This window comes from Tepidicaulis marinus (assembly GCF_000739695.1).
GTDB lineage: Bacteria > Pseudomonadota > Alphaproteobacteria > Parvibaculales > Parvibaculaceae > Tepidicaulis > Tepidicaulis marinus.
Genome location: NZ_BBIO01000006.1, coordinates 1 through 112,681, shown reverse-complemented (window position 1 = coordinate 112,681; position 112,681 = coordinate 1). Strand labels below are relative to the sequence as shown.

The 112,681-nt window shown below is 60.9% G+C and carries 104 protein-coding genes, 1 pseudogene and 1 riboswitch (1 of these 106 cut by a window edge); of the genes and pseudogenes, 44 read left to right on the top strand and 61 right to left on the bottom strand.

All coding sequences use genetic code 11. The annotated features are described in order from the left end of the window. Positions 1 to 53, top strand: partial view of a tetraacyldisaccharide 4'-kinase gene (gene lpxK / locus M2A_RS07455; RefSeq protein WP_045445202.1) — the final stretch only. It extends 994 nt beyond the left edge of the window; 53 of the gene's 1,047 nt are visible here — the last part of the coding sequence; its start codon lies beyond the left edge, outside the window; its stop codon occupies positions 51 to 53. Between the two features lie 72 nt (positions 54 to 125). Then, positions 126 to 1,022 (top strand): lysophospholipid acyltransferase family protein, encoded by an 897-nt coding sequence (locus M2A_RS07450; RefSeq protein ID WP_045445200.1) that lies wholly within the window; start codon positions 126 to 128, stop codon positions 1,020 to 1,022. A 6-nt stretch (positions 1,023 to 1,028) separates the two neighbouring features. On the opposite strand, the gene M2A_RS07445 is transcribed toward M2A_RS07450, so the two are convergent. From M2A_RS07445 to xseA, 3 genes are all read right to left on the bottom strand, one after another. Continuing rightward, the gene (locus M2A_RS07445; protein WP_081875461.1) at positions 1,029 to 1,868 is read right to left on the bottom strand and encodes a M23 family metallopeptidase; all 840 of its coding nucleotides are present in this window, start codon (positions 1,866 to 1,868) and stop codon (positions 1,029 to 1,031) included. Further along, the gene (locus tag M2A_RS07440) at positions 1,865 to 2,071 is read right to left on the bottom strand and encodes a DUF2093 domain-containing protein (protein WP_045445198.1); all 207 of its coding nucleotides are present in this window, start codon (positions 2,069 to 2,071) and stop codon (positions 1,865 to 1,867) included. The genes M2A_RS07445 and M2A_RS07440 overlap by 4 nt, the downstream gene beginning before the upstream one ends. Before the next feature lie 77 nt (positions 2,072 to 2,148). Continuing rightward, positions 2,149 to 3,609, bottom strand: a complete 1,461-nt coding sequence (gene xseA / locus M2A_RS07435; RefSeq protein ID WP_045445196.1) for an exodeoxyribonuclease VII large subunit — start codon at positions 3,607 to 3,609, stop codon at positions 2,149 to 2,151. Positions 3,610 to 3,749: 140 nt separating this feature from the next. Here xseA and purD point away from each other — a divergent pair, with 140 nt between their 5' ends. The 5 genes from purD to M2A_RS07410 all read left to right on the top strand — a co-directional run bounded on the left by purD (position 3,750) and on the right by M2A_RS07410 (position 11,207). Beyond that, the gene (gene purD / locus M2A_RS07430) at positions 3,750 to 5,036 is read left to right on the top strand and encodes a phosphoribosylamine--glycine ligase (RefSeq protein WP_045445193.1); all 1,287 of its coding nucleotides are present in this window, start codon (positions 3,750 to 3,752) and stop codon (positions 5,034 to 5,036) included. 32 nt (positions 5,037 to 5,068) lie between these two features. Then, positions 5,069 to 6,163 carry a phosphotransferase family protein gene (locus tag M2A_RS07425; RefSeq protein WP_045445190.1) on the top strand — a complete coding sequence of 365 codons (1,095 nt, stop codon included), beginning with the start codon at positions 5,069 to 5,071 and terminating at the stop codon, positions 6,161 to 6,163. Positions 6,164 to 6,540: 377 nt separating this feature from the next. Further along, entirely contained in the window at positions 6,541 to 7,761 is a 1,221-nt protein-coding gene (locus tag M2A_RS17735) for a collagen-like triple helix repeat-containing protein (protein ID WP_081875460.1), read from the top strand. A 583-nt stretch (positions 7,762 to 8,344) separates the two neighbouring features. Further along, entirely contained in the window at positions 8,345 to 9,316 is a 972-nt protein-coding gene (locus tag M2A_RS18460; RefSeq protein WP_045445184.1) for a collagen-like triple helix repeat-containing protein, read from the top strand. 148 nt (positions 9,317 to 9,464) lie between these two features. Then, positions 9,465 to 11,207: a ShlB/FhaC/HecB family hemolysin secretion/activation protein gene (locus M2A_RS07410; protein ID WP_197052871.1), complete on the top strand. Its 1,743-nt coding sequence runs from the start codon at positions 9,465 to 9,467 to the stop codon at positions 11,205 to 11,207. On the opposite strand, the gene M2A_RS07405 is transcribed toward M2A_RS07410, so the two are convergent. Then, positions 11,204 to 12,568, bottom strand: a complete 1,365-nt coding sequence (locus M2A_RS07405) for a mechanosensitive ion channel family protein (protein ID WP_052379289.1) — start codon at positions 12,566 to 12,568, stop codon at positions 11,204 to 11,206. The two genes, M2A_RS07410 and M2A_RS07405, sit on opposite strands and share 4 nt — an antisense overlap. Positions 12,569 to 12,755: 187 nt before the next feature. On the opposite strand from M2A_RS07405, the gene M2A_RS07400 reads away from it, so the two are divergent. Both M2A_RS07400 and M2A_RS17250 read left to right on the top strand, forming a co-directional pair. Further along, entirely contained in the window at positions 12,756 to 13,826 is a 1,071-nt protein-coding gene (locus M2A_RS07400) for a phosphotransferase (protein WP_045445181.1), read from the top strand. A 120-nt stretch (positions 13,827 to 13,946) separates the two neighbouring features. Next, positions 13,947 to 15,896 (top strand): PAS domain-containing protein, encoded by a 1,950-nt coding sequence (locus M2A_RS17250; RefSeq protein WP_081875457.1) that lies wholly within the window; start codon positions 13,947 to 13,949, stop codon positions 15,894 to 15,896. On the opposite strand, the gene M2A_RS07390 is transcribed toward M2A_RS17250, so the two are convergent. From M2A_RS07390 to M2A_RS07380, 3 genes are all read right to left on the bottom strand, one after another. Then, positions 15,874 to 16,521, bottom strand: a complete 648-nt coding sequence (locus tag M2A_RS07390) for a glutathione S-transferase family protein (RefSeq protein WP_045445178.1) — start codon at positions 16,519 to 16,521, stop codon at positions 15,874 to 15,876. The two genes, M2A_RS17250 and M2A_RS07390, sit on opposite strands and share 23 nt — an antisense overlap. A 140-nt stretch (positions 16,522 to 16,661) precedes the next feature. Next, entirely contained in the window at positions 16,662 to 17,894 is a 1,233-nt protein-coding gene (locus M2A_RS07385; RefSeq protein WP_045445176.1) for an acyl-CoA dehydrogenase family protein, read from the bottom strand. Positions 17,895 to 18,031: 137 nt separating this feature from the next. Further along, positions 18,032 to 18,466: a nucleoside deaminase gene (locus tag M2A_RS07380; protein WP_045445173.1), complete on the bottom strand. Its 435-nt coding sequence runs from the start codon at positions 18,464 to 18,466 to the stop codon at positions 18,032 to 18,034. Between the two features lie 146 nt (positions 18,467 to 18,612). Between M2A_RS07380 and M2A_RS07375 the strand changes: the two are divergent. Beyond that, positions 18,613 to 19,470 (top strand): annotated as a pseudogene (locus M2A_RS07375) (pseudouridine synthase); the annotation flags it as partial. Between the two features lie 382 nt (positions 19,471 to 19,852). Then, complete coding sequence (rsmD, locus tag M2A_RS07370; protein ID WP_045445170.1) at positions 19,853 to 20,440, top strand: 16S rRNA (guanine(966)-N(2))-methyltransferase RsmD; 588 nt, start codon at positions 19,853 to 19,855, stop codon at positions 20,438 to 20,440. A 3-nt stretch (positions 20,441 to 20,443) separates the two neighbouring features. On the opposite strand, the gene M2A_RS07365 is transcribed toward rsmD, so the two are convergent. The 10 genes from M2A_RS07365 to M2A_RS07320 all read right to left on the bottom strand — a co-directional run bounded on the left by M2A_RS07365 (position 20,444) and on the right by M2A_RS07320 (position 35,018). Next, a complete protein-coding gene (locus tag M2A_RS07365; RefSeq protein ID WP_081875455.1) occupies positions 20,444 to 22,111 on the bottom strand; it encodes a methyl-accepting chemotaxis protein in 1,668 nt (555 codons plus the stop codon). 8 nt (positions 22,112 to 22,119) lie between these two features. After that, a complete protein-coding gene (locus tag M2A_RS07360) occupies positions 22,120 to 23,142 on the bottom strand; it encodes a cytochrome-c peroxidase (protein WP_045445165.1) in 1,023 nt (340 codons plus the stop codon). Between the two features lie 165 nt (positions 23,143 to 23,307). Further along, positions 23,308 to 25,173 (bottom strand): DNA mismatch repair endonuclease MutL, encoded by a 1,866-nt coding sequence (gene mutL, locus M2A_RS07355; RefSeq protein WP_045445163.1) that lies wholly within the window; start codon positions 25,171 to 25,173, stop codon positions 23,308 to 23,310. Then, complete coding sequence (locus M2A_RS07350) at positions 25,170 to 26,495, bottom strand: phosphoglucose isomerase-related protein (RefSeq protein ID WP_052379287.1); 1,326 nt, start codon at positions 26,493 to 26,495, stop codon at positions 25,170 to 25,172. Before M2A_RS07350 ends, mutL begins: the two co-directional genes overlap by 4 nt. Before the next feature lie 89 nt (positions 26,496 to 26,584). Then, positions 26,585 to 27,955 carry a M16 family metallopeptidase gene (locus tag M2A_RS07345; protein ID WP_045445158.1) on the bottom strand — a complete coding sequence of 457 codons (1,371 nt, stop codon included), beginning with the start codon at positions 27,953 to 27,955 and terminating at the stop codon, positions 26,585 to 26,587. Beyond that, positions 27,952 to 29,445, bottom strand: coding sequence for a M16 family metallopeptidase (locus M2A_RS07340; RefSeq protein WP_081875454.1), 1,494 nt, complete (start codon positions 29,443 to 29,445; stop codon positions 27,952 to 27,954). The genes M2A_RS07345 and M2A_RS07340 overlap by 4 nt, the downstream gene beginning before the upstream one ends. Before the next feature lie 196 nt (positions 29,446 to 29,641). Then, positions 29,642 to 30,226: a DUF3035 domain-containing protein gene (locus M2A_RS07335; RefSeq protein WP_045445155.1), complete on the bottom strand. Its 585-nt coding sequence runs from the start codon at positions 30,224 to 30,226 to the stop codon at positions 29,642 to 29,644. Positions 30,227 to 30,335: 109 nt separating this feature from the next. Next, positions 30,336 to 30,857, bottom strand: coding sequence for a signal peptidase II (lspA, locus tag M2A_RS07330; RefSeq protein WP_045445152.1), 522 nt, complete (start codon positions 30,855 to 30,857; stop codon positions 30,336 to 30,338). After that, entirely contained in the window at positions 30,854 to 33,790 is a 2,937-nt protein-coding gene (gene ileS / locus M2A_RS07325) for an isoleucine--tRNA ligase (RefSeq protein WP_045445150.1), read from the bottom strand. The genes lspA and ileS overlap by 4 nt, the downstream gene beginning before the upstream one ends. Before the next feature lie 289 nt (positions 33,791 to 34,079). After that, positions 34,080 to 35,018 (bottom strand): bifunctional riboflavin kinase/FAD synthetase, encoded by a 939-nt coding sequence (locus tag M2A_RS07320; protein WP_045445147.1) that lies wholly within the window; start codon positions 35,016 to 35,018, stop codon positions 34,080 to 34,082. Between the two features lie 310 nt (positions 35,019 to 35,328). On the opposite strand from M2A_RS07320, the gene M2A_RS07315 reads away from it, so the two are divergent. Beyond that, positions 35,329 to 35,715, top strand: a complete 387-nt coding sequence (locus M2A_RS07315) for a response regulator (RefSeq protein WP_045445144.1) — start codon at positions 35,329 to 35,331, stop codon at positions 35,713 to 35,715. Positions 35,716 to 35,793: 78 nt separating this feature from the next. Continuing rightward, positions 35,794 to 36,480, top strand: coding sequence for a protein phosphatase CheZ (locus M2A_RS07310; protein ID WP_045445142.1), 687 nt, complete (start codon positions 35,794 to 35,796; stop codon positions 36,478 to 36,480). A gap of 26 nt (positions 36,481 to 36,506) precedes the next feature. Here M2A_RS07310 and M2A_RS07305 read toward each other — a convergent pair whose 3' ends face one another. Together M2A_RS07305 and M2A_RS07300 are read right to left on the bottom strand one after the other, a co-directional pair. Next, positions 36,507 to 37,388 carry an anti-sigma factor family protein gene (locus M2A_RS07305; protein ID WP_045445139.1) on the bottom strand — a complete coding sequence of 294 codons (882 nt, stop codon included), beginning with the start codon at positions 37,386 to 37,388 and terminating at the stop codon, positions 36,507 to 36,509. Then, the gene (locus tag M2A_RS07300) at positions 37,385 to 37,903 is read right to left on the bottom strand and encodes an RNA polymerase sigma factor (RefSeq protein ID WP_045445136.1); all 519 of its coding nucleotides are present in this window, start codon (positions 37,901 to 37,903) and stop codon (positions 37,385 to 37,387) included. The genes M2A_RS07305 and M2A_RS07300 overlap by 4 nt, the downstream gene beginning before the upstream one ends. Positions 37,904 to 38,012: 109 nt before the next feature. On the opposite strand from M2A_RS07300, the gene M2A_RS07295 reads away from it, so the two are divergent. After that, the gene (locus tag M2A_RS07295) at positions 38,013 to 38,546 is read left to right on the top strand and encodes a DUF4168 domain-containing protein (protein ID WP_156101700.1); all 534 of its coding nucleotides are present in this window, start codon (positions 38,013 to 38,015) and stop codon (positions 38,544 to 38,546) included. A gap of 87 nt (positions 38,547 to 38,633) precedes the next feature. Here M2A_RS07295 and M2A_RS07290 read toward each other — a convergent pair whose 3' ends face one another. From M2A_RS07290 to M2A_RS07280, 3 genes are all read right to left on the bottom strand, one after another. Further along, positions 38,634 to 39,512, bottom strand: a complete 879-nt coding sequence (locus tag M2A_RS07290; RefSeq protein ID WP_045445430.1) for a TIGR01459 family HAD-type hydrolase — start codon at positions 39,510 to 39,512, stop codon at positions 38,634 to 38,636. A gap of 105 nt (positions 39,513 to 39,617) precedes the next feature. After that, positions 39,618 to 40,982 (bottom strand): EAL domain-containing protein, encoded by a 1,365-nt coding sequence (locus M2A_RS17245; protein ID WP_052379286.1) that lies wholly within the window; start codon positions 40,980 to 40,982, stop codon positions 39,618 to 39,620. Positions 40,983 to 41,082: 100 nt separating this feature from the next. Further along, positions 41,083 to 42,462, bottom strand: coding sequence for a peptidase C69 family protein (locus tag M2A_RS07280; protein ID WP_045445131.1), 1,380 nt, complete (start codon positions 42,460 to 42,462; stop codon positions 41,083 to 41,085). 55 nt (positions 42,463 to 42,517) lie between these two features. Here M2A_RS07280 and M2A_RS17240 point away from each other — a divergent pair, with 55 nt between their 5' ends. Then, on the top strand, positions 42,518 to 43,081 hold the full coding sequence (locus M2A_RS17240; RefSeq protein WP_052379284.1) for a gamma-glutamylcyclotransferase: 564 nt from the start codon (positions 42,518 to 42,520) through the stop codon (positions 43,079 to 43,081). 67 nt (positions 43,082 to 43,148) lie between these two features. Next, positions 43,149 to 43,625, top strand: coding sequence for a glutathione peroxidase (locus M2A_RS07270; protein WP_045445128.1), 477 nt, complete (start codon positions 43,149 to 43,151; stop codon positions 43,623 to 43,625). Between the two features lie 4 nt (positions 43,626 to 43,629). On the opposite strand, the gene msrQ is transcribed toward M2A_RS07270, so the two are convergent. Further along, positions 43,630 to 44,529, bottom strand: a complete 900-nt coding sequence (gene msrQ, locus M2A_RS07265) for a protein-methionine-sulfoxide reductase heme-binding subunit MsrQ (protein WP_156101698.1) — start codon at positions 44,527 to 44,529, stop codon at positions 43,630 to 43,632. Positions 44,530 to 44,727: 198 nt separating this feature from the next. Further along, positions 44,728 to 45,393: a YiaD family glycine zipper/OmpA-like lipoprotein gene (locus tag M2A_RS07260; RefSeq protein ID WP_045445125.1), complete on the bottom strand. Its 666-nt coding sequence runs from the start codon at positions 45,391 to 45,393 to the stop codon at positions 44,728 to 44,730. A gap of 227 nt (positions 45,394 to 45,620) precedes the next feature. Between M2A_RS07260 and M2A_RS07255 the strand changes: the two genes are divergently transcribed. Together M2A_RS07255 and M2A_RS07250 are read left to right on the top strand one after the other, a co-directional pair. Further along, positions 45,621 to 46,385, top strand: coding sequence for an SDR family NAD(P)-dependent oxidoreductase (locus tag M2A_RS07255; protein WP_045445123.1), 765 nt, complete (start codon positions 45,621 to 45,623; stop codon positions 46,383 to 46,385). A gap of 58 nt (positions 46,386 to 46,443) precedes the next feature. Then, complete coding sequence (locus tag M2A_RS07250) at positions 46,444 to 47,304, top strand: SDR family oxidoreductase (RefSeq protein ID WP_045445120.1); 861 nt, start codon at positions 46,444 to 46,446, stop codon at positions 47,302 to 47,304. Between the two features lie 19 nt (positions 47,305 to 47,323). Here the strand turns inward: M2A_RS07250 and M2A_RS07245 are convergent, their stop codons facing one another. Further along, on the bottom strand, positions 47,324 to 48,295 hold the full coding sequence (locus M2A_RS07245; RefSeq protein WP_045445117.1) for a DUF4424 family protein: 972 nt from the start codon (positions 48,293 to 48,295) through the stop codon (positions 47,324 to 47,326). A 337-nt stretch (positions 48,296 to 48,632) separates the two neighbouring features. After that, positions 48,633 to 49,979: an omega-aminotransferase AptA gene (gene aptA / locus M2A_RS07240; RefSeq protein ID WP_045445113.1), complete on the bottom strand. Its 1,347-nt coding sequence runs from the start codon at positions 49,977 to 49,979 to the stop codon at positions 48,633 to 48,635. Between the two features lie 114 nt (positions 49,980 to 50,093). Between aptA and M2A_RS07235 the strand changes: the two genes are divergently transcribed. Together M2A_RS07235 and M2A_RS17980 are read left to right on the top strand one after the other, a co-directional pair. Continuing rightward, positions 50,094 to 50,699: a cupin domain-containing protein gene (locus tag M2A_RS07235; protein WP_052379283.1), complete on the top strand. Its 606-nt coding sequence runs from the start codon at positions 50,094 to 50,096 to the stop codon at positions 50,697 to 50,699. 248 nt (positions 50,700 to 50,947) lie between these two features. Then, positions 50,948 to 51,757, top strand: a complete 810-nt coding sequence (locus M2A_RS17980; protein ID WP_156101697.1) for a hypothetical protein — start codon at positions 50,948 to 50,950, stop codon at positions 51,755 to 51,757. A 268-nt stretch (positions 51,758 to 52,025) separates the two neighbouring features. Here M2A_RS17980 and M2A_RS07225 read toward each other — a convergent pair whose 3' ends face one another. Together M2A_RS07225 and M2A_RS07220 are read right to left on the bottom strand one after the other, a co-directional pair. Continuing rightward, on the bottom strand, positions 52,026 to 52,556 hold the full coding sequence (locus tag M2A_RS07225) for a VOC family protein (RefSeq protein ID WP_045445107.1): 531 nt from the start codon (positions 52,554 to 52,556) through the stop codon (positions 52,026 to 52,028). Positions 52,557 to 52,560: 4 nt separating this feature from the next. Then, positions 52,561 to 53,205, bottom strand: coding sequence for a carboxymuconolactone decarboxylase family protein (locus tag M2A_RS07220; protein WP_045445104.1), 645 nt, complete (start codon positions 53,203 to 53,205; stop codon positions 52,561 to 52,563). Positions 53,206 to 53,297: 92 nt separating this feature from the next. Between M2A_RS07220 and M2A_RS17235 the strand changes: the two genes are divergently transcribed. The 4 genes from M2A_RS17235 (at position 53,298) to M2A_RS17230 (ending at position 55,630) form a co-directional block, all read left to right on the top strand. Beyond that, positions 53,298 to 53,783 (top strand): MarR family winged helix-turn-helix transcriptional regulator, encoded by a 486-nt coding sequence (locus M2A_RS17235; RefSeq protein ID WP_052379282.1) that lies wholly within the window; start codon positions 53,298 to 53,300, stop codon positions 53,781 to 53,783. Between the two features lies 1 nt (position 53,784). Continuing rightward, positions 53,785 to 54,648: an isocitrate lyase/PEP mutase family protein gene (locus tag M2A_RS07210; RefSeq protein ID WP_045445101.1), complete on the top strand. Its 864-nt coding sequence runs from the start codon at positions 53,785 to 53,787 to the stop codon at positions 54,646 to 54,648. A gap of 17 nt (positions 54,649 to 54,665) precedes the next feature. Next, a complete protein-coding gene (locus M2A_RS07205; RefSeq protein ID WP_158597086.1) occupies positions 54,666 to 55,094 on the top strand; it encodes a PaaI family thioesterase in 429 nt (142 codons plus the stop codon). An 80-nt stretch (positions 55,095 to 55,174) separates the two neighbouring features. Then, positions 55,175 to 55,630: an META domain-containing protein gene (locus tag M2A_RS17230; RefSeq protein WP_052379280.1), complete on the top strand. Its 456-nt coding sequence runs from the start codon at positions 55,175 to 55,177 to the stop codon at positions 55,628 to 55,630. A 6-nt stretch (positions 55,631 to 55,636) separates the two neighbouring features. Here the strand turns inward: M2A_RS17230 and M2A_RS07195 are convergent, their stop codons facing one another. Beyond that, on the bottom strand, positions 55,637 to 56,791 hold the full coding sequence (locus M2A_RS07195) for a 6-phosphofructokinase (protein WP_045445098.1): 1,155 nt from the start codon (positions 56,789 to 56,791) through the stop codon (positions 55,637 to 55,639). 87 nt (positions 56,792 to 56,878) lie between these two features. Here M2A_RS07195 and M2A_RS07190 point away from each other — a divergent pair, with 87 nt between their 5' ends. Both M2A_RS07190 and M2A_RS07185 read left to right on the top strand, forming a co-directional pair. Beyond that, positions 56,879 to 58,054: a Gfo/Idh/MocA family protein gene (locus M2A_RS07190; RefSeq protein WP_052379279.1), complete on the top strand. Its 1,176-nt coding sequence runs from the start codon at positions 56,879 to 56,881 to the stop codon at positions 58,052 to 58,054. Positions 58,055 to 58,126: 72 nt separating this feature from the next. Beyond that, positions 58,127 to 58,933: a YdcF family protein gene (locus M2A_RS07185; RefSeq protein WP_045445095.1), complete on the top strand. Its 807-nt coding sequence runs from the start codon at positions 58,127 to 58,129 to the stop codon at positions 58,931 to 58,933. Positions 58,934 to 58,962: 29 nt separating this feature from the next. Here the strand turns inward: M2A_RS07185 and M2A_RS07180 are convergent, their stop codons facing one another. The 5 genes from M2A_RS07180 to aat all read right to left on the bottom strand — a co-directional run bounded on the left by M2A_RS07180 (position 58,963) and on the right by aat (position 62,905). Further along, complete coding sequence (locus M2A_RS07180) at positions 58,963 to 59,778, bottom strand: DUF2145 domain-containing protein (RefSeq protein ID WP_045445092.1); 816 nt, start codon at positions 59,776 to 59,778, stop codon at positions 58,963 to 58,965. A gap of 42 nt (positions 59,779 to 59,820) precedes the next feature. Next, positions 59,821 to 60,150, bottom strand: coding sequence for a hypothetical protein (locus M2A_RS07175; protein WP_156101696.1), 330 nt, complete (start codon positions 60,148 to 60,150; stop codon positions 59,821 to 59,823). A gap of 91 nt (positions 60,151 to 60,241) precedes the next feature. Beyond that, entirely contained in the window at positions 60,242 to 60,829 is a 588-nt protein-coding gene (locus M2A_RS07170) for a TetR/AcrR family transcriptional regulator (RefSeq protein ID WP_081875452.1), read from the bottom strand. Positions 60,830 to 60,921: 92 nt separating this feature from the next. Continuing rightward, positions 60,922 to 62,055, bottom strand: coding sequence for a DSD1 family PLP-dependent enzyme (locus M2A_RS07165; RefSeq protein WP_045445083.1), 1,134 nt, complete (start codon positions 62,053 to 62,055; stop codon positions 60,922 to 60,924). 103 nt (positions 62,056 to 62,158) lie between these two features. Beyond that, on the bottom strand, positions 62,159 to 62,905 hold the full coding sequence (gene aat, locus M2A_RS07160) for a leucyl/phenylalanyl-tRNA--protein transferase (RefSeq protein WP_197052870.1): 747 nt from the start codon (positions 62,903 to 62,905) through the stop codon (positions 62,159 to 62,161). Positions 62,906 to 63,178: 273 nt separating this feature from the next. Here aat and M2A_RS07155 point away from each other — a divergent pair, with 273 nt between their 5' ends. The 3 genes from M2A_RS07155 to groL all read left to right on the top strand — a co-directional run bounded on the left by M2A_RS07155 (position 63,179) and on the right by groL (position 66,113). Then, positions 63,179 to 63,910 (top strand): DUF8692 domain-containing protein, encoded by a 732-nt coding sequence (locus tag M2A_RS07155; RefSeq protein ID WP_045445080.1) that lies wholly within the window; start codon positions 63,179 to 63,181, stop codon positions 63,908 to 63,910. 158 nt (positions 63,911 to 64,068) lie between these two features. Beyond that, the gene (locus M2A_RS07150) at positions 64,069 to 64,356 is read left to right on the top strand and encodes a co-chaperone GroES (RefSeq protein ID WP_045445078.1); all 288 of its coding nucleotides are present in this window, start codon (positions 64,069 to 64,071) and stop codon (positions 64,354 to 64,356) included. Between the two features lie 104 nt (positions 64,357 to 64,460). Further along, entirely contained in the window at positions 64,461 to 66,113 is a 1,653-nt protein-coding gene (groL, locus tag M2A_RS07145) for a chaperonin GroEL (protein ID WP_045445076.1), read from the top strand. A gap of 206 nt (positions 66,114 to 66,319) precedes the next feature. On the opposite strand, the gene M2A_RS07140 is transcribed toward groL, so the two are convergent. The 3 genes from M2A_RS07140 to M2A_RS07130 all read right to left on the bottom strand — a co-directional run bounded on the left by M2A_RS07140 (position 66,320) and on the right by M2A_RS07130 (position 68,687). Continuing rightward, a complete protein-coding gene (locus M2A_RS07140; RefSeq protein ID WP_045445075.1) occupies positions 66,320 to 66,934 on the bottom strand; it encodes a porin family protein in 615 nt (204 codons plus the stop codon). Positions 66,935 to 67,090: 156 nt separating this feature from the next. After that, positions 67,091 to 68,134 (bottom strand): succinylglutamate desuccinylase/aspartoacylase family protein, encoded by a 1,044-nt coding sequence (locus M2A_RS07135; protein WP_045445073.1) that lies wholly within the window; start codon positions 68,132 to 68,134, stop codon positions 67,091 to 67,093. A gap of 142 nt (positions 68,135 to 68,276) precedes the next feature. Continuing rightward, entirely contained in the window at positions 68,277 to 68,687 is a 411-nt protein-coding gene (locus M2A_RS07130) for a hypothetical protein (RefSeq protein ID WP_045445071.1), read from the bottom strand. A 153-nt stretch (positions 68,688 to 68,840) separates the two neighbouring features. Then, a riboswitch (ZMP/ZTP riboswitch) is annotated at positions 68,841 to 68,957 on the top strand. Between the two features lie 116 nt (positions 68,958 to 69,073). Between M2A_RS07130 and glyA the strand changes: the two genes are divergently transcribed. Then, on the top strand, positions 69,074 to 70,333 hold the full coding sequence (gene glyA / locus M2A_RS07125; protein WP_045445405.1) for a serine hydroxymethyltransferase: 1,260 nt from the start codon (positions 69,074 to 69,076) through the stop codon (positions 70,331 to 70,333). 5 nt (positions 70,334 to 70,338) lie between these two features. Here glyA and M2A_RS07120 read toward each other — a convergent pair whose 3' ends face one another. After that, positions 70,339 to 70,956, bottom strand: a complete 618-nt coding sequence (locus M2A_RS07120; RefSeq protein ID WP_045445402.1) for a TetR/AcrR family transcriptional regulator — start codon at positions 70,954 to 70,956, stop codon at positions 70,339 to 70,341. Between the two features lie 93 nt (positions 70,957 to 71,049). Here M2A_RS07120 and M2A_RS07115 point away from each other — a divergent pair, with 93 nt between their 5' ends. Then, a complete protein-coding gene (locus M2A_RS07115) occupies positions 71,050 to 72,390 on the top strand; it encodes a flavin-containing monooxygenase (RefSeq protein ID WP_045445068.1) in 1,341 nt (446 codons plus the stop codon). Further along, on the top strand, positions 72,387 to 73,211 hold the full coding sequence (locus M2A_RS07110) for an SDR family NAD(P)-dependent oxidoreductase (protein ID WP_045445065.1): 825 nt from the start codon (positions 72,387 to 72,389) through the stop codon (positions 73,209 to 73,211). Before M2A_RS07115 ends, M2A_RS07110 begins: the two co-directional genes overlap by 4 nt. Here M2A_RS07110 and M2A_RS07105 read toward each other — a convergent pair. The 4 genes from M2A_RS07105 to hisS form a co-directional block, all read right to left on the bottom strand. Next, the gene (locus tag M2A_RS07105) at positions 73,208 to 73,972 is read right to left on the bottom strand and encodes a TSUP family transporter (protein ID WP_045445062.1); all 765 of its coding nucleotides are present in this window, start codon (positions 73,970 to 73,972) and stop codon (positions 73,208 to 73,210) included. The genes M2A_RS07110 and M2A_RS07105 overlap by 4 nt on opposite strands. Before the next feature lie 136 nt (positions 73,973 to 74,108). Next, positions 74,109 to 75,092, bottom strand: coding sequence for an ATP phosphoribosyltransferase (hisG, locus tag M2A_RS07100; RefSeq protein ID WP_045445059.1), 984 nt, complete (start codon positions 75,090 to 75,092; stop codon positions 74,109 to 74,111). Further along, complete coding sequence (locus tag M2A_RS07095) at positions 75,089 to 76,312, bottom strand: ATP phosphoribosyltransferase regulatory subunit (protein ID WP_045445056.1); 1,224 nt, start codon at positions 76,310 to 76,312, stop codon at positions 75,089 to 75,091. The genes hisG and M2A_RS07095 overlap by 4 nt, the downstream gene beginning before the upstream one ends. Positions 76,313 to 76,467: 155 nt before the next feature. Further along, positions 76,468 to 77,967 carry a histidine--tRNA ligase gene (gene hisS, locus M2A_RS07090; protein ID WP_045445054.1) on the bottom strand — a complete coding sequence of 500 codons (1,500 nt, stop codon included), beginning with the start codon at positions 77,965 to 77,967 and terminating at the stop codon, positions 76,468 to 76,470. Positions 77,968 to 78,606: 639 nt separating this feature from the next. Here hisS and M2A_RS07085 point away from each other — a divergent pair. Next, on the top strand, positions 78,607 to 80,145 hold the full coding sequence (locus tag M2A_RS07085; protein WP_045445051.1) for a hybrid sensor histidine kinase/response regulator: 1,539 nt from the start codon (positions 78,607 to 78,609) through the stop codon (positions 80,143 to 80,145). A gap of 9 nt (positions 80,146 to 80,154) precedes the next feature. Here M2A_RS07085 and M2A_RS07080 read toward each other — a convergent pair whose 3' ends face one another. The 3 genes from M2A_RS07080 to M2A_RS07070 all read right to left on the bottom strand — a co-directional run bounded on the left by M2A_RS07080 (position 80,155) and on the right by M2A_RS07070 (position 83,265). Next, on the bottom strand, positions 80,155 to 80,895 hold the full coding sequence (locus tag M2A_RS07080) for a protein phosphatase CheZ (RefSeq protein WP_147446244.1): 741 nt from the start codon (positions 80,893 to 80,895) through the stop codon (positions 80,155 to 80,157). A 147-nt stretch (positions 80,896 to 81,042) separates the two neighbouring features. Then, the gene (locus M2A_RS17225; RefSeq protein ID WP_052379276.1) at positions 81,043 to 81,762 is read right to left on the bottom strand and encodes an energy transducer TonB family protein; all 720 of its coding nucleotides are present in this window, start codon (positions 81,760 to 81,762) and stop codon (positions 81,043 to 81,045) included. 57 nt (positions 81,763 to 81,819) lie between these two features. Then, on the bottom strand, positions 81,820 to 83,265 hold the full coding sequence (locus M2A_RS07070; protein ID WP_045445048.1) for a helix-turn-helix domain-containing protein: 1,446 nt from the start codon (positions 83,263 to 83,265) through the stop codon (positions 81,820 to 81,822). 191 nt (positions 83,266 to 83,456) lie between these two features. Here M2A_RS07070 and aceB point away from each other — a divergent pair, with 191 nt between their 5' ends. Continuing rightward, entirely contained in the window at positions 83,457 to 85,082 is a 1,626-nt protein-coding gene (gene aceB / locus M2A_RS07065) for a malate synthase A (RefSeq protein ID WP_045445046.1), read from the top strand. 49 nt (positions 85,083 to 85,131) lie between these two features. Next, positions 85,132 to 86,427: an isocitrate lyase gene (gene aceA, locus M2A_RS07060; protein WP_045445043.1), complete on the top strand. Its 1,296-nt coding sequence runs from the start codon at positions 85,132 to 85,134 to the stop codon at positions 86,425 to 86,427. 75 nt (positions 86,428 to 86,502) lie between these two features. Here aceA and M2A_RS07055 read toward each other — a convergent pair whose 3' ends face one another. Next, positions 86,503 to 86,700, bottom strand: coding sequence for a hypothetical protein (locus M2A_RS07055; protein ID WP_045445040.1), 198 nt, complete (start codon positions 86,698 to 86,700; stop codon positions 86,503 to 86,505). Between the two features lie 294 nt (positions 86,701 to 86,994). Here M2A_RS07055 and M2A_RS17220 point away from each other — a divergent pair, with 294 nt between their 5' ends. Next, positions 86,995 to 88,995, top strand: coding sequence for an inverse autotransporter beta-barrel domain-containing protein (locus M2A_RS17220; protein ID WP_052379275.1), 2,001 nt, complete (start codon positions 86,995 to 86,997; stop codon positions 88,993 to 88,995). A gap of 64 nt (positions 88,996 to 89,059) precedes the next feature. Here the strand turns inward: M2A_RS17220 and M2A_RS07045 are convergent, their stop codons facing one another. Continuing rightward, positions 89,060 to 90,583 (bottom strand): flavin-containing monooxygenase, encoded by a 1,524-nt coding sequence (locus M2A_RS07045; RefSeq protein ID WP_045445037.1) that lies wholly within the window; start codon positions 90,581 to 90,583, stop codon positions 89,060 to 89,062. Between the two features lie 285 nt (positions 90,584 to 90,868). Here M2A_RS07045 and rraA point away from each other — a divergent pair, with 285 nt between their 5' ends. Continuing rightward, positions 90,869 to 91,372: a ribonuclease E activity regulator RraA gene (gene rraA, locus M2A_RS07040; protein WP_045445035.1), complete on the top strand. Its 504-nt coding sequence runs from the start codon at positions 90,869 to 90,871 to the stop codon at positions 91,370 to 91,372. 7 nt (positions 91,373 to 91,379) lie between these two features. On the opposite strand, the gene speE is transcribed toward rraA, so the two are convergent. The 3 genes from speE to M2A_RS07025 form a co-directional block, all read right to left on the bottom strand. After that, positions 91,380 to 92,234: a polyamine aminopropyltransferase gene (gene speE / locus M2A_RS07035; RefSeq protein ID WP_045445032.1), complete on the bottom strand. Its 855-nt coding sequence runs from the start codon at positions 92,232 to 92,234 to the stop codon at positions 91,380 to 91,382. 15 nt (positions 92,235 to 92,249) lie between these two features. Then, positions 92,250 to 92,750 (bottom strand): adenosylmethionine decarboxylase, encoded by a 501-nt coding sequence (gene speD, locus M2A_RS07030; protein ID WP_052379274.1) that lies wholly within the window; start codon positions 92,748 to 92,750, stop codon positions 92,250 to 92,252. Between the two features lie 427 nt (positions 92,751 to 93,177). Beyond that, on the bottom strand, positions 93,178 to 94,539 hold the full coding sequence (locus M2A_RS07025) for a flavin monoamine oxidase family protein (protein ID WP_045445029.1): 1,362 nt from the start codon (positions 94,537 to 94,539) through the stop codon (positions 93,178 to 93,180). 91 nt (positions 94,540 to 94,630) lie between these two features. On the opposite strand from M2A_RS07025, the gene M2A_RS07020 reads away from it, so the two are divergent. Next, on the top strand, positions 94,631 to 95,284 hold the full coding sequence (locus tag M2A_RS07020; RefSeq protein WP_045445027.1) for a TetR/AcrR family transcriptional regulator: 654 nt from the start codon (positions 94,631 to 94,633) through the stop codon (positions 95,282 to 95,284). On the opposite strand, the gene M2A_RS07015 is transcribed toward M2A_RS07020, so the two are convergent. Together M2A_RS07015 and M2A_RS07010 are read right to left on the bottom strand one after the other, a co-directional pair. Beyond that, positions 95,281 to 96,219 carry an NAD(P)H-dependent flavin oxidoreductase gene (locus M2A_RS07015; RefSeq protein WP_045445024.1) on the bottom strand — a complete coding sequence of 313 codons (939 nt, stop codon included), beginning with the start codon at positions 96,217 to 96,219 and terminating at the stop codon, positions 95,281 to 95,283. The two genes, M2A_RS07020 and M2A_RS07015, sit on opposite strands and share 4 nt — an antisense overlap. 127 nt (positions 96,220 to 96,346) lie before the next feature. After that, positions 96,347 to 97,360 carry a glutathione S-transferase N-terminal domain-containing protein gene (locus tag M2A_RS07010; RefSeq protein ID WP_045445022.1) on the bottom strand — a complete coding sequence of 338 codons (1,014 nt, stop codon included), beginning with the start codon at positions 97,358 to 97,360 and terminating at the stop codon, positions 96,347 to 96,349. An 88-nt stretch (positions 97,361 to 97,448) separates the two neighbouring features. Here M2A_RS07010 and M2A_RS17215 point away from each other — a divergent pair, with 88 nt between their 5' ends. Continuing rightward, positions 97,449 to 98,333 (top strand): formylglycine-generating enzyme family protein, encoded by an 885-nt coding sequence (locus M2A_RS17215; RefSeq protein ID WP_052379273.1) that lies wholly within the window; start codon positions 97,449 to 97,451, stop codon positions 98,331 to 98,333. An 8-nt stretch (positions 98,334 to 98,341) separates the two neighbouring features. Here the strand turns inward: M2A_RS17215 and M2A_RS17210 are convergent, their stop codons facing one another. Next, positions 98,342 to 100,612, bottom strand: coding sequence for a sensor histidine kinase (locus M2A_RS17210; protein WP_156101695.1), 2,271 nt, complete (start codon positions 100,610 to 100,612; stop codon positions 98,342 to 98,344). Between M2A_RS17210 and M2A_RS17975 the strand changes: the two genes are divergently transcribed. Next, on the top strand, positions 100,611 to 100,826 hold the full coding sequence (locus tag M2A_RS17975; RefSeq protein ID WP_156101694.1) for a hypothetical protein: 216 nt from the start codon (positions 100,611 to 100,613) through the stop codon (positions 100,824 to 100,826). The genes M2A_RS17210 and M2A_RS17975 overlap by 2 nt on opposite strands. Before the next feature lie 34 nt (positions 100,827 to 100,860). Further along, positions 100,861 to 102,060 carry an acyl-CoA dehydrogenase family protein gene (locus M2A_RS06995; protein ID WP_045445019.1) on the top strand — a complete coding sequence of 400 codons (1,200 nt, stop codon included), beginning with the start codon at positions 100,861 to 100,863 and terminating at the stop codon, positions 102,058 to 102,060. Positions 102,061 to 102,070: 10 nt separating this feature from the next. On the opposite strand, the gene M2A_RS06990 is transcribed toward M2A_RS06995, so the two are convergent. Next, complete coding sequence (locus M2A_RS06990; RefSeq protein ID WP_052379271.1) at positions 102,071 to 103,663, bottom strand: AMP-binding protein; 1,593 nt, start codon at positions 103,661 to 103,663, stop codon at positions 102,071 to 102,073. Between the two features lie 174 nt (positions 103,664 to 103,837). On the opposite strand from M2A_RS06990, the gene M2A_RS06985 reads away from it, so the two are divergent. After that, positions 103,838 to 104,899 carry a lipid A deacylase LpxR family protein gene (locus M2A_RS06985; protein WP_045445016.1) on the top strand — a complete coding sequence of 354 codons (1,062 nt, stop codon included), beginning with the start codon at positions 103,838 to 103,840 and terminating at the stop codon, positions 104,897 to 104,899. A gap of 90 nt (positions 104,900 to 104,989) precedes the next feature. After that, positions 104,990 to 106,174, top strand: a complete 1,185-nt coding sequence (locus M2A_RS06980; RefSeq protein ID WP_045445013.1) for a DUF819 family protein — start codon at positions 104,990 to 104,992, stop codon at positions 106,172 to 106,174. Here the strand turns inward: M2A_RS06980 and M2A_RS18155 are convergent. From M2A_RS18155 to M2A_RS06965, 3 genes are all read right to left on the bottom strand, one after another. After that, entirely contained in the window at positions 106,168 to 106,758 is a 591-nt protein-coding gene (locus M2A_RS18155) for a DNA-binding response regulator (RefSeq protein ID WP_197052867.1), read from the bottom strand. The two genes, M2A_RS06980 and M2A_RS18155, sit on opposite strands and share 7 nt — an antisense overlap. Before the next feature lie 356 nt (positions 106,759 to 107,114). Beyond that, entirely contained in the window at positions 107,115 to 107,546 is a 432-nt protein-coding gene (locus M2A_RS06970; RefSeq protein ID WP_045445377.1) for an ester cyclase, read from the bottom strand. An 18-nt stretch (positions 107,547 to 107,564) separates the two neighbouring features. Beyond that, positions 107,565 to 108,092 carry a VOC family protein gene (locus M2A_RS06965; protein WP_045445008.1) on the bottom strand — a complete coding sequence of 176 codons (528 nt, stop codon included), beginning with the start codon at positions 108,090 to 108,092 and terminating at the stop codon, positions 107,565 to 107,567. 115 nt (positions 108,093 to 108,207) lie between these two features. Here M2A_RS06965 and M2A_RS06960 point away from each other — a divergent pair, with 115 nt between their 5' ends. Next, positions 108,208 to 108,834, top strand: coding sequence for a TetR/AcrR family transcriptional regulator (locus M2A_RS06960; RefSeq protein WP_045445006.1), 627 nt, complete (start codon positions 108,208 to 108,210; stop codon positions 108,832 to 108,834). Positions 108,835 to 108,837: 3 nt separating this feature from the next. Here the strand turns inward: M2A_RS06960 and M2A_RS06955 are convergent, their stop codons facing one another. The 4 genes from M2A_RS06955 to M2A_RS18150 all read right to left on the bottom strand — a co-directional run. After that, on the bottom strand, positions 108,838 to 109,773 hold the full coding sequence (locus M2A_RS06955) for an oxygenase MpaB family protein (protein WP_045445003.1): 936 nt from the start codon (positions 109,771 to 109,773) through the stop codon (positions 108,838 to 108,840). A gap of 141 nt (positions 109,774 to 109,914) precedes the next feature. Beyond that, complete coding sequence (locus M2A_RS06950) at positions 109,915 to 110,961, bottom strand: HlyD family secretion protein (protein WP_045445001.1); 1,047 nt, start codon at positions 110,959 to 110,961, stop codon at positions 109,915 to 109,917. Beyond that, complete coding sequence (locus M2A_RS06945) at positions 110,958 to 112,232, bottom strand: glycosyltransferase family 2 protein (protein ID WP_045444998.1); 1,275 nt, start codon at positions 112,230 to 112,232, stop codon at positions 110,958 to 110,960. The genes M2A_RS06950 and M2A_RS06945 overlap by 4 nt, the downstream gene beginning before the upstream one ends. Then, positions 112,225 to 112,681 (bottom strand): hypothetical protein (locus tag M2A_RS18150; RefSeq protein WP_045444995.1); only part of this gene is annotated, 457 nt, incomplete at its 5' end. The genes M2A_RS18150 and M2A_RS06945, both read right to left, overlap by 8 nt.

Sequence of the window (112,681 nt, the reverse complement as noted above, 5' to 3'; positions counted from 1 at the left end):
CGCGCACCGATCACACTTACGTGCCTTTCGCCGCGCCTGGCGATCCGGCTTAACGCGGACAATCGCCTTCGCTTGGCGAACTTGCTATAAGCTCTCATTCACCAGGAAAGAGGAGGAGCGCCCGCGTGGCAGGCAAGGCATTCAGGCATAAATTGGAAGCGTTGGCACTGAAAGCCGCGCTCGGGCTTTTCGGCGCCCTGCCGCTTGAACGCGCTTCGGGTTTAGGCGCCTTCATTGCCGGTACGCTTGGCCCGAGGCTCGGCGTGACGAACCGCGCCCGCGCTAATATGGCCCGCGCCATGCCGGAGCTTGAGCCTGCCGAGCGCGAGGTGATCATCAAAAAGATGTGGCGCAATCTCGGGCGCACGATCGGTGAATACGCGCATCTGCATGAATTTCAGCTGCCCGCCCGCCGCGACAAGCTCGGCCTTTCGGGCACGGAAAACCTTTCCGTCATGGAAGAGCGCGGCAAAGGCGCGATTTTCATTTCCGGCCATTTCGGCAATTGGGAAATCGCCCCCCTGATCGGCCGGCTTTACGGGCTGGAAGGGGCGGAGATTTACCGTCACGCCAACAATCCTTATGTCGATGAATGGATGGTCGGTTTAAGAGCGCGCGCCATTACGCCGCTGCAAATTCCCAAAGGCGCGAAAGGCGCGCGGGAAATCCTGAAAGCGCTGAAAGAAAAGAAGTCGCTCTACATGCTCGTCGATCAGAAAATGAACGAAGGCCTGGAGACGACGTTTTTCGGGCACAAAGCCATGACCACCGCCGCGCCGGCCGGGCTTGCCGTGCGCTACGGCGTGCCGATCTATCCCATCTCTTTCCGCCGGTTGGGCGAGAGCACGGGTTTTGCCATGAAGGTTAACCCGCCGATCCTTGCCGATGAAAAAGCCGACACGTTCGAGGAGATCGCCCGCATCACGCAGGCCATGAACGATTTTCTGGAAGGGGAAATCCGCGCGCATCCCGAGCAATGGTTCTGGCTGCATAACCGCTGGCCGAAACACCCCAAAGCTTAAAGGCGTTTATTCTTCCGGCTGCGGACCCAAAAGCAGCTGCGGGTCCACATGGGCATTGCGCCAATACATGCGCCAATCAAGATGCGGGCCCGTCACGCGCCCCGTCGCGCCGACCCTGCCGACCACGTCGCCCCGCTCGACCTTCATGCCGGTCTTCACATCGACGCTGCTTAAATGCATGAGCACGGAAATGAGCGAATGGCCATGGTCGATGAAGATAAGCCCGCCTTCAAAATACATATCAGGTTCGGCTAGGCGCACGGTACCGGCCTGCGGTGCGCGCACCAGCGCCCCCTCGCCCGCCGCAATGTCCAGCCCGTAATGGGGACGGCGCGGCTCACCATTATAAAAGCGCTGGCTGCCATAGACCCCGCTAATGGGCCCGGTCACCGGCCAGATGAAATCTCCGGCAAAATAATCGAGCGGCGTGTCCTTGACCCGCGCCTTGCGCTTCTTCACGGCATCGGCGCGAATGCGGGCCAGCGTTTCGGGCGGCGGGCTCACATATTTGCGCGCCACGCCGTTTACATGCTGGATGTCATAATCGCGCGGCGCGACGGCAATCTCTTCACGCGCGGCGGTGCCGTCGGCAAAACTGGCTTCCAATATCGCAGGTTCCGTCCGGTCCCGGTCGAAACCGAAAACGAATTTGCCGTCCGGTGTTATGGGGATGGGGTTCCCGTCAAGGCTGAGCATGGTGCCCGCCGGCGCTTGTCCGACAATGAGCCCACCCTGCATCCGTTCACCGCGTAAAGTCAGCTCACCGGCAACACCCGCAGAGGACATGCCGGCCAAAGCGTAAAGCGTAGCAAGCAGGATTTTGGGCAAGAGCGCAGTGCGGCTCATTTTTCGGTGCCTGCCACTTCCAGATGCCGTTTCAGCGAGGCTTCGGCATCGGCATAAGGTTCCTGCAGCGCCACGCTCCAGTACTTCAATTCGGACAAGGGAATTTTCCGGCCCGTCACCTTGCAGGTGACGAATGCGCCGCGCCGCACGATCCGGAATTCACCGTCGCCGTAAACCAGTTCCGCTTCGCCTTGCGTGTCCATCTCTTCATCTCCTGTCCGGCGCGCCGCTCATACGCACTCCTTAATATAACTCAACCTCTATCCCATGAGAGGCGCCGTCAAAGCAACGAGCCCTGTTCCGGCTTTTTGGGTTCCGGCTTTTTGGGCGGGGATTTCTTCTGAGCCGGCGCCTTTTTCACTTTGGGCGCCGCCCCCTCGCCCGCCACGATCACGCCGAGGCGGTCATCACCTGCAAATTCAAGCTCGAGCGGCACGCCGCTACTCAACCCGGCGGAGCCGCGCACGGGCTTGCCCTCCCCGTCGCGCACCAGCGCGAAGCCGCGGCCGAGCACATTCTTATAGCTAAAGGACTCAAGCAGCCGTCCCGTCTGATCCAGCTTGCGGCGCAGGTCTTCCAGCCGCCGCGTCTCGGCATTTTGCAGCCGCTGGCTCATATCTGCCGTGCGGCGCGTGCCTTCCAGAAGCCGCATCTCGATGAGCTTGCCCGTGAGCCGTCCTTCGGTCTTGTGAAACAGCGCCTCTTTGGCGGCCACTGCACTCATCAGGCTGCGGGTCAGGCGCTCGCTTGCATGATCGAGGCGCTGTTCGGGCAATGCAAAAAGGTCCTGCAGACGGGGCAGCCCGCGGGCAAGCCCTTCCACTTGTGCGCGGCCTTGTTCGAGAATGCGCGTCTGCGCGCGAAAAAGCCGCTGCGCCCGCTCCATCACCTGTGCCTGAAGCTCCGCGCGCACGGGCACGGCCATTTCCGCCGCTGCCGTCGGGGTCGGCGCGCGCCGGTCGGCGGCATAGTCGATCAGCGTCGTATCCGTCTCATGGCCGACGGCAGAAATCAGCGGAATGCGGCTTGCCGCTGCCGCGCGCACCACATTTTCCTCATTGAACGACCACAGATCCTCGATCGAGCCGCCGCCGCGCGCGACGATCAAAAGATCGGGCCGTGGCACGGGGCCTCCGGGTTCCAGCTTGTTGAAACCTTCAATCGCCGCCGCCACTTCCCCTGCCGACTGCTCGCCCTGCACACGCACCGGCCAGATCAGCACATGGCGGGGAAAGCGGTCGTTCAGCCGGTGGAGAATGTCCCGGATCACCGCGCCCGATGGGCTCGTCACTACGCCGATCACATCCGGCAAAAAGGGCAGCGGTTTCTTGCGTTCCGGCGCAAAGAGCCCTTCGGCGCCGAGCTTTTTCTTGCGCTCTTCCAGCAGCGCCATAAGCGCGCCGACACCAGCCGGTTCCATCTGCTCGATCACGATCTGATAGCGCGACTGGCCGGGGAAGGTTGTGAGCCGGCCCGTAACGATCACCTCCAGCCCCTGCTCCGGCTTGATTTTGAGCCCCGGCACCACACCCTTCCAGATGACGGCGGACAGCACCGCCCTGTCGTCCTTCAGGTCCAGATAAACATGGCCGGAGCCCGGCCGGCTGACCCGGCCCACCTCGCCGCGCACGCGCACATGGCCGAACGTGTCTTCCACCGTCCGCTTGATGGCGGCCGAAAGCTCGGAGATTGTCAATTCGAGCAGGTTGCTGGCGGGCGGCGGGCCGGAGGCTTGAGACACGGAAAATCCTAATATTATCAGATTCTTACATGATACCGGCTGGTTTGTTTGCCGGAATCGCACCCCATGTTACAAGGAAGCCCACAGAAGCCAAAAAGAAGAGGCTCCGCGCCTTCCTTCAAGAAGAAAAGGTCCCTTAGATGAAGGTCCTCGTTATCGGTTCCGGCGGGCGGGAGCACGCGCTTAGCTGGGCGATTGCCAAAAGCCCCCTCCTGACCAAACTCTATTGCGCGCCGGGCAATGGCGGCATGGCCGGGGTCGGCGAATGCGTGGACCTGAAGCCGATGGACTTTACCGCCATTTTAGATTTCTGCCGGGCAGAGGCGATCGACTTCGTGGTGGTGGGCCCGGAAGACCCGCTTGCCGGCGGGCTGGTGGATGTACTGAATGAGGCCGGGATCAAAAGCTTCGGCCCCAGCAAGGCGGCCGCCCAGCTTGAAGCGTCGAAAAGCTATACGAAGGACCTTTGCGCGGAGTTCGGCATCCCCACCGCCGCCTATGCGCGCTTCGAGGCGCTGGAACCTGCCCGTACTTATCTCAAAGAAAAAGGTCTTCCCATCGTCATCAAGGCGGACGGACTGGCCGCGGGCAAAGGCGTGATCATTCCTGAGACCATGGAAGAGGCGGAACAGGCGCTGGAAGAAATTTTCGGCGGCAAGTTTGGCGACGCGGGCGCGCAGGTCGTGATCGAGGAATTCATGACCGGCGAGGAGGCGAGCTTTTTTGTCCTCGCGGACGGGACTGTGGCGCTGCCGCTTGCCACCGCTCAGGACCACAAGCGCGTGGGCGACGGCGACACCGGTCCCAATACCGGCGGCATGGGCGCTTATTCCCCCGCCCCCATCATGACGCCTGAGATGTGCGAGCGGGTGATGCGCGAGATCGTGCAACCGACCCTCGATGCGATGGCCAAGCGCGGCACGCCCTTCAAAGGCGTGCTTTTCGCCGGCCTGATGCTGACCGATGAAGGTCCGAAACTCGTCGAATATAATGCCCGCTTCGGCGACCCGGAAACGCAAGTACTGATGCTGCGTCTGAAATCCGACATTCTGCGCGCACTTATCGCCTGCCATGACGGCACACTGGGCGGTATCTCGCTCGACTGGCATGATGAAGCGGCGCTGACCGTGGTGATGGCGGCCAAGGGCTATCCGGGCGATTATGCCAAGGGAACGGAAATCCGCAGGCTGAGCGAAGCGGGCGCGGAAAAGGATGTCGAGATTTTCCACGCGGGCACGCAGTTGAAGGACGGCAAGATCCTGGCGAACGGCGGACGCGTGCTCAACGTCACCGCGCGCGGGCAAAGCGTCTCGCAGGCGCGGGACAAGGCCTATGAAGCCATCGGCAAGATCGATTGGCCGGACGGTTTTTGCCGGCGCGACATCGGCTGGCGGGCCATCGAACGGGAAAAAGCATCCAATAAATAAAAATACGTCACGCTTACATCAGGGAGAGAGACATGAGCGAGCAAGGGGCAGCAAGCCGTCAGGAAATGTTTTCCGGCACGAAGGAAGTACTGGACAAACACAAGTTCGATGAAAAGCGCCTGGCTGATTACATGGAGGCCCATGTAGAGGGCTATGAAGGGCCGCTTGAGGTGCGCCAGTTCAAGGGCGGGCAATCGAACCCGACCTATCAGCTCGTCACACCGAAAAAGAAATATGTGCTGCGCCGCAAGCCGCCGGGCAAGCTGCTTCCTTCCGCCCATGCCGTGGACCGGGAATATAAAGTCATCAGCGCGCTTTACGGCGCAGGCTTTCCCGTCGCGCGCACCTATTGCCTTTGTGAAGATGAAAGCGTCATCGGCACGATGTTCTACATTATGGACATGGTGGAAGGGCGCATCCTCTGGGAACCGCTTCTGCCGGGCTATGAGCCTTCTGAGCGGCGCGCCATTTACGAAGCCAAGATCGACACGCTCGCCAAGCTGCACATGATCGACTACGAAGCGATCGGCCTTGGCGATTTCGGCAAACCCGGCAATTACTTCGCCCGGCAGATTTCCCGCTGGTCCAAACAATATGTCGCCTCCGAAACCGAAACGGTGACGGAGATGAACAAGCTGATGGAATGGTTGCCGGAGAACATCCCCAATGACGATGCAACCAGCATCGTCCATGGCGATTACCGGCTCGACAATATGATCCTGCATCCGACCGAGCCGAAAGTGATCGCCGTTCTGGACTGGGAGCTTTCGACGCTCGGCCATCCGCTGGGTGACTTCACCTATCACCTGATGCAATGGGTGATGCCAAGCGGCGGCAACAGCCCCGGCACACAGAGCCTTTCGAATGCGGACCTGCCCGCGCTCGGTATTCCCACACGCGAGGAATATACGCAGATGTATTGCGAGCGCACGGGCCGCAAGAATATCGAGAATATCGATTATTACTTCGCGTATAACTTCTTCCGCCTTGCGGGCATCCTGCAGGGCATTGTCGGGCGCGTGCGCGACGGCACGGCCTCGAATGAGAACGCCGCGCAGAATGCGGCGCAGGTGCGCCCGCTTGCCGAACTTGGCTGGCATTACGCGCAGCGAGCCGGCGCAAAGTAAAACCAAAAATCGCAGATCGCAAAAAATTTGCCCTCGAAGCGTGCGTTTCGAGGGCATTTTTTCATCTCTACAAAGATTAATAGATTCTGAATCTGTAATAAAAATCAGACATTTAGTTTGCGATCTGAAAATTTGCAAGACGCAACAAACGCCGCAAATCCGCGAAAGTTCCAGACCCTCCGCACAGGGAATTTTTTCGGCACCTACAATCTTGTAGCCAACAAAATTTTCCTGCTAAAGAGTCTTCCATGAGGGGAGCTGCACGGTGCAGCTGGGGCATGGAAAAGCTTCCAGAGATGGAAGCGTAACGTGAGGCGTACGGGACCGCCCTGCCATGAGGCACGGCGAACTCACGGTACGCAGCGGAGGAGATTACCATGCGCACGACCTTTACCCCACTTGGGCACCCTTTCTGGCGCGCCGCGCCATTGGCCTTTGCAATTTCATTTACGCTTGCCGCCTGCGGCAGCAGCTCCGACGGCCCCGGCGCTGGACTTGGCGATGGTGGCGGGGGCGGCGGTGGCAGTGCCGAGCCTGCGAGTGAAACGCAAGCGACAGAGAATATCGTTCAGGATGCAGCGACCATAACTCAAGGCGTTGGCCAAACCCTATTCCTTGCGGGAATAGCCGTCAGCCAGGAAGATCTGCCACTCGATCAGGAACTGCAAGACCACACAATCCATATGCTCGGTTCGACGGGTTCGGGCGTTTACCAAGTCAGCAAGGGGCTGGATGACGGACTGGGTTCTCTGGGAACAAACGATAATGCGGTCGGTACTACCGCGGCAGGAACTTCTAAAGCCGTTTCGAGCACAGGCGATGCTGTGTCCGCGTCTGGGAGAGCCGTTGCCGCACTCGATAGCCTGCCCGTTTTTCTGCAAGTTGAGGAAAACTCCGGCGCGTTAACGATGGTAGGTGAGAATATCGGTAAACTCGGTCTTCAGATATCGGAAGGCGCAGAAGGTGTCGCCCTGCAATTTGAAGACCCCGATAGCCCCCTCGGCAGCGCAAGCAGACAGCTCACGCTTGCCATTCGTCCGATAGTGGCGAACGTGGAAGGCACTACGCGGAAAGTCGGGGATGCAATCGTCATTGGTCCCATGGGTAGTGAGCTTCTTTCCGAAGCTGGCAGCGCAATCACAATGGCGGGTGATGAACTTGCCGATCAAAATGCAGCCTTCACGGGCGTCGCGCGGTCCGTCGGTGGTGCCGGCGCGTTGGTCCGTGACACAGGCGGCCTCATCTCCTCCGGCGAGGGATCGGGCGGCGGACTGACCGGCGGCGGCTTGCCGACCGATACGCTGTTGGCCGCGCTGAGCGGCGGGGAGGGTGCGGGCCTACCCACCGACGCCGTGCTCGGCCAGCTGACGGATAGCGGCTTGCCGACGGACGATCTCTTGGGCAGCCTGACGGAAGGCGGTCTTCCCACCGACCAGCTGACCGGCCTTGTCGGCGGCGAAGGCGCTGATCCTGTTACCGGCCTCGTCGGCGGACTGACGGGCGGCCTCAGCGGCGGCAGCGAAGACGGTGAGGAAGCCAATCCGGTGACCCGTCTGATCGGCGGGCTGACCGGCGGACTTAGCGGCAGCGACCAATAATGAAGATGGTGCAGGCGGCGATACGCCGCCTGCACCGCCTGCCTGCCCCTTCCCGTTGTACCCGGTTGCAAATCAGTAGAAGGCGTTCCGGCAAAACCAGGCATTGAGCGCTCGGGTTTTGCCATTTGCAAAAATGAAACAGGTGATTTATCAAAGAGATTGATCTTCGCGATTTATCACCGCACGATTTTTCCGGGTTCGGCTGCTTCTGTTGAGGCGGTTAGGGGGTCAGCACCGGCAAGCAAGTGCTCTGCTCCGGATGCTGATTGTTCTGATCATTAGTGATGCAGGAGTCGGCCATGATTGAACGAAAGCAAGTTTTCCGATCTTCCCCCTTCTTGCTGCTTTATGCAGCCTGCCTTTTCTTCTTGCAGGCTGCGCTGGCAGTACCGATTCAAGCCACGCCCTGGGCGGATCTGGTACGGACAGCAGCGGGTCAAACAACAATGGCAGCGGGTCCGGTGATGGGTCCGGCGGTCTGCCAGACGGCGGATCCGGCGGCGCGGAAGCTGAGACACTCGCCACCGAAAACCTTATCCAATCTGCGGGCGACACGACGGGAAGCATCGGCGATACGGTTACGGTGATCGGCGAAGGCATCAGCCAGCAGGAAGTTCCGCTAATCGGCGCCGTAACAAGCGGCACGGGCGGCATCATTATCGAGCTTGGCGAAGGCATCAACGCGCTGAGCACCGGTCTCAATGACGGCCTTGGAAACCTCAGCGAGAACGACAACGCAATCGGTACAACACTTGCCGGCGCGGCTGGCACCGTCGCCGAAACCGGCGAAGCGGTAAGCGAAGCAGGCAACACCGTGACTGCGCTCAACACCCTGCCCGTCTTCATGCAAGTCGATGAGACAACCGGCGCGCTCACCAAACTCGGCGGCACGGTCGGCGATCTGGGCGGCAAGATCACGCAGACCGGCAATGGTCTCGCGCTGGAGTTCACCGCCGAAGATGCACAGCTTGCCGGCCTGACAACCGAGCTGACCGGCGTTGTCCGCCCGCTTGTCATCAAAACGGAAGACACCACGCAGTCGGTCGGCGACGCTTTGGTCATCGGCCCTGCGCTTGGCGGCCTTCTCGATAAAAGCGGCGGCGCGGTCGTTGCGCTTGGCGGCGAACTGGGTAGCCAGCATGCAGCGCTTTCAGGTCTGGGGACCACGCTTGAGAGCAGCGGCCAGCTTGTCTCGGCAACCGGCGGCTTGCTGAGCAGCGGGGAGAGCGGCGGCGGCCTGCTCTCCGGCGGGCTCTCCGATGGGCTTTCGGGCGACCTGGCCGGCAATCTGACGAGCGGCCTGACTGGCGGCCTATCCGGCGGTGATTCGGGCGGCGGCACAGGGCTCGATGGCGGCACGCAACTGCTTGGCGGTCTTACCGGCGGGCTCACCGGGGCCCTAACCGGCGGCAGCGGCGATGAGAGCGGCGGGCTGCTCGGCGGCGGGCTCGATGGCGGCCTTGCCGGCGACACCGGCACAGGAGACGGTGAAGACGGTGGCGCCGTTGGCGGGTTGCTTGGCGGCCTGCTCGGCGGTCTTACCGGCGGGCTTTAAACGCGTGACGCTCTCCGTATCACACATCCTGAAGGCGCCGGCTCTGCATGCGGAGCCGGCGCCCCTTTCGTAAAATCTGTATTGTTGTAAATCCAGCCATAACCGGCACAATGGTCTGGACGCGGCGACCTTGGGAGGGGGGACCGGTATGCCAAATAGGCCTATGAAACTGCGCGGCGCAGTCAATGCAAGCGCGCGCACCGTCATTGCAGGATTGCTGCTTAGCGGGTTGAACACGCCCGTTCTTGCCGACGACCTGCCCGCCGTCATCGATGAGAAACAGCCGACGACATCGCCGCAATTGCGCGATGCGCTCGATATTCCGCTCGACCGCGAGGGAGCCGAAATCAATCTGCCGGATGCCCAAGGAGGGCTCGATCCAGACACGGTTATCCCCGTTTCTCATATCAAGTTTCTCGGCGGCAGCGTGTTCGATCTCGAACTGCTTGCCCAGGACCTCAAGCACCTGGTGGGGCAAGAAGCCCGGCTGGCGGACCTCGCCCTTGCCGCGCGCAAAATCACGCAGCGCTATCAGGAAGCCGGCTACCCGCTCTCCTACGCTTATCTGCCTGAAAACAATTTTGCCGACGGTGTCGTCACCATCGTCATTGTCGAAGGCCATATCGTGCGCACGGAAATCGAGATCGAAAACGAAGCGGTGGCAGAGCGTGTCGCCGATCTTGCGGACCGGCTGATCGGCGAAGTGCCGCTCACCCGCGCCACTTTCGAGCGCTATACCCAGCTTATGGAGCGTATTCCCGGCGCAAAGCTGACCATGCGCGCGCCGGTTCCCCGCACGGCCAATGGCGCGACAACCTTAAGGGTGGAAGAAAAAGAGATCGAGCGCTTCGGATTCGGCGGCTCGCTCGATGGCGGGGATGAAGACGACTTTCTTCTGCTTGCCAATGTCAGCACGCAAGGGCACACACCTTTCGGGGAGCAGTTGTCGCTCGCCGCGCTCGCCCCTATTGAAGACGAAGAATATTACGCCGCCGAATACCAACAGGAAATCGGTACGGACGGGCTGCGCATCACGCTCAATGCCAACCGCTTTGAAGGCGAGGACGACGATCAGGTTTTCGTGCTGGGACAGGCCATCAACGTCAATGAAGATAAGGTCCGCAACAAATATCATATCGGCCTTGCTTATCCCCTGGTCCTTAGGCGCGAGAAGACCTGGGACGTAGCAGGCGGTATCGATTATTACGATGAAGAATCGAATTACACGTTCTCGCTTCCCGGCCAGCCATCGGTGCGCGCGCAGCAGGAGCTGCGGTATACCGCCGCGGAACTCAACAGCGCGCTGCGCCTCATCAGTAAGGAGCGGCTGGTGGAACTGCGCGGGGAAATCCGCCAAGGCGTCGATCTCGGCGAGAACCGCAACACGGTCTCCCTTGGCGGCGTCACCAGTCAGCAGGCAGAGGACACGGAGTTTACCCGCCTTGCCGCCAATAGCCGCTGGGCCGAGCAAATTGCCGAGCGCTGGCGCGTGACGGCGCGGGCGGCTGGGTTCTGGTCGAATGACAGGCTACCGAGCCCGGAACGGGGCAATTATGGCGGCGCCCGTTTCGGCCGCGCTTATCCGGACGGTCAGGCGGAAGGGGATTACGGTTATGCGGGCGATCTCGAGCTGCGCTATATCCAGCCGCTCGGTATCGCCTGGCTGCAAACGTTCGAACCTTATGTCCTGGCCGATACCGCTCATACACGCTTCAACGACATCTCGATCGAGCACGATCTGACATCCGCGGTTGCCGGTTTCGAGATATCCGACACGAAGCACTACCGGCTCGGGATCGAATATGCCTATCCGCTGGGCGATGCCGATATCGAAACGGGCACGCGGGACGGGCGGATCAATATCCGCCTCAGCTGGAATTTCAACACCTAGCGCTTTCCGGCATCTTCTCCGGCACTGGGCCTGGCGCGCTGCATGATCGTCTCCAGTCCTTCGGCAGACACGATATGCAAATCGCGCTGCGGAAACGGAAACTCGATCCCGTTTTCATGAAAAAGATCCCAGATGCGCAGCCGCGCGTCGCTCATCGCGTTGACCGTGCCGCTTTCCGGATCTTTCAGCCAAATGCGCAGTTCCAGATCGACGGAGCTGTCCCCGAAACCGACAAGGCGCACGGCCGGCGGCGGGTCTTTCAATATCCGGTCGATCCCGTCTGCCGCCTCCAGCATCAAGTCCATGGCTTTGCGCACATCGGAGCGGTAGGAAATACCGACCCCGATTTTAAAGCGCACGATCTTGTCCGTATAAGACCAGTTGATTACCTGCTGGGTGATCAGATCTTCATTGGGAATGAGAAATTCCTTGCCGTCACGGGTGATGATCGCGACATGGCGCGCGCCCAGTTTTTCGATCCAGCCATAGGCGTCACCGATCTCGATTACATCGCCCGGTTTGATGGAGCGGTCGAGTAGCAGAATGATCCCGCTGATGAGGTTGGAAACGACTTTCTGCAAGCCAAAGCCGATGCCAACGCCAACAGCCCCGGAAAAGACGGCGATGGCGGTAAAATCGATGCCGACACTGGTCAGCGCCACCATCACGGCGAAAGCCAGGAAAAGAATATGGATGATCTTGCCGACCAGCACACGCGCGGAGGGCGTCACCCCGGCAAGCCGGCCGAGACGGTTTTCCAAGACGCGGGAAATCAGCGCGGCCACCCACATCAAAACGGCAAAGAGCAGCGCTGCCTGCACCACGCCCAGCAGCGACAGGCGGAACTCGCCCATCGAAAATCCCACCTGGTCCATAACCATCATCAGAGGATCGAGCCAGCCGACAATGGCCAGCGCCGTCACTGTCCACACGAAGCCTGCCAGCACCGGCGTCCAGGCGGAATCCTTCAGGATCAGGACGGCGAATTTGATGATGATCCACGCCGTCAAGAGCTGGGCGGCGATGCGCGAGACATCGGGTGAGAAACCGGCCTGCAACAGGCCGGCATTCATGGTTCCCAGCAACAGCAAGGCGGCAAGAGCGGGCGTAAGTTCGGCAAGCCGCTGCAAGCGCATATGAACCCAGTACCCGGCTTTGATCTTTCCGGCGGCGGTATAAAGCAGCGGCAGCGCCCATTTGCGCATGGCCCAGAAAACGGCTGCGGCCACGGCCACGGCGCCGAGCGCGGCGGCCATATCGAGACTGAGAAATTCCTCCCGCCCCCAAAGCAACAGGCGCTCCAGCCACGTCTCTGCCTTACCCGCGAATGCGTTCAAGGTTTCCTGGTCGATATTTTCCATAGCTCCAGTCGAGCATGAGAAAAGGGCACTGTCGAGCCCTTCACCGCCGCCAGGCCGGGCTCTTCCTGCCGCAAGGGCGCCCTCGTTTCGCGCAAAAGCGCGGGGCCGGTTCCGGCGAACGGCTTTCGCCTCGTCCTCGCGCGTGCTAATTGTCCCCTAACGATATTTCAGCCTTGGAGATGAGACTATGACGCAAAAGGGTCAGGCCGCCGCCGGTGAAATCGTCGAGGTGCGCGAGGCGCACCGTTTCGACGAAAAGAAACTGGAGGCCTATTGCCGGGAGAATGTGGAAGGCTTCGGCGGCGAGCTAAGCGTGCGCCAATTCCAGGGCGGCCAATCCAATCCGACCTTTCTGCTGGAAACCAGCGGCACCGGCGGCGGCAAAAAATATGTCTTGCGGAAAAAGCCGCCGGGCAAACTGCTTGCCAGCGCCCATCAGGTGGACCGCGAATACAAAGTCATGAAAGCACTCGCCGCCACCGATGTGCCGGTGCCGAAAATGTATGCGCTCTGCCAGGACTCGGAGGTCATCGGCACCGATTTCTACATCATGGAACATCTTGACGGGCGCGTGCTGCGTGACCCGACGCTGCCCGGCATGAGCGCGGGTGAACGGGCGGCCATTTACGACCAGATGAACGATGTGCTGGCGCGCCTTCACAGCGTCGATCTGAAAGCGGCGGGGCTTGAGGATTTCGGCAAGCCCGGCAATTATTTCGAACGCCAAATCGGGCGCTGGACGAAACAATACCGCGCCGCTCAGACGGACAATATCGAAGAGATGGAACATCTCATCGACTGGCTGCCGCAAAACATCCCCGCCGATGACAGCGTGAGTATCGCCCATGGCGATTACCGGCTCGAAAACACGATGTTCCACAAGACAGAGCCGCGCATGATCGCCGTGCTCGATTGGGAACTGGCCACCATCGGCCATCCGCTGGCCGATCTTGCCTATAATTGTATGCTCTATCACATGGAGACGTTTTCCCAGGGCACGCTGATGAATGTGAATTTTGCCGAAAGCGGCATCCCGGCGGAGCAAGACTATGTCGCCGATTATTGCCGCCGCACGGGCCGGGAGGGCATCGAGAACTGGAATTTTTACCTCGCCTTCTCGATTTTCCGCCTCGCCTCCATCGTCCAGGGGGTCTACAAGCGCGGCCTCGACGGCAATGCGAGCTCGGATAAAGCCACCCAATATGGCGAAGTTGCAGGCTATCTCGCCCGCACGGCCTGGGATTTAGCCAAACGCTAGAGGAGCGTTAAAACCGCGTTAATGCCGCTCACGAAGTTTTCAAGATTCCTTTACCGCTCTTTCCGTAAGCTTCCATGAGACCCGGAATTATTCGGGCATCGCGCGGAAAGGGGCAATCGCGTGTCGCGGAGGAATTTTCCCATACCGCCGGACGGTAAGGAGCGCCGGCGGCAAACCGGGTTCCATGAAACCCTCGTGGCCAATAGCGGCGACGTGTGCACCATCCTCGATGAGGACGGTGTCATCCGCTATCACAGCCCGGCCATAGCGGAAATTCTCGGTTATCCGCAAAACGCGGGGCTTGGCGTCGCCGTTGCCGACATCGTGCACAAAGACGACCGGAAAAAGATAGAGACCCGCATACAAGAATGCCTGGCCACGCCTCATAGCACTTTTATCGAACGCTTCCGCCTGCGCCATGCCAATGGCCAATGGCACTGGCTGGAAGGGCGTGCCCGTAACCTGATGCATGAGCCGAATATTCAGGGCTTGTTGATCGTCTCGCGGGATGTCAACGAACTTGTGCGCCTGCGCGATCATATCGAGCATATCGAGTCGGAAGCGCAAATCGCTTTATGGCGCTGGGAGAAGGGCAACCCCGCCCCTTTCTGGACCCCGACCTTGGCGCGTATGTTCGGTTATGAAAAGCCGCCCTATTTCGCGGATGGGCGCTGGAATATCCACCTCATTCACCCCGAAGACCGGGAAAGCTCGCTCGCGCAATACCAAGCAGCGGCAGAAGAAAAACGCGCCTGGTTCGTGCGCCAGCGTATGCTCTGCGCGGACGGCACTTACCGCTATTTCGATATTCATACCTATTATGAAAGCGACCTGACCGGCGAGGTGGTGGCGGCGGCCGGCGTCATTACCGACGCGACCGACATGGTGGGCAAAGAAGAAGCGCTGCTGCGAAACGAGCAGCAGAACCAGCTCATTGCCCAGCACGCCATCGACATGATTGCGCGCCATGCCCCATCAGGCGCGCTGACGTTTATTTCCCCTTCCGTCGAGCGCACGCTCGGCTTTACGCCGGAAGAGGCCGTTCAGCACAACATTCTGGCCAAAGTGCATCCCGATGACAGGGCGTCTTTCTTTGCCGGGCTGGAGGAGATGACGAAGTCCGACAAGAGCGTCACATTGACGTTCCGCCTGCCCCATAAGAACGGTCACTATGTCTGGCTGGAAACGACGCTCCAGCCGCTGCGCGACACCAAAAGCGGGAAACTTCATGAAGTGCTGGCCATTTCCCGCGATGTGAGCGAGCGCAAGCGCTATGAAAGCGAGCTTTTGCGCGCCCGCGAGCGGGCGGAAGCGGCCAGCCGCACGAAATCACAGTTTCTGGCCAATATGAGCCATGAGCTGCGCACCCCGCTCAACGCCATTATCGGCTTCTCGGATATCATCCGTCAGCAGCTTTTCGGGCCCATCGAAAACGAAAAATACCGCGAATATATCGACCTCATTCATGATAGCGGCTCACTGCTTTTGGAGCTGATCAGCGACATTCTCGACATGTCCAAGATCGAAGCGGGCAAGATGCAGCTTCATATGCAGTCCACCTCGATCACCGATCTGGCGGAAGCCTCCATCCGCATCATCAGCGCGCGGGCAGAGGAAAAAGGACAGAACGTCACGCTGACCATTCACCCGGTGGTTGAAGAAACGCCGTTTGTCTGCGACGAGCGGGCGGTGAAGCAAATTTTGCTCAATCTTCTCTCGAACGCCGTGAAATTCACGCCGGAAGGCGGGAATATCGCCGTTGAGGTGGTGCGGGAAGGTTCCTCCATCGCCATCGAAGTCGCCGATAGCGGCATCGGTATTCCTCAGGAGCAATTGCCGCGCCTGACGCGGCCCTTCGAGCAGGTCGCCTCCGAATCCCATATCAGCCATGAAGGGTCCGGCCTCGGCCTTGCGCTCGTCAAAGCGCTGACCGATCTGCATGGCGGGAAACTTTCCATCGAAAGCGAGGAAGGCGCAGGCACGAAAGTGCGCGTGACACTGCCGCTCGCGCCGACCGGCCAGCTCGATCTCCTTGAGGAATTGGGGATCAGCGTCCCTGCATCTGATTGAGCGCGCTGTCGAGCTCACCGATGACGCGGGCGGCAATCGGGTCTTTCTGCATTGCCTGATAATAGGCTTTGATGTTCGGAGCGCGCGCCAGAATATCCTCATAACCGAACATCGGACTGATGCGCTCGGCAAAGAACAGTACGGGCACCAGCGCGCAATCGGCAAGCGTCAACGTGTCGCCCACGGCATAGGCGCTGCCGTCGAGATAGGCATCCAGCCAGCCGAGCCCTTTTTCCAGATCGCCGCAGAACTGATCGCATACGCATTCATCGCGCGCCTGCGGATTGATTTGCCCGAAGAGATGACCCATCGGGGTCATGACATAAAGATCGGCAAGGCGGCACAGAAGGCTCATTTCCACCCTTGCCTCGAGCGCCGCCGGCAGAAGCGGCGGCTCGGGAAACTTGCCTTCCAGATATTCACAGATGATCTGGCTTTCCGGGATGATTTTTCCATCCGCATCAAGCGCCGGCACTTTATGCATCGGCGTCAGCTTGGCGAATTCCTCGGGCGGGATGGTGCCCGGCATTTCCAGCAATTCCACGTCCAGATTTTTCGCATAAATCTGCATACGGCAGCGCGCGGCATAAGGCGAGAGCTGGGCATTGTATAGTTTAAGGATCATCGGGTCCTCCTGAACGGCGCGGCAGGGCTTGTGCCGGCTCGTTCCTCAAGAGCGCTGCATTATCCCCGAATACAGCCTGACGCCAAAACGGCCGGGCTTATGTGGGCCCGGCCGTCCTGTCATTCAATAGCAATCCGCACTCACTCGGCAGCGGCTTTCAGCTGCTCACGGAATTTCTTGAATTCAAGCTGTGCGATCGTGCGGTTATGCACTTCATCCGGACCGTCAGCCAGACGCAGCGTGCGCATGCCCGCATACATCTTGGCAAGGCCGAAGTCGGAGGTGACGCCGCCGCCGCCATGGGCCTGGATCGCATCGTCGATGACTTTCAGCGCCACGCGCGGCGCGGCCACCTTGATCATGGCGATTTCGGCGCGGGCCACCTTATTGCCCACCGTGTCCATCATATAGGCCGCTTTCAGCGTCAGAAGACGGGCCATTTCGATGTCGATACGGGCTTCGGCAACGCGCTGCTCCCAAACCGAGTGATCGGCGATCTTCTTGCCGAAAGCGGTACGGGTGAGAAGGCGCTGGCACATTTTCTCCAGCGCGCGCTCGGCAACGCCGATGGTGCGCATGCAGTGGTGAATACGGCCTGGTCCAAGGCGGCCTTGCGCGATCTCGAAGCCGCGGCCTTCGCCGAGCAGCAGGTTTTCTGCCGGCACGCGAACATTTTCCAGGATCACTTCGGCATGGCCGTGCGGGGCATCGTCATAGCCGAAGACCGGCAGCATACGAACGATCTTGATGCCCGGCGTGTCGAGCGGCACCAGAATCTGCGACTGCTGACGGTGCTTTTCGGCATTCGGGTCGGTCTTGCCCATCACGATGGCGATTTTGCAGCGCGGATCGCCGACGCCCGAGGACCACCATTTGCGGCCATTGATGACATATTCATCGCCGTCCCGCTCGATGCGGGTTTCGATGTTGGTGGCGTCCGAAGAAGCCACAGCCGGTTCCGTCATCAGGAAGGCGGAGCGGATCTTGCCTTCGAGCAGCGGCTCCAGCCATTCTTTCTTGTGGCGGTCGTTGCCGTAACGCTCGATCACTTCCATGTTGCCGGTGTCGGGCGCGGCGCAGTTGAAAACTTCGGACGCCCAGCCGACACGGCCCATGATTTCGCAAAGCGGCGCGTATTCGAGGTTCGTCAGCCCGCCGCCACGCTCGGATTCGGGCAGGAACAGGTTCCACAGGCCCTCTTCCTTCGCCTTGACCTTCAGATCTTCGATGATCTGCGGCACCTGCCAGCGGTTCTGGCCGAAAGCTTCCATCTGCTCGTTATACGTCTTCTCGTTCGGATAGACGTATTGATCCATGAACCGGTTCAACCGGTCCTGAAGTTCCTTGGTTTTATCGGAATAAGCGAATTCCATTCCGTCTCCCCTTTGGTTATGGCGGGCGTTACCCGCCCTGTTGCTAATGTCGATGGGCCGACCATACTCCTTCTGCCCGGCCAAATCACGCAAAAGGCGGATTCAATCCTTGTGGAAAAGGGCAAAAAAGGCAGATTTCAGCCCCGTTTATCCGCAAAAAACGCCTTAAGGAGCTCCGCCGCCTCCCGCTCGCCGATCCCGCCATAAACATCCGGGCGGTGATGGCAGGTCGCTTGGGTGAAAAACCGGGGCCCGTGGTCGACGCCGCCGCCTTTGGGGTCCTCGGCGCCGTAATAAAGCCGGCGGATACGGGCGAAGGAAATCGCGCCCGCGCACATGGCGCAGGGCTCCAGCGTCACATAAAGATCGCAGCCGGTCAGCCGCTCGGAGCTGAGCGCGCGGGCCGCCGCCCGGATGGCTAGAATTTCGGCATGAGCGGTCGGGTCCTTGTCTTCCAGCGTGCGGTTGCCTGCCGCCGCCAGAACCTCGCCCTCCGGCCCCAGGATAACGGCGCCCACCGGCACCTCGCCGCGCGCCGCCGCCGCCCTTGCCTCTTGAAGGGCCCGTTGCATGGGGCTTACCGGGGGGCTTACCGGGGGGCTTACCGGGGGGCTTACCGGAGGCTTCACGCGCGCACCTTCTTTTTCACGATACGAAACATTCAAAGACCCTGCCGTCCTCTCTCGTCTGGCGTCAAGCTTCCTGCTATGAAGAGCCCATGACAGACAAGAAGCGCTTTTCCCGGGGCAGCCCCCGCACATTCTCCAGCCGCCCTGCTGCGTCCAGCCCCGCATCCAAAGCAGGGCCCAAAGCGGCTTCGGCCAAAGGCGCGCCTGCCGCTGCCGCCTCCACCGCCGCAAAAGGCGCTCCGAAGAGTGAACGCATCGCCAAGGTGCTGGCCCGTGCCGGCATTGCCTCGCGCCGGGAAGCGGAACGGCTGATCGAGGCGGGGCGAGTGTCCTTGAACGGGCAAAAGCTGGCAAGCCCCGCGATCAATGTCACCCGGCGCGACAACATCGAGGTCGACGGCAAGCCCATCGCGGGCGCCGAGCCCACCAAGGTCTGGCGCTATCACAAGCCCCGCGGCCTCGTGACGACCCACAAAGATCCGCAAGGACGGCCCACCGTTTTCGACGCGCTGCCCAAAACGCTGCCGCGCGTCATCTCCGTCGGCCGGCTCGATGTGAACACCGAAGGCCTTCTGCTTCTGACGAATGACGGCGAGCTTGCCCGCCACCTGGAACTGCCCTCGACCGGCTGGACACGGCGCTACCGGGTGCGCGCCTTCGGCAAGATCGATCAGGTGGCCCTCGATGCGCTCAAAGACGGCATCGAGGTGGAAGGCGTGCGCTACGGGCCTATCGAGGCGGTGCTCGACAGGCAAAAAGGCTCCAACGTCTGGATCACCATGAAGCTGAAGGAGGGTAAGAACCGGGAAGTGAAAAACGTTCTCGGCGCCCTCGGCCTCACCGTGAACCGGCTGATCCGCCTTTCCTACGGCCCTTTCCAACTCGGCGATCTGGAAGAAGGCACGGTGCGCCAAATCCCCGCCAAGGTGCTGCGCGAGCAGATGGGCGCGGAAGGGGCGGATGTCTCCATGATCCAGGACGAGGAACCTGCCGCCACCCGCGCCGCCCACCGTCCCGGCATGCCCGCCCGCGCGCCCTCCAAAGGCAAGCCTTACCGCATCGGCTATAAGGGCAAGAATCCGGCGGCTGCCGGTAAAGCCCCCGCAAAAAATGCACCGGGTAAAGACACGGGCAAACCGGCAGGGCAAGGGCGCCCGCGCCGCGCCTCCAAGCCTTCTCATGTGATGGATGCGCTTTTGGAGGAAACCCCGCGCGGCAAGTCCCCATCCCGCCTGAAATCTCAAGGCAAGCCGCAAGCCAAACGCCCGGCGAGAGCCCCGGCCAGAGCCAAAGACGGGCAAGGCGGCAGCGATAAGAAAGGACGCCCGGATGCGCATCGTCGGCGGCGCCCTTAAGGGCCGGTCCCTGGCGGCGCCGAAAGACACGCGTATCCGCCCGACCACGGACCGCACCCGCGAATCCCTGTTCAACATCCTCGCCCATGCCGAAGCGATCGAAACCGATTTCGAGGAATTACGGGTGCTAGATCTTTTTGCCGGCACCGGCGCGCTCGGCTTCGAGGCCCTGTCACGCGGGGCGGCTTTCGCGCTTTTCGTGGACGATCACCCCGCCTCGCGCGGCCTCATCCGCGAGAACGCGGATACGCTCGGCCTGATGGGCTGCTCGAAGATTTATAGGCGCGATGCCACAAAGCTCGGCCCCCGGCCCGGCAGCGTGGGCCCGGCCTTTCATATCGTTTTCGCCGACCCGCCTTATGGCAAGGGGCTTGGCGAAGAGGCCCTTCTAAGCGCCCTGGAAGGCGGCTGGCTCGCCCCCGGCGCGCTCATCGTTTTGGAGGAAGCCAAGCGGGCGGATTTTAGCCCGCCCGCCCCCTTCACGTTTCTCGACCGGCGCGATTACGGCGACACGTCGCTCTTCTTTTTGCGCGCGCCTCTTGATCCCGGCGGCGGCGACTAACCTTTAAGCCGCGCGGATCTTGTCCAAGAAGACTTTCACGAATTGATCGATCTCCTCGGAGCGGACCATGAGCTGGCGCGCGCTTTCATGGGTGCGCCCGGCAAGGTCGGTTGCTTTCGAAGCGCTGTCATTGACTTGCGCAAGATCGCTGACGACCTGCTGCGTGCCGCGCGCCACATCATGCACGGAGCTCGTGATATGGCTCGTGAAGGTCGATTGCTGCTCGATGGCCGCCTCGACCTCCGTCGAGACCTTGCCAAGCTCCTGCATCGCCTCGCGGCTTTCGGTGATCTTGGTGACGGAAGAACCGAGCACCTTCTGCAATTGGTCGATCACCGCGCGCACTTCATCGGACGCATTCTGCGTCTGTGTCGAAAGCGCTTTTACCTCGGAGGCGACGACGGCAAAGCCCTTGCCGAGCTCGCCCGCCCGCGCCGCTTCGATCGTGGCGTTGAGCGCCAGAAGGTTCGTCTGATTCGCGATTTCGGTGATGAGCCCCATCGCTTCGGAAATCCGGTCCACCGCGCGGGTGAGCTCTTCCACCTGCTCTTCCATTTCCCGGGTGCGCGCATCGGCCTTGCGCACGGTCTCGTTGGTGCCGCGCATCAGATTGCCGATATTGGTGATGGAGGTCAAAAGCTCGTCCGAGGAGCTTGAAATCTCCCGCACATTATCGCCCGCCGCGCGCGCGGCGGAGACGACTTCTTCCGAACGCCCTTTCGCATCGCCCACCGAATGGGACATATCCTGCGCCGTTGCCTCCATTTCATGAACGGCGGAGGACAGCGATTTCAGGACATCGGCAATCTGCCCATGGAAATCCTTGATGAGCGCGTCCATCTGATTGGCGCGTTTTTCCTTCTGCGCGCGCTCGCGGTCCGCCTCCTCCCGCATCTCGCGCTGCTCGACAAGCGCCGCCTTGAAGCGGCCCATCGCCCCATCGAGAAGGCCGATCTCATCGTCGCGTTTGAGCGTGCCTACCGCTACATTAAGATCGCCCTTGGAAAGCGCGTCAGCGTCCCGGCCAAGTGCAATAAGGGGCGAGGAAATATTATGGGCCGTGCGCCAGGCCATGACGCCGCAGCCGAGCGAGAGAAGACCGCCGAGCCCCAGCGCAATCAGAATGGAGCGGGTAAAGGCGCTTTCCGCCGCACTCATTTCGTCTGTCACGTCGGCGGCAATCAACTGGCGGAACTCTTCAATGGCGGTATGAATCTCGCCGCGCTGCCGGTCGATGAGATGCGAGGTCGGCACCTGCCCGCTCTGATCGAGCCCGAGCACGATGCGCACATTGGCCTGCCAGGCAGAAACAAGACCGGCCAGCACATCCGCCTTTGCGCGCGCCTCACTGGAGACCGTCAAAGCTTTGAGCGCGTCGATGGCACCGCTCAAGGGCGCGATTTTCGTCTCGTAATTCTGCCGGATCGTCTGCGCGCTCTGGATCGTGTTCATGGCCAGCACATCGGCGACCGTCGCATCCGCGCGCTCGAACTGGCCGAGCAGGGAAAGGCTCTGGCGGGAGCTCGAAAGCCCCTTCTCCGCCGTTTCAGCCAGGCTCGAAAAGCCGCTTTGCGCCGTCCAGACGAGAGCTGCGGCGGAGACGACCGCCAGCGCGATGACCGCGAGAACGGGCATCAGAATTTTAAATCGAACGGATTTCGTGTCCAGCATGGCAGACCTCAATTCGGCAGAAGCGGGGTTGTGTTGACCGTACGGTCGGCGGTGAGCGAAAGCAGAAAGGCAATGAGCTCTTTCTGTTCGTCCTCGCTGAGGTCAACAGGCTGCATTTCATTGGCAAGCGAAGGCCGGGGAATACCGCCGGACATGTAATGAATGATGACGCTTTCAAGGTCCGGCACAGAGCCGTTATGCATGAAGGGCGCGCGGTAGGTCAGGTTGCGCAGGCCCGGCGTCTTGAACGCATGCTTGGCTTTCAAATTTGCCGGCTCGAGCGCCGCGCGGCCTTCATCTTCCGTCGGCAGACCGATATCGTGAAACTTGTTGTCGGTGAAATTCCATCCCGTATGGCAAGCCGCGCAATTGGCTTTGCCGGTGAAAAGCAGGAAGCCGCGCTTCGCCTCTTCGCTGATGGCATTTTCCTCGCCGTCCACCCAGCGGTCGAAAGGCGCCCAGCCGGAGACAACCGTGCGCTCATAGGTGGCGATGGCGGTGAGAATATTCTCGCGGGTCACGCCCTCATTCGGGAAAAGCACGCCGAACCAATGCTGATATTCAGGCACTGCTTCAAGATCCGGCACGATGTCGTGAAACTTGCCGTCCATTTCCGCCGGTGTGCTGATGGGCCCGGCGGCCTGCTCTTCAAGGCTCGCCGCGCGCCCGTCCCAGAAATTGGGGCTCACCCAGGCGGCGTTCAAAATCGTCGGGGAATGGCGCGGCAATTTCGTGCGCAGCGCCCCGACCGACAGGTCCACCGGCGCTTCATAGCCAAAAGAAGGGTTGTGGCAGGTCGCGCAGTTCATGTTCTTCGCGCCGGAAAGGCGCGGATCGAAGAACAGCATCTTGCCGAGCGTTGCCAGCTGCGGGCTGTAAGGCGCGCGGGCCGGAAAAGGAATGGCCTCCGGGCGCTTATATTGCGCCTTGAGCGCCTCCGGCACGGCTGCCTCTTGCGCCTGAAGCGCGCCCGCGCCAGCGCAGACCATGGCTACCGCCACAAGAAGACGTGTCAGAAATTTTCCTGGCATCAAAACCCCCACCCTTGTGCCCTGCGCGCCTGGAAAGACGGCAAGGCAGAACCTCTAGCCGCCAGCTTCCGCCGGGGGTTCTTGTCCTTTCGTAAATTTTGAGGAGGCATAACAGAAACGTGATCCGATTACGGATCGATGGGAAATCCTTGCCGGGTCTGGGTTTCAGCGCCGCCCGAAAAGCCGTTCAATATCGGATAGTTTAAGTTCGACATAGGTCGGTCTGCCATGGTTGCACTGACCGGAATGGGGTGTTTCCTCCATCTCCCGCAAGAGCGCATTCATCTCTTCCCCGCTCAGCCGCCGCCCGGCCCGCACCGAGCCGTGGCAGGCAATAGTGCCGCAGACATCTTCCAGCCGCTCTTTAAGGGAAAGCGCCTCATCAAGTTCGGTCAGATCGTCTGCAAGGTCGCGCACCAGCGCCTGCACATCGAGCTTGCCGAGAATGCCCGGCACCTCGCGCACCACGACCGCCCCCTCGCCGAACGGTTCCAATACAAAGCCAAGTTCGGCAAGCTCTTCGGCCCGCGCACAAAGGCGCTCGGCGCCGTTCCCGTCGAGATCGACGACTTCGGGAATGAGCAGCAATTGGCGCGGAATGCCCCGCGCCGCCATGGCCTTTTTCATCCGCTCATAGACAAGGCGTTCATGGGCGGCATGCTGATCGACAATGACAATGCCATCCGCCGTCTGGGAAATCACGTAAGTGGCGTGGAGCTGGCCGCGCGCCACCCCAAGCGGATAATCTGCGCTGCCGGGCACTTGCTGCTGTTCTTGCGCCAGGGCGGGCTCCACCCGGGCGCTCTGGCCGAGCCCGGCAAAACCGGCTTGCGCCTCAGCGCCCGGCCGGCCGGCATAGGCGTAAGAGGCAGGCGGCACGGAAAAAGAGGAGGGCGAGAGCGGATGGCCCTGCCAGGGCGCCGCCCCCGGCGCATTGAAGCCCGCGTCATCGCGCGCCAATGGCTCCGGGCGCAGCGCCGAAAGCGCGGTCTCAGCAACGGTGGTGGAGGCGCGATGGCCGGCTTCGGTGAGCGCCAGGCGCAAGGCGCCCACGATCAGCCCGCGCACCAGGCCTGCATCGCGGAAGCGGACTTCGGTTTTCGCGGGATGAACGTTCACATCCACTTCCGCCGTGTCGATATCGACGAAAAGCGCGACGACGGGATGGCGCTGGCGGGCAAGAAAATCCGCATAGGCCCCGCGCACCGCGCCCACAAGCAGCTTGTCGCGCACCGGGCGGCCATTGACGAAGAGATATTGATGCTGAGCCGTGCCGCGGTTGAATGTCGGCAAACCCGCAAAGCCTTCCAGCCGCACCCCTTCGCGCACCGCCTCGATGGGCAGCGCGTTGAGACGGAATTCCTCGCCCATGATCCCGGCAAGCCGGGCAAGCCAGCCCTCCTTGCCCGGCGCTTCGGCAGGCAGGCGCAGCAAATGGCGCCCTTCGCTGACGAGGGTGAAGCCGATTTCCGGATGCGCCATGGCAAGGCGTTTCACCACGTCGGAAACGGCCTGGGTCTCGGCCCTGTCCGACTTCAGGAATTTCAGCCGGGCGGGCGTGGCAAAGAAAAGATCGCGCACTTCCACCCGCGTGCCGATGGGCCCTGCAGCCGGTTCGGCCTCCCCCACCGTGCCGCCTTCCACCTCGATGCGGCAGGCGGTTTCATCCGCGCTCGGGCGCGAGGTAATGGCAAGCCGGGCCACCGCGCCGATGGAAGGCAGGGCCTCGCCCCTGAAGCCGAGGCTTGCGATATTGAGCAAATCCTCGCGGCCCGCCCCGTCCAGTTTCAGCTTGGAAGTCGCATGGCGCTGCACGGCAAGCGTGAGTTCCTCCGCATTCATGCCGCAGCCATCGTCGCTGATCTGGATGAGGTTTTTGCCGCCTGCCGAAATGGTGATGTCGATATGGCGCGCGCCGGCGTCGATGGCGTTTTCGGTCAGCTCCTTGACGGCGCTGGCCGGGCGCTCGACGACCTCCCCCGCGGCAATGCGGTTGATCGTGCCTTCTGAAAGCTTGCGGATGCGACTCATGTGGCCATTGTAGCCAGATATTCGCGCGCCAGAACCTTTCCTTCTTCCACAGCCGGCTGATCGAAGGGATCGACGCCCCACATATAGCCGGTCAAGATCGTCTCAATCATGAAATGCATGAAAAGCGCGCCGAGCCCGCGCTCATCGAGGGCGGAAAGCGCGATTTCGCGCACCGGACACCCTGCCCGCGACAGGGTTTCTATGGTGGCGCGCTGCTCGGCCTCCACCAAATCGCCGATCCGGCGCCCGGCAAAAAGCTCAAGCCCGCACTCCCTGGCAAGGGCGGCAGAAACCTCAGGCCCTGTGCCTGCCGCCGGGGCGGTGATGATCGTGAAGGCCTTGTCTTTCGGGCCTGCCAGATAAAGCTGAAGCTGGCTGTGCTGATCGACCGGGCCGAGGCCGAAGGCCGGCAATGTGCCGCAGCTTTCCTTGCCAAGGCTCTCTCCCCAAAGCTGGCGGTACCAGAGGCCGAATTTTTCAAGCCGGGAGACATAGGGCCAGAGAATATGGATCGCGGTTTTCTGAAAGGAAACCTGCGCATCGCAAAGCGCGGCGCCTTGAACGGGCGCGGCGTCATCGCTTTCAAGCACACCGTTCAGCACGCCAAGTGCCCCTTCGCGCACCTTGGCCCCATCGAGGCCCATAAGCTGCGCGGGCAGAAGCCCAACATTGGAGAGAACCGAAAAGCGCCCGCCAATGCCGGTGTGATGATCCAGAAGCGGAAAGCCCCGCGCTTCGGCAATTTTACGCAGCGGGTTTTCCTTGCCGGGTTTCGCCGGCTCCGTCAGCACTGCAAAATGCTGGCTCATATATTTGCCGCCGCCTGCCGCTTCGATGGCGCTCATGGCGGCAAGCATCTGCATCAGCGTTTCGGCGGTGCCGCCCGATTTGGAGATAACGAGAAACCGCGTGCTGCGCAAATCGAGCCCGCTAAGCACCGCCTCCATGGACCCGGCATCGAGATTGTCGGGAAAATGAAACCGCGGCGGCGCCTCGCCGCCGCTGGCCGCAGGCAAGTGCCCAGCAACATTCCAGCCCGTTAGCTGCGCCAGCGCCTGCGCCCCGAGGCTGGAGCCGCCGGTGCCCAGCACCACAAGATCGGAGGTGTTTTTCAAAAGATGGGCGGCCACCTCTTCCATCGCGGCAAGATCGGTGCTTTCGCGCGCGATGGTCAGCATGGCAAGGCCGCCCTGCTTTACCTCGGCGCGCAGCCGCTTGGCAGCCTCGCTTGCCCGCGCCAGATGATCCTTGAAAACGATTTCCGGCAGGCCTGCGCTTTCAAGGCAGCGAGTGATCTCATGATGATATGGCAAAAAACTCATCCCGGTATGATCTTGCGCAACGGCCCCAGACGCCGCTCCTCAAAATCCTACCCAAAAGACCCGCGCGCAACCAGCCCGGAACAGACGCTTTACTCGGCCGCCGCCCCGGCAGCGGGTGCGCTGGTAGCAGCCGCAGGCTCGATGCCTTCAGGCTGGCCGACCACCGTCACGATAAGCTCGCCCGGATGTAAGAGACGCTCTGCGACGCGGGCAATATCCTCTTTCGTCACCGCGTTGATCATCTCATTGCGCTCATCGACATAAGTGATGGGCAGGCCGCCAAGCTGCAGGCCGATAAGCTGCGCGGCAATCTTTTCGTTCGAATCGAAGCGCAGCGGATAAGAGCCCGTCAGATAGGTCTTGGCATCTTCCAGTTCCGCTTCGCTGACGCCTTCTTCGGCCATCCGCGCGATTTCGGCGCGAATAATGTCCAAAGATTCGGCAACGCGGGCGTTTTCCGTCGCCACCTGCCCGACAAAGAGGCCGGTATGATCGAGCGGGTAGAAGTAACTGACCACGGAATAGGCAAGGCCGCGCTTCTCGCGCACTTCCGTCATCAGCCGCGAGGTAAAGCTGCCACCGCCCAGAATGTGGTTCATGATGAAGGCGGGAATGAAATCCGGGTCGTCCCGCTTGATCCCGCCATGACCGAAGATCGCCACGCTTTGGGGAATGTCCCGGCGGATGACTTCCGTGCGCCCTTCCGCGTTCACTTTCACATCGGCAATCTCGCGCCCGTCACGGCTTTCGGGCAGATTGCCGAACGTGTCATCGAGCAGCTTTTTCAGCGTTTCCGCATCGATATCACCCACAACGGCGACATGCAGATTGCCGCGCGCAAGAAGCCTTTTATGGGCATCCGCAATATCCGCGCGGGTAATGGTGGAAAGCGTTTCTTCCGTGCCCTTGGTGGGGCGGGCATAAGGATGACCGCCGAGCGCTGCTTCATACCAGGCGCGCGAGGCAATATCGCCCGGATTATCGAGATCGCGGGCGACCGCGACTTTCAGCTGATCGCGAATGCGCGCCACCGCATCTTCATCGAAGCGCGGTTCTTCCAGCGCTTTTTTGAGCAGGGCGAAAGCCGCGTCCCGGTGCTCGCTCAGCGTTTTCAGCTTCACATCCAACGTGTCTCGGTTGGCATTGAAGCCAAGCTGCACGGCAAGTTCGGCCAAGGCGCGCTGATAGGCCTGGCTGTCCAGTTCCCCCGCCCCTTCATCCATGAGCGAGGCAAGCATCACCGAAAGACCTTCCTTGCCTTTCGGGTCCTGGGCGGAACCAGCGTCCCAGGCCGCTTCCATGACGATCAGCGGCACCGCATGTTCTTCCACGAGCCAGGCCTCGATGCCTTTGTCGCTGACGACGCGCTGAATATCGAGGGCGGATGCCGGAACCGCATAGGCAAGAAGCAGCGCCAGCGCGCCAAGCGCCGGCAGCAGCCGGGAAAAAACCTGGATCATGTATCACTCCCCGGCCGCAACGTGCCCGTAACGGACCGGCGTTTATCGAAAATGAGGCGGGCTGCCGCCATGACGTCTTCCTTCGTGACCCCGCGCACGCGTGCCGGCCAGTCGATGACGTCTTCCACCGTGCCGCCCGTGGTCAGAGCCGTGCCGAAAATGCGGGCCATATCTTCCTGGCTGTCACGGGCATAGGTCGCCTCGGCAAGCAGCAAGGTGCGCGCCCGCTCCAGCTCCTCATCGCTAAAGCCCTCGGCAAAGAGCCGTTCGATCTCCGCATCGAGCGCGGCTTCGGCCTCTTCCAGCGAGGCGCCGGGGCGCGGGGAAACATAAAGGCCGAAGCGCCCGTCATCGAGGGTCGAGCCCACATACCAGGCCCCCGCCGAAGCGGCGATGCCCTGTTCGACCACGAGATTTTTGTAAAGCCGGCTCGTCGTGCCGCCGCCGAGCAAGGTGCTCAGCAACTCGATGGCAGGCCCCGTGCGCTTTTCGGCCCGCGCATAGGAAGGGGCCAGATAATAGCGCTGCAGCACCGGCTGGCTTGCGCGCTCATCCACCAGATCGACGCGGCGGGCGGCGACAGGTTGCGGCTCGCCGGGGCGCACGCGCTCGGACCGCAGGCCGCGCGAGGCGACCGCGCCATAATATTTCTCGGCGAGCGGGCGCAGCTCTTGCGCGGTGATGTCGCCTGCGACGATCAGAATGGCATTATCGGGACTGTAATATTGATTGTAGAAATTGATCGCGTCTTCCGTCGTCAGCTTGGCGATTTCATGGCGCCAGCCGATCACGGGAATGCCATAAGGATGGGACTGGTAGAGCGCCGCTTCCATCTGCTCGGTCAGAATGCTTTGCGGATTGTTTTCGATCCGCGCCCGGCGCTCCTCCAGAATGACGCGCCGCTCGGGCATGACCACATTGTCGGAAAGCTGCAAATCGCTCATCCGGTCCGCTTCCATCTTCATGACGATGGGCAGACGGTCCTTGGCGACACGCTGGTAATAAGCGGTGTAATCGGAAGAGGTAAAGGCGTTTTCCTGGCCGCCATTGCGCGCAACGATCTGGGAAAACTCGCCGGGCTGCAATTCGTCCGTGCCCTTGAACATCAGATGCTCGAGGAAATGCGCGATGCCGGATTTGCCCGGCGCTTCATCCGCCGCGCCCACCCGGTACCAGACCATATGCGTGACGACGGGGGCGCGCGTGTCGGTAATGACCACCACATCGAGCCCATTGGCCAGCGTGAAAATTTCAGGGGCAAGCGGGCCCTCGCCCGCCCGGCGGGGCTCGGTACTCGCCGGTAGCGGCTGCGCCGCGCTTTCGGCAGCGCCCGTTTCCTCGCTTTGCGCCGGGGCTTCAGCCTTTTCTTCCGGCGCCTCGTCACATGCGCTCAGCGCAAAGGCGAGAAGAAGCGCAGCGCCTGCATGTCTAACGGCAGGGGCCGTTAAAAACCGTGCGGCGCGCGCGGGCGTCAAGGCCCCGTTTGTCATTGGGAAACTCCATTTCCTTGCATGCCCGTGAGGATGCCCGGATTCTGCCCCTCACAGCAAATGAACATTAGGAAAGATAGCTGCCGCAGCACGATACCAAAAATACTGGGCCATAAAATGGGCACGAAAAAGCCGCGGCCCGCCCTTAAGCCCAGATCGGGAGAGAGGGACACGCGGCTTCGATAGACGTGGCGGCTTAGAAAATGCCTTCCAGCCAGCCTTTTTTGCGCGGTTCGATATCGGCGGTTTCCCCCTCCGTCACCGGCTTGCCCAGCGCTTCGTTCTGCTGCAAGCGGCGGCTTTCTTCGGCGGCATCCACCAGGCGTTCATCGGGGGCCGGGTTTTCCTGCCAGAAAACCACCTGATCGACGAAGGTTTCGTTCTTGGCGACCAGCGCGCGGCCTTCCTCGGCAATCAGCTGGCGCACTTCGGAGCTGGCATCCACCGCATCGGCGCGCTGCAGCAGCGCCTGCTCGCCCGTAGAGCGCAGCCCGCCGCTCAGCTCATCGGCGGAAACCGTCGTCCGCCCGAAAACGGCCCGTTCGGCCGCTTCCGTCGGGCGCAGTTCCTGCGGGCGCTGGGCGCCGGGGCGCGGCGGACGCAGCGAAAAATCCGGCGGGATGGAAAGCGGGGCTTTCGTGACGATGGAAAATTCGTCCGGCGCGTCTTTCGAATAGCCGAGCGCCTCGGTGATCGACGAGCCGCCGCAGCCGCCAAGCGCAAGCGCCAAGCCGCTCACCAGGCTCAAGCTGAAAAGACGGGATTTCGAGATAAGCATCATCACTGTCTTCCAATTATTTCCGGCAGCCCTTCGGGCCCGCCGGTTCCCCCTCAATACAGACTAACCCTATAAGAGTGGCGGCTTTACGGCAACGCGCCACATGCCGCGGCTATTTTTGCGCCGAATCCGGCTCCTTGCCGGGAAAAACGGCGTCCACAAGCATAAGCCCCACACCGGCGACAATCCAGACATCGGCAATATTGAAAATATACCAGTAGAAAACGTCATCGATATGAAAACTGAAGAAATCCGCCACCGCGCCGAATTTCACCCGGTCATAGACGTTGCCCACCGCCCCGCCGATGATCAGGCCGAGCGCCACGGCCATATAAGGCTTGGTGACGCGGGCAAGCCACAGGCCAAGCAGCACCGTGACGAGCAGCGCAAAGCCGATGAGAATCGCCCGCCCTGCCGCCGTTTCCGCCGTAAAAAGCCCGTAGCTCACGCCCTTGTTCCAGGCCATGACCAGATTGAAAAAAGGCGTTATCTCGACGATGCCGCGCTCTCCGATGCCGTAAACATCGAGCAGCCACCATTTGGAGAGCCGGTCGCTCAGAAACCCGGCAATAGCCACGGCAAAGCCGAGGGCGGAGAGCCGGCCCCAAAGGGGCCTAATTTGCGGCAGCTTCATGCCTCGACCTTCTTGCCTTGCGCCCGCGCATCATATTCGCGCACGGCTTCGGCATCGCGGGGGCTGAGATCGGGATAGCCCGGCACGGAGCCGACTTCGGGCAGGATCTTCCAGGAGCGCTGGCATTTTTTCCCCTCCGCCCGTTTCGGCACCACGGCAACGCCGGGCACGTCCTCGAGCCGGAACGCCTCCGCCGGGCCTTCGCCTTCCAGAAGCCGGGCCTGGGAGGTGATGGAGATTTCGGCAAGATCGATGCCCTTCATCGCCTCGATAAGTTCGGGGCGGGAGACATAGACATCCGGAGCCGCCTCCAGGCTCGCGCCGATACGCTTCTCGCGCCGCTCGACCTCGAGCGCGCCCGTTACCGCGCGGCGCAGCTCGCGGATTTTTTTCCACTTTTCCGCCAAGGCTTCATCGCGCCAGCCTTCCGGCGTTTCGGGGAAAAGCTGCAAATGCACCGAATCCGTTTCGGAGGGGAAGCGCGAGAGCCAGACTTCCTCCGCCGTAAAGCACAGCACCGGCGCCAGCCAGACCGTCAGGCGCATGAAGAGCGCATCCAGCACCGTTCGGCAGGCGCGCCGGCGCAGCGAGGAGGGCGCATCGCAATAAAGCGTGTCCTTGCGGATATCGAAATAGAAGGCGGAAAGTTCCACATTCATGAAATTCGTAAGCTGATGAACGACTCGTTTGAAATCGTACTCATTGTAAGCGCGGCGCACCAGTTCATCGAGTTCGGCAAGCCTATGCAAGATCACCCGTTCGAGCTCGGGCATATCGTCCGGTGCAACGCGCTCTTCCTCGCTGAAGCCGGAGAGATTGCCGAGCAGATAGCGGAACGTGTTGCGCAGCTTGCGGTAGGCTTCGACATTCGACTTGATGATCGTGTCGCCGATGCCGTGATCATCCCAATAATCGGTGCTCGCCACCCAAAGGCGCAGAATGTCGGCGCCGTTCTGCTTGAAGATTTTTTCCGGCTCCACGGCATTGCCGAGCGATTTGGACATTTTGTGTCCCTGCTCGGTCAAGGTCATGCCGTGGGTGAGCACCTGTTTGTAAGGCGCATGGCCGCGCGTTGCGCAGCTTTCCAAAAGCGAGGACTGGAACCAGCCGCGGTGCTGGTCGGAGCCTTCGAGATAAAGATCGGCGGGCACGGGCATGCCGCGCGCTTCCAGCACGAAAGCGTGGGTCGAGCCGGAATCGAACCAGACATCGAGAATGTCCGTCACTTTCTCATAGTCTTCGGCCTTGTAATCATTGCCGAGGAAATCTTCGGCCGGGCGCTCGAACCAGGCATCCGCGCCTTCTTTTTCCACCGCAAGGGCAATGCGCTCATTCACCTTTTCATCGCGCAGAAGCGAGCCGTCGTCCTTTTTCACGAAAAGCGTGAGCGGCACACCCCAGGCGCGCTGGCGCGAGAGCACCCAGTCCGGGCGCCCTTCCACCATGGAATAGATACGGTTGTGCCCGCGCGCGGGCACAAAGCGCGTCTTGTCGATTTCGGCAAGCGCCACCTCACGCAGTTTCTTGCCGCCCGCCGCCTCGATTTGCGCATCCATGGAGACGAACCACTGCGCGGTGTTGCGGAAGATGAGCGGCGCTTTCGAGCGCCAGGAATGGGGATAGGAGTGATTGAGCTTGCCGCGCGCCAGCAGCCGGCCCGCATTCATCAGCTCTTCGATGACGCGCTTATTGGCATTGCCGTCCTTGCCCTGGCGGTTGAGCACGAAACAGCCGGCGAAAAGCGGCACGTCGTCATAATAGGTGCCTTCTTCGTTCACCGTTTCGGGAATGCCCTTATAGCCGAAATTCTGCACCCAGAGCATATAGTCGTCCTGGCCGTGGCCCGGCGCGATATGCACGAAGCCCGTGCCCGTATCGTCGGTGACGAAATCGCCCGCCAGTACCGGCACGTCGAATTCGTAGCCCTGTCCTGCAAAAGGGTGCGCGCAGACAAGCCCTTCAAGATCGTCTGCCTTTACATCACCCTTGCGCTCGAAAGCAGCGACCTTGGCGGAGGCGAAGACGCTTTCGGCCAGCGCATCGGCCAGCACCAGCTTGTCGCCGGCTTTTGCGCCATGCGCCTCGCCTGCATCGGTGACTTCATAAAGCCCGTAGGCAATGTCTTTGGAAAAAGCGACGGCGCGGTTGCCCGGAATGGTCCAGGGCGTCGTCGTCCAGATGACGATGAACGCCCCTTCAAGAGCCGCCGATCCCTTGCGCACCGGAAACTTCACCCAGATCGTCGGCGAGGTGTGGTCCTGATATTCGACCTCGGCTTCGGCGAGCGCGGTCTTTTCCACCACCGACCACATGACCGGCTTCGAGCCTCTATAGAGCGAGCCGTTCATCAGGAATTTCTGAAACTCGCGCACGATGCCCGCTTCCGCATCGAAGGACATGGTGAGGTAGGGATTGTCCCAATCGCCCATGATGCCGAGGCGCTTGAACTGTTCGCGCTGCACATCCACCCAGGCTTGTGCAAACTCGCGGCACTCGCGGCGGAAGTCGAGCGGCGGCACCTCGTCCTTGTTCTTGCCCTTCTTGCGGTATTTTTCTTCGATCTTCCATTCGATGGGCAGGCCGTGGCAGTCCCAGCCGGGCACGTAAGCGGCGTTCTTGCCCATCATCTGCTGGGATTTGACGACAATATCTTTCAGCGTCTTGTTGAGCGCATGGCCGATATGAATGTCGCCATTCGCATAAGGCGGGCCGTCATGCAGCGTGAAGGTTGGCCGGTCCTTCGCTTCCTCGCGCAGGCGGGCGTATAGGTCCATCTTGTTCCAGCGCTCCAGCCATTCCGGCTCGCGCTGGGGAAGGCCCGCGCGCATGGGAAAGTCGGTTTCGGGCAGGAACAGGGTCTCGCGGTAATCGCGCCCGCCCTCATCCTGGGCGCCGCTGGCAGAAGAGGTTTTGCTGTTGCTATCGCTGGACATGATCTTAGGGGTCCTCGGACGTCTCTTTTAACGGTAGGAGCCGCACCGGCCTCTCATGGGGCCTTTCGGGGAGCTCCCGGCGGTGTTCTTACCCGGTTCTTACCGTTCGGCCCCTTATCTCAGGGCCGGCGCTAACGGCAAGCCGGGCCGGTAATTCGCCCGCCTATAAGCCGCCCGCCAATCGCCCTGGCGATGAGTATGGTATGCGTCCGTTTCATGGGCGTTTCATATCAGGGGCTTAAAGCGCCGTCCAGTTCGCCCGGCACGCCATTGCCGGGGCCCGCCGCCCTCAAAGGGCGGCCAGCAGCGTGCGCGCTTTGTCGCTATCGGCGGCGATCTGGGCCTTCAGGCTCTCCAGCCCGTCGAATTTCTGCTCCGGGCGCAGGAAATCGATGAAGGAAACGGCAAGATGGGCGCCGTAAATATCCCCCTCGAAGCCGAAAATATGCACTTCCAGCAGCACGTCCTCTTTGTCGAAAGTCGGGCGGCGGCCGACATTCGCCACCCCGTCATAAGTGCCTTTATGGGGCCCGTCCTCGATTTCCACCTTCACCGCATAGACCCCGAAAGCGGGCTCCAGATGCCCTTCCAACGACAGATTGGCGGTCGGAAAGCCGATGGTGCGCCCGCGCTGGTCGCCCTTGATCACATGGGTCTCGATGGTCCACCAATGGCCGAGCAGGTCCGCCGCCCCGCGCGGGTCGCCTTTGGCCAGCAATTCGCGGATGCGGGTGGAGGAATAGGTATCGCCGCCTTTTTTGACTTCGTCCACGATCGTCACCCCAAAGCCGAGCTCCTCGCCCATCCGGCGTAAAAGCGCCCCGTCCCCGCGCCTTCCTTTGCCGAAGCAGAAATCATAGCCGACCACGACATGGGCCGCCCCCAGGCCCTCCACCAGCACGTTGCGCACGAAATCTTCCGCCTCCATCGTCGCCATGCGCTTGTCGAAGGGGAGCGCGGCGATCTGGTCGACGCCGATTTCGCCCAATGTGCGGGTCTTCGCGCGGAAGGACATGAGGCGGAAGAAGGGCTGATCGGGGAAGAAATACTGCCTTGGATGCGGCTCGAACATCAAAACCCCGGTCGGTGCGCCCAGCTCCTTGGCGATCGCTGCGGTGCGGGCGATCACCTGCTGATGGCCGATATGCACCCCGTCGAAATTGCCGATGGCATAGACCGCCCCTTTCAGGGCGGGGGCAATGTCATCGAAATGGCGGAGGATATGCATCGGAGCGGCGCCTTTTAACCCAGGATCAACTATAATAATAACTGGCTGCTCATGGGTGTTACCCATCCCGCCGCACCCGTCAAGGCCCGTAAACAAGGGTTTTTGCGCAAAACTTATCGCAAATTCGCGCCGCTTTGCCCGCGCCTGCAATGTCCCGCGCGCCAGAGCGGCGCCACTTAACCAAGTTTTAGGGGGCCTTCTCTACTTTCAGGCTCAAGAGAGAAAACGGCAGGCCGCTCGGCCATCCGCTTTCTTGAGGGATTACTGCGGGGCTTGGAATGGGTCTGCCCCGAATTAACGGAGTACAGACATGGCCGTGGACCTGTCGATGCCTGTTCTCGTGGTCGACGATTACAAGACCATGATCCGCATCATTCGCAACCTGCTCAAGCAGCTGGGCTTCACAAATGTGGACGATGCTGCCGACGGCTCCGAAGCGCTCGCCAAGCTGCGCTCCAAGAAATACGGGCTCGTGATTTCCGACTGGAACATGGAACCCATGACCGGTTATGAGCTCTTGAAGGAAGTGCGCGCCGACGGCGATCTGTCCGCGGTGCCTTTCATCATGATCACCGCCGAATCCAAGACGGAAAACGTGATCGCCGCCAAAAAGGCTGGTGTGAACAACTACATCGTCAAGCCGTTCAACGCGGCCACGCTGAAGACGAAAATCGCCGCCGTTCTCGGCGACTTCTAAACCTTGACCGGCCCGGTTTTCCGGGCCGGAAGGTTTGGGAGGGGAGTAGTTGCTTACATAAGAGGAGGGGGCTTCGTTATGGCGAAGACCGCGCGCCTGGCGGATGAAACCTTCGACAAGCTCGTCGAAGAGATCAAACGCGTCCGGCCCGATACGGCCGGGCTTACCGACGTTATCAAGCTTGCTGAAATCATGGTCGGCTCGATGCAGGGCTTTTTTGCCCATCTCGACACGGCGATCTACCGCGAGCTGAAGGACATTGCCGCCTTCATCGACAATGCCAAGACCGAGATCAGCCGGCTGCAGCCCGCGCATCTGCAAAGCACGCATATTCCGCAGGCCGGGCGCGAGCTCGAGGCGATCGTGCGCGCCACGGAAGATGCCACGAATTCCATCATGGAAAATGCCGAAGCGGTGCTGGCCGCCGATCCGTCGGACGCGGATGCTTATTCGGAAACCGTGACCAATGCGATGATGGAAATCATCCAGTCCTGCTCGTTCCAGGATATTACCGGCCAGCGCATCAGCAAGGTCGTGGAAACGCTGAACATCATCGAAGAAAAAATCGGCGCGCTTTCCACCACGCTCGGCTCCGCCATGAGCGAGAGCGAGCCGCATGAAGAAACGGCGGCGGAGCGACGCAAACGCGAATTGCTGCTTAACGGCCCCGCGCTCGAGGGGGAAGGCATCGACCAGTCGTCGGTCGACGAGCTCCTCAATGAAAGTGGCGTGAGCCAGGAAGATATCGACTCGCTTTTCGACTGAATTGCCTGGTCAGCCCGATATTCGGCCTATCCTTGTGAGCTGAAATTGTTGACCGGCTGCGGTACGGCCTCAGGCAGAAGTTCAGGTGCGGTTGGGGCGCCTTGGGTTACAGGCGGCTCCTGCGCATCGACCTGCTGCATGGTTTCGGGCGCATCCAGATGCAATTGAATGCCCGCAGGCTGTGTGCCCAGAGTGCGCTTTACGTTTTCCAGCTCAGCGGCCGCGGCATTGGAAACGAGCCGGTAGTCGAATACGCCGTCCGTCCATTCGAGCCGGGTTCTGCCGCCAATCCCGGTCTCCGTCACTTTTCTCTCCGCCGGGACCGCGCGGGCTTTCACGGAAAGCTCGGCGACAGTTCCCTGGCGCGCTCTATAAAGGAGACGCAGTTCCCGCAGCGCGCCGCTGGTGTCCCGCCGGGCTTCATGCCCTTCATACATAAAACCGGCCGCCGATAAATCCGGCGCAAGCCGGGAAAGCTCGAATGCGGGCGCCCCTTGCATCGCCGCAGATGCGCCTTCCGCCGCGCTGACGGAAAGTTGCGCGCCCGTCTCCGCCTTGCTCACCGCCCGGGGGGCGTCTTGCTCCACAACCCCGGCGAAAAGATATCCTCCCAGCACCCCGGCGGCCAGTGAAGCAGCGATCATGCCTGCGCTGGCGGGCCTCAACTTCTTTCCGCTTTCACGCGGACCGAATGCCTCAGACAGGCGCGCCGATGCCCGCTCATCACCGGCATCGAACAGAGCGGCGATTTCCTCATTCTGCCGCCTGATCGCTTGCACCAAAGCCCGTTTCTGCGGGTTGCTTTCCAACCAAGCCTCCACCCGCGCCTTACGCTCAGGCTCCAACTCCAGCAGCTCATCCGCATAGGCATGCAGATCGATCATCGTCATCTCGTCCCTGCCGGTCATTTCACTCTCCTCAGGCGCGGCGCCATCCGGCCTTCTCCGCGCATCAAGCCTTGCAACTTTTCCCGGCCTCGGAAAAGCCGGGAGCGCAAGGTGCCGACCGGAACGCCGATCATATTCGCCGCCTGATCGTAACTGACCCCTTCCAGTGCCACCAGCACCACAGCTGCGCGTTGTTCGCCGGGTAATGCATCGAGCGCGCGGCGCATATCATCCATGCGCAATCTCATTTCCTGCGCGGGCAGGCCGCTGCATTCTTCCAGCCCGTGCACCTCGTCCTGAAATTCTTCCTGCGCCACTACTGCGCGGCGCCGTCCGTTCAAAAAAACACGGTACATAATTTTAAAGAGCCAGGGGCGCAGCGCCCCGCCCTGCCGCCGCAGATGCCGTTTCTTCCAGGCACGCTCCAGAGCATCCTGCACAAGATCATCCGCGGCCTCCCGCCTTCCCGTCAGCGCAAAAGCAAAGCGGCGCAAATGCGGCACCTCGCGGGCGACCCGCCATTTCAATTCGTCCATCCGATCACCCTGGCCGCAATTCTCCTTACCTTCAAGAGACACCTCCGCCGGAAAAAAGTTCCAACGGAAAGAGAAATATTCTCGGTCGAATTTTTTGGGGGCGAATTTTTTGGAGACGAATTTTTTGGAGGCGACTTTTTTTGGAGGCTCGGGGAACTTCCACCTGCGCCGCGCTGTCTTTTCTCCGAATGTCCATCTGCGAGATGGGCAAAATGCGAAAACGGAAAAGGATAGGGACGACATGCTGACAAAGCTACGCGCCAAAACCACCCTTCACCTCGCCCTTGCAAGCCTTCTTGCTGCAGCGCCCATGGGCGCTGGCGCCATGGCTGCAGAGCCGCATCAGAAAATGGCGCAGCAGCAAAAGGCCGCTGAATATAGCGAGGCGCAATTGCAAGCCTATGCCAAAACGGTCACGGAGATCCGGCAAGCCAACGAAAAATGGCAATCGAAAATGGGCGAAGCCGGAACTCAGGCGGAAGCCGACGAGATCCGCAAAAAATCATTCGGTGAAATGGAAACCATCGTGCAGAACAACGGCCTGAGCGTGGAAGAATACAACGCCATCACCATGGCCGCCCAGCAAGACCAGGGATTGAATCAAAGAATTTTGGATCATCTTGCGCAGCATTCCGGACGCTAGGACGCTGCTTAAGTCACGGCCTCCCGCCTGCGGGCCCCGCCATGTCCGAGCCCTGCCTCCCTCCGGGGCCGGGCATGGCTTTGCGCATTACCAGATGAGGCGGGGCATGGCGCCGATGGCGTGCGTGCCCTCTTCTTCCATGTATTCGGCGATGCGGGCAAGCTCCGGCTCCATGACATCGCCGAAGCGCGAGGCAGCAATGCCGCCCGTCACGTAAATCACATCCACCCCTGCCTTGTTAGCGCCGGCGACATCGGTGTGAATGCCGTCGCCCACCGCCAGGATCTCGCTTTTATCGAGCGCGCGGCCCGCCAGCTCTTCCAGATGCCGGAACGCGGCCTCATAGATCGGCGGATGGGGTTTGCCGAAATAAAGCACTTCGCCGCCCGCCTTACGGTATTTCTCCGCCACCGCGCCCGCGCAGTAGATCTGCTTTTCGCCCCGGTCGACGATAATGTCCGGATTGGCGCAGATGACTTTAAGGCCGCGCGCCTTCATCTCGCCGATCAGCCCGGCATAATCCTCCGGGGTCTCCGTCTCATCGTCCCAGAGCCCCGTCATCAGCACAAAATCGGCCTCTTCCAGCGTCGTTTTTTCCAGCGCCAGCCCGTCGAAAAGCGGATGGTCGCGGTCCGGGCCGACATGGAAAAACCGCTTGCCGAGACCGCCGCTCGCCATCGCCTCGCGCGTCGCATCGCCCGAGGTCAGGATGCCATCGTAAGCTGCGTCCGGCACGCCCATTGCCTCGAACATCTTGACGACCGGCCCGTGAGGGCGCGGGGCATTGGAGAGAAAGAGCACGATGCCGCCCGCCTTCCGGTAAGCCTCCAGCGCCTCGCAGACGCCCGGATAGGGCGCGCGGCCATTGTGAAGAACACCCCAGACATCGCAGAGCAGGGCGCTGTAGCGCCCGGCCAATGCCGAAAGCCCGGGAATGAGGGATAAAGATGCGTGCTGCCTGCTCATGGCGCCGGAGTTAAGCGGCCCAAGGCCAAAGGTCAACCGAAAAGGCCCAAAGAGAAAAGGCGGGATATCCCCGCCCTTTTCCTGAAACCTTTAGGACGCCCGCGTTTAAGCGGCGATCATGTCCCGGCGCACGGGGCGCGGACGGGAGAAGAGATAGCCCTGGCCGTAGTCGATATCGAAATCGAGCAGGTCGATCACCGTGCGCTCGTCCTCGATGCGCTCGGCGATGAGCGAGAGGCCGTTGCGGCGCAGCAGCTCTTTCAGGTCTTCCGGGTGAATGTCGCCCAAAAGTTCCGTCTCGTTCATCGAGGCATTGAAGAGAAGCTCCGCGCCCACTTTCACGAAGCGGAAGCCGAGGCCGTGCAACTCGTGAAAATCCATGCGCAGATGCTCGATCTTATCCATGGAAAGGTGGAACCCGGCGCTTGCCAGATCGCGCAGATTTTCCATTTCCATGACACCGGCATTCAGCATCGTGTCCTGGGCAATCTCGAAGACCAGCTTGCCGGTCAGCTCCTGCGTGCTGCGCAGATAGTCGATGAATTGCGGGAAGAATTCCGTATCCGACAGCGTGTCGGAGGAAATGTTGCAGAAGATGGGCGTGTCCTTGCCGCGCTTCGACATTTGCCGCACCACCTGCACGGAGCGCAAGAGCTGCATGTTGTCGATGATCGGCATCAGACCGGCAGGCGCTGCCACGCGGATATAATCGGCCGGCATGATCACTTCGCCGCGCGGGCCGCGCAGCCGCGTCAGGCCTTCATAATGGCAGGTCTGGCGCTGGGGCAGATTGACGATGGGCTGGAGGTAAAGATCGAGCCGGTTTTTCTCCAGCGCTTCCTTGATGACGTCGAGCAGTTCGGCATCCGTATAAAGCGGGGGCTGCGTATCGTTGCTGACAAGCTGCAGCGAGGGACGCTCATGCCCTTGCAGTTTGGCGCCGAGATCGAAATGGGTCTGGGATTCTTCCGGCTTGCCCGGCACGAGTTTGGAAAAATCGGGGCCGGTGCTTTTCTGCACCGCGGCGCTCCCGGCCGCTTCTTCGGCCGGGGCCTGCGCCTCCGCGCGCTCTTCCATTTGCGCGGCGGGCTTTTGCACGGCAGGGCGGCGCTCAAGCTCTTCGGCAAGCTGGGCGACACGCTCCTGCAGCCCGCGCACATTCAAGCTGATGGCTTCGCCCTCGCCTTCTTCCGAATGGACGCCTACTTCCAGAAGTTCGGCGAGTTTTTCTTCGGTGATTTCAAGATCGCGGCTGATGCTGTTCGTATAGGCGATAAGCTCGTCCATCCGGCGCTGCTCGACGCGGCGCGCGGTCATGGTCTGGATGAGCCCCATCACCAGAAACACCTGAAAGCCCGCCAGCCAGGCGAAAGGTCCCTGCAGCCCGCCATATTGAATAAGGGCGGCAGAAGACGCTGCGGCAACAAGCGCGTAAATGGCGATCAAAAGCACATCGACAAACCTGGGCATGGGCGTGTGGCTCTCTGTTAGACGGGTCGCGGCAAGAAGGACTTCGCTTGTAGCTAAGATGCCAGCACCCGGTTGACAAAGAGTTAACCCTAAAGCCCGGTTAAGAGATTTCCGGCATATGGGCGAGCCGGTTGAGCCGCTTCCAGTGAAACCGGTAAAAATGCGACGGAGGCGGCATCTGGCGGGCATTTACGGGCACCGCGAGGGCCGCTTTCAGCCAGGCTTTTTCCGCCTCTTCCGCGCGGCGCCAATGCCGCCCCGTTAACACTTCAAGAGCGCCCTCATCCGCCCCGCGCTCAAGCGCGCCGGCTACCTCAGTCATGAAACTTTCTTCCAGCCGGTCCCGCTCCCCGGCGTAAGCGGCAAGGCGGGGACCGTAATTTTCCAGGACCGCCCGGTGGAGCTTTTCATGCCGCCACCAAAGCGCCGCTTCCTCATAACGCCCGCCGGGCACCGGGCCGAAATCCGGCAGGCCGATCCCTTCGCAGCCCGGACCGAAAAAGACCGGCTTGAAAATCCCCGTGTCGGGGGCGGAGGTGCCCGTCACCCAATGCAGCATGCGCCCGTTCCGGATTTCCGTGATCCAGGACGACGTGGTCTGGCCGAATTTGCGCACCGGCCCGAAAGAGGCATGGGCGCAGACGCTGCCGCCCAAGAGCCCGTCCGGCTGCCAGTGGCGCTGGCGCGCGGCGCGGGGGCCGTGATCGCGCAGCACGCCCATCACATGGCGGGCCTCGATATGGGGCGCCTTGGGGCCGAGGAGATCGCGGGTGCGGCAGCCGCGCTCATAGCCCGTCGCGAAACGCGAGCGCAACCGGTCGCCATAAGCCTCGGCAAAATCGAAGGGGGCCTTTTCCCCGGCCCAGCCCTTGGCGCGGGCCTGGGGAATGAGCCCGTCGCTTGCCCGCTCGTATTCGGTACCGACCGTATAGGCATTGGAGATGGTGCGCACGTCCCCTGCCCGTTCCAGCACATATTCGCGGCCTACGGTTTCCAGCACGAAGGCGGTGCCGCCGGCATCGGCGATCAAAAACGCGTTATGATATTCGAAATGGCCGTTATGGCCGCAATTGCCGCCCTGACCGTATTGAGCAAGAAGCGAGGTGATCACCTCCACCGCCTCTTGCGCGCTCGCCGCCCGTTCGAGGCCAAGGCGCAGCAAATCCATGCCGATCAGCGCCGGTTCCTTTTGCGGTTTCAGTTTGGAAAAGACCGCCTCATTGCCGATCAGGACCCCATGCTCATTGACGCCCATTTCCGCGCCCCACATCCAATAGGGCCGGGAGAGCAGCACCGCATTCGTGCGTTCCACCTGGGGAATGGAAATATAGGTGCAAGCAAGCTCGCTACCCGGCGCGTGGGTTTGCGCGGGCGCATGAAAGAGATATTGCGCCTCGTTCGCCTCCCTGTCGGAGTTTTTTGCGAATATCAGCGTGCCGTTTTTCGTGACTGGCGGGCGCGCTACCATCGTGTCACACATAAGATCCTCCCTTGCCCCGGATAGATAGACTGCAGGACGAGCCAAAGAGCAAGCCATGAGACAACACAATGAAGATAGCGCGGCAGGAAGCCCACCGGAAAAGAGCGGCAGCTACTGGGTCTTCGGCTATGGCTCCTTGATGTGGGACCCGCGCGTACCGGTGCAGAAAATGCTGGCCGGCACCGTGCAAGGCTGGCACCGGCGCTTTTCCATGGTCAAAACCACGACCTGGGGCTCGCCGGAAAAACCGGGCCTTGCTGCCGGTCTTCATCCGGGCGGCTTTACCACCGGCTTCGGCATAAAAATTGCGGCGAAGGACTGGGCGGAGGCGGAAGCCGCGCTCGATTACCGCGAGCGTCATTACCTGCGCCGCTGGGTGACGCTGCACGGGCAGGACGGGCGGCTTTACCGGGCCCTCACTTACATTGCCCACCCGAATTCCGGCGCCTTTCTGCCCGATCTATCGCTTGAGGAAACCCGCCGGCGCTACCTGACCGGGGAAGGCACGCTTGGGAGCACGCGCTTCTATATCGAAGAGACCGCCCGCCAGCTCGCCTCCAAAGGCTATGGCCGCACCGACGCCCATGCGCTTTTGGCGCGCCTTGCCGGACCCCGCTGAGCCCCCTTCCCTCCCGGCACGCGCCTGTTAGACTTGGGCCCAATCAAAAGTCATCAGGAGGCTTCCCATGAGTGCCCATCAGTTTGAATTCCGCACCATTACAGGCGCCGCCCTGCCGCTCTCGGATTATGCAGACAACGTGCTCCTCATCGTGAACACGGCAAGCCAATGCGGCTTTACCCCGCAATATAGAGAGCTGGAAGGGCTGTGGTCGCGCTATCAGGGGCGCGGGCTGACGGTGATCGGTGTGCCGTGTAACGATTTCGGCGGGCAGGAGCCGGGCAATGAGCGGGAGATCGCCAGTTTCTGCGAAGTGAATTATTCCATCACCTTTCCGCTCACCGCCAAGGAAAGCGTTATCGGCGCCGATGCCCATCCCTTTTACAATTGGGTGCGCGAGCAGGCAGGCGAGGACGCGCTGCCGAAATGGAATTTCCACAAATATTTGATCGCGCCGGATGGCAGCTTGGCCCAGTCCTATCCAAGCAAGGTGAGCCCGCTTAGCGAGACCCTTGTCAAGGAAATCGAAGCGCTGCTGAAATAGATCTTTAAGCAGCAGGCCGGGCGCGCAGCCGCGCGAACACCGCGCGCCGGTCAAGCTTGCGGACAAGCGGCACGGCGGCAAGACCGAGCCCCGTCGCCGCCACCCACCAGGCCGGGCGCACCGAATAAGTAAAGTCGAGATTGGCTTCCAGCACCCGCAGCGGCGGAATGCCCGTTGCCAGCGCGTACCAGGCAAATTCCAACGCCGCCGCGCCGAGCCCGCCGATAAGCGCAATCGCGGCAAGGACAAGCGGCGAGGTCAGATCGAACTTCCATTTGAGCGCCTGGCGGTAGCTCATCAGCAGCACGAAGAACCCGGCCATGAGCACGGCTTCGGACACATCCGACTTTGCCTGCATGAAGAAATGCAGCCCGCCCAGAATGGCGATGGCGTAAGTAAGCTTGTGGAGCCGGTTCCAATTGGGGCCCATGCGCTTGATCATGGCATCGGTCGAGGTGAGCCCCAGCGCGCCCATGGCGAGCAGCGCCAAAAACCCGATGGTGAGATAAATGCGCAGCACGATCTCGCTTGCGACCTTTCCCAGATCGAAGGCTTGATCGGCCGCATAAAGCCCGAGATGCGCAAGCCCGTAAGCCAAAGCGGCAAGACCGAGCATACGGCGCAGATTGATCAGCTTGGAATAATGAAAGATGCGCCGGGCGGGGGTCACGAGAAGCGAGAGAAACAGAAAGCGGATCGTCCAGAGCCCTGTTTCATGGAGCACATGGGAAAGCGGCTTCGTGCCCAGAAGATCCTGCGAGAACCCGAAGGCAAGCCAGAGCCCCGGCGCGCAAAGACCGAGAAAGACCGTCAGCTTAAGGAGCGACAGTTTGCCATTGCGCTCCGTCCAGGGCAGCGCTGCCAGAAGTTTCGTGCGGGGGAGCGCAAAGGCGGATCGTTGCATCGGGGCACCATGGGTTTTCTCAAGACCCCCTTGAGATAAACCTCCTGCCCGAAAGATCAGCTAACACCGGTTCAAGCCTCGGTGAAAAATCCGTGAGAAAGATGAACGAAAAGCAAGAAACCGGCCCCGCAAGCGCGGCGCCGGTTTCCTTAACCGTTCTTTCCCTGAGGCGTTACGCCGTCAGCAGAGAGCGAGGCGTTACGCCGTCAGCGGAGAGATTTTGATTTCCACGCGGCGGTTCTGCTCCCGGCCCGCCGCCGTGTCGTTGGTGGCGATGGGCTGGCTTTCGCCCATGCCCTGCACGAGCAAGCGCTGGCCGTTCACGCCCTGGCCGACGAGATATTGCGCAACCGACTGCGCTCGGCGCTGGGAAAGCTGCTGGTTATATTGCGCCGAGCCCGTGCTGTCCGTGTGACCGTAAATATCGACCAGCGTGCGGTCATATTCCTGCAGCACCAGGGCGACGGAATTCAGCACTTCATAGAAGCGCGCATTCACATCCGAAGAATCGGTGGCGAAGGTGACGTTGCCGGGCATGTTGAGAATGATGTTCTCACCCACCCGCGTGACGGAGACGCCGGAGGCGCGCAGCTTCTGGCGCAGCGCCGCTTCCTGCTGGTCCATGTAATAGCCGATCGCACCGCCGCCGAGCGCGCCGACACCTGCGCCGATCAGCGCGCGCTTGCGCCGGTCATCGGAGCTGCCTTTGCCGATGAGATAGCCGCCAAGGGCGCCTGCCACCGCGCCGATGCCTGCGCCGATCGTCGTGTTGTTGACGCCTTCTTCCCCGGTATAAGGGTCCTGGGACGTGCACGCGGTAAGGGCGAAAGCCGCCGCAACCAGCATAATGGACAAACGCTTCATTGTTTCCCTCTCAGGTTTTTTCTGAAAACCGGGCCGCTCATCCCCATCCAGCCCACGCAAAATCTGTCAGCGGCGGCAATTCTGGTGTACAAACAGCCCAAACACGTACCCTGCGTAAAGCCTAGCAGATAAGTCCGTGCAGGAGAACAGCGCTTTCTCCATGGACTTAACACCGTAACGGGCAAGCGCGGGGCGCGGGATAAACAAACGGATAGGGAGGATATCTCATGGAACTTTTCGATTTGAAGGGCAAGGTCGCGCTCGTCACCGGCTCGACCAAGGGCATCGGCAAAGCCATCGTCACGCGCATGGCCGAACATGGCGCGAAGGTCGTCGTCTCCAGCCGCAAGGCCGATGCCTGCGATGAGGTGGCCGCCGAAATCAACGCCAAATATCCGGGCCAGGCCATCGCCGTCCCCTGCAACATCGCCGACAAGGCGCAGCTTCAGAACCTCGTCGATAAAACCAACGAAGCCTTCGGCAAGATCGATGTGCTGGTGTGCAACGCGGCGGTGAACCCTTATTTCGGTCCTTCAAAAGACATTCCCGATGAAGCTTTCGACCGGATCATGTCGTCCAACGTGAAAAGCAATCACTGGCTCTGCCACATGGTGCTGCCGCAGATGCAGGAGCGCAAAGACGGCTCGATCATCATCATCTCGTCGATCGGCGGGCTGCACGGCTCTTCCATCATCGGCGCTTATTGCATTTCTAAGGCCGCCGACTTCCAGCTCGCACGCAATCTCTCCGTGGAATTCGGCAAGGACAATATCCGCGTCAATTGCATCGCGCCCGGCCTCATCCAGACCTATTTCGCCAAGGCGCTCTGGGACGATCCGGATATCCTGAAACAGTCCACCGCCTCCGCGCCCTTAAAGCGCATCGGCCAGCCGGACGAGATTGCCGGCGCCGCCGTCTTCCTTGCCTCCAAGGCCGGGGCCTTCATGACCGGCCAGCAAATGGTGATCGATGGCGGGGTCATGATTTCCTGACGCCGCCATCGCCTCCCGCCGTGCCGCGGCTTGCGCACTAAAAGCAAGGATAAGAGAAATGAAATCTGTCGTTATCACCGGTGTCTCCACCGGCATCGGCCGCGGGGCGACGCGGGTTCTCACCCAAAAGGGTTTTCACGTCTTCGGCTCGGTTCGCAAGGAAGCCGATGCCGAGGCGCTGAAGGCCGAGTTCGGCGACAAGGTGACGCCGCTCATTTTCGATGTCTGCGATGAAGCGGCCATCCGGCGGGCCGCCGATCAGGTGCGCGCGGCGCTCAAAGGCGAGACCCTTGCCGGGCTCGTCAACAATGCGGGCATTGCCGTCTCCGGGCCGCTGCTGGAACTCGATGTGGAAGAAATGCGCCGGCAGATGGAAATCAACGTCACCGGCCCCTTCCTCGTCACCCAGGCTTTCGCGCCGCTGCTCGGCGCCGATCCAACGCTAAAAGGCGCGCCGGGGCGCATCGTCAATATCAGCTCGGCGGCGGGCGTGCGCGCCATGCCCTTCCTCGGGCCTTATTCGGCCTCGAAATTCGCCATCGAAGGCTATTCCGAAGCGCTGCGCCGGGAGATGATGCTCTTCGGCATCGATGTCGTCATTATCGGGCCGGGGCCGGTCAAAACCGCGATCTGGGACAAGGCCGAGGAAATCGACATCACCCCCTACAGCAACTCGCCCTATCTGCCGATCCTGCAGAAGTTCCAGAAAATGTTCATCGGCCAGGGGCGAAACGGTCTCAGCGCGGAAAAACTCGGCGCGCTCATTCACGAGGCGCTGACGACGCCGAAACCCAAGACCCGCTATGCGGCGGTGAAAGGCCGTTTTGTGGAAAAGCTCGTCACCGCGCTGTTGCCGCGCCGGGCGCTCGACAAGCTGATCGCCAAGCAGCTCGGCCTCACGCCCGCTGCAAAATCCTGAAAGGTGAAATCCTGGCGCGTCAGTAGACCACCAGCACCTTCAAGGGGCCTGAGGGCGTGAAATTCTCATATGCAGCGGCATAGGTGCCTTTGCCGTTGTCTTTCACGCCTTTCATGCAGGTGAAAAGTGCCGCTTCATTGTCGGCCGGGTTCATCACCAGATTGAACATGGCGATGGGGGCATTGGCTGTCTCAAGATCATATTCGATTTCCTGGGCAAAGAGCGGGCGGCGGCGCTTGCGCAGCGAGCGCGTGTTCTTGCCCTCCAGCATCCCCATGCTTTCATCGTTGATGCAGTATTTTTCCGCCAGCAGGCCGCTGACCTGGAAATAACCTTGCGCGCTAATGGGCCGGTAGCTGTGCTCGATTTTGACGATGTCATTGACCGGAAAACGCTGGCGGTAAACATAATGCCGCGCGAGCGACCAGCGCGGCCCGGCATCTTCCGTCCCTTCCCGGCCCAGAATGCCGCTCGAGACCAGGGACTTGCGCGTCAACGGGTCCAGTTTTTCGGCGGCCTTGCCGATCGCGGCAAGATCGGCGGTCAGCGGAATTCCGGCGCGCGTTAGATCGTCCGTCACATCGAGCACGGTGCCGTCCACGTCTTTCAAGATGGCGTTCGGGCGCGCTTCAAGGTCTGGGAAGCGTTTGTCCGCCGAAAGCGTAAAGCCGATGGCGTTCCGGTTCAGTGCCCCTCCTTGCCCTTGGGCTGCTTTCACCGGCTGCGGCGGCAGGGAAAAGCGCACATCCTTTTCCACCGCCTCCCCGCTCATGTTCTGGAACTGGTAGCGCGCTTCGATAATGGCGGGGGTCAGAATGAGATCGAGACGGGAAAGGTGCACCGGGCCCGGCTCCTCCACGGCAATGCCGCCAAGCGGCACCGGCGCTTCAGCGCGCGCCTGCGCGCCCGCTGCAAGAATGCAAAAAATGCCCGCGCTTAGCAGGCTGAGTGAAAACCTTGCCGCTTTGTAACTTCTCTGCCCGATGCCCATTGCGCTTCCCCTGCTGCCTGCCGGTCAACATAACCTTCCATGCCTAAGAGGCCGTTAGCTGCAGGCATTGTTGCCGGGCTTTATACGTCTTTGCGCGGGGAAGGGCCAATCAGGCAAAAAAGAACCCCCGGCGGGGGGAGATGACCGGGGGTTCAAGACTTTTTAAGACCGCGCATCGAGGGGGAGGGAATATGCAGGGAGGGGGGCCTGCATCTTTGCGGTCTATCCCCGTCTCCGGGAACGCCTTCGATATGGTGTTTCCCATTGCCGTTACAAGCGGCTGAAACCGCGCGGGCTATGACAAGTTGACGCAGCCCGCGCGGCCGGTTTTTCCGCGTTATGCCACCGCGTCGAGCGCCTTTTTAAAGCGCTCGAAAAGCTCGCCCATCTGCGCTTCTTCGATGATGAGCGGCGGCGAGAAGGCGATCGTGTCGCCGGAAACGCGCACCATGATGTTCTGCTCATGGAAGGCGTTGCACATCGCATCATAGCCGCGCTTGCCCATCAGCCCTTCGACAGGGGCAAGATCGAACGCGGCAACCATGCCGATGGTGCGGATATCGAGCACGAGGGGATGGCCTTTCAGCGTGAAGGCGGCATCGGCAAAGGCCGCTTCGTTCGCCCGCGCCCGCTCGAAGAGCCCCTCTTCGCGGTAAAGCTCGAACGTGGCGAGCGCTGCGGCCATGGCCAGCGGGTGGCCCGAATAAGTGTAGCCGTGGAAAAGATCGATCATGTGATCGGGGCCGGACTGGAACGCCTCATAGACATGGCGGCCCACCATCGCCCCGCCCATGGGCACGGCAGCGCTCGTGACGCCCTTGGCAAAGGTCATGATGTCGGGCGTGACGCCGAAGCGCTCCGCCGCCGTGGCATGGCCAAGACGGCCGAAGCCCGTGATCACTTCATCGAAGATGAGAAGAATGCCGTGCTTGTCGCAAAGCTCGCGCAGGCGCTTCAAATAGCCCTGCGGCGGCGGCAGCGCGCCGGTGGAACCGGCCATGGGCTCGACGATAACGGCGGCAATGGTGGAGGCATCATGCAGATCGACAAGCCGCTGCAGCTCGTCGGCCAGATACGCGCCCCATGCCGGCTCGCCCCGCGTGAAGGCCTGCTCGGCGCGGTTATAGGTATGGGGCAGATGATCGACGCCGGGCAGAAGCGAGCCGTAGAATTTGCGGTTGGGCGACATGCCGCCCACCGAAATGCCGCCGAAGCCGACGCCGTGATAGCCGCGTTCCCGGCCGATAAGGCGCGTACGCGAGGCCTCGCCATTCGCCCTATGATAAGCGATCGCCATTTTCAGCGCGGTGTCGGCGGCCTCCGAGCCTGAATTACAGAAGAAGGCGTAATCGAGCCCCTCCGGCGTCATCGCGACGAGCTGGTTCGCCACCTCGAAGGCTTTCGGGTGGGAGAACTGGAAAGAGGGCGCGAAATCGAGCTCGGCGGCCTGGGCCTGAATGGCGGAGACGATCTTGTCCCGGCAATGGCCGGCATTGGCGCACCAAAGCCCTGCGGTCCCGTCCAGCACCGGCGTGCCGTCCGGCTTGAAATAATGCATGTCCTTGGCGCGGGCGACGAGGCGCGGGTCACGCTTGAAATGGCGGTTCGGGGTGAATGGCAGCCAGAGCGATTCAAGATCGTTCGGCGCTTTGGCGTGGCTGGCCGCAGCCTCCGTTTGGGACATGGGGCAGGCTCCCTGGACTGATAGGTTAACTTAAACAATTGAACGCCCCAGCTCCTCTTCCCGCAAGGAAAAGGGACTGGAAATTTATCCGCAACGCTTAGTATATTAACCGGTATGAAGAAAGACCACCGTATCGCGCATGGCGCACAGCAAGCCCGGGAAGAGGTATCCCTTCCGGAAGTCGGCCCCCGCCTTCGGGCTTTGAGAAAAATGTACGGCTTCTCCCAGCGCGAGCTCGCCAAAAGGGCCGGGGTGACGAATGGCACGATCTCGCTGATCGAGCAGGAGCGCATCAGCCCCTCCATCGGCTCTTTAAAGCGGGTGCTGGACGGCTTCCCGATTTCCTTCACCGATTTTCTGACCGTCGATCTTCAGCCCAAGCGCCCGGTCTTTTACGAGCGCAAAGACCTGAAGGAGATTGCGGGCGGCGCGCCGATTTCCTTCAAGCTCGTGGGCAAGGACACGAGCGACCGCTCGATCCAGATGATGCATGAGCGCTATGAGCCGGGCGCGGATACGGGTGAGGAAATGCTCTCCCATATGGGCGAGGAAACCGGGATCGTCGTTTCCGGCGAGATCGTTCTGACCGTGGGCGGGGAGACCCGGGTGCTCGGGCCCGGCGAGGCCTATTATTTCGACAGCCGCCTGCCCCACCGCTTCCGCAATCTGGGTCAAGCCGAATGCGTGATCATTTCCGCCTGCACGCCGCCGAGCTTTTGATCCTTAAAAGGGTTGGGCGGAAGCCGCTTTTGCCTGATGCACCTTCACGGAAGCGGGCGGCTTTAAAAAGGTCGATCTCCAGAACGTCGAGCCCGGCGGCTCGCGGTTTTGGTCATCTAGCAAGTCTCTCGATTGGGAGTGCTGTGCATGCGGGCACTAAAAAACACGCCATTTCGCCCACATCGTGCTTTCATTGAGTTTGATTATTTAAAAGAAAAATTTTATTTTTAAAAAACGTGAGGCTTGGCATGCTGAACTGGAAAGACCGCCTACTTTTACAATGCGCCGTGCTGCTGCTGGGGGTGGTGTTTCCTGTGGCTCTGCATGCTGATATCGCAGGTGAGCAGTGCTCAGAAGGGAGTGTTCCTACACGCTTGCTTTCAAAGGGTACAAACGAGAGTTCTATCCGCGAGACGAGTTTGTGCGAGGACCGCATTGATTTTAGAGCATTGTTCTATTCGCCGAGTTTTGCCAAACGTTTCCGTTTTCCAACAGAAGGAAGGCATCTCACTTCTGCTCTCCCCGATTGGATAGGTGCGGTTCAGTTAAATGGGTACTCTTACGGCAGTGCAAATGTTTTTGATCTGCGCATTCTTGTTTCCAAGAAAGTGCAGCTTGATCTGCCGCATGAACAATGGGTCGGAAGGGCAGGCTTTCAAGCGCGCATGCATTTTCCGCCTAGTGCTGCCCGCCCACTTCCATATCGCAGCGACAAAATATTCCCAGTGCATCTCCGCTCCACAAACTTTTCAAGAGATCCTGAGGCTCTTCGGGGATTTTGGAATTCGGCAAGTTTAATAGAGATCGATCCGAATTACTTTCCTGAATTCGTCTATCTGAGAATCTTCGTTGGCAGCAAAAGGTGGTTGGAAAAAATGCTTGAGGTGGCTCAGTCATCGCGTGCTCAAATTGTTCTTTCTCTCCCTGCGGTCGGGGGAGAGAGCTGGAATAGTCCCGGAGGGGAATATGCTTTCGTTATCCCGAATGACGTTTGGTGCTCTGTGGATGAAATTTTGGATATTCCGATGAAGAACCTGGAAGGTAGCTGCAATGACTAATCTTCTCTCCGATGCAGAGCTTGCTAGGTTTGCGTATGACAATGCCTTGATGCGCGGGGACACGTTACAGGTTTCCACTCGTGAGATGGTACGAAGTCATTGCTAAGTCTGTGTCGCCACCAAATGGATACAGTGGTATTGCTTGCAAGGCGTTGGATACGGGCAAGTTAATAATAGCGCATCGGGAAACATACAGACGAATTTTATTTCCGCATAACAGGACGACAGAAAATCCTGCATGGCGCTCCCCCCAAGAGACTCCCCCTGCTTAAGAAGCCGCTTTTGCCTGATGCACCTTCACGGAAGCGGGCGGCTTTGAAAAGGCAGGCTCGTCGGCGCTGAGCGCGGCAAGCGCTTCTTCCCGATCCGCCTTGCTAAAGGCGCCGGTCGTCAGGCAGAACTCGACGAAATTGCCGTTCGGGTCTTTGGTATAGATCGAGTGGCACCAATTATGGTCGATCTCCAGAACGTCGAGCCCGGCAGCGCGCCATTTCTCCCGCCGCCGTTCAAGCTCCGCCCTGTCCTTCACATCGAAGGAAATATGATTGATGTGATCGGGCACGCCGGCGGCTTTCGACAGGCTCGTTTCGAAGCTTTCCGTTCCCGGCACGTCATGCAGCTCCCAAAAAGCGATGAATTTGCTGTCATCTTCCATCCGGTAGAAGAAGTGTTTCGCCCAGCCGCCTTCGGGCGCCGGGCCGATTTCGACTTTCACCAGCTCAAATTCCATCACCCCTTCGTAAAGGGCGTGAATGGCTTTCATGTCGCGGGCGGCAAGCGCCAGATGGTGATATCCCATTTCCTCACTCCTTCTTGCCGTGATCGGCCATGCTCATCACATCGTTGGAAGCGCCTTCGGGCGCGGCGATCTCCACCACGCGCTCATCCACGTCGTCATATTCCAGGCGCAGCGCGCGGGACATGGTGGCATGCATGTCATAGGTCGCGGTGATGTAGGTCAGCTCCAGAATTTCCTCATCGGAAAGATGCGCTTTCAGCGCTTCGAATATCGCCTCGGGCACGCGCCCGCTTTGCAGGACAAGACAGTCCGTATAGGCAAGCACCGCCCGCTCAAGCGGGCTGAAGACATCGGCGATCTGCCAGTGGGGGATCGCCTCGATCTGCGCTTCCGTCAGCCCCACATCGCGGCAAGCTTTGCAATGCTGCGAGAAAACGAATTGCGAACCCCGGGCAAAGCCCGCCCGGATCTGGCCAAGTTCGCGCAGCTTCGGATCGATCTTGCGCTCCGGGCTCCGGTAGAACTGAAACCCTTCCAGCGTGTGCTTGAAAGCATCGGGCACCAGCGCGAAGACGGTCCACCAATTGCCGGGCGTGCCCGTGGCGGTGCCCGGCTCCTTCACCGGGTCGCGCTTGCCGAACAGAACCTCATAGAGTTTTTGGGCAAGGGGATCTGCATCCGCCTTTGCCACTTGCCTGAGACGCGGCATTCTTCCTCCCCGCCCCGCTTTTGGTGCGGGGCCCATTGCATCCTCTCGAAAAACGTAAGATAAACTGACGATTGACTCAAGCGGAGAAATTTATGTTGCAGGCCGAGCCGGAAGAAAGACAGCCTGGGATGCTGATGGCGCTGCTGCTTGCCCGCTTCATGTGGTTCGACGGCGCCTTGCAGGAGAGCCTGGAAGCGCGCGGCTGGGGCGGTGTGCGGCGGCTTGAATCCATGACCATGATTTATGTGCAATCGGGTGTGCAGCGCCCGAGCGCCCTTGCCCGGCTGATCGGCGTGACGCGCCAGTCCATGCACACGGCGCTGAAGGAACTGGAAGAAAAAAACCTCATCCGCCTGGTGCCCGACCCGGAAGACAAGCGCTGCAAGATCGTGGAATTTGCCCCGGAGGGCGCGCCGATGCGCGAGGAAGCCGCTTCCATTTTGAGCGGGCTTGAAAAAAGACTGGAAGAGAATCTGGGCGCAGCGGCGCTCAGCGAGCTGCGCTCCATACTGAATGCCGATTGGGGCGAGCCGGGCACTAAGGCCGCGCGCGCCAAGGCCCGCGCCGGGGAGAGATGACATGACCAAAACACTGGACGCCCATTTAAAAGAAGACGGCCTCATTCTTGCTCCCGGCGCTTATGACGCGCTTTCCGCGCGCATCGCCCGGCAGGCCGGGGCAAAGGCGGTTTATCTATCCGGCTTTTCGGTGGCAGGTTCCGCTCTCGGCCTGCCCGATATCGGGCTGATGAGCGCTTCGGAAATGACCGAGCGCGTGCGCGCCATGGCAGCGGCGGCAGGCCCCGCCCCGCTGATCGCCGACGGGGACAACGGCCATGGCGGGCCCTTGCAGACCGCGCGGCTGACGGCGGCCTATGAGCAGGCCGGGGCAGCCGCCATTCAATTGGAAGATCAGGCGCTGCCCAAACGCTGCGGGCATATGGAAAACAAGGAAGTCATCGGCAAGGAAGCGGCGGCGGCGAAAATCCGCGCGGCGGTTGAAGCGCGCCGCTCCCCCGCCTTCAAGATCATGGCGCGCACGGATGCGCGCGCCCCGCTCGGCCTCGATGAGGCTTTGCGCCGGGGGGAGGCTTTTCTGGAAGCGGGCGCCGATATTCTTTTCATCGAGGCGCCGCAAAGCCTTGAGGAGATGGAAAAGATCGCCGCCACTTTCAAAGGCGCCGCACTTACCGCGAATATGGTCGAGGACGGCAAGACGCCTTATCTCGATACAGGCACGCTCGAGGCGATGGGCTATAAGCTTGCGCTCTTTCCCGTCTCCGCGCTTCTCTGCGCTGCCCGGCTGCTTGAAAACGTCTATGGCGGGCTTTTGAAGGAAGGCCGCTTGCCAGAGGCCCAGGAACGGGTCACCTTCCAGCGCTATAACGAGATCGTCGGCCTGCCCGAAATGCTGGCCGATGCCGCAAAGTTCAAGACCGAGTAAAGGAGCCGATGGGGGCGATGCCGAGCTGGAAGAATATTCTCACCCGCATTCAGGAACAGAATTTGGAAAAAGCGCCGCCCCATGTCGCCGCGCTCAATCTTTATGCGGGCCGGCTGACGGAAGTGGGCGACGGGCACATCGTTTACGAATGGGACGTCAATCCCGACTATATGAACCCCGTGGCGGTGTTCGGCGGGTATCTGGCAACGCTTGCCGATCAGACCTGCTCTTTTGCGCTGATGACGCAGCTTGAGGATGATCAGAATTTCACCACCTCGGATCTGCAAATGCATTTCTTCCGCCCGGTCACGAAAGGCACGCTCCGCTGCGAGGGCCGTGTCCTCAACATGAGCAAGAGCCAGGCTTATGTGGAAGCCACCTTTACGAATGATGAGGGCAAACTGGTGCTGAAAGCGCGCGCCGTGGAACGTCTGCTTTCCGCTTGATATCATTTCCGAAGGGAACAAAAGCGCGCCTTGAACGTTTGCGCTCAAACGCCTGATGGCCCCTGACGGAAAGACCCGATATGAAATACGCCCCGCTTATTGCCGCCCTCTTCTTGCTTGCCGCCTGCGAGCCTTCCGCGTCAACTGAAAACGGCGCGGACCCTTCCGTGCTTTACGAGAAGAAATGGCTCGTCACGGATGTGAACGGCAAACCGGTAAGCGAGGAAAGCGAGGCCGCTTTCACCTTCACCGAAAGCGGCCGCTATGGCGGCAATGCGGGCTGTAATTCACTGAGCGGGAAGGCACATTTCGACGGTGCCGAGGTGCGGCTCGACCCCGGCCCCATGACCAAGATGGCCTGCCCCGACCCTTTCATGGCGCAGGAGCAGGCTGTCATTGCCGCGCTTGCCGCAACCAAGACCTGGGAAGCGGAAGACGGCGTCCTGCTCTTCAAAGATGCCGATGGCGAGCCCGCCATCCGCTTTAAAGCCGCGCCGCCCGCCCCGGCCTCGCAAAGCCCTTACAAGGACCAGTAGCGCGCCTCAATAAAGGAACATGGGCAGGCCCGAGACGCGGGTGATGCGCGGACGGTAATTTTCCTTGTCGTAAAAAGCGGCGACATCCACCCGCCGCTCGCCCTTGATGCAGATATCGCCCGGCATGGCGGTGTAATTGCCATCGCGCAGCGCCATCATCAGGCCGGACTTGCCTTCTTCGATAAGCTGCACGGCCATGGTGCCATAACTTTTGGCGACCATCACATCGAGCGCGTCGGGCGCGCCCGCCCGCATCATATAGCCCAGCGACTGGGAGATGATGTTGATGCCCGTGCGCTGCTTGATCTCCTCGCCCAGCACCTGGCCGATCCCGCCGAGCTTGCGGTGCCCGTAGGCATCCGCCTCGCCCCGCTCCATGATCTCCCCGCCCTGCATCTGCGCGCCTTCGGAAACGACGACCATGGAATAATTGGCGGGATTGTCCGCCCGGTCTTTTGCCGCAAGCTCGCTTAAATGCTGCACATCGAAAGGCTCCTCGGCGATGAGCACGCGGTCGACATCGGCCAAATACCCCGCGATGAGCGCGGTCTCGCCGGAATTGCGCCCGAAAAGCTCGATCACCGCAATGCGCTCATGACTGCCCGTGGAGGTGCGCAGCGCATGAATATGCTCGACGGAGCGGGAGACCGCCGTCGAAAAGCCGATGCAATAATCGGTGCCGTAAACGTCATTATCCATCGTCTTCGGGATGGACATGACCTTCATGCCTTCCTGGTGGAGGCGCGCGCCATAAGAGAGCGTGTCATCGCCCCCGATCGGGATGAGCACATCGATTTTCATTTTTTCCAGCGCCGCGAGAATAGGCGCCGTGCAATCCACCGTGCCGTCTTTACCGGGCTGCAGCTTTCCCTGCAAGCGCTCCGGCAGATCCGCAGGCTTCACCTTGCTCGGCTTGGTGCGGGAGGTATGGAGGATCGTGCCGCCCGTCCGGTCGATCGTGCGCACGGCATTAGGGGTGAGCGGCAGGGTCCATTTTTCCAGGCTTTCCGGATCATCCGGGTCCACGTTCAACGGCCCCGCCCAGCCGCGCCGGAAACCCACAACCTCCCAGCCGAGCTCCGCCGCCCGCCGCGTCACTGCCTTGATGCAAGGATTGAGGCCCGGCACATCGCCGCCGCCCGTCAAAATTCCGATCCGCATGCGCTACTCCGCCTGAAGCTGCTCTGATATGCTCCATGAAAGCATAGAACAAATAATCTGCAAGACTATGACCCGCCCGCATCACCCATGAGCAAATCCCAAAAAGAATTCCGTATCGCCGTGGCCGGGCTCGGCCACCGCATCGCAACCGTGCTGCGCCATGTAATGGCTGCCGCCCCATCCATGAAGATCGCCGGCTATGCCGACCCTGCCCCGGCGGGTCTTGCCTCGCTCGAGCAGCACGGGATTGAGGCGGGCACGGCCTTCGAGAGCGTCGAGGCGCTCATCGCCGCAACCGAGCCCGACCTTCTGATGGTCGGCTCGCCCAACCACCTTCACCTTGCCCATATCAAGGCAGGGCTTGAGGCAGGCGTGCGGGTCTTCACCGAAAAGCCCGTGGTGCGCACGGCGGAAGAAACCTTCGAGCTTGCCGAACTCTTGCGCGACCATGGCGAAGCGTCGGTGCTGGTCGGCCTCGTGCTGCGCTCCTCCCCGCTTGTGCGCGAAGTGCGCCGCTATTTCGACGAAGGAAAGCTCGGCACGCTTATCAGCTTCGAAGGCAACGAGCATCTTCATCCCGAACATGGCGGCTTTTTGATGCGGGACTGGCGGCGGGACAGCGCCCATGGCGGCTCTTATCTGCTCGATAAATGCTGCCATGATTTCGACCTTTACCGGCAGTTCGCCGGGGCGCTGCCCGCGCGGGTTGCAAGTTTCGGCGGCAGGCGCATTTTCACGCCCGAGCATGAAGCGCTTAAAGAGGAGACATATCCGGGCGGCGAGGCGGCCTATTCGCTTTGGCCCGGCGGCTGGAACGGGGCGAGCGATGTCTTCCGCTCCAAGGGCGATGCCGTGGATCATCAAACCGCGCTCATCCATTATGAAAACGGCGTACAGCTTGCCTTCCATACCAACACCCATGCGGGCATCCTGCAGCGGCGCTGGTATTTCGCGGGCACGAAAGGCGCGCTCGAAGCCGATCTTGTGACGAATACGCTCACCTATTCAGAAGCCTTCGGACGCCGCCCGCGCGAGGAACAAACCGTAGGCGGCAATCTTCATGAGCATTACGGCTCGGACCCGCAAATGGGACGGGATCTTGCCGCCCACTTACTGGAAGGCGCACCCTTCCCCGTGCAGGTCTATGACGCCATGGTGGCGGGCCTCACCGTCATGGCCGCGGATGAAGCGATGCGGGAGGGTAAAATCGTCGATTGCGCGCCGCTCTGGCAGCGGCTTCACGCGGCGCTCGGGCGCGCTTGAAAGACTGGAGGCGCTTAAGAGTTTGGCGAGGGCTTGGCGTTAGGCTGCGCAAAGACCGTTTAAAGGAGCTTCATGTTTTTCGCGCTGTCCAAGATCGTCTGGTTCTTTTTGCAGCCCTCCGCCGCTTTTCTGTTTTTAAGTGCGGGCGGTTTTGCGCTCTCGCTGACCAGATTCCGGCGGCTCGGGCGCGCTTGTCTCGCCATCGGGCTTTGCGGGCTTTTCGTGATTTCCTTTTCGCCGCTCGGCCGGGTTTTGACGGCAGGGCTCGAAGACCGTATTCCGCGAGCGGAAATAACCGGCACACCCGCCGGCATCATCGTGCTTGGCGGCGCGGTTCATATGGAAGTGAGCGCGGCGCGGGGCGAGCCTGCCATTCTCTCTGGCGGCGAACGGCTGCTGGCAGCCCGCCAGCTCGCTGAGCGCTATCCCGGAATCCCGCTTCTTCTTTCCGGCGGCAACAACGCGCTCTTGCCGGGCGATGAGGCCATTGCCTCGGAAGCGGAAATCATGGCGGAGGTTTTGACCGGGATCGGCGTTGCGCCGGAACGGCTCATTCTCGAAAAACACTCGCGCAACACCCATGAGAACGCGGTGAAAGCCAAGGCGATGGCCGCCGGGCTCGGAGCAAGCGAGGCAGCGCCCTGGCTCCTCATCACCTCCGCCTATCACATGCCCCGCGCGCTCGGCACCTTCCGCGCGGCAGGTTTCGAGGTTCTGCCCTATCCCGCCGATTATCAAACCGGCGGCGAGCATACCTTCTCCTTCTTCTATTTTTCGTCCGACGGCATCGCCTTCACCGATTTCGCCGTCAAGGAATGGCTCGGGCTGACTGCCTATTACCTCACCGGCAAAACGGACGCGCTCTTCCCGGCATCTTGAGGGAAGAGCGCGTTCATTCCATTCAGTCCTCATTCTTCGATAACAAAACTGGCATCCACCAGCTCTTGGGCCTGAAGATATTTCGTTATCGATCCCAGGGTGGACGTACGGATATCTCCATCATGATCGTCCGTTTCAAAGCCGGCCACGAAGAGGGGACCGAATGCGCGCTGCAGCCCGTTCAGCTCGACTTTCTGCGGTTCATACCCGCTCTCTGCGGCAATCTCTATTACCTTGCTGAGATCATCGGTGCCATGGATCGCCCCGATCAGCGTACTCAGAACGAAGTTCGTGCAGTTTTGGTAAGCGGTGTCATAGGGATTTGCGACGAGCGAGTAATTGGGGACATGAAGTTTGGCATATGACGGGCTCGAGACGAACGCGACAAGCCGGTCCTGCAGTTCGGGCGAGGGAATAGTGATACCTGCCCGCATCGCGAAAACGTCTGCGAAGAAATCCGGCGGGAAATCCTGCTGGAGCGAAGAGCGGCTCAAATCATCGTTGAACTGATAAAGATTGTGCACAGCATATCCTCGCACGGTCCGGCCATCTTCCGTCTCGATGTCGGAATAGATCCAGATACCGACATGTGTGTAATCAATCCCGTCCGGCAGGCTTTCAGGGTCCCGGCCAACGCGGGCGACAATGGCAACGCGCGCGCCGCGCGCGGCCAGTTCCCGCTCGACCTTCTTGGCAAACGGCAAGACACGCTCCGGATCTTTAATGCCCTCCGGCGCAGCAGAACTATTGGCAGACGCCACATCGGGCAGAAGCGCACAGACAACGCTGACAAGCAGAGCAAAAACAGCAGCAACAAAATTGGAACGAAGGCGGGTATCAAACATAACAATCTCCTGAGTGATCAATTACTCACTACTATGTTGAAATTACTGGGCCGTTGCGGTCCCGTTTCTGTCCGTGATGATCGACACATCGTCGACTTCGAGTGCTTCCCGTTTGGCGTCTTCTTTGATCGCCTTGTCGAGACTGTTTGCCCCGTTTATCAACAGCACCGCGCCGCCCGAGCCGGCGGCTGCAACCGGCGCGGCACTGGCAGCAGCCGCTACCGCAGCACCGCTAGCGACCGGCACCCCTACAAAAAGCAAAGCGATTTCAGAATCGGTCAGTCCCGAGCGGGAAGCCTGGGCCGTCGCCGGCAGGCAAATGACGGCGGACAGGGCAGCAGAAAGAAGTAGCTTTTTCATCATCATCTCCATTTTGAGTGATCATTCACTCACATTATTACCCGATATCGGGTGTGGGTAGGAGCAGAGTGATCCTTCACATCACTCTGCCAGCTTAGGCAGCTTAAGGCTCGATACCAAGTACCGCAGCCACCGCCTCGACCACTTGCCCGCGCTTGGGGCTCAGCGGAAGTTCAATCTCGTTAAACACAACGCCAATGGCCGGCTGTGTCACCAGGCCGATTACCAATTGCACTTGCAAGGCGGTATCGTTCAGCTTGATCTTACCTTGCTCTTCCGCCTTGCGCAGCGCCTTGAAGACAACGGAAACCGGCGTCTCCATATCATCCGACACTCTAGACCACGGCCCCGACTGATACGTCACAATGTAGCGCCACAGCGCGGGATTGGCGTCGAATGCCTGATAGAAGTACCGCACCATATGATCGACTTTCTCGATCAGGCTGACCGGCATATTTTCGATCTGGGCCAGCGCATCCGAGAACGGAGCAAACTCGCTCATGAACAGCTCGCGCGCCAACGTCTCCTTGCTTTCGAAGTGGCGGTACATTGCCCCTTCCGAAATACCGGCCTGTTTGGCGATATCCCGCGTGGTGGTTGCCGCCACACCCTTCTCAACAAAGAGTTGCAGGGCGGCGGCCACCAGCCGCTTTCTCGTTTCACCAGTCGCTTTGTTTCGTTGAGTGATCATTTACTCACAATAACAATAAACAATAGTGGGTCAACAAGAATTCTCGCAACTTTCCGATATTTTTGCCGAGGAGATAATTTTTCTGTTTTGTATCAAGCACTTCGTCCGCGCGCTTCGATGGGCCAGATGGCGGTGAGGACGCCCTCTTCCACGACGTGATAGGCGTCGTAGAGATTGACGGTCGGGTCGCAGTGGGGGGTGACGGCGGTCAGCACCGCGCCGAGTGGCAGGCTCTCGCCTTTCGGCAGGAGGATGCCGCCCTGCTCGTCCCCGAAGAAGAAATAGCTTGCCCCCTCCGGCGCGCCGGAGCGCAGGAGGGGCGGCTCGGCGTCGGTGGCGAAGGATTTGAAGCCCGCATCCGTTGTCGCAAGGCGCGGGGTGTTGTTGGAGATGACGGACATCTGCACGTAAAGCGCGGTCTCAAAAGGCACGTTGCCGTTCGCCCCTTCCACGTCGTTATATTGCTTGTCCATGAAGATGTAGGAGCCGCCCTGCAGCTCGGTGAGGACATTTGCCTCCGGGTCGATATCGAAGGTGCCGGTGCCGCCGCCCGTCATGATGGGGCAGAGAATACCCTCTTTTTCCAGCGCGTCTTTCACGCTCTTCATGACGTCCATGGCGGCCAGGGACTTTTCGCGCCGCTCGGCAAAACCTTCGATATGCATGAGATGGCCGCCATAGGCCTGCAGCCCTTTAAAGCGCAGATGCTTAGCGCCATCGGCGAAGCGGGCAAGCGCAGGGGCTGCCTCCGGCGCGATACCGGTGCGGTGCAGCCCGATATCGAGATCGACAAGCACGTTGAGCGGGCGGCCCGCCTTTTCCGCCGCCGCTTCAAGCGCGCGGGCGTTTTCCTCGCTATCGATCACGACATGAAGATCGGGGATGCGGTCATTCAGCGCCATGAGCCGGTCCAATGCGCGCGGCAGCACGACCGGCGAGGTTAGGAGAATGTTTTCGATGCCCGCATCGGCCATGACTTCGGCCTCGCCGAGTTTTGCGCAGCAAATGCCTACCGCCCCGGCCGCGATCTGGCGGCGGGCGATCTCGGCGCATTTATGGGTCTTGGCATGGGGGCGCAGCGTGAGGCCGGCGCGCGCGCAATGCTCGGCCATGGTTTTGATATTACGCTCGAAGGCCGGCAGGTCGATGACGAGCGCCGGTGTTGCCAGCTCTCCCGCACCATCCTTCTTGCCGATCAGCGCTTCGTTGACGAATGTGCCTGCCATCTCTCTCCCCCTTTATTTCTTGCGCCAGACTATAGACGCATGGGGCAAAAACGAAAAACGCCCCGGCGGTGAGGCCGGGGCGTTTGCCAAAGAGAGAGGAACCTCAAACCGTCAGATAATCGTCTTCCGGTTTCCATTCCGCCGGATCGAGCGCCGGATCGGCGAGCCAGATCTGCGGGACCTGATGCTCGCGGCTTGCGTGCAAGAGCCCGAGATAGGCGGAGCGGGAAATGTCTTTCATACCGAAATTGGCAAGATGTCCCGTCATCACCTTGCCGTCGGCGGCGACGAAACCCCATTCCCTCAAATGGCGCATCAAGGTGACGAAACCGACCTTGGACGCGTCGCGCATCTCAGCGAACTGCGACTCGATAACGAAAACGCCGCCTTGCACCACGCCGTAAAGCCCGCCGGCCAGCGTGCCGTCCCTGTCCCAGACCTCGACGGAATGGGCACGGCCGAGCGCAAAGAGCCGCCGGTAAGCCCGCACCGTATCCTCATCGATCCAGGTGACGGGCAGATGGCCGGGGCGCGGGCGGGCGCAGCCGCGCATCACGCTTTCAAAATCCACATCGAAGGTGACGCTGTACCGCTTTTGGCGCAGAAGCCGGCGCAGGTTCTTTTCAATGCGCAGATCGCCGAAGAAAAGAACGGCGCGTTTCGAGGGCGACCACCATTTCAAGGGGCTTGCATGGTTCCAGGGATAGACCCCTTGCGCATAAGCCCCGATCAGGCGGGCCGCGTTCATCGAGCCGCCAAGATCCACCAGCCCGTCGGGATGGGCATAAGCGTTTTCCGGGCGGCGCTGGAAAAAGCCCTGCGGCGCCATCAGCGCTTTTTCGGCTCCCATGCGCGCAAAACCCAAAATTCCGAGTGGGCCGTCGTCGCGCATCGACAATAAAAGCACCAGGAGCTTTCTCAGCCCGTTTTGAAACAGGCTGAACCCCTTGCCCCGGCCCGTTTTCCTATTTTGGGACAATTCGCGCCCGAGGCGCCGCAAGGCGCCCGTGCGTATTTGCCTGAAATCACCCGTAATCATGACCACTTATCCCCCTCTTTGGTTGCTGGCCGATAATTGAGCCAAGTCTTGCAAGGGCGGGACCAGACAGCGGAGGGATGAGACATGCTGACGATCAAGGCGCGGGCCGTATGGCGGCTGCTCTTTACCGGTGCGGCGGTGATCGGCGCGCTTGCCGTGGTGCGGGAGTTTGTCCTGAACATCATCGGCGAGGACACGGCGCTGAAAGACCTGCGCCATCTCAATCTCGATTCGGAGATGAATTTCGGTGCCTGGTATTCCTCATCGATGATGATGGCCGCCTCGGGCCTGCTCTTTTTGTCGGCCCATCACGCCTATGGGCAAGCGCGCCGGCAGGCCCGCTACTGGCTGGTGCTGGCGGCAGCCTTCGCCTATCTCTCGCTCGATGAAGCAACGGGCATCCATGAAGTTTTCATCGAGCCCCTGCGCGGCGCCTTGGGGCTAAGCGGCATCTTCTACTGGGCCTGGGTGCTGCCCGCGCTCGTGCTTGTGAGCGGCTTCGCCCTTGCCATGGTGCCTTTTCTTCTTGCCCTGCCCCGGCGCAGCGCTTTGCTCTTTACGCTCTCCGGCGCGCTATTCGTGGGCGGGGCGCTCGGGTTTGAAATGCTCTCAGGCCTGGTCATCACGGCTCAAGGTGAAGAGGCACCGCTCGTCGCGCTCTTGGCGATTTGCGAAGAAACATTGGAAATGCTGGGCCTTGCCCTTTTCACCGGCGCCCTTTGCGACCATCTTGCCCGGCAAGGTGCCGGACATCCCGTTCTGAGCTTTTCCCAGCCCGCCGCGCCGCCGCAACCGGTCCGGCCACGCGTGTCATAAAAGAATCATCCCGCCCGGCCCTGGGGTCTCTTGACAGGGACCGGGCATGTGCCTATTTGTGCGACGACCTTTGTTAGCACTCACCTTAGGTGAGTGCTAACAATCCAAAAAATTTATGAATTCCAATCTCTTAGACGGGGTTCAAGGGAGACATTCAGATGAAGTTCCGTCCTTTGCACGATCGCGTGCTCGTTCGCCGGGTTGAAGAGGACACCAAGACCTCTGGCGGCATCATCATTCCCGAAACGGCTCAGGAAAAGCCCTCTCAGGGTGAAGTCGTGGCCGTTGGTCCGGGCGCCAAAGACGAAACCGGCAAGACCGTGAAGCTTGATGTCAAAAAGGGCGACAAGGTGCTCTTCGGCAAATGGTCCGGCACGGAAGTGAAGGTCGGCGGTGAAGACCTGCTGATCATGAAGGAATCCGACATTCTCGGCATCATCGAATAAGAAGCTGTGCTGCTTTCGCAGGACGGCTTTTTCATGCCGTCTGCCGCGCACCGCTTTTAAGGATAACGCTCAAGATTAGACCTTGAGAGAAGGATCTGAGGACTATGGCTAAGGAAATTAAATTCGGCAATGACGCCCGCCAGCGTATGCTCAAAGGCGTGGACATTCTGGCCGATGCGGTAAAAGTCACGCTCGGCCCGAAAGGCCGCAACGTGGTGATCGAAAAGTCTTTCGGCGCCCCGCGCACCACGAAAGACGGCGTGTCGGTCGCCAAGGAAATCGAGCTTGAAGACAAGTTCGAAAACATGGGCGCGCAGATGGTGCGCGAAGTCGCCTCCAAGACCAACGACACGGCTGGCGACGGCACCACCACCGCAACGGTTCTGACCCAGGCGATCGTGCGCGAAGGCGCAAAGGCCGTTACCGCCGGCATGAACCCGATGGACCTGAAGCGCGGTGTCGACAAAGCGGTTCTCGCCGCCGTCGCAGACCTGAAAAAGCGCTCCAAGAAAGTCAAAGACAACTCGGAAATCGCGCAGGTCGGCACGATCTCGGCAAACGGCGAGCGCGAAATCGGCCAGATGATCGCGGACGCCATGTCGAAAGTCGGCAATGAAGGCGTGATCACGGTCGAAGAAGCCAAGAGCCTGGAAAGCGAACTGGAAGTTGTAGAAGGCATGCAGTTCGACCGCGGTTATCTCTCGCCTTACTTCATCACCAATGCAGAAAAGATGATCGCCGAGCTCGACGATCCCTACATTCTGCTGCACGAGAAGAAGCTTTCTTCCATGCAGGCGATGATCCCGATCCTGGAATCGGTCGTGCAGTCGGGCCGTCCGCTGCTCATCATCGCGGAAGACATCGAAGGCGAAGCGCTGGCGACCCTCGTGGTCAACAAGCTGCGCGGCGGCCTGAAGATCGCTGCCGTGAAAGCGCCGGGCTTCGGTGATCGCCGCAAGGCCATGCTCGAGGATATCGCGATCCTGACGGGCGGCCAGGTGATCTCGGAAGATCTGGGCATCAAGCTGGAAAACGTGACGATCGACATGCTCGGCCAGGCCAAGCGCGTCAACATCACGAAAGACGACACGACGATCGTCGATGGCGCGGGCAAGAAGAAAGACATCGAAGCGCGCACCGAGCAGATCCGCCGTCAGATCGAGGAAACCACCTCCGATTACGACCGCGAAAAACTGCAGGAACGCCTGGCGAAGCTCGCCGGCGGCGTTGCGGTGATCAAGGTTGGCGGCGCGACGGAAGTCGAAGTGAAAGAGCGTAAAGACCGTGTTGACGACGCGCTGAACGCAACCCGCGCTGCCGTTGAAGAAGGCATCGTGCCGGGCGGCGGCACCGCGCTTCTGCAGGCAACGAAAGCCGTTGCCGCGCTCAGCGATGACAATCCCGATATTCAGGCGGGCATCAACATCGTGCGCAAGGCGCTCGAAGCCCCGATCCGCCAGATCGTGGAAAACGCGGGCGTGGAAGGCTCCATCGTCGTGGCCAAAGTGCTGGAAAGCAAAAAGATCACGTTCGGTTTCAACGCGCAGACCGAAGAATATGTCGATATGGTCGAAGAAGGCATTATCGACCCGACCAAGGTCGTGCGCACCGCGCTTCAGGACGCAGCCTCCGTTGCCGCACTTCTGATCACCACGGAAGCGATGATCGCCGAGAAGCCGAAGAAAGAAGGCGCCGGCGGCGGCATGCCCGATATGGGCGGCATGGGCGGAATGGGCGGCATGGGCGGCATGATGTAATCATGCCCCCATCATGTTGACTGCCTGAACCGGACATGCCGGTTTCAGGCGGCGGCATGATGCACTCATGCTCCCTGAGCCCCGCGCTCACGGAACAAAGAACCCGGCCTTCGCAAGAGGGCCGGGTTTTTCTTTGGGCGGAACCGGCGCATGAAAAAGGGCGCGGAGGTTTCCGCGCCCTTTTCGCCGGGACAAAAGCGTGCCGGTTAGAATTTGTAACGCAAGCTCGTCAGCACCGAATGGTTTTCCGCGTCGTCATTGTCGGCATTGACGACCGTGTAGCGGTAGCCGAGATCGATCGCCCAATTGGCATCAAGCGCGTAGCTCGCGCCCAGCGCCCCGCGATAGGTGAATTCCGTGCCGTCCGCGCTCGCCGTCAGACCACCCACGGTGAGGGTCTGGTCGAGATCGGTTAAGCCAAGACCAATACCGACATAAGGACGCAGCCGTTCACCCGGCAGGAAGTCCCAATAGCCGTTGACCATGAAGCCGAACTGCTCGATCTCGCCGCCGGCATTACCCGTCACGCCGCCTGCGGTGACTGTATCGGTGTCGTTCTCACTCCAGGAGATTTCCGCTTCGAGGCGGTATTTACCCATCTCCGCAATATCGCCGCTGTCATAGCCGAGCGCGCCGTTGATGATGAAGCCTTCATCGAAGGAGGTGGTTTGGCCGCCGCTTTCAACATCGTCCAGCCAGTTCATGCCCGCCCCGAGGCTCACATAAAGGCCCGGCGTTGCGGCATCGGCAAGCGCGGCGCCGCTCATGCCGCTGGCCAGCAAGGCGGACAGCGCCGCCGTCTTCAAAAGCTGCTTTTTCATATCTCTCTCCCCAGACCCGGCAAGGTTGTTATGTGCCGGTTGGGGACAGTCTAGGCGGCGATAAGGCGGATTCAAACGGTCTGCGCGGCCTGGAGGGTGCCAAAAAGGACGCTTTGCACGCATTTGTTGCAAAAACGTGACGTTTTAGTCTGGAGATTAGATGATCTCGTCTTCATCGAAAATCGCCGCCTCACCGAGCTGTTCGGCCAGGGCGCCGATCCGGGCCTCCGCCGTATCGGGCTTGCGCACCCGGGCGATATGAAAGAGCGCATCGCCCTGATTGACGATGGGCAGGTTGGTGCGGCCGATGACAAGGCCGGGCTCACCCGCTTCGATCTCTATATCCGTTTCCCCGAAAGGATCGGAAATAACGCCGACAACCTCGCCCTTTTCCGCCATGGCGCCGATGCCTTTATAGGCGCGCAGAATGCCGCCTTCCGGTGCGCGCAGCCAACTGCTTTTGGAGGAGAGGATGGAGGTGGCACGGGCCGGCGCGATCGCCCGGCGCGCCACCATGCCGAGGCCGTGCATGATGCGCAAAATGCCCGCCACCCCGGTGCGGATTGCCATTTCATCGAAGCGCAGCCCCTCGCCTGCTTCATAGAGAAGCACATCGACGCCTTTTTCCTTGGCCGCCTCGCGCAAGGACCCGTCGCGCAGTTTCGAGGTGATGACGACCGGCGCGCCGAAGGCAAGTGCAAGGTCCATGGTTTCCGGCTTCGAGGGAGAGACGCGGATCTGCGGCAGGTTGGTGCGGTGAATGGCCGCCGAATGCAGATCGATGCCGAGATCGGCGCGCGCCACCACTTCGCTCAGGAAAAGATGCGCCAGGCGCCCGGCAAAAGAGCCGTCGCCGCTACCGGGAAAGCAGCGGTTGAGATCGCGCCGGTCGGGCAGATAGCGCGAATGATTGATGAAGCCGAAAGCGTTGACGATGGGAACGGCGATAAGCGTACCGCGCAGCTGCTTCAAAGCGGGCTGGCGCAAAAGCCGGCGGACGATTTCGACGCCGATAATCTCGTCCCCATGGACCGCCGCGCTGACGAAAAGCACCGGACCCTCCCGCCTGCCATGCACGACCTGCACCGGCAGCGCCATGGGCGTGTGATTGGACAAGACGCCAAGCGGCAATTGCACGGTCTGCCGGGTGCCCGGCGCTACATCCACCCCGCCCATTTCGAACGCCGACCTGACTGCCATCACCTTTCACTCGCCTTTGCCTAAAGCCGCCCGGCAGCTTAATGAGAATCGGCGCAATTGAAACCACCAAAGAGACATGAAAAGACCGGCCTCCCAACGCCGGGAGGCCGGTCCTTCTTTCCTATGCGCCGCTCAGACGCGCTTAGCTTTCGCTGTCCTCGCGGATGGTTACGAGCGTGCCTTCCATCGCCTGCTTTTTCCAGGCTTCCGTGCGGCTTTCGTTGTAGCGCACGTCCGCGGGCAGGGCCATGTGGACGAGGACGACGCCGGTATTACCGGTCTGCACCGCCATGCTGTCGAGCGTCTGGCGCACGCAGGCATCGCGGCGGTCGGCAAGCAGGTCATCCGTCTGCGCCTTGGCGGAGGCGGACCCGCCAAGGTCTTCGCATTTGCTGTTCGCCAAGCGCGTCAATTCCATATGCTTTTCATAAAGGCCTTCCTGATCCTTCGGGCTCCAGGATGGGCCGGTTTCCATATCCTCGGCCTGTGCGGCGCCCGCGGCCAGAGCAAAGGCGGAGGCAGCCAGCGTGGCTGTCAGAGATTTGATACGCATGTCTTCCTCCTTTTTGGTTGGTTTCACGCGTTTTACTCACTCGGGTAACGAACGAGAGACGCGCTCCCATGTTCCGTGCACGGCGTGAGTGGCGGAAAAGGCGGGTTGACGGCCCTCTTGCCGCATCCTATCTCTTATGGTGATCAAACCGGTCGCATTCCGCGTGACTGGCGAAAACCCGGCAATCGTCTTACCGGGGCGTGGGGAACCACGAGGGAGCGCGGAACCATATCGGGCCATAGGGCCAAGCCGTTCGCCTGGGCAGCTTTTGAAAAGCTGGCCGGGTTTTGTTTTGAACAGGAGCTTGCCTCATGACGATCACGCCTTCTTTTTCTTCTTCCGCCCCCACCGCCCGTTTCCCCGAGGAAACGCAAAGCGCGGCCAACATGAACGCGCTGCGGGACGGGCTTGCCCAGTCCGACCCCGAGATCGCCGCCGCGCTTTTGCGCGAGGAAGAACGCCAGCGGCGCGGGCTTGAGCTTATCCCGTCGGAAAACTACGCCTTCCCGGAAGTGCTGGCGCTGCTCGGCTCAGTCTTCACCAACAAATATTCGGAAGGCTATCCGGGCCGGCGCTATTATGGCGGGCAGGAAAATACCGACATTGTCGAAGAACTGGCACGGGAGCGGGCCAAGGCGCTTTTCGGCGCGGAACACGCCAATGTGCAGCCCCTATCCGGCTCGCCCATGAACCAGGCCGTCTATCTCGGCTTTCTGGAGCCGGGCGATCCGATCCTTGCCATGGACCTTTCCCATGGCGGGCACCTGACGCATGGCGCGCCGGTCAGCCATATGGGCAAGCTGTTCGATTTCACCCGCTACAAGACGGATGGCGAGGGTCATATCGATTTCGGCGCCGTGCGGGAGGCGGCCTTGCGCACCCGGCCCAAAATGATCGTTTGCGGGCATTCTTCCTATCCGCGCGATATCGATTACCGCGCCTTCAAGGAAATTGCCGATGAAGTGGGCGCGCTAACCATGGCCGATGTCAGCCACACGGCAGGCTTCATCGCGGCGGGGCTACTCAACAACCCGATGGAAGCCGGTTTCGACTTCATGACGACGACCACGCATAAATCGATGCGGGGGCCGCGCGGCGGGCTGATCCTGACGCAGAAAGCCCATGCCAAGAAGCTCGATGCCTCGGTCTTCCCCGGCCTTCAGGGCGGCCCGCATATGAACCAGGTGGCGGCCACGGCGACGACGCTGAAGCTCGTGGGCGAGGGCGCCTTTAAAGCCTATGCCCGCCAGGTGCTGGAGAACGCCAAGGCGCTCGCCAATGCCCTTGCCGCCCGGCAGATCAAACTCGTGACGGGGGGTACGGAAAACCACCTCATGGTCATCGACACCGAGGCGAGCTTCGGCATGAGCGGCGATGAGGCGCAGCGTCTTCTCGATGAAATAGGCCTGACGACGAACAAGCAGGTGATCCCCGACGATCCACGCCCGCCCATGCGCCCTTCCGGCATCCGCCTAGGCACGCCCGCGCCCACCGCGCGCGGCATGGGGAAAAGCGAGATGGAAAGCATTGCCGCGATGATTGCAAGTGCCCTCAGCGCCGATGCGGGCAAGCGCGAGGAAATGCTGCCCGCCCTTGCCGCGGAAGCCGAGGCGCTCTGCGCGCGCTTTCCCGTGCCGGGGCTTTAAGCGGCTTAGCTTTCCAAGTTCTGCATAAGCTTGGAAAGCAGCATGCCCTTATAGGCATCGATGATCCTGTCGCCCTCCTTGCGGTCCAGCGCGACCGCAAGGCGGACGGCGGCGCCCGTGAGCTGCATCATCAAAAAGCAATCGGTCTTGAGGCTTTTCCAGGCGGCGCGCGGGGCAAGCGGCTTTAAGGCGGCAAAGAAAATCTCGCCATTGAGGCGGCTGTCTTCGATATCGATATCCTGCATGCGTTTATCGGCCTGGGTGCCGCACCAGATATCCCGCGCGACGGGCTCCATCAAAAAGAAAGCGTAATAGCTATCCATCAGCCGGGCGATGAGCGCGCCCGCGCTTTCCTTATCGGTGATGGATTTCACTTCCTCGCGCAGGCCCGCGCGCACTTGCTCCATATAGTCTTCGGCCAGCGTCTGGATGATGGCGCCCTTGTCGGGGAAGAACTGATAGACGGAGCCGATGGGCACGCCCGCCCGCTCCGCCACCTCGCTCATTTTCACCGTGTCCGAACCCTTTTCCGCGATCAGCGCCTTGGCGGCGGCAAGAATGGCTTCATAACGGGCGCGGGAGCGGGCCTGAGCCGGTTTTTTGCGAAGAGCGCTGTCGGTCATGGGGCGGGTTTCCAATTTTTGCTTGCGCCGGAAAATATGAGGGTTTATCAAATTATTCAAATCTGAGGAATCCTCATGTTATGGGAGAGAGGAATGACGGTAAATAACAAAGCCTGCATCGTGGGCGCGGGGCCCGGCGGGCTGGCGCTGGCGCGCACCTTCAAATTGCTGGGCATCGATTTCGACTGCTTCGAGCGGCACAGCGATGTGGGTGGCATCTGGGATGCGGATAATCCGGGCTCGCCCATGTACGATTCGGCGCATTTCATTTCCTCCAAAACCCAGTCCCATTATCTGGGTTTCCCGATGCCGGCCGATTATCCCGATTACCCGTCGGGCCGGCAGATCCTTTCTTACATGCGCGCCTTTGCCCGCGAGTTCGGCCTTTACGGCGACATCACGTTCAACACGGAAGTGAAGGAAACGCGCTTTGAAGATGGCGGCTGGACGGTGACGCTCGGCACTGGTGAAAAGCGGCGCTACCGCTGGCTCATCTGCGCCAACGGCACGAACTGGCATCCGAGCCTGCCTCAGTTCGAAGGCAGTTTCGACGGCGAGATCCGCCATGCGAACACGTTCCGCTCGCCGGACGAGTTCAAAGGTAAGCGCGTTCTCGTCATCGGCGCGGGCAATTCCGGCTGCGACATTGCCTGCGATGCCGCGCAATCGGCCGATGCCGCCTTTATCAGCCTGCGGCGCGGCTATCACTTCATTCCCAAGCATATTTTCGGCAAGCCGGCGGATGTCTTTGCCCATGAAGGCCCGCATATGCCCATGTGGCTGACGCAGATCATCTTCGGCGCGATGTTGCGGCTCCTCAATGGCGATCTGACGCGGCTCGGCCTGCCCGCCCCCGATCACAAGGTTTTTGCAAGCCACCCGATCGTCAATACGCAGCTTCTTCATTATCTCTCCCACGGCGACATCAAAGCCAAGGGAGATATCGCGCGGCTCGATGGGCCCGATGTCGTCTTCAAAGATGGCAGCCGCGAGACCGTCGATCTCATCCTCTGCGCGACGGGCTACCGCTGGAACATTCCTTATGTGGAGGAAAAAGAGTTTTCCCGGAGAGGCGGGCGGCCCGATCTTTTCATGAACCTTTTCTCCCGCGAGAACCCGCAGCTCTTCGCCATCGGTTTCATGGAAACGAATGGCGGCGCCTACAAGCTCTTCGACAATATGGCCGACCTCATCGCACGGGCGATCCTGGCGGAGGCCCAAGGCGGCAAGGAAGCGGCGCGCTGGGAAAAGGCGCTCACGACATTGCGGCCCGACCTTTCCGGCGGCGTGAAATATGTCGGCTCCGACCGCCATGCGACTTACGTCAATATCGATGCCTACCAGAAGGCGATGAAGGGTCTGCGCAAAACCATGCGCTGGCCGGAGATTCCGGACGGCCATTATGAAAGCCTGCGGGCGAAGGCGGCGGCATGAGCCGGCCCCTTGCCCTGATCACGGGCGCAGGCGGCGGCCTTGGCCGCGCGCTTGCGCTCGCGCTTGAAAAAGCAGGCTACAGTCTTGTCCTCACCGATATTTCCGAAGAGGATCTGGCAAAGACGGCAGGCGCGCTGGGGAGCGCCCCGGAGCGCATCACCGCCGATCTTTGCGCAGCAGAAGGGTTGCAAACCCTTTGCGCGCGGCTTGACGCGGCGCCCGGCATCGAGCTTCTGATCAACAATGCCGGGATCGGCCTTCCCGGCTCCGTTGCCGCCTCCGATAGCGCCCTGCTCGATAAGCATCTCGACATCAATTTGCGCGCGCCGATGCATCTTTCCCAGGCCGCTGCCCGCGCCATGCTGAAACGGGGCACAGGGCAGATCTTTTCTATCGCCTCTCTTGCCGGACTCTTTCCGCTGAAAGACAGCGCCGCTTACAGCGCCTCGAAATTCGGGCTGCGCGGGTTCATGGCCGCGCTCCATCTCGAACTTGCCCCTCACGGCATCAAGGTCGGCGGGCTTTATCCCAATGCGATCGACACGCCCATGCTCCAGGCGGAAATGGCCCATCCGGAAGGCTCGCCGCTCAATTTCGCGGGCAATGCCAAACCGCTCAGCCCGGAAGAAACGGCGCACCATGTCATGAAGGCGCTCAAAAACGGCAAGCTTGAAACCTGGCTGCCGGTGAGCGACGGCCTCATGGCCGGTCTCGTCATGACCTGGCCGGCGCTGCTCGGCCCCGTCTTCCGCTATCTCGAAAAACAGGGGCTTAAAAAGCAGAAAGCCTATCTCGCCTCGCTCGGCATTGCCCGTAACTAAGCTGCGTAAAGCGTCCAAAGCCCGCGCGCGATGAAGACGGCACCGATGGTCAGCACCACCCATTGGCTCCATTTGCGGAAATTCGTGTCGCTCATCCGGTCGAGCACTTTCTTGCCGAGCGTCGTGCCCAGCATGGCAAGGGGCACGACCATGAGAAAGACCCACCAGGAAACGGACGCGCCCTCGCTTTCCATCCTCACCGTCTCGCGGACGAGAAGACCGAAATAGACGAGTTTGAGCAAATGACTAACCGTCTGCGTCACCGCTTTGGAGGCGACGACCTCATGGCGGGTAAGACTAGTGCGCACGAAAAACACATCGAGAAGCGGCCCCGCCACCCCGGCCACAAGATTAATCAGGGTAATGATAAATCCCGCCGCGGCCGCCATGCCTTTTTTCGTTATGTCGAGAGCAAGACCCTCGGGCAATGCTGCAGCGATGAAGGGCACGGTCCCGAGCGCCAGAAAGACGATCTCCCTGTCCGGCACGAAGGAAAGCGCGGTGAGCCCGGCAAGCGCTACCGCTGCGCCCGCGCCATAAAGGCTCAAGATTTCCCAGCGGATATGAGCCCGGTTCAGCCAGGCGCGGTAGCCATTGGAAGCGGCTTGCGTCACCCCGTGCAGCATCATCGCCGCGCCCACCGGCAGGACGGAGACGAGGAAGCCCATCAGCACGATGCCGCCCGCCATGCCGAATATGCCCGACAGGATGGCGGTCGCCACGACGACCAGCCCCAATGCAATAACAAGCAGCGCGCTCATGCTTTCCTCCTTTACAAGGCGGCGCGAATTTGCGCGCGCGGCGGAGAAAAATCAATAGAGGCAAGAGCTTATTAAAGTGAGAGAAGTTACAGAACTTCTGTAAAGGAACAGAAATTCTGTAACTTTTGTAAACGACCTAGTTCCCGAGCCGGGCCTTGAGACGTGCTAGCAGCGCGTTTTCCGGCTCGAAAAGATAATCCACGTCCCGCGCCGTGACGGTGGTGATGCCGTTCTCGCGCAGATAGCTGACGGCGTCATAAAGCTTTGCCGAGGGGCAATAGGCGGCAAGCTCGCCGCTGCCCGGCAAAGCGGCGCGCGCTTCCTGCGGCACACGCACGTCGAAACGGGCAAGCAGCTCATCCACCAATGTCTGATCGAGCGCGGGCGCGGCGAAACGGATTTCCTTCATCCGCTGCGCCTCGGTGCGCGCCGTGATCATGTCGAGCACATGAGTTGCCGCCTGCAGCGCCGTGTCGCACCAGGTGGCGGTGAGCGAGGCAACGAGGTTCGCCTGGCTTTTCAGCATCACCCCGTCATCGAGCACTTTCAGATTATTGGCCGCCAGCGTTGCGCCCGTCGAGGTGATGTCGACAATCGCCTCGGCGGAACCTGCCGCCGGCGCGCCTTCCGTCGCCCCCAGGCTTTCCACGATGCGGTAATCGGAAATCCCGTGCTCGGCGAAGAAAAGCCGCGTCAGGTTGAGATATTTCGTGGCAACGCGCAGACGGCGCTTGTGGCGGATGTGAAAGCCGCGCGCCACATCGTCAAGATCGGCCATGGCGCGCACGTCGATCCAGCTTTGCGGCACCGCCACCACCACATCGGCATGACCGAAGCCGAGCGGCAGCAAAAGCTCCACCTTTTCTTCCGGGTTCACGATTTTCTCGCGGATGAGATCCTCACCCGTCACGCCAAAGTGGATGGCGCCGCTTTCCAGATTGCCCGCAATTTCAGAGGCCGAGAGAAAGGCGATATCGACATTGCCGACGCCTTTCAGAACGCCGGTATAACCGCGCCCGTCCTTCTGCTTTACCTTCAGCCCGGCGCTGGCAAAAAACGCATTGGCGTTTTCCTGCAGCCGCCCCTTGGAAGGCAGGCCGATAATCAGTTTCTCGCTCATCGCCCCGCTCCTTTCGCGTTTTCGGCCACCGCGCGCGCCAGCCGCTCCACCCCGATGGCGCAGCCGATGGCCGGTACCGGCCCCGGCGCGCCCAGCGTTTCAAGCAGCGTGTCATAGCGCCCGCCGCCGGCGACATTGACCGTCTTGCCCGCCAGCTGGGTGCGGAACTCGAAAACGAAGCCCGTGTAATATTCCATATTGCGCCCGAAGCTCGTGGCGAAATGGGCTTTGGAAAAATCGGGCGCCGCCGCTTCCAGCCGCTCGAAGCGCCGTTCGAGCCGCGCCATGGCCTCGCCGAGCGAGCCGCCGGAAAGGCCGGCCGCTTTCGTCAGCTCACGGATTTTTGCGAGCGCCTCATCGGGCGTGCCGGAAATTGCAAGAAACCCGTCGATCAGCGCCACAATGTCTTTGGGCAGCGCCTGGGCGCCTGCATCCGCCGCCTGTTCCAGCAAGCGCTCGGCAATTTCCCGCGTCGAGCGCCCGCCCACCGGTGAAATACCGGCAAGGGTCAGCACTTCCTCGATGAGCGCTTTGGCCTCCACCCCGTCCAGCGCGCCGAGAGCGGAAAAGAGCCCGGGCAGATCCGGCCCGGACGCGGCCAGCGCTTCCTGATCGGCAAGGCGCAGCAACAGCTCGCGGAAATAATCTGGCCGCCAGAAATGCCGCTTCAGCCGCTCCGCCCAAGTGGCGGGAATGTCGAGCCCATCGACCAGCGCGCCGAAAAGCGCCAGATCGCCCATTTCAAGGCGGTAGGAGGCAAGGCCCGAGGCTTCCACCGCCCTGAGCGCCAGTTCCAGAATGGCGGCATCAGCTTCCTCGCAGCTTTCGCTCGCTTCGCATTCGCCGATCTGCTCGACGCCCACTTGCGTGAACTCGCGCATCGGCCAGGGCGCGCTCGACTGATAGCGGAAGGCAAGACCCCGGTAGGTTAGCTTTACGGGTTTGTCGGCTTTCGGGTGCTCTTCGAGATAGTGCAGGCAGGTCGGAATGGTCAGGTCCGGGCGCAGGCAAAGCTCGGCGCCGCCCGGATCGGAAAAAACATACATGCGCCGGCGGATATCCTCCCCCGAGCGGTCCAAAAAGACATCGGCGGGCTGAAGCACGGGCGGATCGACAGGCTGAAAGCCCGCTTCGCCGAACAGGGTTTGCAGCCGGTCGGCCAGCGCGCGGCTTTCAGCAGCGCTTGCCAGGCTTCCAGCGTCCATATCGGAATTGCTCATTTTCTCGTTCCGCCCCGTTGGCCGCGGCGCTTCCTTTAGAAGGAGAAAGCGTCAGGTTTTCAAAAGCGGACCTCTTCTAGCATGGAAAAGATGACTGTTTCGCCCCCAAAGAGGCAGGCGCGCAGCCCGCCGGGCCCGGCACATGCCGCGCCGGCTCAGCGGGCGGCGGTATGTCGGGCAAGCACATCCTTCACGGCGCCGACGAGACCCGCGCGGGGTACGGAAATCTGCGCATGAGCGCTTTCGCGCCATTCGGTATTGTCGGTGATCTCTTCGGCCTTTTGCGCGCCGAGAATAAGGTCCTTGATGGTGACCTCACCGGCGGCCCGCTCATCCTCGCCTTCGATGACGACGCAAGGCGCGCCGCGCTTATCGGCATATTTGACCTGCGCGCGCATGCCCGAGCCGCCCAGATACATTTCCGCGCGGATGCCCGCCGCGCGCAGCTCCATGACCATGCGCTGATAATCGGCAAGGCGGTCATTATCCATGGTGAGCACGATGACGGGGGGCAGCACGGTTTCCGTTTCCAGCTTGCCCAAGGCTTCGAGCGCGGCATAAAGGCGGCTGACGCCGATGGAAAAGCCCGTGGCCGGCACCTTCACGCCCTTGAAGCGTTCGACAAGATCGTCATAGCGCCCGCCCCCGCCGACGGAGCCGAAGCGCATACGCCCGTCTTCGGTTTCCGCCTCGAAGGTGAGCTCAGCTTCGAAGACAGGCCCCGTGTAATAGCCAAGGCCGCGCACCACGGAGGGATCAAAGGCAACGCGGTCCGCGCCGTAGCCGCCTGCGCTGAGCAATTCGTCGATGAGGCGCATCTCCGCCACACCTTCCAGCCCGCGCGCGCTGTCACCCACCAGCTCTCCCATGCGCGCGCAAACGGCGGCGCGGTCATCGCCGCCCGCACCCGTAAAGGCCATGATGCGGTCGATCTGTTCATCCGAGAGATGCGCGCCTTCGGTGAAGTCGCCGGACTCGTCTTTCCGTCCCTTGCCGAGCAAGAGACGCACGCCCTCCGGGCCCAGCCGGTCGAGCTTATCGATGGCGCGCATGACGGTGAGGTGCCGCGCTTCGAATTCCGCGCCCTCGCCCGTAATACCGGCATTTTCAAAAACGCCGTCCAGCACCTTGCGGTTATTGACGCGCATTACATAAGAGCCGCGCGGAATGCCGAGCGCTTCCAGGCAGTCGGCGGCCATCATGCACAGCTCGGCATCGGCGGCGACGGTGGGCGCGCCCACCGTGTCGGCATCGAACTGGGTGAATTGACGGAACCTGCCCGGCCCCGGCTTCTCGTTCCGCCAGACGGGGCCCGTCTGATAGCGGCGGAAGGGCTTGGGCAGCCCGTCATAATGTTCGGCGACATAGCGCGCGAGCGGCGCCGTCAAATCATAGCGCAGCGAGAGCCATTGCTCGTCATCGTCCTGCAGCGAGAAGACGCCTTCATTCGGGCGGTCCGCATCGGGCAGGAACTTGCCCAGCGCATCGGCATATTCAAAGGCCGAGGTTTCCAGAGGCTCGAAGCCGTAAGCCTCGTAAACCTCCCGGATGCGCGCGAGCATGGCCGCTTCCGCCCGCACGGCGGCAGCGGGAATGTCGCGCAGTCCCTTCGGAATCCGCGCCTTCGGTCGGAATATTTTCTGCTTCTTGCCCATGTGCCTGAAATCGCTGGGGTTTGCCGGTCGCGCGCAGTCCTAGCGCAGAAGCCCCGGCGCGGCAAGCGGCCCCGCCGCCCGAGCTTCCGTCACCGCCGCCAGGTGTTGCCGATATGTTCCAATTTCCCGGATTTGCGCGGAAAACGCGGCCATGCCGTGCCCCGCCCGCGCCCTCTGCCGGCGCTCGTCTTGCCCTTCCTTACGCCAGGCATGAGATGGAGCGCCAAGCCCTCTTAACCTTTGCCCTGCCGCCCGCAAAAAGAAGCGCGTTAACCTTCGAGCGTATTTGCCTCAAAATTTAATCATTTTTTAACCGGGCACTTTCCTCAGCTTACAGAGCGTTTTAGATAAAGGCCGAAGCTCAACCGGTTGCGCGCTTTGAGCTTTTTGCCTTTCCCGCCGAAACCCCGGCACCGAACTTGTCCACATTTGAATGATAATATTAAGAGGATGTTTACTTTGCGCATCAATAATTGGGCATGGGCCGGAGAGGTGATTCGGACCTCAAACCGTTAAGACAAAAGGGATTACGGCATGCGGCACGCCCAACCCGTCAGCACTGCACCGGAAACAAATACAAGGCACGTGCCGTTCAACATCGGGGATTTTGGGGATCATGCGTCAAAGGAGATATCCCGCATGGCCGAAGCTCTCAAACGGATCGAGGAAGGCGGACGCCCCAGCGCGCTGACCATCGCCCTGCTTTGCCACGACAGCGCTCTGACGTGCACTTTCGAAGCAGCCGCGAAAGCCGATCCCGATTTTCCCTACGACATCATTTCCCTTTCAGCCGATGCCGGCCTTGCCCCCTTGCTGGAGCCGGGGATCGACGCCGTGCTTGTGGACCTCTCCCTGCCCGGCGACATCGACGCGCTGATCCGGCGGATCACGACGCTCGGCCCCGACGCGCCCGTCATCGCCTTTGCCGCTTCTTTGAACGGGCACAGGAAATACGCGCTCGAAACGCTGGAAGCAGGCGCCGAAGAAGTGCTCGGCCTCGACAAGATCGACGCGGACGAAGCGCTTTGGATCACCCGGCTCGCGCATCAGCGCCGCCAGCGCCGGGACGAGGCGCGCCCGGCCCCTTGCGTGCCTGCCGTGCCGCAAAAATCTCTCACCCTCATCCAGGAATCACCCGAAGCCATGCTGATCATCGATCAGGACGGGCGGGTAAAATTCGCCAATGAGGAAGCCGCCGCCCTGCTCGGTTTCACGCCGGAAGCGCTGGAAGGCAAACCGCTGCATCTGCCCCTCGACATGGCAAGCGATGCGCCCCAATCGCTGACGCTGCCCGGCGATGACGGCGCCACCCGTTTCGTGGAAGCGCGCGTCTTCGAAACCAATGAAGGGCCGGTGCCCACCAAGATCGCGACGCTGACGGACGTGACGGTGCGCCGCCAATTGGAAGATACGATCCGCCTGTCGCGCCACCAGCGCGAGGAAGCCATCCGGCGCAGCCGCACCTTCTTTTCCAACGTCAATCACGACCTGCGCACGCCGCTGACCCATATCATCGGCTTTTCGGAGATCATGCGCGATGAGCGCTTCGGCCCGATGGGCAACAGCAATTACCGCGACTATGCCGCCGACATTCATGCAAGCGGCACGATGCTGCTGGAAATGATCGAGGATCTTTTGGGCATCGCGGATGCGGAAAAAGGCGACACCACGCTGCATGAGGAAATCTGCAATCTGGCGCAGCTCGTCAATATTGCCGTGACAAGCCAGCAGGCCGCGTGCGAGCGGGCCGGCATCAAGGTCGAAATCGACTGCCCGGAAAACCTGCCAGGTTTTCAGGGCGATGCGCGGCGCCTGCGCCAGGGCTTCTTCCGTCTGCTCAGCGAAATCATCCACTCCACCCCGCCCGGCACGGTGCTTGTCATCAAGGCCCGCCGGGAGGAGGCGGGGCTGAGCATTCATGTTTCAGAGAAAGACGAATTCGAGGCGCTGCATCCCGACTTGCTGCAGGAAACAAGCACCGGTGCCCGCGGACCCGACAGCCCGGAACGCTCGTTCCTCAGCGCGCAGGCCAGCGGCCATCCGCGTCAGGATGGGCTGGCGCTCACCTTAACGCGGCGTGTGGTGGAAATGCATGGCGGCACGCTGGCCGTTACCCCGACAAAGACCGGGCGTCTGCCGCAGGTGCATTTGAACTTTCCCGCGGGCCGGCTCTGTTAAACGAGCGGATCAGTCGAAAAGCGCGTCGATATCTTCCTGGCTGCAATGCTCTTCGCTCGGCAACGCCGGGCCGTGCAGCAGCGATTGATATTCGTCTTTTTCCTCAACGGGAACGGCAATATCGTCGAAAGCGCCATCACCCCAAATGCCGTGAATGCTCTCGAGCCGCTCTTCCAGGTTTTTGATGGAGCGCAGCACCTTGGTGATGCGCTGGCTCGTAATGTCGTGGAAGTTGCAGGCTTGCAGAATGGCGATGGACTGCTCGCGGATGTCATAGACGGCGGCGGCATCGCTGCCTTTGAGCTGATCGGCAAGGCGCGTGGCGCTCTCATCGATCGCCTCGGCGGCGGACAAAATCGTGTCGGCGGCAAGCTCGTTATGCGAGATGACCTCTTCAAGCTCGTCGGTCGCATGCGAGAGGCGCTGCAGATCCGGCTGCTCATATTGCATGGCTTTGATTTCAGCCTGGGTGTCGCGCACCGCACCCTGCAGCCGCTCGACCTGGCTTTTCAGCTTCGCGGCTTCTTTCAGCTCGGATTTATATTGATCGAGAATATCGCTCGAAACCGGGGCGGCCTGCGTGAAGGCGCTCATGTCGGTTGCCGAAAGGCGGGCTTCCAGCCGGCCGATCGCATCGAGCAATTCCCGGTGCCGGGTCTCGCCGTCATCGGCCGGTTTTTCCGGCACGGGTTTGGGCATCACCTGCCCCGCCATATTCTGCTCGATACGAAAGCGCTTATTGCCAGCCACGACGCCCTCTCAGCTTCCCCAGACGTTTATCGTCCTTAACCGGGCAAAGCCTATCGGCAATTCGCTAACAAGCTGTTTCGGGTAGGACAGATTGCGGCACAAAATGTGTCGCAATCTGTGCCGTTCCGGCACGGCAAGGCATTTCCCTCAATCGAGATTGAAGCGCACGGTGATCACAACCTCGACCGTTTCCGCGCCGAAATCGGCCGGCACGGGCGGCAGAGGGCTCGCCCGTTCCAGCATTTCGCGCACTTCACGGTCGAGAAGGCCGGAGCCGGTGCCCTTGTCGAGGCCGAAACTGCGCACGGCGCCGGCTTGGTCCACCACGAAGCGCAAAACCGCATCCCCTTCCACTCCGCGCCGGCGCGCGGTGCGCGGATAGCGTTTGTGGCGGGCAAGCCAGGCCTGCAGGCGGGCGATATAACTTGCCTGCGCATCGGCATTGCCGAGAAAGGGGGACGGCGCGCTTTGCTCGGCAGCCTGACCTTGCGGGCCCCCGGCCTTCTGCACGGGGGCAGCCGGTTTCGGCTGCGCTTCAGGTTTGGGCGGGCGGCTCTCGGCTTTGCGCAGCGGAATGTCGGGTGTTGGCGGCGGCACGTCCTCCACCACCTCTTCTTCCACCGGCTCTTCCGGCTCGGGCTCGGCAACTTCTTCCGGCACCGGCTCGATATCGGGTTCGGGCGGGAGCGCGGTTTCAGGGGCGGGCGGCGCGCTCAGATCGGCAAGGGACAGCTGAATGCCCGCCGAGCCCGCCGGTTCCGGCACCTCGCCATAAGGCGACCAGAGGAACAGCGCATAGCCGATCACATGCAGCATGGCTGCGATGCCCATGGCCTTCCAGATTGTGCCCGGCGCCTCCGCGTCCACGCGCTACTCCCGTTTCAAATCGAATTTGCCCATACCGGCGGGGCATGGACGGGCCCCTCATACCTTGTCCACCGCGTGACCGAAAGGCGAAATTCCGCGCACATGCTCATCCACCTCAAGCCGCTTCTTGAGCGGGGGGAAGGCGCGCTGCGAGCAATCCATCCGCTCGCAAAGGCGGCAATTGACGCCGATGGGCGTCGCACCGCGCTCATCTTCCAGATCATAGCCCGCCGAATAAATCAATTTTTTGGCATGAGAGATTTCGCAGCCGAGCCCCACCACATATTGGTCCCCCGGCACCCCCATGCCGGAGCCCGCCCGGCTGACCGTGCGGGCGATGGAGAAATAGCGGATACCGTCCTCCATCTGCACGACCTGGCTATAGATCTGCCCCGGCACGCGGAAAGCGTCATGAACGTTCCAGCGCGGGCAGGTGCCGCCGAAACGGGCAAAGTGAAAGCCTGCAGCCGAGAAGCGCTTGGAGACATTGCCCGCATTATCGACGCGGATAAGAAAGAACGGGATGCCCCGGGCGCCCGGGCGCTGCAGCGTGGTGAGCCGGTGGCAGACCTGCTCGAAGCTGGTGCCGAAACGGCGGCCGAGCAGGCGGATGTCGTAGCGCGTTTCCTCTGCGGTGCGGAAAAACGCCGCATAGGGCATAAGCAGCGCGGCGGCAAAATAATTGGCCAGCGCAATGCGCAAAAGCCGTTTGGGCTCCTCGCTCTCAAAGCCGGACGAAGTGACGATATCTTCCATCGTGCGGGAAAGCTCGAAATAGCCCACCTGATAGGCAAGCTGAAAGCAGCGCCCCGGCTGGTCGAGCAACTCGGACAAAAAGAGCGTCTGGCGGTGCCGGTCATAGCGCCTGAGATCGCCGGACATGACATCATGCGGGACGACACGCGTCGTCACCCCGTGCTCATCGCGCAGATAATTGCGCAGCGAGACGTAAGGCTCGTCTTTCGCAAGTTCAGCCTTGACGTAAAGCGCCTCGGCAGCGTCATCGAGCTGGGGAAAGTGATTGCCGCGCGAATTGATGAAGTCGCGCACTTCTTCCAGCGGCAGGCCTTGCGTTTCGCCCGGCTCCACCATGTCCCTGTCCGCCAGGCGCTCGGCCAGAAACGAGCTTGCCGTCACCGCTTCTTCATAGGCGCGGTAAAGATGGGCGATGGCATCGACAATGCCGGGGCTAGCCGAGGCCACATCCTGCAGGTCCTGATTGCCGATTCCCGCGTCCTTGAAGACCGCGTCGGAAAAAATTTCCTTGAGCGTGGTTAACGCCCGTGCCTCTTCATCGCCCGCCAGCGTTTTGACGTCCATATCGAAGACATCGGCGAGCTTGAGAAGGATTTGCGCCGAGATCGGCCGTTGGTTACGCTCGATGAGATTGAGGTAACTGGCTGAAATGCCAAGCGCTTCAGCCATTTTCGCTTGGGTCAGGTTGCGGTCCCGGCGCATGCGGCGCACGCGCGGGCCTGCGAATACTTTCCTGTCTGCTGCCATCGGCCGTGTCCCGTTTCAGCATTGTTTTCTTTACAAGATTTACATCTACACCAGAATTTCACTGGAATCTTGTCAAGATTTTTACTTGAACGATTTCAATGACTTAGAAGTTTTCGGGAATCGTTGGACATTTTCCTGTCAGGGCTGTATGACGCCCGCAACAGCACCCAGATAGCGGAGGCAAGAAGCCCATGAGCCAGGCAGCAAAAAGCGCCAGCGTGGAAGGCGTGCGTATTCTCGGCGAGATCAAACCGGAATACGAACGTGTTCTGACCCCCGAAGCGATTGAATTCGTCGCGGACCTCGAACGCAAATTCGGCGAGCGCCGGCTTGAACTCCTGGCCAAGCGCGCCGAACGCCAGAAGAAGTTCGACGCCGGTGAGCTGCCCGATTTCCTGCCCGAGACGAAAGAGATCCGCGAAGGCGACTGGAAAATCGCGCCGATCCCCGAAGACCTGCTCGACCGCCGCGTGGAAATCACCGGCCCGGTCGATAACCGCAAGATGGTCATCAATGCGCTCAATTCCGGCGCCAACTCCTACATGACCGACTTCGAGGACGCCGCGGCCCCGACCTGGGATAACATGATCGGCGGCCAGCTCAACCTCATGGACCTGTGGGCCGGCACGATCGGCTTTACCGACCCGGCCAATGGCAAGACCTATGACGTCAAGCCGCTCGGCGAGCGCGCCACCTTGATCGTGCGCCCGCGCGGCTGGCATCTGGATGAAGCGCATGTGGAAGTCGACGGCCGGCCGATGTCCGGCGGCATGTTCGATTTCGGCATGTATCTCTTCCACAACCACGCCAACCTGAAGAAGACGGGCTCGGGTCCCTATTTCTACCTGCCGAAGATGGAAAGCCATCTGGAAGCGCGCCTGTGGAACGACGTCTTTACCCATGCGGAAAAGGCGCTCGGCATTCCGGTCGGCACGGCGCGCTGCACGATCCTGATCGAGACGCTGCCGGCGGCCTTCGAGATGGACGAAATCCTTTACGAAATGCGCGACCACATTGTGGGCCTGAACTGCGGGCGCTGGGATTACATCTTCTCCTACATCAAGCGCCTCGGCAAAAACCCGAACTACATTCTGCCCGACCGCTCGCAGGTGGTGATGGGCGATGCGTTCCTCAACGCCTATTCGCTGCTCCTCATCAAGACCTGCCACAAGCGCGGCGCCTTTGCGATGGGCGGCATGGCGGCCCAGATCCCGGTGAAGGGCGATGAAGAGGCCAACAAGGCCGCTTTCGCCAAAGTGCTCGCCGACAAGGAACGCGAAGCCAATAACGGCCATGACGGCACCTGGGTGGCGCACCCGGACCTCGTTGCGGTGGCGGCGGAAGTTTTCGGCAAGCTGCCGGAGAAAAACCAGCTCGCCCGCCAGCGCCAGGACGTGCATGTCGGCCAGAAGGAACTTCTGGAGCCGCATAAGGGCGAGCGTACGGAAAGCGGCATGCGCGAATGCTGCCGCGTCGGCGTGCAATATATCGAAGCCTGGCTTTCCGGGCGCGGCGCCGTTCCGCTCTACAATCTCATGGAAGATGCAGCCACGGCCGAGATCAGCCGTACGCAGATCTGGCAGTGGCTCTATCACGGAGCCGATCTTTCGGACGGGCGCAAGGTAACCCCGGAACTCTTCCGGGAAATCCTCGACGACGAAATGAAACAGCTCCGCGACACGCTCGGCGACGAGCGTTGGACATCCGGCCGTTTCGACGAAGCCATCAAAATCTTCGACGATATGGCAACAGCCGAAGAGTGCGAGGAATTCCTCACGCTTCCGGCATACAAGCTTCTCGTTGAAAACGAGAAATAAGCGGCCCTCGCGAGTGAGGCCTCCCCTGCTGACCCAAGGACGTAAAACGATGAGCAAGACTTTTTACGACATCATTCCGAGCGCCCCGAAAGGCCGTTTCGACAATGTAAAGCGCAACTACTCCGTCGAAGACGTTGAAAAACTTCGCGGTTCTTTCCCGATCGAATACACGCTGGCAACCCGCGGCGCGAACAAGCTCTGGGACCTGCTGCACACCGAAGACTACGTGCACTCCCTCGGCGCGCTGTCCGGCAACCAGGCCATGCAGATGGCCCGCGCCGGCCTGAAGGCCATCTACCTGTCGGGCTGGCAGGTTGCTGCCGACGCGAACACCGCCGGCACCACCTACCCGGACCAGTCGCTTTACCCGGCCAACTCCGGCCCTGAACTGGCCAAGAAGATCAACCGCACGCTGAAGCGCGCTGACGAGATCGAGCATTCCGAAGGCGGCGCCAAGCGCGACTGGTTCCTGCCGATCGTGGCCGACGCGGAAGCCGGTTTCGGCGGCCCGCTCAACTGCTTCGAAATCATGAAAGCCTATATCGAAGCAGGCGCAGCCGGTGTGCACTACGAAGACCAGCTGGCTTCCGAGAAGAAGTGCGGTCACCTCGGCGGTAAAGTGCTGATCCCGACCCGCGCCCATGAGCGTAACCTGAACGCCGCCCGCCTCGGCGCCGACGTGATGGGCACGCCCACGCTGATCATGGCCCGTACGGATGCTGAATCGGCCAACCTCATCACCTCCGACATCGACGAGCGCGACCACGAGTTCATCGATTTCGACGCCGGCCGCACGGTTGAAGGCTTCTACCGTCTGAAGCCGGGCACGGGTGTCGACCACTGCATCAAGCGCGGTCTGGCCTTCGCGCCTTACGCCGACCTTCTGTGGTGGGAAACTTCCAAGCCGAACCTCGACGATGCCAAGCGCTTCGCCGAAGCGGTGAAGAAGGAATATCCGGACCAGATGCTGGCCTATAACTGCTCGCCGTCCTTCAACTGGGAAGCGAACCTCGACAAAGACACGATCGAGAAGTTCCAGCGCGAAATCGCAGCCATGGGCTACAAGTACCAGTTCGTGACGCTGGCCGGTTTCCACCAGCTCAACTACGGCATGTTCCAGCTCGCGTCCGGCTACCGGGACCGCGGCATGGGCGCGTATTCCGAACTGCAGCAGGCCGAGTTCGCTGCCGAAGATGCAGGCTACACGGCAACCCGCCACCAGCGCGAAGTGGGCACGGGTTACTTCGACCTCGTCTCCATCGCGGCAGGCGGCGGCGAATCTTCCACGACCGCCCTCGGCGACTCGACGGAAGCTGCCCAGTTCAAGAAAGGCGCTGCCGAATAAGCAGCCCGTTTCTTGCGGAAACGAAAACCCCGGCGGGCAACCGCCGGGGTTTTTCTTTGCGCGGGGCAAACGCGATCAATCGTTGCGATCCAGGATCGCTTCCTTCTGCTCGCTATATTCTTCCCAGGTGATGGCGCCGCTTTCGAGCGCCTGATTGAGATCGGTCAGCTGCTGACCCGTCGTCGCCGTTGTCGTTTGGGTACTGCCGCAGCCTGCCGCGACTGTCAGAGCAAGAACGGCAGCGCCCATGCGCCAATTCAAAAGAGCTTTCATTCCATCCTCCAGGACGTGTTCTAAGCGGGAAGCCTCCCCGCATATCCGCCCCCACGCCCCAAAAGCGCCGGAACTCCGGCATTCTTTTGGTAAACGTGCCAGGAATTTTCTTGTTCGCCGCACGCGCAGAAATCCGCAGGATGAAAAAGAGAGCTTTTTTGGTGAAACGCGCGCGCCCTGCCGTTATCTTGCCCAAGCTGACAGACAGGCTGGGGGGCTTGAACCATGAGCGCAACCGGGGACGTTTACCGCGCCATATCTGCGAGACACGCCGTCTTGCTATGCGCAGGGTTCATGCTGCCTGCGGCATCCGCCATGGCGGGCGATCCTCCGCCTACAGCAAAATGGTCTCCCTGGCTCGAAGCGGCAGGCTTCCTTTCTTCCGAACGCGACCGCGGCGAGGTCAGCGGCTTTGCCCCGCTTTATCAAGACAGCGCGCGGCTCGTCTTTGCCGACATCAAAGGCAAACTTTTTACCGACAGCCTCAAGGAAGGCAATTTCGCGCTCGGCTACCGGCAGATGACGGAACATGGCTGGAACCTCGGCGCCTGGGCCGGATACGACATCCGCCGCAGCGAATTCGGCAACAATTTTTCGCAAGCAAGTTTCGGCCTCGAAGCGCTGTCCGCCGATTACGATTTCCGCCTGAATGGCTATGTTCCCCTATCGGGAGACAAAACCGCGAACGGGCTTGCCCGTGTGGAACTGAGCGGCTCGCAGATCTTCATCACCGGCGGGCAGGAAGTCGCGCTTGCCGGGTTCGACGGGGAGGCAGGATGGCGCGTGCCGATCGAGACTTTTCTGGGTGGCACGGAACACCATGAGCTGCGCCTTTATGCGGGCGGGTTCTATTTCAACGATGACAAGATCGACCGCGCCCTTGCCGGGCCGCGCCTTCGCGCCGAATGGCGGCTGATGGATTTCGTCGAAGAGGTGCCGGGCATGCGCCTCACCTTCGAGACGGAAATCCAGCATGACGATTACAGGGACGGCCAGATCGAGGCCGGGGTGCGCCTGCGCATTCCGCTTTTCGGCTCTTCCACCTCATCGCTTAGTCCGCAAGAGCGGCGGATGATGGAGGCCATCGAACGGGATACCGATATCGTCACCGCGGGCACGAAACGCGAAGCGGTGCTCGATGCGCGCAGCGGCGTGGCTCTCAATAGCGTGACCACAGTCGATGGAAACGGCGACCTAACCGCCGCCTCCGCCAATGCCGGCGCGAATACGCTGCTGATCGTCGATGGCGGCAAGGGCGCGCTCGTCGGCACGCATATCGTGACCGCGAGCAATCAGACCTTGGTAGGCGGCGGCACGGCGCTTGCCCTGCGCGGGGTACAAAGCGGCGCCGTCACCACGTTCACCTTGCCCGGCACCCGGCCCACGCTGATGACGAGCGGCTGTTTCTGCGGCGATGTGCTCACGCTTGACGGGGGCAGCAATCTGCATGTCTCAGGCATGACGCTCGACGGCGACATGGGTGCAGCGGGCGCGGGTGTCGTGATCGGCAGCGATCAGCGCAATCTGCATCTGACCAATATTGCCGCGCTCGATCTGAGCGGACCGGGTGTTGCGATGTTCGACGGCAATGAGGTGAGCATCGACGGGCTCTCGGTCTTGCGGAACGACTTCAGCGGTATTTTGGTGTCCAACGACAATATGATCACGGTCCGCAACACATCGATGAGCGGCATGACTTTGTCAGGCATCGAGATCGATACGGGCAACATCCTCGTGCTGGAGAATGTGCTCATCGACGATACTTTCTTCGGGCCGGGCATCGATGCCTTTGACAACAACACCATCAGCGGCAGGAACGTCACCCTTACCCGCACGGGCGGGCCTGCCATCGCGCTTGTCGATGACAACCAGGTCAATTTCACCGGCCTTACCGTGAGAGAAGCAGGGTTCGGGTTTGTCTATATGGAGAACGGCAACAGCGTTGCGCTCTCAGGGGCAGACTTCAGCACAACGCCAACCGACGGCATCTATATGGATGACGGCAACAGCTTCACCATGACGGACACCCGCATGAGCGGCATGGGAGACGATGCCTTCGATATTGGCGCGAATAACGCGCTCAGCATTTCCGGCACGGTGATTTCCGGTTCCGTGGGGGACGATCTCTTCGACTTTGAAGGGCCAGGAAACGTCTTCAGCGCCAGCACCGGCAATGTGAAGGATGCAGCGGCGATCACCGCCGACATTTGCGACGTATCCAGCGGTGGCTTCAGCGGCACGCTCAGCTTTGCCGACGGTACCGTGCTGCAAAACGGCGCGGCGCCCTGCCTCTAAGACACAGGCATCAAAAAAGCGGCCCCTCCTTGGGGACCGCTTTCTTTTGCCTGTGCCATAAAGTTTATTGCGCGGCGACGGGTGCGCCTGCCGGCTCGCGGTCGCCTTCATTTTTGCCGGGCCGCTCGCGCAGCGTAAATTCGGCAAAATCGGGACGGCGCGTCCACCACCAATATTTGAACGTGTAATTCGCCCAATTGTTGGTGACTTTACCCGCATCCGTCTTGTACCAGCTCGTGCAGCCGCTTGCGAAAACGGAATTGGCATTGTCGCTTTGCACTTTCTCGTTCCAGAGTGCCTGGGCCTTCGGCTTTACATCCATGTAAAGAAGGTCGTCTTCGCGCAGCTTTTCGACGCATTGGCGGATGTAATTCGCCTGGCACTCGATCATGAAGATGATCGAGTTATGGCCGAGATTGGTGTTGGGCCCGTAAAGCAGGAAGAAATTCGGAAAGCCCGTCACCGTCATCCCGTAATGGGCTTCCGCGCCGTCTTTCCATTCTTTCTTCAACTCGCGTCCGGCAAGGCCCGTCACCTCCATGGGGCCTAGGAAATTCGTCGTATCGAAGCCGGTGCCGTAAATAATCGCATCGACTTCGTGCAGCGCGCCGTCTTTCGTCTTGATGCCCGAGGGGCAGATTTCCTCGATCCCTTCGGTGACGACATGGACGTGATCCTTGCCCATGGCCGGCCACCAATCATTGGCAAAGAGCACGCGCTTGCATCCCGGTTCATAATCCGGCGTCAGCTTGGCTTTCTTTTCCGGGTCGGACACATAAAGCTCCATCTCCTCGATGGCCATGTCCTTGATCTTGTCGCCGGAAGTGTGGAAAGCGCGGAAGAGCAACTCGCCGAACCAGTAAATCTTCCAGCGCTGCACATTGATGAGCCAGGGGAAGGCTTTGTAAAGCGCGCGCTCCCAGCCATAGAACTCGCGCTGCGGGCGGGGCAGCACCCAGCTTGCCGAGCGCTGGAAGACCGTGACTTCCCTTGCCTCTTTCGCGACTTCCGGCACGAATTGAATGGCACTTGCGCCATTGCCGATCACGGCGACGCGTTTGCCTTTCAGATCATACTCGTGGTTCCACTCGGCCGAGTGCCAATGCGCGCCTTCAAAACTTCCCTCGCCCTTGATGCCCGGCCAGCGCGGGCGGTGCAATTGGCCGGTGCCCGCCGCAACGACATCGGCTTCATGGGCGCTGCCATCGGCGCAGCCGATATGCCAGCGCCCGGAGCGCTCGTCGAACCGGCAAGACTGGATCTCGGAATTGAAGCGGATATGGTTCCGCAGCCCGTATTTATCGACGACGCTTTCAAGGTAAGCCTTGATGTCGGCGGAGAAGACGAATTTGCGCTCCCAGTCGGGCCGCATGTCGAAAGAAAATTGATACATATGCAGCGGCACGTCGCAAGAACAGCCGGGATACGTGTTCTCACGCCAGGTGCCGCCGATCTCGGAGGCTTTCTCATAGATCGTGAAATCGGTGATCCCGGCTTCCTTCAGCTTGATCGCCGTACAAATGCCGGACATGCCCGCGCCGATAATGGCGACGGAGCGCTGCTTTTCACGGGCGTCGGTCATAGCCATTCCAAGTCCTCCCTCTGCTTGGGGCTTTCGGCGGCAGCCTGGCGCCGTCTCTCCCCAAACGGTTCCAATTCCTTGAGCCCAGTTTAACGCGTTTCACGGGCAAGATGGAGAGGGTGCGGGGGGTCACCCTAGAACGGCATTAAAAAGCGCACCGCCCCCTCTCGGACGCCGCGTCATCCGCCGCTTCTCAACCTCTCCCACTCTCTTTGGCGGGACAAAGGCCGGCATGGCTGCTATCTATCGGGCAAATTTCTTGAGCGATAAGCACCAAAACGAGGCCTGCGAATGACTGACTTTGCGACGACGGATCTTTCCGATGCCCATGCCGATGCGCCGGAAGCGGGGCTGCGCCACCTAGATGCGCTCTTTTCCGACTTTGGCGGCAAGAGCGCCTTTCATGGGCCGGTGGTCACGCTTGCCACATTCGAGGACAACACGAAAGTGCGCGAGGCCGTGGAAAGCGAGGGCCGGGGACGCGTGCTTGTCGTCGACGGCGGCGGCTCCAAGCGCTGCGCCCTTTTCGGCGGCAATCTGGCTCAGCTTGCCGCAAAGAACGGCTGGGCGGGCGTGGTCATCAATGGCTGCGTGCGCGACCGGGGCGAGCTTGAGGCGGAAGCCGTCGGCGTCAAAGCCCTGGCCAGCCACCCAAAGAAAAGCGTCAAACGCGGGCTCGGGGATTTCGATGTGCCGGTAACGTTTGCAGGCGTGATGATTTCGCCCGGCGATTATCTTTACGCGGACCGGGACGGGATCATCGTCGCCGCCAAGGAACTTTCCCTGCCGGCTTGAAGACAAATCAAACGACGAATTTCTTCACATAAGGCGGCAAGGCAAAGGCCGCCTTATGCACGTCCGGCGCGTAATATTTCGTCTCCCCCTCAAGCGCGGCAAAGCGGTCTTCCAGCACTTCAAGCGGCACGTTCAAGAGCTCGGGGTTATCACTCCCCCAGCCAAGCGCCATGGACCCCAGAACGTAAGTCGGGATGGTGGCGAGATAACAGCCATAGGAGCGGAAGAGTTTTTTAAATTCACCCATCGTGCCTTGAAGCTCATCGCCCTGCACGAAGGGAACGCCGTTCTGCGTGACGATGACGCCGCCTTCGCTCAGGCAGTTCTTGGCGTTGGCGTAAAATTCAGGGCTGAAAAGCACCGCGCCGGGGCCGACCGGATCGGTCGAATCAACGATCATGACGTCATAGCGCTCATCGGGGTTTGCCGCGAAAGCCGCCCCGTCCGCAATGACAAGATTGGTGCGCGGATCATCGAACGCGCCTGCCGAAATCATCGGCAGGTGCTCCACGCACATATCGACCACGGAGCGGTCGATCTCGACCATCGTGACCTTCTCGACGCCCTTGTGCCGCAGAACCTCGCGCAGCACGCCGCCGTCGCCGCCGCCGATGATCAGCACTTTGCGCGCCGCGCCATGGGCCAGGATCGGCACATGGCTCATCATTTCATGATAGACGAACTCATCGCGCTCGGTGACCTGGGTGATGCCGTCGAGCGACATCATCCGGCCGAACTTCGCGTTCTCGAAAATCACCAGATGCTGGTGGCCGGTGCCTTCTTCATAAAGCACCTTGTCGGCGCGAAAGCCCGTGCGCACCCCATCATGGAGATTTTCGGTTACCCAGCGTTCATCGCTCATGAAGCGCCCTCCGGATCAGACCAGGCCCTTGCCGCGGCGCAGTTCATCCACCACCACATCGGAGGGGGTGAAATGCTGGCGCAGCACCTCGACACATTCATGCGGGCGGGCATCGCCGCACATGAAAACGTCAAGCGCGGCATAGTCCGCTTCCGGCCAGGTGTGGATGGAGATGTGGCTTTCGGCCAGCACCGCCACGCCGGAAACACCGCCATTCGGCGTGAAATGATGCAGATGGATATGCAAAAGCGTCGCCCCTGCCCGCTCCACGCATTCGCGCATCGCCGCTTCGATCTTTTCGAGACTGTCGAGGAACTTCGCGCCCACCAGCTCGATGATCAGATGCGTGCCGGCAAATCGCTCGCCGTCGCGCTCGATGAAAAAATCTTTGCGCTCTTCATCCTGAAGCGGGGCTTCGGCGACAGAGGGCTTGAATTCGATTACTTCCGCTTGGGTGTTGCTTGAGCCACGCTGCAAGTCGATCCCCAATTGGAAGAGGCCATTGTTCAAAGACATGGGCTTCTCCACAACCAGTAGATGACGCGGGGCCGCCGGGCCAAAGGACCACGGTCGGGACCGCCGTAAATTCACGATTAAGGTGATTTGCTTGCCGTTCGCGTGCGCTCCGCGTCACGTGCGCCCTTTTCCATGAAGGTATAGGGGCTTTAGCGGCGTAATCGGGGGCGTTAGCCCCTACCGTTCAAATAAAGCATATGCATTCTCCCTCGGAACCCGGCCCGCCCGTGCGGAACCAGAAATTGCTGAGTGAGACGCGTACGTCGTTACGTAACCGATAGCGGCAAGGGGCACGTGCGATTGCGTTCGAGGGGACGTTTAAGACCACGCACAGCCCGTGTCAATTGCCGTTCTGCAAATGAGGGGCCCGAGGGGCAGTTTTTTGCCGTGAATGCCGGTCGGCAACACTTGGCAACCGGGGCGAAGGTTAACCGAGCCTTGCTTTCACCTCGCCCGCCGCGCGGATGCCGGATTGCAGCGCGCCATCGAGATAGCCCACCCATTCGGTCGCCGTTTCCGTGCCTGCCCAATGGATGCGCCCGGCAGGCTCGCGGATGATATCGCCGAAGACCGTCATGACGCCCGGCGCCATATGGGCGACATAGCAGCCCCGGCTCCATTCTTCCGCCGTCCAGTCCTGGTCGATATAGGCAATGGGATCGCCCGCCTCCTTGCCGAAATAATGCACAAGGTCGCTAATCGCTTGCTCCCGGCGGGCATTGTCGCCGCGCTGGCTCATTTCCACCGCATGGTCCCCGTCCATGAAGCCGACCAGAATGCCGAGGCTTTCATCCTCCGGGCTCTGGTCGAAGACGACATTGAACATCCTATCGTTGCTGGCAACCGACCCGCTGAGGCCGCGCTCGCGCCAGAAAGGCTTTTCATAGGCCACATGAATTTTAATGACCGAGCCCATGGGCATGCGCTGAAGGAGCGCGTCGCGCTTGGCGGGCAGCGGAGCGTTGTACTGAATGCGCCCGGCAAGAACCGGGGGCGCCGCCATGATGAGGAACGCCCCTTCGAAACTGCCTTTATCCGTATGAGCCTTAATGCCGCTTTCATCCTGCTCGATGGCGCGCACGGGCGCTTCGTAAACGATGCGGGTTTCAAGCCGGGCGGCCATGCGCTTCGGCACCTGCCAGGCGCCGCCACGGAACTTGGCTTCCTGGGCGCCGCCTTCCGTACCGATCAGCACTTCCAGCCCATGGCCCTGGCGCAGATATTCCAGGAAGAAGAGGTAAGACATCTGATTGGGCTCGGCGCAGAAAACGGCCCGCGCCACGATGCGGGCAAATTCCTGGGCGCCGTGGGTGCGGATGTTTTTGCGGATCCAGGTTTCGAGCGTCTGGCTGTCCCATTCACGGGCACGGGGCGCCTCCCAAGGCGCGCCGGGCGGGAGGGCTGCGGCTTCCCTGCCCCAGCGCTTTTCGATACGCGCAAGTTCCAGCAGCGCAAAGAGCGGGAGTTTGGGAACGGAGCCTGAATAAGCCTCCACCTTGCCGTCCATGCCCACAAGGCTCTTGCCTTTGACATATTGGGGATAGGTCTCGACGCCGAGCTCGGCGGCTTCTTTCAAAAGCAGCTTTTGCTGAGGCCCGACCCATTGGCCGCCAAGGTCGATCGGCTGGCCCGCAATCTCACCGGGCTTGGAGCGCCCGCCCACCCGCTCGCGCGCTTCCAGGATAACGAAGGACTTGCCGGCGGCCTGCAGCTCCCGTGCCGCTTTCAACCCGGCAAGGCCGGCGCCCACGATAATGACATCCACTTTCGCGCCGCTTTCCACGCTCATGCCGGCATCCTTTTTCTTTGCGTTCGGGTCTCGTTGCCCGTATTTTTATGAACGCGTTTAATTAAATCAAGGAAAATCCTGTTTGGGTGAGATGCAGGCAAAGGCCAAAGATAGACCGGGGCCAGGACGCGGGCGCCCGAAACGCCCGAGCGAAGCGCTGGCCGCCGACCGGCAGCGGGTGATCGCGGCGGCGCGCGGGCTTTTTGCGCGCGAAGGTTATGGCGGCGTTTCCATGCGCAAGATCGCCGAACTGGCGGGCTGCTCGCCCGCCGCGCTTTACACACTCTTTGCCAGCAAGCGGGCACTCCTGCGTTACATCTGGGAGGAAACCTTCGCGGCGCTGGGCGCGCATCTGGCAGCTTGCGCGAAAAAAGCCGCGCCGGAGGAAAAGCTCGAGGCGGTATCGCTCGGCTTTGTAGATTTCTGGCTTGCCCATGCGGATGATTACCGCGCGATCTTTCTGATCGAGGATAAGTTGCAGGGTGAGGGCGACCGTTATTTCGTGGAAACGTCGCAGGCGCTCAGCGGCTTCGATATTCTGCGCACGCTGATCGAGGAAGATCAGAAAGCCGGCCGCCTGCCCGCACGGCCCGCCGCCGACATCCAGAATGTGCTTTTCTGCATGCTCCAGGGCGTGGCGCTCAATCTCATCACCATTCCCGAATATCCCTGGGGCGATGCGCAGGCCGTCAAACACCAGGCGGTGCGCGCGGTGCTTGCCGGTCTGCGGAGCGGTGCGGCTTAACCGAAGGCTCTGGCCGAAGCGCACTGGCCAAGGCGGCCGGTGATTTCGAAAAACTCGGACACCGTTTCCTCGATGATTTCACGCGCCGGCTTCACGCCGTCGATGAGACCGGAGGTCTGCCCGGCAAGGCCGACGCTCGCCTCCATATCCCCGCCGAAATAAAGATCGAGAATGCGCGCGAATGTGTCGGGCGGCATCAGCCCTTCTTCGTAAATCTTCGCGGTCTTTTCGGTTTTCAGCGCACGGATGCAGGGGCTTGCCTTCTTGTTCAGCACATAAGTGCCGGTGGTGCCTGCATTGACGATGGCGTTCTTGTAATTCTCATGCACCGGGCTTTCCGCCGCGCTGACGAAACGCGTACCCATTTGCACCGCTTCCGCGCCAAGCGCGAAAGCCGCCGCCATGCCCTTGCCGTCGCAAATACCCCCCGCTGCGACAAGCGGCAGATCGACGGCGCGGCGCACCGCCTGCAACAGAACAAGCGTCGAGACTTCTTCCGGATTCTTGAAGCCGCCGCCTTCGGCCCCTTCCACGACGAGCCCGTCGACACCGGCCTCGGCGCATTTCACCGCCGCCTCGACCGTGGGCACCGCGTGATAGACGGTGATGCCCGCCTCCTTCAGCGGGCCGACAAATTTTGCCGGACTGCCTGCGGAGGTCGTGACGAATTTGATGCCGGAATTACAGACATAATCCAGCATCGCGCGGTCTTTGAGAAAAAGGATGGGCAGATTGACGCCGAAGGGCTTGTCCGTCAGCTCCTTCATCTTCTCGATTTCGGCCTTGCAGGCCTCGGTCTCGCCGGACGAGGTTTCGATCACGCCGAGCCCGCCCGCCTCGCAAACAGCGGAGGCAAGCTGCGAGCGGGCGATCCAGCCCATCGGTGCCTGAATGATCGGATATTTCGTTCCCAGATGCGCAAGAACACGGTTCATCTGAACCCTCCCCTCTTCGTTTTTTGAATTGCGATGGCGGGAGTTAAGCCCGCGGGAAAGGCCCCGGCAAGGCTCAAATACTCACAGCCGTGTGTTCATGGCGCGTCTCTTCGGGCCGAACGGCGGTTCAGGCGCGGGTGAGCGGGGCAAGGCAGCCCGCTTCCTCCAGCACCGGCTCGAGGCGCTTACGGGCACTCTCACTCAGGCCCGCATAGCGCCGGCGCAGCTCGCTCAGGCATTTGACCTGATAGCGGAAGGTGCCTTGTTCGTAAGCCATGCCCAGCGCCTCGAAGCGGAAGGTTTCCTCGCCCGCTTCCGCCGCTTTGGCATTGGCCTCCAGGAAGGGGAAATAAACACTGCCTGCCATGCGCAGCAATTCGAGCACCGCATGGGAGAGACGTTTTTCCGGCGCGCGCCAGGGCCCGCCTTCAAAGCCGCTCAGATCGTCCATCTGCATCAGCCAGCGGAAGAGATAGGGCGCCTCGGCCCGCATCTTCTCGCACGGGGTGGGATCGACGGCGAGCTGGGAGAACTGGCCCATGAAGCTGAAATCGGCCAGCGAGGGCCGCCCGCCGAAGAGGAACGCCTCCTCGGTGACATGAGCGTCCAGCAGCGAGAAAATTTCCGTGCAGGTCGCCTCGATCAACGGCCTGTTATGTTCGGTGCAGCCGACAAGCGCCATGCGCCCCACCTGGCGCTCGCGGAAGAGGGCGGCGAACTCGCGTATGCCGTCGAGCCCTTTGCCCATCAGCGAATCGAAGGCCAGCCACTCGCTCATCTGGCGCTGGTCACGCTCGCGGAACCAGCGGTAATGGAACATCATTTTCGTCGCCCATTCATCGGCCATGTCTTCAAGGAGATGGGCAAGAAACGCCTGGCTCTCATCCTCCGGCACGACGGAACGGCCCGCATGGCGCGCTTCCAGATCGTAGATCATGGGCGTTGAATCATTGTGATACGTGCCGTCCGGATATTGGATGATGGGAATGACGGGCGGGCGGATGCCGGCGGTCTCCTCCCGCGTTTCGGGGGTTTGCTGGATCCAGACATGGGGAATGCGCCGGTAGCGGAAAATCGCGCGCATTTTCATGGAATAAGGCGAGCCCAGCCCGCCAATGATACGGTATCCCTCAAAACTCATGGAGTTATCCCCTCCCATTATTCCGGCTTTATGATTACCCCGACTCAACACCGGAAGGAGGAGTGAGGCAAGCATAATGACACAAATAATGTCATATTTTTTACTGCTATTTTTGCGAGAAACGGCCCGCCGGCAAGCGTTCTTTCTCGGCGCGCTTTTCTTCGGCTGTCTCAGCGCAGGACCGGCGCCTGCGGCAGACCCCTTCGCTTTTGCCGAGCTTCCCGCCGGGCGTTTTCTGATGGGCGCGGCGGCGGGCGATCCTGCCGCCGATCCAAGCGAGTTCCCGCAGCGCGAGCTTCAAATGGAAGCGTTCGCGCTCGCCAAAGTGCCCGTGACGCGCGGCGCTTATGCCGCTTTTATTGCGCAAAGCGATTATACCCCCGCCCCCGGCTGCTGGGCGCTGACGGAAGAAGGCTGGCGCATGGATGCCGCTGCCAGCTGGCGGGCGCCGGGCTTTGCGCAAGAAGATGACCATCCCGCCGTCTGCGTCTCGGCGGAAGATGCCGAGGCCTATGCCGCTTGGCTCGGCCGGAAAACGGGTGCGCGGTACCGCCTGCCGAGCGAGGCGGAATGGGAATATGCCGCGCGCGGCGGGGCGGAAGGCCTCAATAGCTGGGGAGATGACCCGGCCCGCGCCTGCCTTTACGCCAATGTCAACGACCTCGCCGCCAAGAACAAAACGGCCAAGGTCGCCGAGCGCTGCACTGATGGATATCTATACACGTCACCCGCCGGCACCTTCCGCCCGAACGGGTTCGGGCTTTACGACATGCAGGGCAATGTCTGGGAATGGACAAGCGATTGCTGGCGGGAAAGCCTTGCGGATCCTGAAGCCGATTGCAGGCTGAGGGCACGGCGCGGCGGTTCCTGGACGGACATACCGGGCCCCGTGCGCCTTGCCGCGCGCCAGGGCGACCCGCCGGATTTGCGCAGCGCCTATACGGGCTTCCGGCTGGTGAGAGAGGCGCGTTAAGCGGGAGCTTAGGCCGTATCTTCAAGCCGGTGAATTTCCACCTCACCGGGCATGCCCAGCGGCAAGGAGATGTCGAACCGCGCGCCGCCCAGTTCCGAGCGGCGGAAATCGATCCGCCCGCCAAGCTGTTTGACCACCAAATTGAAGACGGTGCTGAGGCCGAGCCCCGTGCCGCCCGATTTGCGCTTGGTGGTGAAGAACGGTTCGAACATCTTCTTTTCGACTTCCGGGGAAATGCCTTTGCCGGAATCTTCCACAGTAAGGCGCAGGGAATTGAGCCCCCCGTTTTTCAGCGACACGCGGATGAGACCGCCGCGCTCGTCGAAGCCATGGGCAACGGCATTGGCGACCAGGTTGGAGATGATCTGCGCTATGACGCCGGGATAGGTTTCAAGCTCCGCGCTCGCCTCGATCGAGACTTTGAGCGTATGGCCGCCCTTCTTCATCATCGGCTCGAGGGTGGTTGCCACTTCCTCGACATAGGTGCCCAGATCGATGGCGCGGATTTCCTCATGGATCTGGTCGGCGGAGACGGATTTGAAGGAGCGCACGAGCTGGGAGGCGCGGTAAAGATTGCGTTCCAGAATTTCCATCGTGCGCAGCGACAGGTCCTGGAACTTGGTGAAGTCCGAGCGCGTCATCACCCCTTCATCGAAGAGCCCGTAAAGCTTGTTCACGCTTTCGCGGAAATGGGAAGCCGCCGTCACGCAAACCCCGAGCGGCGTGTTGATCTCATGAGCGATGCCCGCCACCATGCTGCCAAGCGAGGCCATGGTCTCGTGCTGAACCAGATGCGCCTGCGCATCCTGCAGTTCTTCGTTCATCTCGCGCAATTCTTCGTTCGCCCGCTCGAGCTTCAAGGTGCGCTCATGCACCCGCTTTTCAAGCTCGGCATTGGCGGAGCGGATTTCTTCCTGCGCGCGCATACGGTCCGTTACATCGAAGAAAATGAAGGCCGCGCCGCCCTGGGTCTCGACCCGCTGCACTTCGAAATTACGCCCGTCCGAGGTGATCAGATCGACGGCGCCGCCCTGCTCCATCCGGCCCATGACGAAGTCCTGAACCTTGATGTAGGAAGCCGCCGCATCGAGCCCTTCTCCAGCGCTGAGGCGGCCGGTGGCAAAAGACTCCCACACCATTTCCTGCAGCGGTTTGCCGATGCGTAAATAATCGGGGATCGGCTCGAAGGCTTTTTCCGCCGCCCGGTTGAAAGCGAGCAGGCAATCATGATGATCATAAAGCAGAAGCGGCGCGGGCATGGCATCGATGGCGCCTTTCATCCGGCTTTCGGATTGGCGCGCTTTTTCCTCGCGCAGGGCGATCAAATGCCGCGCGCCCCAAATTACCGCGGCGAGCACGCAATATAGCTGTACCAGAACGATGCTTTGCAGCACCGCCTGCCAGCGGGTATAGGCGATCGCCTTATAGGCTTCGTCCGCGTCCACTTCCGTAATGATGCCGACGCCCGAGTTTTCCAGCCAGCGCGCCACACCGATAACCTGCACGCCCCGGTAATCGGCATAGGGTGTGAATTCTTCACTATCCCGGCGCTCATTCACCATGCGCCCGGCGAGCGTGCTGAGCGGCAGGGCGGCGGCGTTGCTCTTTACCGGCTTGCCGGCCGTTGCCCGCAGCCCGATCTTCGCGCCGAAACGGCTTTCGCTGACGATCACCCCTTGCGCGTTGACGGCATAGGTCTCCCCGCTATCGCCGAAATGACTGTTGCGGAGCATGCGCGTGAAATCGCCCGCCGGATCGATGGCGAGCGCCAGAAGGCCGATACTCTGCCCGTTTTCCCCCAAAATGGGGGCGGCGGAAAAGAGCGCCGATTTTTGCCCCTCCACCCGCGCGAGGCCGGATCGGGGAAAACCGACCGCAGGCTTGCCGGTCAGCACGCGCTTCCGGCTTTCGGGCGGAATCTGAGAGAGACGGGCGCCGCATTCATTATTGGAGGCCAGAAGAACACCCCCTTCGGCATTGAGAAAGGCATAGCCCGTATACCCCGTGCGCGGGAGAAAGGCGTCCAGCAACTCGCGCAACTCGCTTTCAAGCCTCACGCGCTCGCCGGGCGGGGCGGTAAGCATGCGCCGGATGCGCCCCTCCACCACATCGAGCCGGGCCCAGCCTTGCACCGTGCCGCGCTGGCGCTCGAACCAGGCATCGACGGTGCGCGCATTCATATTGCCGGAGGCGGTCAGCATCTGGCCCGTATGCTGGCGAATAGCTTCTTCATTGCGCAGCTGGTTCCACCAAAGCGCGGCGAGAAGCAGCGCAAGCATGATGAGGCTCACGCAAACCGCCAGCGCAGAAGAACGCAGCGAGGCGGCACTGCTGGCCAGCGGCCTTCCCAGTCTGCCCGCTTTCTTCACCAATTCCGCCAAGAAACCCAAGACGCGCTCCCCTGAACAACGCAACAAAGCCAGTCTAGGAAAGCTTGCTTTCCAAACTCTTGTGCGCGCCTCATGCTGGGCAGATGGAAGAAAGTTGGGTTAATAATGGGTAAAAGAAGCAAGGAGGGGAAACGCCCATGCAGTTGAAGGAGAGCGAGGCGGCAGGCAAGTTCCGCAGCGAGGTGCGCCGGTTCATCGAGGAAGCGCTGCCCGAGGAAATTGCAAATGCGCCCACCGTCGGGGTCAGCATCGAAAAGCGGCTCCTGAAAAAATGGCACCGCGCGCTTTATGAAAAAGGCTGGGTGGCGCCGAGCTGGCCTTCGGACTATGGCGGGCCGGGCTGGGACGTGACGCAAAAACATATATTTCAGGAAGAATGCGCGCGGGCGAATGCGCCGCGCCTCATGGCTTTCGGCCTGACCATGGTCGGTCCCGTTATTTATACGTTCGGCAATGAAGCGCAGAAAGCGCAGCACCTGCCCGGCATTCTTTCCGGCGATGTGTGGTGGTGCCAAGGTTATTCGGAGCCGGGCGCGGGCTCCGACCTTGCCTCTTTAAAAACGAAAGCCGTGCGCAAGGGCGATCATTACATCGTCAACGGACAGAAGATCTGGACGTCTTATGCCCATGAAGCGGACTGGATTTTCTGCCTCGTGCGCACCGATGAAAACGTCAAACAACAGGAAGGCATATCCTTTTTGCTGATCGACATGAAGAGCCCCGGCATCGAGGTGCGGCCCATCGTGACGATCGACGGGCTGCATCATCTCAATGAGGTCTTCTTCTCGGACGTGAAAGTGCCGGTGGAAAACCTCGTCGGCGAGGAAAACAAAGGCTGGACCTATGCGAAGTTCCTGCTGGCGAACGAACGCACGGGGATTGCCGGTGTGCCCGAATCCAAACGCCGCATCACTCAGCTAAAGAAAATGGCAAGCGAGGAACGGGACGGCGACGGGAAAACCCTGATCGAGGACGAAGGCTTCCGCCGCCGCCTCGCCGAACTTGAGATCAAACTGGCAAGTCTGGAATTCACGAACCTGCGCAAACTGGCGGAAGCGGCCGCGGGAAAGACGCTGGGGGCGGAAACCTCGGCCCTTAAAATTATCGGCTCCGAGCTTGCCCAGGAGCTGCAAACGCTTGCCGTCGAGCTTGCCGCCTTTTATGCGCAGCCCTTCCACCGCGATCAATTGCTCGGTCTCGTCTCGCAAGCGCCGGTGGGTCCGGACCATGCCGTGACGGTGTTCTCCAACTACGCTTTCGGACGCGCCACGACGATTTATGGCGGCTCGAACGAAATTCAGCGCGGGGTGCTTGCCAAAGCCGTGCTGGGGCTTTGATCTGCCCGGCTCAGATGGACTTGCCCTTCACGGGCCAATAAGGTGCACGCACCTGGCGGCGGACGATCTTGCCCGTCGGCAGGCGCGGCAGATCCTCCGCAAAATCGATGCTGCGCGGGCGTTTGAACCCCGGAAGACGGTTTGCGGCAAAGGCAAGCAGTTCCTGCGCCAGCTCGGGGCCGGCATGAATGCCTTCCTTCACCTGCACCACCGCCTTGACCTCCTCGCCCCATTCCTCATTGGGCACGCCGATAGTCGCGACATCGGCGACGGCGGGGTGCTGCAAAAGCTCCTGATCGATCTCGGCGGGATAGATATTAACGCCGCCGGAAATGATCAGCTCAGCGCTGCGCCCGGTGAGGAAGATGAACCCATCCTCATCGATATAGCCCATATCGCCCATGGTGAAGTAAGACCCGCGATAGGCGCCCTCGGTTTTCTCCGGCGCTTTGAAATATTCAAAACGGCCCACGTCCGGTGCCTTGAAATAGACGGTGCCGGTTTCTCCCGCCGGCAGCTCCCGCCCCGCTTCATCCTGAATGGAGACGGTGACGCCGGGCAGCGCGCGCCCGACGCTTCCTTTCTTTTCAAGCCATTCTTCCGGCCCGATGAAAACGCCGCCGCCCTCCGTTGCCGCGTAATATTCGAATACGACAGGTCCCAGCCAGGCAATCATTTCTTCCTTCACATGGACAGGGCAAGGCGCTGCCCCATGCAGCATCCAGCGCAAAGAGGAAAGATCGTATTTCTCCCGCACCGCCTTCGGCAGGCCCGCCATGCGGTGCATCATGGTGGGCACGACATGGGTGTGAGTAATGCGGTGTTTTTCGATCAGCGCCAATGTTTCTTCCGCATCCCACTTATCCATGAGGACGGTGCCGACGCCGCTTGCAAGGGGAAAGAGAAGATTAAGCGCCAGGGGCGCTGCGTGATAAAGCGGGCCTGTGACCAATGCCGCATCTTCGCCAGGCTTAAAGGCCGCCGTCTCCCGCAATTTTTCGAGCAGCGGGGAGGGTCCGGGCGGCGTGCGCCGGTAAACGCCTTTCGGGTGGCCGGTCGTGCCCGAGGTGTAAAGCATTTGCGAGCCAAGCTGCGGATCGGAGAGATTGCCGCCTGCTTGCCCCTCCACCGCTGCTTCATAAGGCTCGAAACCGTCTATCGCGCCGCCGATGGCAAGCTTCACCCTGGCGCCCGGCGCAAGCGCTGCCGCCTCGATCGCCTTCGCGCCAAAGCGGGCATCGGCGAGAAAAGCTTCGGCCTCGCAATTATCCACGATATAGCCGATCTCTTTTCCCGTCAGATGCCAATTGATCGGCGTGATGCGGTAGCCGCCGCGCTGACAGGCGGCCATGGTCTCCACGAATTCGGGCCGGTTGGAACATAAAAGCGCAACGCCCGCGCCCGGCGCCACGCCGCGCGCCCGGAGCGCCCGCACCAGCTGGTTGGCCCTTGCATTCAATTCACCGAAGCTGCGCGTACCTGCCGCGCTTGCAACGGCCATCCGCTGCGGGGCGAGCTGCGCGTGAAGGGCGAGCACCATGCCGCTTGCCGCCGCCTCTTCCGGTGTCAGCGCGCTTTCTTGTTCACTGCCGCTCTTTGCCATTCACTTCCTCCCCAGATCGCGCATCTTGACGCGGATGGCGGCACCGCGGCTCATTTGCCGTATTGTCACCGCATTTGGGCAATATTGGACCGTCAATCAGGGAACCGGGTCAAGACATTCGCGTTGTTCAGCCATGCACCGTCTTTGCCGGCAGCGCTACTTGCGGGGGAAATCATGAAGAAGAAAATCGCCGCCTGCCGCAAATGGGCAATGGGATGCGCGCTTGCTCTTGCCGCTTCCCCCGCCTTGGCCGAGCCGCAGGCGGGTCATGAAATGCCTAAAGACAATGGCTTTGTCACGGTTCAGGTCGAAAACGATCTCTTCGCCAATTTCGCCAATACCGACCGGCATTATACGAACGGATTGCAAGCCTCCTGGCTTTCGGAGCCCCGGCAATTTCCCGGTTGGATGGGCTTTTTGACCGAGCTTCCCATTCCCGGCCGCGCCTCCAGCCTCTACACAAGCCATCACCGTGCCGGTGCGGCGCTCGGTCATGTCATCTTCACGCCGGATGACACGGACACGAGCGCGCTGGTGCCCGATGACCGGCCTTATGCCGGCTGGCTGCATCTCACCTTCGCGCTGCAATCGGTCTACAAATCCGACTCCAATCTTGCCATCCAGGATCAATGGAAACTCGATGTCGGCATTATCGGCCCCGGCGCGCTTGGCGAAGAGGTGCAGAACAAGTGGCATGTGCTGATCGGCGCGGAAGAAGCGGACGGCTGGGACAATCAACTGCGCAACGAACTGGGTATCAACCTGACGCTCGAACGCTCCTGGCGCAGCGATACTTTCGCAACGCCCGAAGTACTGGGCTTTGAAACCGATTTCATTCCTTACGGGGTGCTTGCCCTCGGCAATGTGCAAACTTATGCAGGGCTTGGCGGCACGCTCAGGCTCGGTCCTTCGCTGCCCGATGATTTCGGCCCGCCGCGCATCTATCCGGGCATCGGCGGCTCGGAATGGTTTCATGCCGACAGCTCTTTTGACTGGTATCTTTTTGCCGGGCTGGAAGGGCGCGCCGTTGCCAGGGATATTTTTCTCGACGGCAATACGTTCCGCGACAGCCACAGCGTCGACAAGAAGAATTTCGTCGCCGATGCGAAACTGGGCCTCGTGACGGTAATCGGGCGCACCCGCATCAGCTTTACCCATCTTTACCGGACCCGCGAGTTTTACGGACAGGACAAGCCGGACCAATTTGGCTCGATCACGCTGGGCTGGGCGCTCTGACCCGGTCCTTCATTGGCACTTAAGTCTTGCAGGTGAGAGGCTCTCCTTCCAGATTACCCCGATTGCGGGAAAGATTCGGGGAGGGAGCTCATGGCGCTCATCGGCGCGGATAATATTTTCGGCCTCATCATGGTCTTCGTGGGGCTGGCCGCTTTCGGCTTCTGGTCCGAACACACAAAGCTCGGCAAGTTCCTCTCCGGCGTCATTCTGGTCATTCTTGCCGGGATCGTGCTTTCCAATCTGCGCATCGTTCCTTTTGCCTCGCCGTTTTACGACGCGGTCTGGACCTATGCGGTTTCTCTCGCCATTCCGCTTTTGCTGATGCGTGCCAATCTGCGCGCGCTTTTCCCCGTTGCCGGCCCCATGCTGCTCACCTTCGTCATCGCAGCGCTCGGCACGGTCGCGGGCGTTCTTGCCGGACACGCGCTGGTCGATCTCGGCCCTTCCTCCGCCAATATCGTTTCCACCATCGGGGCAAGCTGGATCGGCGGCTCGATGAATTTTGCCGCCACCAGCCAGGCGCTCGGTATGGAGGACGGCACGCTGCTTTCGGCCATGGCGGCGGCAGACAATGTGGGGGGCACGCTTTTTCTCATTCTCCTCGTGCTCATTCCAGGGCGCGCCGCCATCCGCCGGTTCATTCCCTCGCCCATCGTGGAAGCGGCAGTGGCGGAGGAAAGCGCGGAAGAAGAGGCCGAACGCAAAGGCGCCGTCCCGCCCGTGCAGGTGAGCAAGCTGGCGCTGCTGCTCGCCATTTCCGCCATTTGCTGTTTTCTCGGCTATGAAACCGCAGCCCTTATCGGCGGCTGGGGCGCGGCGGCCGGGATCGGCTGGCTGGCGGATTTCTCCCGCTACGGCGTGCTCTTCTTGACGCTTTATGCGCTTGCCATCGCCAATCTCTTTCCCCGGCAGATCGAAAAGCTGCACGGGGATTTCGATCTCGGCATGTTCTTCATGTATGTGTTTTTCGGGGTGATGGGCGCAGGCGCCAATGTGGTGCTGATGATCGAAACCGCCCTGCCCGTTTTTGCCTTTGTGGGCATCATGGCAAGCGTGCATCTCGCGGTCGTGCTGAGCGCGGCCAAGCTCTTCAAGATCGATCTGGCCGAGGCCATGCTCGTTTCCAATGCCGTGGCGCTTGGCCCGGCAACGGCCGCCGCGCAAGCCGCCGGCCAGCGCTGGCATGCCCTGGTGACGCCCGCCGTCATGCTCGGCGTGCTGGGCTATGCCATTGCCACCTTTATCGGCGTCGCGCTTTCCGGCTGGCTTCAGTAAGCCACGTTGCGCTGTGGCCGCAACTTGCGCGTCCAGGCTTCCCGCTTGCGGTAAAGCGTCGATGGGCTAACCCCCAAACGACGCGCCGCAGAGGGAATGGAGCCGGAGCATTGGCGGATGGTTTTTTCCACCACCTCACGTTCAAGCTCCCAGAGCGGGCGCCCGTCCAAACGGATTTGTGCCTCGTTCATATCCTGGGCGATGCGCCGAAGCTGCAGCGAATGCTCCATGACGGAGAGAAACCGCGCACGGCTGCAAGGCATGGCAACATATTGGAATGCCTCGGGCGGATGGGCGCCGGTCGAGACCTGATCGGTTTCGCAATTCACCATCAAGATCGTCGATGCCGGATCGACACGCCCGAGCCGCATCAGCCAATCGGGCATGGGTGTGCGCAGATCCACAACGATCAGGTCATAGGCTTGCGCCAGCATCTGGCGGCCCTGAAGCCCATTCCAGCTCACGGTTTGTGAAGAAATATCCTGGCTGTCGAGCCAGGCCGTCAATGTACCGAAGACCGAGGAATCATCCCCGACAATCAATACGCCCCCTGTCTTTGCCCCCCTAGTGGAAGTCAGTGTCATGATGACCACTCCATGGGGTAACTCACGTGACCCTTCTGCCGATGCAGAAGAGATGTCTTGGAATACCCGGGTTACTCAATCCCAGATCAAACGCTGGATGCGCTCTCTGGTTCCCGGAGACCCTCGAATTTTCACGTTTCCACAAAATTTAAAGCAGCGCGTGGAACCGCCATGACCTTGCTCGGGCGGGCTGTGAGCTTAGCACATGGCCCGCCCGGTCAAAACATCGCGTTTACCAAGGCTAAGGAGTGGAGGGTTAATGAAAAGTTAACAAACCCCGCAGCATGCCGGATCGGCAGGCCTCAGCCGATTTTTCGTTGCATTTTGCACATATCCAGCCTGCCGCGTCCCGGCGGTTACATGAGCCCGAGCGCGCGCGGCACGGCGAGCTGGTCGAAATAGGGCCGCTCGCAAATGATCTTGTCGCTGCCCGGGGCAAATTCGAAGGAGGCAGCCATGCGCACACGGAAGGCTTTACCCGTAGGTTCGATGGTTTTGCCCGGCAATTTGAGCGGCCCCAGATGCGTGCCCATCAACCAGAACTCGACCAGCACCGTGTCGCCCCCATGGGCAAGCGCGATGATCTCGTTCGATTGATCGGGAAAGGGTGTGCGGGACGCGGCGAAGTAGCCGCGCACGTCCTCCTCACCATCGAAAACCGCGCCGGAGCCATACATTTCATAGCGCGGGTGTTCGAACGTGGCGATGACGCCGTCCCAGTCGCCTACACATTCCAGCGCCATATGATCGCGCACCGTTTGAAGGCGCCGCTCCGTCAAATCGCTCATCGTTTCGTCCCCCATGTTTTACCCAACTGCGCGGATGGCGTCCGTGCCGTCCCAATCCAAAGCCGCTTTGCGGATATGTTCAAAGAAGGCACCCTTGGCACCGCTAATGTCGGAAATCTCGATCACCGCGCCGGGATGGCCGGCATTTTCAAAATAACAAAAGCGCCCCTGCGGCCCGCCGATCTGCCCTTCATGACCGACTTTCAGGCCGCGCGCGAGGCAGTCCTCATAAAGCGCCTGATAAGACGTGCTCCAGAAAGCGACATGCTGCAGGCCTTCATGGCCCGCATCCAGAAAATCCTTGTACATGGAAGGCGCATCATTGCGCTGCTGAATAAGCTCGATCTGCAGATCGCCCGCATTAGCCAGCGCAATGCTCATCTCCACTGCTGCATCCTGGCCCTTGTAGTGGAAATAATCCGTCTTCACCCGGTCCACATAGAACCAGGGACCGACGCCCATGACATGGACCCAATGGTCCATGGCCGCGCGGATGTCGCGCACGACATAACCATTCTGACGAATAGGTCCGAAGAACCGGCTCATGGCGCTCCTCCTTATGTTATACTTTATTACATTCCATGGCGGCATTTCCAGGTCAAGGCGAATGTTATAAGTTTTTACATTGAAAGCCGCCCCGCCCATCACAGCGAACCGCACCATGCCCCAAAGCACCGCTCCAGCCCGGAAAAAGCCTCATCGCTATCACCATGGCGATTTGCGGGACGCTCTCATAGAGGCGGGGTTTGCAATGACGGAGCGCGAGGGTGTAGAGGCGGTCACCTTCAGCGCGCTTGCTAAAAGGCTTGGCGTTTCGCAAGCCGCCCCCTACCGGCATTTCAAGGACAGAGAAGAGCTGCTGGCAGCGGTTTCCACCAAGGCCTTCCGCGAGACGGGCGACGAACTGCGCCAGAAACTGCGCCGGCGCACCAAGAAGAGCGCGCTTGCCACCATTGCCCATACCTATCTTGAGCTCGGGCTGACACGTAAAGCGCTTTACCGGCTGATGTATGCTTCGCATATTCTGGGGCGCTCACCGGCAACAAGCGAGCTTTACCAGGCGGCGGATGAAGGCTTCGATCTCATTCTTGCCGCCATCGATCCCGCACTCGATGAAATGGCGCGCCGCCGCTTTGCGCTGAAATTCTGGACCTCGCTGCACGGCATCGTCATGCTGGCGGAAGAAGGCATTCTCCCACCCAAAATCCACAAGATTTCCGTCAGGGAACTTGCGGACGAGCTGGTGCGCGATACGGAAATTGCCATTGCCGCAGCAGGCGGGCGCTAGCTCTCAGCTCACCGCCGCTGCTGCTTCGCCGGAAAGCGCATGGCTTGCGCGCCAGTCCTTCAGGAGCCGCGCCTGCGCGGCCTCGGATTTCCAAAGAAAATCGCGCGGCAGGCCGAGCCGCTCGCAAGCTTCGGCGGGCGGGCTGTTTTTCGCGGGAATGGTTTCCGCCGCCCAGGCTGCCGCTTTCACCGCCGCGCGCTCGAAGAAGGTGAGATCGTATTCCTTGCCGAGCCCAAGCACCTGGCGCACGGCGGGCGGCAGAATGTCGATGGCCGCGTGAGCCAGCGCGCGCTGGATCCAGACCGGCAGGCCGCGCGCTGCCCGGCCCGAGCGCATGATGTCCAGAAATTCGCCATTGATGGGATGGGGTTCGAAATCGCCTTCGAGACGGCCCATCATGGCGTAGAAATCATCAAGGCATTTGGGCGAATAGGTAACGCCATAAAGTTTCGAGACTTCCTCGCCTTCGGAGAAAAAGCGCCGCTCCTCTTCCTTGCTCAGTTTCCTGGCGAAGCGGTCATAGGCGGTGAACCAGCCATAGGTCGCCGTGGCACTGACCCAGTTCAACAGCTCCGTGTCGAGCGCTTTGTATGTGCGCCCATTCGGCGTCGTCCCCTCGACTTTCGCATGCATATTGGTAATGCCGCGAATGACACGCTGGGCGGCGCTTTGCGGGCCGTAAATACCGACCATCGCCGCCGTGCCCGTGCGCTGGCCGCGGCCGATGGGATCGGTCGGGAAAACCGAATGATCCCAGACGCCGGACCGGATACGGTCATCGGCAAATTCCAGGAGCACGGCGCAGACACCGGCAACGACACTCGTTACCGGGTTTTTGAAAACTTTCCAGCGCACCGAATCCGGCTCGCAATAAGCCGGCGCGCCAGCCGGCACCGTGAAGTCCACCGTCCAGCCCAGATATGTTTTCAATTGGTCCATGATCGTCTCTCCTCCACTCCCGGCGGAAATTTTGGCACATGGCCGGGACCTCTCCCAAACAATTATAGCAGGAGGTGAAGCGCCGCAGGGGAACGCGGCGTCAAGGAGAAGAGCTTATCAGACTGCCGCAGAGACCGGCGGCTAGAAAAGCGACCAGATCCGCTTCCAGGCATTGCCGGCCATCATTCTGATGCAGATTTCGCCATGCACCTCAACCTTGGTGAAAAGCGGCGGCGGGGCCTCGTCTTCCTTGAAGCGGATGCGAATGACCTGTTGGCGCTCGACGGGGCTGAAGGCACGTTGGAACTCGCTCGGCAGCGCCGCAGCATATGGTTCGATGCTGCTGATCACACCCTGATAGCTGTCTAGACCGGTAAGAAGATGCACGCTATCTCCGGCGGCAACGGAATAAAGCGCGCCGGTCGGCACATAGGCCAGTACATAGCGGTTCTGGCTGTAAATCTGCACCATCGGCTCGCCGACATTCGCCACCGCGCCTTTATGGACGGCGACAGCGGAAACGATCCCATCGATCGGCGCACGGAACCTTCCATCATCGTAAAGCGCTTTCAGTTCTTCGATCGCTGCTTGCGCATCGGAGAGTATGCCGGCGAGGCTTTCCATTTCCGAGGAAACGATCTGCCGTTCGGCGAGAAGACTTTCCAAGTCCTGGCGGCCGCGGAACTCGCTTTCGGCAGCGGCCGTGCGTTTATCGAGCGGCAGATAACCTTGCTTCCAGAGCTTTTCGATTTCCTTGCGCGCGCCCGCGGCAATATCGCTGCGCTCGCTTGCCATGGCGATCAGCGCTTCCACGCTCTGGCCGCGCACGGAAAGCTCGGCGCGCTGGGCTTCCAAATGGCCAAGCTGCGCGGTGAGACGCGCGATACTCTCCGCCACGGCTTGCGAGGAGGCTACGGCCACCACGCTGCCCGCTTTCACCTCATCGCCCGTGCGCACATGCACATCGCGCACAGTGACGGGAAACTCGGTTGCCACAACCGCTTGCTCGCCGATCACGATGCCGCCACTGCGCAGGAAAAAGAGATCGCCGACGAAAATATCCGCCAGCCAGACAAAGAGGAAGAAAATGCTCGTCAGATAGACCCATTTGATGACGGTCTGACGCCGCGCGCGCGGCTGGTTTTCCAAAGGAGCAGCTTCTTTGCGCCGTTTCAAACGCCTCATCATACTCTCTCCACCTGGTCCATGACACGGCCGGGCACATAAGGGTCGCGGTAGGAAGACCGGAAGACCAGTTCCTGGATAATCGAGAACAGCCGGACGGCACGCATCACCGTGACCTGCATCAACGAATAGAAAGGCAGATAGGCGATCAGGCGCCCCGCCCCGCCAATACCGGCAAAGGCCGCGCCCATGAAAAGCAACCCGTCCATCAGCGCATAGCCGATCAACGTCGCCGCGAAAACCGGCAGCGCCATCGCCCCGAGGCTGAGCCAAAGCCAGACGAGATAAGCTGGAAAAACCAGCGTCAGCACGATCTGGAAGAAGAGAATGTCGGCAAGGGCCACGACGTTCGACAGTCTGAAGGAGGCCGAGGCAGGATTGAACTCGCCGCGGAACTTACGCGACCAGATGGTGACGAGCCCCCGGTCCCAGCGCAGGCGCTGAGCGATAAGGTCGACGATCGTTTCAGGCACATTGGTAAGCGCGCGGGCGTCAGGCGCGAATGTCACCCGCCAGCCGGCCCGGCGCAGCTTCATGGTGAGGTCCGCATCCTCTCCTACTTCCACATCCTGGCCGCCCACCGCCTCGACCGCGCTGCGGCGGAAAGCGCCGAATGCGCCCGAGACGATGGAAAGCGTGCCGAGAAGATCGGAGAGCCGGCGGCCAAGGCCGATCGAGAGCGCATATTCGATCGCCTGATGGCGGGTGACGAGGCTTGCCTCGGCATTGCGCACTTCCAGCGTGCCGCCCACCGCGCCGACACGCGGATCGTCGAAATAGGGAAGCAGCCGTTCCAGCGCATCCCGGTCGAGGGTCGTGTCGATATCGGAAATAATGATGATGTCGCCGGTGCAGACGGAAAAGGCAAGATTGATTGCCGCGCTTTTGCCGCCGCGCTGAGAAAGTTTCAAGACCTCATCGACACGGCCTTCCTTCTGCAACGCGCGGGCGATATCGCTCATATTGTCCGTCGAGCCGTCATCCACGACAACGATCTGCCAATTCGGGTTCTTGCCCTGGGCCAGCGTTTGCTCGCCCAGCGCCTCGATGCAGCGGCGCAGGCTCGCCGCTTCATTATGCCCGGCAAGAAGAATGCTGAGCGAGGCGTCTTTGTTGGCGCACGCCTTGGCTTGCGGCCTTGCGCCCATACCCGCAAGAATGATGATCAGCGCGCCGAGCCCGTAGCGGGGCACTTCGAAGAGGACCGCAAACCAGAAAAGCTCAATCAGGCTGAGCGTGTCGAGCGAGCCGATGAAGGAGAGCGCGTCACTCATCGGCAAGCTCGTTTTCCTTCCGGACGAGGAAGTCCAGAATATTCTCGCCTTCATCGGCGCTGGTTTCGATGGCGAAGGAAAGCGGCACCGCCTCGGCCACCTTGGTGCGCAAGCGGGCAAGCGCGATTTCGGCCTGGGCGGCGCTGGTTTCAGGAAAGCCGATCAGGATCGCGGCGGTGCCATCCGTTCCCACAAAATCGCAATCATGCATGCCGTCCAGGATCGTATCGACCGCCTGGCGGAAGGCGAGGCTGATCTCGGTCACCGAACGGGTTTCGCGCAGCTCCTCCAGATTGGAGATGGCGATGCGGCCGAGCGCAAAGGGGCGCTCGAAGCGCCGCATGATGCGCATACCTTCACTCACCAGCAGCAGAAAGTCGCGCAGCGAGAAGACGCGGGGGCGCCCGTTCACATAAGCGGCAATGTCGAGCAGCGGTAAATGGTTGGCT

Bases quoted from the DNA above. Each gene is read 5' to 3' on its own strand.
- M2A_RS07140 (WP_045445075.1), bottom strand. From the start codon at position 66,934: ATGAAAAAGCAGCTTTTGAAGACGGCGGCGCTGTCCGCCTTGCTGGCC.
- M2A_RS07020 (WP_045445027.1), top strand. From the start codon at position 94,631: ATGCAGGCAAAGGCCAAAGATAGACCGGGGCCAGGACGCGGGCGCCCG.
- M2A_RS07270 (WP_045445128.1), top strand. From the start codon at position 43,149: ATGAGTGCCCATCAGTTTGAATTCCGCACCATTACAGGCGCCGCCCTG.
- M2A_RS06965 (WP_045445008.1), bottom strand. From the start codon at position 108,092: ATGAGCCGGTTCTTCGGACCTATTCGTCAGAATGGTTATGTCGTGCGC.
- aat (WP_197052870.1), bottom strand. From the start codon at position 62,905: ATGGGAGCCGAAAAAGCGCTGATGGCGCCGCAGGGCTTTTTCCAGCGC.
- M2A_RS07385 (WP_045445176.1), bottom strand. From the start codon at position 17,894: ATGGAATTCGCTTATTCCGATAAAACCAAGGAACTTCAGGACCGGTTG.
- mutL (WP_045445163.1), bottom strand. From the start codon at position 25,173: ATGAGTCGCATCCGCAAGCTTTCAGAAGGCACGATCAACCGCATTGCC.
- M2A_RS07070 (WP_045445048.1), bottom strand. From the start codon at position 83,265: ATGGCAGCAGACAGGAAAGTATTCGCAGGCCCGCGCGTGCGCCGCATG.
- M2A_RS17245 (WP_052379286.1), bottom strand. From the start codon at position 40,982: ATGCCCAGGTTTGTCGATGTGCTTTTGATCGCCATTTACGCGCTTGTT.
- M2A_RS17980 (WP_156101697.1), top strand. From the start codon at position 50,948: ATGCTGAACTGGAAAGACCGCCTACTTTTACAATGCGCCGTGCTGCTG.
- M2A_RS06970 (WP_045445377.1), bottom strand. From the start codon at position 107,546: ATGAGCGATTTGACGGAGCGGCGCCTTCAAACGGTGCGCGATCATATG.
- M2A_RS07410 (WP_197052871.1), top strand. From the start codon at position 9,465: ATGCCAAATAGGCCTATGAAACTGCGCGGCGCAGTCAATGCAAGCGCG.
- M2A_RS07120 (WP_045445402.1), bottom strand. From the start codon at position 70,956: ATGACCGACAGCGCTCTTCGCAAAAAACCGGCTCAGGCCCGCTCCCGC.
- aceB (WP_045445046.1), top strand. From the start codon at position 83,457: ATGAGCCAGGCAGCAAAAAGCGCCAGCGTGGAAGGCGTGCGTATTCTC.
- M2A_RS06945 (WP_045444998.1), bottom strand. From the start codon at position 112,232: ATGAGTGACGCGCTCTCCTTCATCGGCTCGCTCGACACGCTCAGCCTG.
- M2A_RS07245 (WP_045445117.1), bottom strand. From the start codon at position 48,295: ATGGGCATCGGGCAGAGAAGTTACAAAGCGGCAAGGTTTTCACTCAGC.
- M2A_RS07390 (WP_045445178.1), bottom strand. From the start codon at position 16,521: ATGATCCTTAAACTATACAATGCCCAGCTCTCGCCTTATGCCGCGCGC.
- M2A_RS07260 (WP_045445125.1), bottom strand. From the start codon at position 45,393: ATGAAGCGTTTGTCCATTATGCTGGTTGCGGCGGCTTTCGCCCTTACC.
- M2A_RS07210 (WP_045445101.1), top strand. From the start codon at position 53,785: ATGACCAAAACACTGGACGCCCATTTAAAAGAAGACGGCCTCATTCTT.
- M2A_RS17230 (WP_052379280.1), top strand. From the start codon at position 55,175: ATGAAATACGCCCCGCTTATTGCCGCCCTCTTCTTGCTTGCCGCCTGC.
- M2A_RS06980 (WP_045445013.1), top strand. From the start codon at position 104,990: ATGGCGCTCATCGGCGCGGATAATATTTTCGGCCTCATCATGGTCTTC.
- glyA (WP_045445405.1), top strand. From the start codon at position 69,074: ATGAACGCGCTGCGGGACGGGCTTGCCCAGTCCGACCCCGAGATCGCC.
- aceA (WP_045445043.1), top strand. From the start codon at position 85,132: ATGAGCAAGACTTTTTACGACATCATTCCGAGCGCCCCGAAAGGCCGT.
- M2A_RS07315 (WP_045445144.1), top strand. From the start codon at position 35,329: ATGGCCGTGGACCTGTCGATGCCTGTTCTCGTGGTCGACGATTACAAG.
- M2A_RS07150 (WP_045445078.1), top strand. From the start codon at position 64,069: ATGAAGTTCCGTCCTTTGCACGATCGCGTGCTCGTTCGCCGGGTTGAA.
- M2A_RS07405 (WP_052379289.1), bottom strand. From the start codon at position 12,568: ATGGAAAATATCGACCAGGAAACCTTGAACGCATTCGCGGGTAAGGCA.
- M2A_RS07055 (WP_045445040.1), bottom strand. From the start codon at position 86,700: ATGAAAGCTCTTTTGAATTGGCGCATGGGCGCTGCCGTTCTTGCTCTG.
- M2A_RS06955 (WP_045445003.1), bottom strand. From the start codon at position 109,773: ATGGACCAATTGAAAACATATCTGGGCTGGACGGTGGACTTCACGGTG.
- M2A_RS07045 (WP_045445037.1), bottom strand. From the start codon at position 90,583: ATGGCTATGACCGACGCCCGTGAAAAGCAGCGCTCCGTCGCCATTATC.
- M2A_RS07305 (WP_045445139.1), bottom strand. From the start codon at position 37,388: ATGACCGGCAGGGACGAGATGACGATGATCGATCTGCATGCCTATGCG.
- M2A_RS07175 (WP_156101696.1), bottom strand. From the start codon at position 60,150: ATGGAGATGATGATGAAAAAGCTACTTCTTTCTGCTGCCCTGTCCGCC.
- M2A_RS07015 (WP_045445024.1), bottom strand. From the start codon at position 96,219: ATGAACCGTGTTCTTGCGCATCTGGGAACGAAATATCCGATCATTCAG.
- M2A_RS07130 (WP_045445071.1), bottom strand. From the start codon at position 68,687: ATGCGTATCAAATCTCTGACAGCCACGCTGGCTGCCTCCGCCTTTGCT.
- M2A_RS07185 (WP_045445095.1), top strand. From the start codon at position 58,127: ATGTTTTTCGCGCTGTCCAAGATCGTCTGGTTCTTTTTGCAGCCCTCC.
- M2A_RS07300 (WP_045445136.1), bottom strand. From the start codon at position 37,903: ATGGACGAATTGAAATGGCGGGTCGCCCGCGAGGTGCCGCATTTGCGC.
- M2A_RS07110 (WP_045445065.1), top strand. From the start codon at position 72,387: ATGAGCCGGCCCCTTGCCCTGATCACGGGCGCAGGCGGCGGCCTTGGC.
- lspA (WP_045445152.1), bottom strand. From the start codon at position 30,857: ATGAAGCTGCCGCAAATTAGGCCCCTTTGGGGCCGGCTCTCCGCCCTC.
- M2A_RS07085 (WP_045445051.1), top strand. From the start codon at position 78,607: ATGGCCGAAGCTCTCAAACGGATCGAGGAAGGCGGACGCCCCAGCGCG.
- M2A_RS17240 (WP_052379284.1), top strand. From the start codon at position 42,518: ATGAGACAACACAATGAAGATAGCGCGGCAGGAAGCCCACCGGAAAAG.
- M2A_RS18155 (WP_197052867.1), bottom strand. From the start codon at position 106,758: ATGACACTGACTTCCACTAGGGGGGCAAAGACAGGGGGCGTATTGATT.
- hisG (WP_045445059.1), bottom strand. From the start codon at position 75,092: ATGAGCGAGAAACTGATTATCGGCCTGCCTTCCAAGGGGCGGCTGCAG.
- M2A_RS07255 (WP_045445123.1), top strand. From the start codon at position 45,621: ATGGAACTTTTCGATTTGAAGGGCAAGGTCGCGCTCGTCACCGGCTCG.
- M2A_RS07365 (WP_081875455.1), bottom strand. From the start codon at position 22,111: ATGCTGGACACGAAATCCGTTCGATTTAAAATTCTGATGCCCGTTCTC.
- M2A_RS07360 (WP_045445165.1), bottom strand. From the start codon at position 23,142: ATGCCAGGAAAATTTCTGACACGTCTTCTTGTGGCGGTAGCCATGGTC.
- M2A_RS17220 (WP_052379275.1), top strand. From the start codon at position 86,995: ATGCTGCCTGCGGCATCCGCCATGGCGGGCGATCCTCCGCCTACAGCA.
- M2A_RS07135 (WP_045445073.1), bottom strand. From the start codon at position 68,134: ATGGCAGTCAGGTCGGCGTTCGAAATGGGCGGGGTGGATGTAGCGCCG.
- M2A_RS07225 (WP_045445107.1), bottom strand. From the start codon at position 52,556: ATGGGATATCACCATCTGGCGCTTGCCGCCCGCGACATGAAAGCCATT.
- M2A_RS17235 (WP_052379282.1), top strand. From the start codon at position 53,298: ATGTTGCAGGCCGAGCCGGAAGAAAGACAGCCTGGGATGCTGATGGCG.
- M2A_RS07310 (WP_045445142.1), top strand. From the start codon at position 35,794: ATGGCGAAGACCGCGCGCCTGGCGGATGAAACCTTCGACAAGCTCGTC.
- msrQ (WP_156101698.1), bottom strand. From the start codon at position 44,529: ATGCAACGATCCGCCTTTGCGCTCCCCCGCACGAAACTTCTGGCAGCG.
- M2A_RS07155 (WP_045445080.1), top strand. From the start codon at position 63,179: ATGCTGACGATCAAGGCGCGGGCCGTATGGCGGCTGCTCTTTACCGGT.
- M2A_RS07335 (WP_045445155.1), bottom strand. From the start codon at position 30,226: ATGATGCTTATCTCGAAATCCCGTCTTTTCAGCTTGAGCCTGGTGAGC.
- M2A_RS17210 (WP_156101695.1), bottom strand. From the start codon at position 100,612: ATGCTTGCGCTGCTTCTCGCCGCGCTTTGGTGGAACCAGCTGCGCAAT.
- M2A_RS07345 (WP_045445158.1), bottom strand. From the start codon at position 27,955: ATGATCCAGGTTTTTTCCCGGCTGCTGCCGGCGCTTGGCGCGCTGGCG.
- rsmD (WP_045445170.1), top strand. From the start codon at position 19,853: ATGCGCATCGTCGGCGGCGCCCTTAAGGGCCGGTCCCTGGCGGCGCCG.
- speD (WP_052379274.1), bottom strand. From the start codon at position 92,750: ATGTCTTTGAACAATGGCCTCTTCCAATTGGGGATCGACTTGCAGCGT.
- M2A_RS07165 (WP_045445083.1), bottom strand. From the start codon at position 62,055: ATGGCAGGCACATTCGTCAACGAAGCGCTGATCGGCAAGAAGGATGGT.
- M2A_RS06985 (WP_045445016.1), top strand. From the start codon at position 103,838: ATGAAGAAGAAAATCGCCGCCTGCCGCAAATGGGCAATGGGATGCGCG.
- M2A_RS07220 (WP_045445104.1), bottom strand. From the start codon at position 53,205: ATGCCGCGTCTCAGGCAAGTGGCAAAGGCGGATGCAGATCCCCTTGCC.
- M2A_RS07290 (WP_045445430.1), bottom strand. From the start codon at position 39,512: ATGAGCAGGCAGCACGCATCTTTATCCCTCATTCCCGGGCTTTCGGCA.
- purD (WP_045445193.1), top strand. From the start codon at position 3,750: ATGAAGGTCCTCGTTATCGGTTCCGGCGGGCGGGAGCACGCGCTTAGC.
- M2A_RS07320 (WP_045445147.1), bottom strand. From the start codon at position 35,018: ATGCATATCCTCCGCCATTTCGATGACATTGCCCCCGCCCTGAAAGGG.
- M2A_RS07445 (WP_081875461.1), bottom strand. From the start codon at position 1,868: ATGAGCCGCACTGCGCTCTTGCCCAAAATCCTGCTTGCTACGCTTTAC.
- M2A_RS17975 (WP_156101694.1), top strand. From the start codon at position 100,611: ATGATGAGGCTCACGCAAACCGCCAGCGCAGAAGAACGCAGCGAGGCG.
- M2A_RS07195 (WP_045445098.1), bottom strand. From the start codon at position 56,791: ATGCGGATCGGAATTTTGACGGGCGGCGGCGATGTGCCGGGCCTCAAT.
- M2A_RS07380 (WP_045445173.1), bottom strand. From the start codon at position 18,466: ATGCAACGGGCCCTTCAAGAGGCAAGGGCGGCGGCGGCGCGCGGCGAG.
- ileS (WP_045445150.1), bottom strand. From the start codon at position 33,790: ATGTCCAGCGATAGCAACAGCAAAACCTCTTCTGCCAGCGGCGCCCAG.
- M2A_RS07425 (WP_045445190.1), top strand. From the start codon at position 5,069: ATGAGCGAGCAAGGGGCAGCAAGCCGTCAGGAAATGTTTTCCGGCACG.
- M2A_RS06950 (WP_045445001.1), bottom strand. From the start codon at position 110,961: ATGATGAGGCGTTTGAAACGGCGCAAAGAAGCTGCTCCTTTGGAAAAC.
- M2A_RS07115 (WP_045445068.1), top strand. From the start codon at position 71,050: ATGACGGTAAATAACAAAGCCTGCATCGTGGGCGCGGGGCCCGGCGGG.
- M2A_RS07280 (WP_045445131.1), bottom strand. From the start codon at position 42,462: ATGTGTGACACGATGGTAGCGCGCCCGCCAGTCACGAAAAACGGCACG.
- M2A_RS07170 (WP_081875452.1), bottom strand. From the start codon at position 60,829: ATGATCACTCAACGAAACAAAGCGACTGGTGAAACGAGAAAGCGGCTG.
- M2A_RS07235 (WP_052379283.1), top strand. From the start codon at position 50,094: ATGAAGAAAGACCACCGTATCGCGCATGGCGCACAGCAAGCCCGGGAA.
- M2A_RS06960 (WP_045445006.1), top strand. From the start codon at position 108,208: ATGCCCCAAAGCACCGCTCCAGCCCGGAAAAAGCCTCATCGCTATCAC.
- M2A_RS17735 (WP_081875460.1), top strand. From the start codon at position 6,541: ATGCGCACGACCTTTACCCCACTTGGGCACCCTTTCTGGCGCGCCGCG.
- M2A_RS07400 (WP_045445181.1), top strand. From the start codon at position 12,756: ATGACGCAAAAGGGTCAGGCCGCCGCCGGTGAAATCGTCGAGGTGCGC.
- M2A_RS07190 (WP_052379279.1), top strand. From the start codon at position 56,879: ATGAGCAAATCCCAAAAAGAATTCCGTATCGCCGTGGCCGGGCTCGGC.
- M2A_RS07095 (WP_045445056.1), bottom strand. From the start codon at position 76,312: ATGAGCAATTCCGATATGGACGCTGGAAGCCTGGCAAGCGCTGCTGAA.
- M2A_RS06990 (WP_052379271.1), bottom strand. From the start codon at position 103,663: ATGGCAAAGAGCGGCAGTGAACAAGAAAGCGCGCTGACACCGGAAGAG.
- M2A_RS07205 (WP_158597086.1), top strand. From the start codon at position 54,666: ATGCCGAGCTGGAAGAATATTCTCACCCGCATTCAGGAACAGAATTTG.
- M2A_RS17215 (WP_052379273.1), top strand. From the start codon at position 97,449: ATGTCATATTTTTTACTGCTATTTTTGCGAGAAACGGCCCGCCGGCAA.
- hisS (WP_045445054.1), bottom strand. From the start codon at position 77,967: ATGGGCAAGAAGCAGAAAATATTCCGACCGAAGGCGCGGATTCCGAAG.
- M2A_RS07340 (WP_081875454.1), bottom strand. From the start codon at position 29,445: ATGACAAACGGGGCCTTGACGCCCGCGCGCGCCGCACGGTTTTTAACG.
- M2A_RS07025 (WP_045445029.1), bottom strand. From the start codon at position 94,539: ATGAGCGTGGAAAGCGGCGCGAAAGTGGATGTCATTATCGTGGGCGCC.
- M2A_RS07440 (WP_045445198.1), bottom strand. From the start codon at position 2,071: ATGGACACGCAAGGCGAAGCGGAACTGGTTTACGGCGACGGTGAATTC.
- M2A_RS07250 (WP_045445120.1), top strand. From the start codon at position 46,444: ATGAAATCTGTCGTTATCACCGGTGTCTCCACCGGCATCGGCCGCGGG.
- M2A_RS07180 (WP_045445092.1), bottom strand. From the start codon at position 59,778: ATGTTTGATACCCGCCTTCGTTCCAATTTTGTTGCTGCTGTTTTTGCT.
- rraA (WP_045445035.1), top strand. From the start codon at position 90,869: ATGACTGACTTTGCGACGACGGATCTTTCCGATGCCCATGCCGATGCG.
- M2A_RS07010 (WP_045445022.1), bottom strand. From the start codon at position 97,360: ATGAGTTTTGAGGGATACCGTATCATTGGCGGGCTGGGCTCGCCTTAT.
- M2A_RS07105 (WP_045445062.1), bottom strand. From the start codon at position 73,972: ATGAGCGCGCTGCTTGTTATTGCATTGGGGCTGGTCGTCGTGGCGACC.
- aptA (WP_045445113.1), bottom strand. From the start codon at position 49,979: ATGTCCCAAACGGAGGCTGCGGCCAGCCACGCCAAAGCGCCGAACGAT.
- M2A_RS07350 (WP_052379287.1), bottom strand. From the start codon at position 26,495: ATGAGTTTTTTGCCATATCATCATGAGATCACTCGCTGCCTTGAAAGC.
- M2A_RS06995 (WP_045445019.1), top strand. From the start codon at position 100,861: ATGCAGTTGAAGGAGAGCGAGGCGGCAGGCAAGTTCCGCAGCGAGGTG.
- groL (WP_045445076.1), top strand. From the start codon at position 64,461: ATGGCTAAGGAAATTAAATTCGGCAATGACGCCCGCCAGCGTATGCTC.
- speE (WP_045445032.1), bottom strand. From the start codon at position 92,234: ATGAGCGATGAACGCTGGGTAACCGAAAATCTCCATGATGGGGTGCGC.